Origin of the sequence: Synechocystis sp. PCC 7509 (assembly GCF_000332075.2) — a bacterium.
Classification (GTDB): Bacteria; Cyanobacteriota; Cyanobacteriia; order Cyanobacteriales; family Chroococcidiopsidaceae; genus Aliterella.
The window spans coordinates 1,663,151-1,778,493 of sequence record NZ_ALVU02000001.1; the positions used below are offsets into that span (position 1 = coordinate 1,663,151).

Annotated in this window: 113 protein-coding genes, 2 tRNA genes and 1 pseudogene (1 of these 116 cut by a window edge); 63 read left to right on the forward strand and 53 right to left on the reverse strand. The window is 41.4% G+C overall.

Translation table 11 applies throughout. The annotated features are described in order from the left end of the window. A protein-coding gene (gene murG, locus SYN7509_RS0208525; RefSeq protein WP_009632965.1) for an undecaprenyldiphospho-muramoylpentapeptide beta-N-acetylglucosaminyltransferase crosses the window boundary here: on the reverse strand, positions 1-225 show its beginning. It extends 843 nt beyond the left edge of the window; only the first 225 of its 1,068 coding nucleotides appear in the window; its start codon is at positions 223-225; its stop codon lies beyond the left edge, outside the window. A 53-nt stretch (positions 226-278) separates the two neighbouring features. On the opposite strand from murG, the gene SYN7509_RS0208530 reads away from it, so the two are divergent. From SYN7509_RS0208530 to SYN7509_RS0208545, 4 genes are all read left to right on the forward strand, one after another. After that, positions 279-1,118, forward strand: a complete 840-nt coding sequence (locus tag SYN7509_RS0208530) for a Cif family virulence factor (RefSeq protein WP_009632966.1) — start codon at positions 279-281, stop codon at positions 1,116-1,118. A gap of 51 nt (positions 1,119-1,169) precedes the next feature. Further along, entirely contained in the window at positions 1,170-1,919 is a 750-nt protein-coding gene (locus tag SYN7509_RS0208535) for an SDR family oxidoreductase (RefSeq protein WP_009632967.1), read from the forward strand. Positions 1,920-1,923: 4 nt separating this feature from the next. After that, positions 1,924-2,550 (forward strand): DUF1295 domain-containing protein, encoded by a 627-nt coding sequence (locus tag SYN7509_RS0208540; protein ID WP_009632968.1) that lies wholly within the window; start codon positions 1,924-1,926, stop codon positions 2,548-2,550. Positions 2,551-2,777: 227 nt separating this feature from the next. Next, the gene (locus SYN7509_RS0208545) at positions 2,778-6,245 is read left to right on the forward strand and encodes a type ISP restriction/modification enzyme (protein ID WP_009632969.1); all 3,468 of its coding nucleotides are present in this window, start codon (positions 2,778-2,780) and stop codon (positions 6,243-6,245) included. A 225-nt stretch (positions 6,246-6,470) separates the two neighbouring features. Here SYN7509_RS0208545 and SYN7509_RS0208550 read toward each other — a convergent pair whose 3' ends face one another. Beyond that, positions 6,471-6,755, reverse strand: coding sequence for a BrnA antitoxin family protein (locus SYN7509_RS0208550; protein ID WP_028954194.1), 285 nt, complete (start codon positions 6,753-6,755; stop codon positions 6,471-6,473). Beyond that, the gene (locus SYN7509_RS0208555; RefSeq protein ID WP_028954195.1) at positions 6,730-7,014 is read right to left on the reverse strand and encodes a BrnT family toxin; all 285 of its coding nucleotides are present in this window, start codon (positions 7,012-7,014) and stop codon (positions 6,730-6,732) included. Before SYN7509_RS0208555 ends, SYN7509_RS0208550 begins: the two co-directional genes overlap by 26 nt. Before the next feature lie 191 nt (positions 7,015-7,205). On the opposite strand from SYN7509_RS0208555, the gene SYN7509_RS0208560 reads away from it, so the two are divergent. Beyond that, positions 7,206-7,559 carry a hypothetical protein gene (locus SYN7509_RS0208560; RefSeq protein WP_051482560.1) on the forward strand — a complete coding sequence of 118 codons (354 nt, stop codon included), beginning with the start codon at positions 7,206-7,208 and terminating at the stop codon, positions 7,557-7,559. Between the two features lie 4 nt (positions 7,560-7,563). Next, positions 7,564-7,890, forward strand: coding sequence for a S1 RNA-binding domain-containing protein (locus tag SYN7509_RS0208565; protein ID WP_009629892.1), 327 nt, complete (start codon positions 7,564-7,566; stop codon positions 7,888-7,890). Positions 7,891-7,957: 67 nt separating this feature from the next. On the opposite strand, the gene SYN7509_RS0208570 is transcribed toward SYN7509_RS0208565, so the two are convergent. The 3 genes from SYN7509_RS0208570 to SYN7509_RS0208580 all read right to left on the reverse strand — a co-directional run bounded on the left by SYN7509_RS0208570 (position 7,958) and on the right by SYN7509_RS0208580 (position 9,054). Continuing rightward, positions 7,958-8,383, reverse strand: a complete 426-nt coding sequence (locus tag SYN7509_RS0208570; RefSeq protein WP_009629891.1) for an excisionase family DNA-binding protein — start codon at positions 8,381-8,383, stop codon at positions 7,958-7,960. 127 nt (positions 8,384-8,510) lie between these two features. After that, positions 8,511-8,795 (reverse strand): BrnA antitoxin family protein, encoded by a 285-nt coding sequence (locus SYN7509_RS0208575; RefSeq protein WP_009629890.1) that lies wholly within the window; start codon positions 8,793-8,795, stop codon positions 8,511-8,513. After that, entirely contained in the window at positions 8,770-9,054 is a 285-nt protein-coding gene (locus SYN7509_RS0208580; RefSeq protein ID WP_028954197.1) for a BrnT family toxin, read from the reverse strand. Before SYN7509_RS0208580 ends, SYN7509_RS0208575 begins: the two co-directional genes overlap by 26 nt. 139 nt (positions 9,055-9,193) lie before the next feature. On the opposite strand from SYN7509_RS0208580, the gene SYN7509_RS0208585 reads away from it, so the two are divergent. From SYN7509_RS0208585 to SYN7509_RS30090, 5 genes are all read left to right on the forward strand, one after another. After that, positions 9,194-9,466 carry a ribbon-helix-helix domain-containing protein gene (locus SYN7509_RS0208585; RefSeq protein WP_009630342.1) on the forward strand — a complete coding sequence of 91 codons (273 nt, stop codon included), beginning with the start codon at positions 9,194-9,196 and terminating at the stop codon, positions 9,464-9,466. Between the two features lie 212 nt (positions 9,467-9,678). Then, a complete protein-coding gene (locus tag SYN7509_RS0208590; RefSeq protein ID WP_009630341.1) occupies positions 9,679-10,287 on the forward strand; it encodes a DUF4129 domain-containing protein in 609 nt (202 codons plus the stop codon). After that, complete coding sequence (locus SYN7509_RS0208595; protein ID WP_009630340.1) at positions 10,284-11,360, forward strand: DUF4350 domain-containing protein; 1,077 nt, start codon at positions 10,284-10,286, stop codon at positions 11,358-11,360. Before SYN7509_RS0208590 ends, SYN7509_RS0208595 begins: the two co-directional genes overlap by 4 nt. A 12-nt stretch (positions 11,361-11,372) precedes the next feature. Then, positions 11,373-12,323, forward strand: coding sequence for an AAA family ATPase (locus SYN7509_RS0208600; RefSeq protein ID WP_009630339.1), 951 nt, complete (start codon positions 11,373-11,375; stop codon positions 12,321-12,323). A gap of 12 nt (positions 12,324-12,335) precedes the next feature. Beyond that, entirely contained in the window at positions 12,336-12,509 is a 174-nt protein-coding gene (locus SYN7509_RS30090; protein WP_158506140.1) for a hypothetical protein, read from the forward strand. On the opposite strand, the gene SYN7509_RS0208605 is transcribed toward SYN7509_RS30090, so the two are convergent. Further along, positions 12,480-13,274: an HIRAN domain-containing protein gene (locus SYN7509_RS0208605; protein WP_009630338.1), complete on the reverse strand. Its 795-nt coding sequence runs from the start codon at positions 13,272-13,274 to the stop codon at positions 12,480-12,482. The two genes, SYN7509_RS30090 and SYN7509_RS0208605, sit on opposite strands and share 30 nt — an antisense overlap. Positions 13,275-13,279: 5 nt before the next feature. Continuing rightward, positions 13,280-14,215, reverse strand: a complete 936-nt coding sequence (locus tag SYN7509_RS0208610) for a HipA domain-containing protein (protein WP_009630337.1) — start codon at positions 14,213-14,215, stop codon at positions 13,280-13,282. 144 nt (positions 14,216-14,359) lie between these two features. On the opposite strand from SYN7509_RS0208610, the gene SYN7509_RS0208615 reads away from it, so the two are divergent. Continuing rightward, on the forward strand, positions 14,360-15,667 hold the full coding sequence (locus SYN7509_RS0208615) for a DUF58 domain-containing protein (protein ID WP_009630336.1): 1,308 nt from the start codon (positions 14,360-14,362) through the stop codon (positions 15,665-15,667). Between the two features lie 3 nt (positions 15,668-15,670). Here SYN7509_RS0208615 and SYN7509_RS0208620 read toward each other — a convergent pair whose 3' ends face one another. From SYN7509_RS0208620 to SYN7509_RS0208630, 3 genes are all read right to left on the reverse strand, one after another. Then, positions 15,671-16,876, reverse strand: coding sequence for an HhoA/HhoB/HtrA family serine endopeptidase (locus SYN7509_RS0208620; protein ID WP_009630335.1), 1,206 nt, complete (start codon positions 16,874-16,876; stop codon positions 15,671-15,673). A gap of 116 nt (positions 16,877-16,992) precedes the next feature. After that, positions 16,993-18,399 carry an IctB family putative bicarbonate transporter gene (locus SYN7509_RS0208625; RefSeq protein WP_009630334.1) on the reverse strand — a complete coding sequence of 469 codons (1,407 nt, stop codon included), beginning with the start codon at positions 18,397-18,399 and terminating at the stop codon, positions 16,993-16,995. 127 nt (positions 18,400-18,526) lie between these two features. Next, entirely contained in the window at positions 18,527-20,134 is a 1,608-nt protein-coding gene (locus SYN7509_RS0208630; RefSeq protein WP_009630333.1) for a GAF domain-containing sensor histidine kinase, read from the reverse strand. 341 nt (positions 20,135-20,475) lie between these two features. On the opposite strand from SYN7509_RS0208630, the gene SYN7509_RS0208635 reads away from it, so the two are divergent. Next, positions 20,476-21,783, forward strand: a complete 1,308-nt coding sequence (locus SYN7509_RS0208635; protein ID WP_009630131.1) for an RNA-guided endonuclease InsQ/TnpB family protein — start codon at positions 20,476-20,478, stop codon at positions 21,781-21,783. Positions 21,784-21,867: 84 nt separating this feature from the next. On the opposite strand, the gene SYN7509_RS0208640 is transcribed toward SYN7509_RS0208635, so the two are convergent. Then, positions 21,868-22,599 (reverse strand): GUN4 domain-containing protein, encoded by a 732-nt coding sequence (locus tag SYN7509_RS0208640; RefSeq protein ID WP_009630132.1) that lies wholly within the window; start codon positions 22,597-22,599, stop codon positions 21,868-21,870. 258 nt (positions 22,600-22,857) lie between these two features. Between SYN7509_RS0208640 and SYN7509_RS0208645 the strand changes: the two genes are divergently transcribed. Beyond that, the gene (locus SYN7509_RS0208645; protein ID WP_009630133.1) at positions 22,858-24,282 is read left to right on the forward strand and encodes an NADP-dependent isocitrate dehydrogenase; all 1,425 of its coding nucleotides are present in this window, start codon (positions 22,858-22,860) and stop codon (positions 24,280-24,282) included. A 16-nt stretch (positions 24,283-24,298) separates the two neighbouring features. Here SYN7509_RS0208645 and SYN7509_RS0208650 read toward each other — a convergent pair whose 3' ends face one another. The 4 genes from SYN7509_RS0208650 to SYN7509_RS0208670 form a co-directional block, all read right to left on the reverse strand. After that, positions 24,299-25,462, reverse strand: coding sequence for an LptF/LptG family permease (locus tag SYN7509_RS0208650; protein WP_028954198.1), 1,164 nt, complete (start codon positions 25,460-25,462; stop codon positions 24,299-24,301). A gap of 12 nt (positions 25,463-25,474) precedes the next feature. Beyond that, positions 25,475-26,203 carry an LPS export ABC transporter ATP-binding protein gene (gene lptB, locus SYN7509_RS0208655; protein ID WP_009630135.1) on the reverse strand — a complete coding sequence of 243 codons (729 nt, stop codon included), beginning with the start codon at positions 26,201-26,203 and terminating at the stop codon, positions 25,475-25,477. Continuing rightward, the gene (locus tag SYN7509_RS0208660; RefSeq protein WP_009630136.1) at positions 26,203-26,697 is read right to left on the reverse strand and encodes an LptA/OstA family protein; all 495 of its coding nucleotides are present in this window, start codon (positions 26,695-26,697) and stop codon (positions 26,203-26,205) included. Before SYN7509_RS0208660 ends, lptB begins: the two co-directional genes overlap by 1 nt. A 137-nt stretch (positions 26,698-26,834) precedes the next feature. Further along, a complete protein-coding gene (locus SYN7509_RS0208670) occupies positions 26,835-27,215 on the reverse strand; it encodes a DUF309 domain-containing protein (RefSeq protein ID WP_009630137.1) in 381 nt (126 codons plus the stop codon). Between the two features lie 111 nt (positions 27,216-27,326). On the opposite strand from SYN7509_RS0208670, the gene SYN7509_RS0208675 reads away from it, so the two are divergent. Continuing rightward, positions 27,327-27,707 (forward strand): DUF4346 domain-containing protein, encoded by a 381-nt coding sequence (locus SYN7509_RS0208675; protein WP_009630138.1) that lies wholly within the window; start codon positions 27,327-27,329, stop codon positions 27,705-27,707. A gap of 1 nt (position 27,708) precedes the next feature. Here SYN7509_RS0208675 and psb32 read toward each other — a convergent pair whose 3' ends face one another. Both psb32 and SYN7509_RS25470 read right to left on the reverse strand, forming a co-directional pair. Then, the gene (gene psb32 / locus SYN7509_RS0208680) at positions 27,709-28,410 is read right to left on the reverse strand and encodes a photosystem II repair protein Psb32 (protein ID WP_009630139.1); all 702 of its coding nucleotides are present in this window, start codon (positions 28,408-28,410) and stop codon (positions 27,709-27,711) included. Positions 28,411-28,530: 120 nt separating this feature from the next. Further along, a pseudogene (locus SYN7509_RS25470) lies at positions 28,531-29,452 on the reverse strand (IS982 family transposase). Between the two features lie 214 nt (positions 29,453-29,666). On the opposite strand from SYN7509_RS25470, the gene SYN7509_RS0208690 reads away from it, so the two are divergent. The 4 genes from SYN7509_RS0208690 to SYN7509_RS31270 all read left to right on the forward strand — a co-directional run bounded on the left by SYN7509_RS0208690 (position 29,667) and on the right by SYN7509_RS31270 (position 34,132). Next, positions 29,667-31,712, forward strand: a complete 2,046-nt coding sequence (locus SYN7509_RS0208690; protein ID WP_009630870.1) for a restriction endonuclease subunit M — start codon at positions 29,667-29,669, stop codon at positions 31,710-31,712. 137 nt (positions 31,713-31,849) lie between these two features. After that, positions 31,850-33,094, forward strand: coding sequence for a restriction endonuclease subunit S (locus SYN7509_RS0208695; RefSeq protein ID WP_009630869.1), 1,245 nt, complete (start codon positions 31,850-31,852; stop codon positions 33,092-33,094). Next, positions 33,091-33,993, forward strand: coding sequence for a hypothetical protein (locus SYN7509_RS27545; protein WP_009630868.1), 903 nt, complete (start codon positions 33,091-33,093; stop codon positions 33,991-33,993). Before SYN7509_RS0208695 ends, SYN7509_RS27545 begins: the two co-directional genes overlap by 4 nt. 7 nt (positions 33,994-34,000) lie before the next feature. Beyond that, on the forward strand, positions 34,001-34,132 hold the full coding sequence (locus SYN7509_RS31270; protein WP_255327292.1) for a hypothetical protein: 132 nt from the start codon (positions 34,001-34,003) through the stop codon (positions 34,130-34,132). Between the two features lie 80 nt (positions 34,133-34,212). On the opposite strand, the gene SYN7509_RS0208705 is transcribed toward SYN7509_RS31270, so the two are convergent. The 7 genes from SYN7509_RS0208705 to cysE form a co-directional block, all read right to left on the reverse strand. Further along, positions 34,213-34,758 (reverse strand): Uma2 family endonuclease, encoded by a 546-nt coding sequence (locus SYN7509_RS0208705; protein ID WP_009630867.1) that lies wholly within the window; start codon positions 34,756-34,758, stop codon positions 34,213-34,215. 74 nt (positions 34,759-34,832) lie between these two features. After that, a complete protein-coding gene (locus SYN7509_RS0208710; protein WP_009630866.1) occupies positions 34,833-36,011 on the reverse strand; it encodes an acyl-CoA dehydrogenase family protein in 1,179 nt (392 codons plus the stop codon). Beyond that, a complete protein-coding gene (locus tag SYN7509_RS0208715) occupies positions 35,992-36,777 on the reverse strand; it encodes an ABC transporter ATP-binding protein (protein ID WP_009630865.1) in 786 nt (261 codons plus the stop codon). The genes SYN7509_RS0208710 and SYN7509_RS0208715 overlap by 20 nt, the downstream gene beginning before the upstream one ends. Then, positions 36,764-37,576, reverse strand: coding sequence for an ABC transporter permease (locus SYN7509_RS0208720; protein ID WP_009630864.1), 813 nt, complete (start codon positions 37,574-37,576; stop codon positions 36,764-36,766). The genes SYN7509_RS0208715 and SYN7509_RS0208720 overlap by 14 nt, the downstream gene beginning before the upstream one ends. Position 37,577: 1 nt before the next feature. Beyond that, a complete protein-coding gene (locus tag SYN7509_RS0208725; RefSeq protein WP_227501484.1) occupies positions 37,578-38,534 on the reverse strand; it encodes an aliphatic sulfonate ABC transporter substrate-binding protein in 957 nt (318 codons plus the stop codon). A gap of 34 nt (positions 38,535-38,568) precedes the next feature. Further along, a complete protein-coding gene (locus SYN7509_RS0208730) occupies positions 38,569-39,162 on the reverse strand; it encodes a Crp/Fnr family transcriptional regulator (RefSeq protein ID WP_009630862.1) in 594 nt (197 codons plus the stop codon). A 30-nt stretch (positions 39,163-39,192) separates the two neighbouring features. After that, the gene (cysE, locus tag SYN7509_RS0208735) at positions 39,193-39,906 is read right to left on the reverse strand and encodes a serine O-acetyltransferase (protein WP_009630861.1); all 714 of its coding nucleotides are present in this window, start codon (positions 39,904-39,906) and stop codon (positions 39,193-39,195) included. Between the two features lie 332 nt (positions 39,907-40,238). Between cysE and SYN7509_RS0208740 the strand changes: the two genes are divergently transcribed. Beyond that, on the forward strand, positions 40,239-41,294 hold the full coding sequence (locus tag SYN7509_RS0208740; RefSeq protein WP_028954202.1) for a sulfate/molybdate ABC transporter ATP-binding protein: 1,056 nt from the start codon (positions 40,239-40,241) through the stop codon (positions 41,292-41,294). 114 nt (positions 41,295-41,408) lie between these two features. Here the strand turns inward: SYN7509_RS0208740 and SYN7509_RS0208750 are convergent, their stop codons facing one another. Then, positions 41,409-41,807 (reverse strand): YidH family protein, encoded by a 399-nt coding sequence (locus tag SYN7509_RS0208750; RefSeq protein ID WP_028954203.1) that lies wholly within the window; start codon positions 41,805-41,807, stop codon positions 41,409-41,411. Between the two features lie 97 nt (positions 41,808-41,904). On the opposite strand from SYN7509_RS0208750, the gene SYN7509_RS0208755 reads away from it, so the two are divergent. Continuing rightward, on the forward strand, positions 41,905-42,702 hold the full coding sequence (locus SYN7509_RS0208755) for a phosphate/phosphite/phosphonate ABC transporter substrate-binding protein (RefSeq protein WP_009630857.1): 798 nt from the start codon (positions 41,905-41,907) through the stop codon (positions 42,700-42,702). On the opposite strand, the gene SYN7509_RS0208760 is transcribed toward SYN7509_RS0208755, so the two are convergent. Then, the gene (locus SYN7509_RS0208760; RefSeq protein WP_009630856.1) at positions 42,685-43,995 is read right to left on the reverse strand and encodes a tetratricopeptide repeat protein; all 1,311 of its coding nucleotides are present in this window, start codon (positions 43,993-43,995) and stop codon (positions 42,685-42,687) included. The genes SYN7509_RS0208755 and SYN7509_RS0208760 overlap by 18 nt on opposite strands. Before the next feature lie 185 nt (positions 43,996-44,180). Here SYN7509_RS0208760 and SYN7509_RS0208765 point away from each other — a divergent pair, with 185 nt between their 5' ends. The 4 genes from SYN7509_RS0208765 to SYN7509_RS0208780 are packed head-to-tail and all read left to right on the forward strand — an operon-like array spanning position 44,181 to position 47,107. Then, the gene (locus SYN7509_RS0208765) at positions 44,181-44,684 is read left to right on the forward strand and encodes a hypothetical protein (RefSeq protein ID WP_009630855.1); all 504 of its coding nucleotides are present in this window, start codon (positions 44,181-44,183) and stop codon (positions 44,682-44,684) included. Positions 44,685-44,706: 22 nt separating this feature from the next. Further along, positions 44,707-45,621 carry a branched-chain amino acid ABC transporter permease gene (locus tag SYN7509_RS0208770; RefSeq protein ID WP_009630854.1) on the forward strand — a complete coding sequence of 305 codons (915 nt, stop codon included), beginning with the start codon at positions 44,707-44,709 and terminating at the stop codon, positions 45,619-45,621. Then, complete coding sequence (locus SYN7509_RS0208775; protein WP_009630853.1) at positions 45,621-46,397, forward strand: ABC transporter ATP-binding protein; 777 nt, start codon at positions 45,621-45,623, stop codon at positions 46,395-46,397. The genes SYN7509_RS0208770 and SYN7509_RS0208775 overlap by 1 nt, the downstream gene beginning before the upstream one ends. Beyond that, complete coding sequence (locus SYN7509_RS0208780) at positions 46,394-47,107, forward strand: ABC transporter ATP-binding protein (RefSeq protein ID WP_009630852.1); 714 nt, start codon at positions 46,394-46,396, stop codon at positions 47,105-47,107. The genes SYN7509_RS0208775 and SYN7509_RS0208780 overlap by 4 nt, the downstream gene beginning before the upstream one ends. 22 nt (positions 47,108-47,129) lie before the next feature. On the opposite strand, the gene SYN7509_RS0208785 is transcribed toward SYN7509_RS0208780, so the two are convergent. From SYN7509_RS0208785 to SYN7509_RS30095, 5 genes are all read right to left on the reverse strand, one after another. Beyond that, the gene (locus SYN7509_RS0208785) at positions 47,130-47,783 is read right to left on the reverse strand and encodes a DUF924 family protein (protein WP_009630851.1); all 654 of its coding nucleotides are present in this window, start codon (positions 47,781-47,783) and stop codon (positions 47,130-47,132) included. A gap of 36 nt (positions 47,784-47,819) precedes the next feature. After that, positions 47,820-48,302, reverse strand: coding sequence for a hypothetical protein (locus SYN7509_RS0208790; RefSeq protein WP_009630850.1), 483 nt, complete (start codon positions 48,300-48,302; stop codon positions 47,820-47,822). A 41-nt stretch (positions 48,303-48,343) separates the two neighbouring features. Further along, entirely contained in the window at positions 48,344-48,856 is a 513-nt protein-coding gene (locus SYN7509_RS0208795; protein ID WP_009630849.1) for a hypothetical protein, read from the reverse strand. A gap of 69 nt (positions 48,857-48,925) precedes the next feature. Then, on the reverse strand, positions 48,926-49,372 hold the full coding sequence (locus tag SYN7509_RS0208800) for a DUF3574 domain-containing protein (protein WP_009630848.1): 447 nt from the start codon (positions 49,370-49,372) through the stop codon (positions 48,926-48,928). 26 nt (positions 49,373-49,398) lie between these two features. Then, a complete protein-coding gene (locus SYN7509_RS30095; RefSeq protein WP_009630847.1) occupies positions 49,399-49,563 on the reverse strand; it encodes a hypothetical protein in 165 nt (54 codons plus the stop codon). Positions 49,564-49,925: 362 nt separating this feature from the next. Here SYN7509_RS30095 and SYN7509_RS0208810 point away from each other — a divergent pair, with 362 nt between their 5' ends. Together SYN7509_RS0208810 and SYN7509_RS0208815 are read left to right on the forward strand one after the other, a co-directional pair. Continuing rightward, positions 49,926-51,239: an AAA-like domain-containing protein gene (locus SYN7509_RS0208810; protein ID WP_009633845.1), complete on the forward strand. Its 1,314-nt coding sequence runs from the start codon at positions 49,926-49,928 to the stop codon at positions 51,237-51,239. 4 nt (positions 51,240-51,243) lie between these two features. Then, positions 51,244-52,701, forward strand: coding sequence for an AAA-like domain-containing protein (locus SYN7509_RS0208815; protein ID WP_009633846.1), 1,458 nt, complete (start codon positions 51,244-51,246; stop codon positions 52,699-52,701). 57 nt (positions 52,702-52,758) lie between these two features. Here the strand turns inward: SYN7509_RS0208815 and SYN7509_RS0208820 are convergent, their stop codons facing one another. Beyond that, positions 52,759-53,514 carry a Uma2 family endonuclease gene (locus tag SYN7509_RS0208820; RefSeq protein WP_009633847.1) on the reverse strand — a complete coding sequence of 252 codons (756 nt, stop codon included), beginning with the start codon at positions 53,512-53,514 and terminating at the stop codon, positions 52,759-52,761. A 131-nt stretch (positions 53,515-53,645) separates the two neighbouring features. On the opposite strand from SYN7509_RS0208820, the gene SYN7509_RS0208825 reads away from it, so the two are divergent. From SYN7509_RS0208825 to SYN7509_RS0208840, 4 genes are all read left to right on the forward strand, one after another. Further along, on the forward strand, positions 53,646-55,067 hold the full coding sequence (locus SYN7509_RS0208825) for an ABC transporter substrate-binding protein (RefSeq protein ID WP_009633848.1): 1,422 nt from the start codon (positions 53,646-53,648) through the stop codon (positions 55,065-55,067). Positions 55,068-55,070: 3 nt separating this feature from the next. After that, positions 55,071-57,449 carry a hybrid sensor histidine kinase/response regulator gene (locus SYN7509_RS0208830; RefSeq protein ID WP_009633849.1) on the forward strand — a complete coding sequence of 793 codons (2,379 nt, stop codon included), beginning with the start codon at positions 55,071-55,073 and terminating at the stop codon, positions 57,447-57,449. Next, entirely contained in the window at positions 57,446-58,264 is an 819-nt protein-coding gene (locus SYN7509_RS25480) for a response regulator (RefSeq protein WP_009633850.1), read from the forward strand. The genes SYN7509_RS0208830 and SYN7509_RS25480 overlap by 4 nt, the downstream gene beginning before the upstream one ends. A 65-nt stretch (positions 58,265-58,329) precedes the next feature. Further along, positions 58,330-59,382 (forward strand): AI-2E family transporter, encoded by a 1,053-nt coding sequence (locus tag SYN7509_RS0208840; protein WP_009633851.1) that lies wholly within the window; start codon positions 58,330-58,332, stop codon positions 59,380-59,382. Between the two features lie 5 nt (positions 59,383-59,387). On the opposite strand, the gene SYN7509_RS25485 is transcribed toward SYN7509_RS0208840, so the two are convergent. From SYN7509_RS25485 to SYN7509_RS0208880, 8 genes are all read right to left on the reverse strand, one after another. Further along, entirely contained in the window at positions 59,388-61,769 is a 2,382-nt protein-coding gene (locus SYN7509_RS25485; protein ID WP_009633852.1) for a CHAT domain-containing protein, read from the reverse strand. Positions 61,770-61,839: 70 nt separating this feature from the next. Then, complete coding sequence (locus tag SYN7509_RS0208850; RefSeq protein ID WP_028954205.1) at positions 61,840-63,180, reverse strand: TldD/PmbA family protein; 1,341 nt, start codon at positions 63,178-63,180, stop codon at positions 61,840-61,842. A gap of 193 nt (positions 63,181-63,373) precedes the next feature. Beyond that, positions 63,374-64,855 (reverse strand): TldD/PmbA family protein, encoded by a 1,482-nt coding sequence (locus SYN7509_RS0208855; RefSeq protein WP_009633854.1) that lies wholly within the window; start codon positions 64,853-64,855, stop codon positions 63,374-63,376. A gap of 91 nt (positions 64,856-64,946) precedes the next feature. Then, positions 64,947-65,627 (reverse strand): alpha/beta fold hydrolase, encoded by a 681-nt coding sequence (locus SYN7509_RS0208860; RefSeq protein WP_009633855.1) that lies wholly within the window; start codon positions 65,625-65,627, stop codon positions 64,947-64,949. Between the two features lie 49 nt (positions 65,628-65,676). Further along, positions 65,677-66,123 carry a DUF6887 family protein gene (locus SYN7509_RS25490; RefSeq protein WP_009633856.1) on the reverse strand — a complete coding sequence of 149 codons (447 nt, stop codon included), beginning with the start codon at positions 66,121-66,123 and terminating at the stop codon, positions 65,677-65,679. Next, positions 66,120-66,305, reverse strand: coding sequence for a DUF6888 family protein (locus SYN7509_RS0208870; protein WP_009633857.1), 186 nt, complete (start codon positions 66,303-66,305; stop codon positions 66,120-66,122). Before SYN7509_RS0208870 ends, SYN7509_RS25490 begins: the two co-directional genes overlap by 4 nt. A gap of 81 nt (positions 66,306-66,386) precedes the next feature. Beyond that, a complete protein-coding gene (locus SYN7509_RS0208875; protein WP_028954207.1) occupies positions 66,387-67,598 on the reverse strand; it encodes a DUF790 family protein in 1,212 nt (403 codons plus the stop codon). Then, positions 67,528-69,012, reverse strand: coding sequence for a DEAD/DEAH box helicase (locus SYN7509_RS0208880; RefSeq protein WP_009633859.1), 1,485 nt, complete (start codon positions 69,010-69,012; stop codon positions 67,528-67,530). Before SYN7509_RS0208880 ends, SYN7509_RS0208875 begins: the two co-directional genes overlap by 71 nt. Before the next feature lie 337 nt (positions 69,013-69,349). Here SYN7509_RS0208880 and SYN7509_RS0208885 point away from each other — a divergent pair, with 337 nt between their 5' ends. Together SYN7509_RS0208885 and SYN7509_RS0208890 are read left to right on the forward strand one after the other, a co-directional pair. Then, positions 69,350-70,183: a DUF4351 domain-containing protein gene (locus SYN7509_RS0208885; RefSeq protein ID WP_009633860.1), complete on the forward strand. Its 834-nt coding sequence runs from the start codon at positions 69,350-69,352 to the stop codon at positions 70,181-70,183. An 82-nt stretch (positions 70,184-70,265) separates the two neighbouring features. Beyond that, complete coding sequence (locus tag SYN7509_RS0208890) at positions 70,266-70,748, forward strand: PD-(D/E)XK nuclease superfamily protein (RefSeq protein ID WP_009633861.1); 483 nt, start codon at positions 70,266-70,268, stop codon at positions 70,746-70,748. On the opposite strand, the gene SYN7509_RS0208895 is transcribed toward SYN7509_RS0208890, so the two are convergent. Continuing rightward, a complete protein-coding gene (locus SYN7509_RS0208895) occupies positions 70,745-71,572 on the reverse strand; it encodes a DNA adenine methylase (protein WP_009633862.1) in 828 nt (275 codons plus the stop codon). The genes SYN7509_RS0208890 and SYN7509_RS0208895 overlap by 4 nt on opposite strands. 255 nt (positions 71,573-71,827) lie before the next feature. On the opposite strand from SYN7509_RS0208895, the gene SYN7509_RS0208900 reads away from it, so the two are divergent. The 4 genes from SYN7509_RS0208900 to SYN7509_RS0208915 all read left to right on the forward strand — a co-directional run bounded on the left by SYN7509_RS0208900 (position 71,828) and on the right by SYN7509_RS0208915 (position 74,689). Next, entirely contained in the window at positions 71,828-72,034 is a 207-nt protein-coding gene (locus SYN7509_RS0208900) for a DUF751 family protein (RefSeq protein ID WP_009633863.1), read from the forward strand. Positions 72,035-72,073: 39 nt separating this feature from the next. Continuing rightward, positions 72,074-72,493, forward strand: coding sequence for a 30S ribosome-binding factor RbfA (gene rbfA / locus SYN7509_RS0208905; RefSeq protein ID WP_009633864.1), 420 nt, complete (start codon positions 72,074-72,076; stop codon positions 72,491-72,493). A 48-nt stretch (positions 72,494-72,541) separates the two neighbouring features. Next, on the forward strand, positions 72,542-74,113 hold the full coding sequence (locus SYN7509_RS0208910; RefSeq protein ID WP_009633865.1) for a glycoside hydrolase family 3 protein: 1,572 nt from the start codon (positions 72,542-72,544) through the stop codon (positions 74,111-74,113). Positions 74,114-74,455: 342 nt separating this feature from the next. Next, on the forward strand, positions 74,456-74,689 hold the full coding sequence (locus SYN7509_RS0208915; protein ID WP_009633866.1) for a DUF4327 family protein: 234 nt from the start codon (positions 74,456-74,458) through the stop codon (positions 74,687-74,689). 173 nt (positions 74,690-74,862) lie between these two features. Here SYN7509_RS0208915 and SYN7509_RS0208920 read toward each other — a convergent pair whose 3' ends face one another. The 3 genes from SYN7509_RS0208920 to SYN7509_RS25495 form a co-directional block, all read right to left on the reverse strand. After that, the gene (locus SYN7509_RS0208920) at positions 74,863-75,210 is read right to left on the reverse strand and encodes a hypothetical protein (protein ID WP_009633867.1); all 348 of its coding nucleotides are present in this window, start codon (positions 75,208-75,210) and stop codon (positions 74,863-74,865) included. A gap of 60 nt (positions 75,211-75,270) precedes the next feature. After that, the gene (locus tag SYN7509_RS0208925) at positions 75,271-76,422 is read right to left on the reverse strand and encodes an alanine--glyoxylate aminotransferase family protein (protein ID WP_009633868.1); all 1,152 of its coding nucleotides are present in this window, start codon (positions 76,420-76,422) and stop codon (positions 75,271-75,273) included. A gap of 141 nt (positions 76,423-76,563) precedes the next feature. Further along, positions 76,564-77,787, reverse strand: coding sequence for a CheR family methyltransferase (locus tag SYN7509_RS25495; RefSeq protein ID WP_009633869.1), 1,224 nt, complete (start codon positions 77,785-77,787; stop codon positions 76,564-76,566). A 590-nt stretch (positions 77,788-78,377) separates the two neighbouring features. On the opposite strand from SYN7509_RS25495, the gene SYN7509_RS25500 reads away from it, so the two are divergent. From SYN7509_RS25500 to SYN7509_RS0208960, 7 genes are all read left to right on the forward strand, one after another. Then, a complete protein-coding gene (locus SYN7509_RS25500; RefSeq protein ID WP_202807220.1) occupies positions 78,378-78,551 on the forward strand; it encodes a hypothetical protein in 174 nt (57 codons plus the stop codon). Positions 78,552-78,656: 105 nt separating this feature from the next. Then, positions 78,657-79,451 carry a ChaB family protein gene (locus SYN7509_RS0208940; protein WP_009633871.1) on the forward strand — a complete coding sequence of 265 codons (795 nt, stop codon included), beginning with the start codon at positions 78,657-78,659 and terminating at the stop codon, positions 79,449-79,451. A gap of 2 nt (positions 79,452-79,453) precedes the next feature. Then, on the forward strand, positions 79,454-79,576 hold the full coding sequence (locus SYN7509_RS31275; RefSeq protein WP_255327294.1) for a hypothetical protein: 123 nt from the start codon (positions 79,454-79,456) through the stop codon (positions 79,574-79,576). Further along, positions 79,554-79,627 (forward strand) — tRNA-Val (locus tag SYN7509_RS0208945). Before SYN7509_RS31275 ends, SYN7509_RS0208945 begins: the two co-directional genes overlap by 23 nt. A gap of 279 nt (positions 79,628-79,906) precedes the next feature. After that, complete coding sequence (locus SYN7509_RS0208950) at positions 79,907-81,307, forward strand: reverse transcriptase family protein (protein ID WP_009633872.1); 1,401 nt, start codon at positions 79,907-79,909, stop codon at positions 81,305-81,307. A gap of 4 nt (positions 81,308-81,311) precedes the next feature. After that, entirely contained in the window at positions 81,312-83,132 is a 1,821-nt protein-coding gene (locus tag SYN7509_RS0208955) for a vWA domain-containing protein (RefSeq protein ID WP_009633873.1), read from the forward strand. A 36-nt stretch (positions 83,133-83,168) separates the two neighbouring features. Further along, positions 83,169-83,867: a Uma2 family endonuclease gene (locus tag SYN7509_RS0208960; protein WP_009633874.1), complete on the forward strand. Its 699-nt coding sequence runs from the start codon at positions 83,169-83,171 to the stop codon at positions 83,865-83,867. Here the strand turns inward: SYN7509_RS0208960 and SYN7509_RS0208965 are convergent. Next, positions 83,859-85,283, reverse strand: a complete 1,425-nt coding sequence (locus tag SYN7509_RS0208965; RefSeq protein WP_009633875.1) for a WGR domain-containing protein — start codon at positions 85,281-85,283, stop codon at positions 83,859-83,861. The genes SYN7509_RS0208960 and SYN7509_RS0208965 overlap by 9 nt on opposite strands. Before the next feature lie 70 nt (positions 85,284-85,353). Beyond that, positions 85,354-85,767: an alternative ribosome rescue aminoacyl-tRNA hydrolase ArfB gene (gene arfB / locus SYN7509_RS0208970; RefSeq protein ID WP_009633876.1), complete on the reverse strand. Its 414-nt coding sequence runs from the start codon at positions 85,765-85,767 to the stop codon at positions 85,354-85,356. A gap of 231 nt (positions 85,768-85,998) precedes the next feature. On the opposite strand from arfB, the gene SYN7509_RS0208975 reads away from it, so the two are divergent. Both SYN7509_RS0208975 and mnmH read left to right on the forward strand, forming a co-directional pair. Continuing rightward, positions 85,999-87,132, forward strand: coding sequence for an SAM-dependent methyltransferase (locus SYN7509_RS0208975; RefSeq protein WP_009633877.1), 1,134 nt, complete (start codon positions 85,999-86,001; stop codon positions 87,130-87,132). 45 nt (positions 87,133-87,177) lie between these two features. Next, positions 87,178-88,236 (forward strand): tRNA 2-selenouridine(34) synthase MnmH, encoded by a 1,059-nt coding sequence (mnmH, locus tag SYN7509_RS0208980; protein ID WP_009633878.1) that lies wholly within the window; start codon positions 87,178-87,180, stop codon positions 88,234-88,236. Here mnmH and SYN7509_RS0208985 read toward each other — a convergent pair. After that, the gene (locus tag SYN7509_RS0208985) at positions 88,229-89,050 is read right to left on the reverse strand and encodes a prohibitin family protein (protein ID WP_009633879.1); all 822 of its coding nucleotides are present in this window, start codon (positions 89,048-89,050) and stop codon (positions 88,229-88,231) included. The two genes, mnmH and SYN7509_RS0208985, sit on opposite strands and share 8 nt — an antisense overlap. A 242-nt stretch (positions 89,051-89,292) precedes the next feature. On the opposite strand from SYN7509_RS0208985, the gene SYN7509_RS0208990 reads away from it, so the two are divergent. The 3 genes from SYN7509_RS0208990 to SYN7509_RS0209000 all read left to right on the forward strand — a co-directional run bounded on the left by SYN7509_RS0208990 (position 89,293) and on the right by SYN7509_RS0209000 (position 91,400). Next, positions 89,293-89,364, forward strand: a tRNA-Gln gene (locus SYN7509_RS0208990). Positions 89,365-89,419: 55 nt separating this feature from the next. After that, a complete protein-coding gene (locus tag SYN7509_RS0208995) occupies positions 89,420-90,196 on the forward strand; it encodes an HAD family hydrolase (protein WP_009633880.1) in 777 nt (258 codons plus the stop codon). 28 nt (positions 90,197-90,224) lie between these two features. Next, on the forward strand, positions 90,225-91,400 hold the full coding sequence (locus tag SYN7509_RS0209000) for a DNA double-strand break repair nuclease NurA (protein WP_009633881.1): 1,176 nt from the start codon (positions 90,225-90,227) through the stop codon (positions 91,398-91,400). 1 nt (position 91,401) lies between these two features. Here SYN7509_RS0209000 and murQ read toward each other — a convergent pair whose 3' ends face one another. Together murQ and SYN7509_RS0209010 are read right to left on the reverse strand one after the other, a co-directional pair. After that, on the reverse strand, positions 91,402-92,316 hold the full coding sequence (gene murQ / locus SYN7509_RS0209005; RefSeq protein WP_009633882.1) for an N-acetylmuramic acid 6-phosphate etherase: 915 nt from the start codon (positions 92,314-92,316) through the stop codon (positions 91,402-91,404). Between the two features lie 2 nt (positions 92,317-92,318). Continuing rightward, positions 92,319-92,708: a DUF3110 domain-containing protein gene (locus SYN7509_RS0209010; protein WP_009633883.1), complete on the reverse strand. Its 390-nt coding sequence runs from the start codon at positions 92,706-92,708 to the stop codon at positions 92,319-92,321. 215 nt (positions 92,709-92,923) lie between these two features. Here SYN7509_RS0209010 and SYN7509_RS0209015 point away from each other — a divergent pair, with 215 nt between their 5' ends. Further along, positions 92,924-98,551 (forward strand): translocation/assembly module TamB domain-containing protein, encoded by a 5,628-nt coding sequence (locus SYN7509_RS0209015; RefSeq protein WP_009633884.1) that lies wholly within the window; start codon positions 92,924-92,926, stop codon positions 98,549-98,551. A gap of 653 nt (positions 98,552-99,204) precedes the next feature. Further along, positions 99,205-100,314: a PEP-CTERM sorting domain-containing protein gene (locus SYN7509_RS27550; protein WP_009633885.1), complete on the forward strand. Its 1,110-nt coding sequence runs from the start codon at positions 99,205-99,207 to the stop codon at positions 100,312-100,314. Between the two features lie 35 nt (positions 100,315-100,349). Here the strand turns inward: SYN7509_RS27550 and SYN7509_RS0209025 are convergent, their stop codons facing one another. After that, positions 100,350-103,904, reverse strand: a complete 3,555-nt coding sequence (locus SYN7509_RS0209025) for a WD40 domain-containing protein (RefSeq protein WP_009633886.1) — start codon at positions 103,902-103,904, stop codon at positions 100,350-100,352. A gap of 180 nt (positions 103,905-104,084) precedes the next feature. On the opposite strand from SYN7509_RS0209025, the gene SYN7509_RS0209030 reads away from it, so the two are divergent. From SYN7509_RS0209030 to SYN7509_RS0209055, 6 genes are all read left to right on the forward strand, one after another. Next, a complete protein-coding gene (locus tag SYN7509_RS0209030; RefSeq protein ID WP_009633888.1) occupies positions 104,085-104,300 on the forward strand; it encodes a DUF2281 domain-containing protein in 216 nt (71 codons plus the stop codon). A 326-nt stretch (positions 104,301-104,626) separates the two neighbouring features. Beyond that, the gene (locus tag SYN7509_RS0209035; protein ID WP_009633889.1) at positions 104,627-105,661 is read left to right on the forward strand and encodes an N-acetylmuramoyl-L-alanine amidase; all 1,035 of its coding nucleotides are present in this window, start codon (positions 104,627-104,629) and stop codon (positions 105,659-105,661) included. A gap of 61 nt (positions 105,662-105,722) precedes the next feature. Next, positions 105,723-106,472, forward strand: a complete 750-nt coding sequence (locus SYN7509_RS0209040; protein WP_009633890.1) for an N-acetylmuramoyl-L-alanine amidase — start codon at positions 105,723-105,725, stop codon at positions 106,470-106,472. Between the two features lie 78 nt (positions 106,473-106,550). After that, on the forward strand, positions 106,551-108,140 hold the full coding sequence (locus tag SYN7509_RS0209045) for a glucosaminidase domain-containing protein (RefSeq protein WP_009633891.1): 1,590 nt from the start codon (positions 106,551-106,553) through the stop codon (positions 108,138-108,140). Positions 108,141-108,307: 167 nt separating this feature from the next. After that, the gene (locus tag SYN7509_RS0209050) at positions 108,308-109,303 is read left to right on the forward strand and encodes a hypothetical protein (RefSeq protein WP_009633893.1); all 996 of its coding nucleotides are present in this window, start codon (positions 108,308-108,310) and stop codon (positions 109,301-109,303) included. A gap of 108 nt (positions 109,304-109,411) precedes the next feature. After that, a complete protein-coding gene (locus tag SYN7509_RS0209055; RefSeq protein ID WP_009633894.1) occupies positions 109,412-109,792 on the forward strand; it encodes a DUF1304 domain-containing protein in 381 nt (126 codons plus the stop codon). An 8-nt stretch (positions 109,793-109,800) separates the two neighbouring features. On the opposite strand, the gene SYN7509_RS0209060 is transcribed toward SYN7509_RS0209055, so the two are convergent. Next, positions 109,801-110,055 carry a ribbon-helix-helix domain-containing protein gene (locus tag SYN7509_RS0209060; RefSeq protein WP_009633895.1) on the reverse strand — a complete coding sequence of 85 codons (255 nt, stop codon included), beginning with the start codon at positions 110,053-110,055 and terminating at the stop codon, positions 109,801-109,803. An 84-nt stretch (positions 110,056-110,139) separates the two neighbouring features. Between SYN7509_RS0209060 and SYN7509_RS0209065 the strand changes: the two genes are divergently transcribed. Further along, positions 110,140-111,423, forward strand: a complete 1,284-nt coding sequence (locus SYN7509_RS0209065) for an alpha/beta fold hydrolase (protein ID WP_009633896.1) — start codon at positions 110,140-110,142, stop codon at positions 111,421-111,423. A 96-nt stretch (positions 111,424-111,519) separates the two neighbouring features. Here the strand turns inward: SYN7509_RS0209065 and SYN7509_RS0209070 are convergent, their stop codons facing one another. Further along, positions 111,520-112,422: a carbohydrate ABC transporter permease gene (locus SYN7509_RS0209070; protein WP_009633897.1), complete on the reverse strand. Its 903-nt coding sequence runs from the start codon at positions 112,420-112,422 to the stop codon at positions 111,520-111,522. A 104-nt stretch (positions 112,423-112,526) separates the two neighbouring features. Between SYN7509_RS0209070 and SYN7509_RS0209075 the strand changes: the two genes are divergently transcribed. The 5 genes from SYN7509_RS0209075 to SYN7509_RS0209095 all read left to right on the forward strand — a co-directional run bounded on the left by SYN7509_RS0209075 (position 112,527) and on the right by SYN7509_RS0209095 (position 115,343). Beyond that, positions 112,527-113,327 carry a tetratricopeptide repeat protein gene (locus SYN7509_RS0209075; RefSeq protein ID WP_009633898.1) on the forward strand — a complete coding sequence of 267 codons (801 nt, stop codon included), beginning with the start codon at positions 112,527-112,529 and terminating at the stop codon, positions 113,325-113,327. Between the two features lie 30 nt (positions 113,328-113,357). Next, a complete protein-coding gene (locus tag SYN7509_RS0209080) occupies positions 113,358-113,654 on the forward strand; it encodes a hypothetical protein (RefSeq protein ID WP_009633899.1) in 297 nt (98 codons plus the stop codon). An 84-nt stretch (positions 113,655-113,738) separates the two neighbouring features. Continuing rightward, positions 113,739-114,107 (forward strand): SH3 domain-containing protein, encoded by a 369-nt coding sequence (locus SYN7509_RS0209085; RefSeq protein WP_009633900.1) that lies wholly within the window; start codon positions 113,739-113,741, stop codon positions 114,105-114,107. 145 nt (positions 114,108-114,252) lie between these two features. Beyond that, positions 114,253-114,705: a rhodanese-like domain-containing protein gene (locus SYN7509_RS0209090; protein ID WP_009633901.1), complete on the forward strand. Its 453-nt coding sequence runs from the start codon at positions 114,253-114,255 to the stop codon at positions 114,703-114,705. A 269-nt stretch (positions 114,706-114,974) separates the two neighbouring features. Further along, positions 114,975-115,343 carry a rhodanese-like domain-containing protein gene (locus tag SYN7509_RS0209095; RefSeq protein WP_028954209.1) on the forward strand — a complete coding sequence of 123 codons (369 nt, stop codon included), beginning with the start codon at positions 114,975-114,977 and terminating at the stop codon, positions 115,341-115,343.

Here is a 115,343-nt window from a genome sequence, read left to right on the forward strand (position 1 = left end):
GCGAGTTAAAATTTTAAAAGTACCAAACCCTAATTTTTGCTGAAAACCCTCAATAGTAACCGTATTTAATGGATACTGAGACGGTACTAATTGAGTTTCTAGCCGATTGGGAACACCCAACCACTCAATTTGATAATCGCTTAATTGTTCCGCTACTGCGATCGCCGGAAATAAATGTCCACCCGTACCGCTTGCAGCAATTAGTAATCGTATCGGTGTTACCATCTAGTTTTTACCTTAATTGCTTTAAAATCGAACAACTAACCAAGCTATCATTTATGCGAACCGTTCTAAATTTTTCTCACAAAAACCGCTTAGTTTCTATTAGCTTAGGATTGCTGACTCTAGCTTTAGTTACAATAAGCGATCGCACTATTGCCGCACCGCCAGCTACCGCACCGCCACAGTTGCAAAATATGCTAGTTCAAATTGACGCGGCGGCTAACCAAAAAGATATTCAAGCCGTAATGCAGTTTTACAGTCCAACTTTTGCTCATACTGATGGTTTAACTTACCAAGATTTAGAAAAAGCTTTAACGGCGTTGTGGAAGCAATATCCCCAACTAAAATATGAAACCAAGTTACAGTCTTGGCAAGCTGAAGGCGATGGTATTGTCGCTGAAACCGTGACAAATATTACTGGTACGCAAACCCAAGACAGCCGCAATTTAGCTCTCAAAGCCACAATTAGAAGCCGTCAGCGCTACGAGAATCAAAAAATTGTCAGACAAGAAGTTTTAGCAGAGCGCAGCCAATTAAGCACCGGAACAAAGCCGCCAACCCTCGATATTAAACTACCACAAAGCGTTAAACCTGGTCAGCAGTATAACTTTGATGCTGTTGTCCTTGAGCCATTAAAAGATGATTATTTACTAGGAGCAGCCATTGAGGAGGCTGTAGCACCTGGTCAATATTTTAGTCCTACTCAAGTAAAACTAGACTTGCTCCCGGCGGGTGGATTGTTTAAAATTGGTCGCGTTCCAATGGGAGGAAGCGATCGCTGGTTATCGGCGGTAGTAGTGCGGGGAGACGGTTTAACTCAAGTAACTCAACGCCTCAATGTCCTAGGAGGCACGACTAATCCTCGTCCTAGTGGTAGGAGGTTGAATATTAGATAAAGAATGGGGAGATTTAATATACTTTTCTCCCTTGTATTTTTTAAATAAACTATGATCTCACTTCAAAATCAAACTGTTTTAATTACTGGCGCTAGTAGTGGAATTGGTGAAGCTTGCGCTAGAGTGTTTGCTGAAGCTGGCGCAAAGTTGATACTCGTAGCCAGACGGAAAGAGCGTCTAGAAGAGTTAGCCAAAGAACTTAGTCATACTTTAGTTCATTGTTTAGCGCTGGATGTATGCGATCGCACTGCTGTTGAATCTGTTTCTACAGTGTCAGCCGTTGATATTTTGATTAATAATGCTGGTTTAAGTCGCGGCTTAAACAAACTCCAAGAAGGGGAGTTTCAAGACTGGGAAGAAATGATCGACACAAATATTAAAGGCGTACTTTACCTAACGCGCTGTATTGTACCGGGAATGATTAGCCGGGGTAGAGGTCATATAGTGTTTCTTGGCTCAACGGCAGGACACCAAACTTATCCTAATGGTAATGTTTATTGTGCAACCAAAGCGGCAGTTAGAGTAATTTCTGAGGGGTTGAAACAAGACCTTTTGGGAACTCCGGTAAGAGTCAGCAGCGTAGATCCGGGATTGGTGGAAACGGAGTTTAGTCAAGTGCGCTTTCGTGGGGATAGCGATCGCGCTAAAACTGTCTATCAAGGACTTACACCTTTAACACCGATGGATGTTGCCGAAGTCATACTTTTTTGCGCCACCCGTCCACCTCACGTCAATATTAGCGAAGTATTACTAATGCCTACCGATCAAGCAGGTTCAATGCTATTTAATCGCCAAACTTAACTTTATGCAAACTCAACTAACGGCAATTAATACCGCCAAAATCCTAACGAGTGTCTGTTTAATCGGTTTTGCTGTGGTTTTCGGAGTGCAGGATTTACGACAGGTAATTTATCTATGTCTGCATATTAGCTATTGCGCTTGGTGGCTGTTGGAACAGTGGTTTTATCCGGCGCGAAAGCAGATGTTTAACGAGCCTGTAGGGGTTTTAGGATTTATTTTTAGTTTAGTATTTGTGGGGCTTTTGTACGCCTTGCCAGGTTATTTAGCTTTTACAAATCCTGTACCGCTATCATTTACCGCTACTGCGATCGCTTTACCACTATATATTTTTGGCAGCTTAATCAACACTAGCGCTGACGTACAAAAAATGACCGCAAAGCAAGAAGGCGCAAAGCTTGTTAGCGATGGAATTTGGCGCTTTTCCCGCAACATTAACTATTTTGGCGATCTGATGCGTTATCTAAGTTTTAGCGTGGTGGCAGGTTCAATTTGGGCTTATATAGTGCCAAGTGCGATCGCTTTACTATATCTGCAACGCATTTCCCAGAAAGAACAGACAATGGTAGAAAAGTATGCAGAATATACAACCTATCAGCAATCTAGCCGTCGCTTAATTCCGTTTATTTGGTAATAGTGCGAGCGCTCTTAGGCTTAAAATTGCGAGTTTTGATCTCAAAGTTCCCACCGAGGTTAAGTAATAGAGTTCAATAGGCAATTGTTTAAGTCTAAAAGCCAAAGTTTTGTGTGTGAAAACTTACATTTCAAGCTTTTAATGTGAAGGATAGAGTTTTAAGTGGGAATACTAAAATTTAGATTCTGCTTTGTCTGGTCTTAACACTTGTCACTGAGAAAATTACTATGAGTGCTTTTGAAACCTACATTCGACATTTACAGGAAATTCGGGCAACGGGGGCAGCCGTTAAGGAAACTTCCTATTATGGGGCTTTAGAGCAATTGTTGAATGAGTTGGGTAACACCCTGAAGCCGAAAGTGCGCTGCGTGATGCAGTTGAAAAATATTGGCGGGGCGGGAATGCCTGACGGGGGTTTGTTTGTTGCTAGTCAGTTTCAAAGAAAAACGGGGGATACTCCAATCAATCCCACGAATCCAGAGCGGGGTGTAGTTGAAATTAAGGGAACGGGGGATGATGCCTGGGTAGTTGCAGAAACGAAGCAGGTTTCTAAATATTGGGACAAGTATCGTCAGGTGTTGGTGACAAATTATCGAGATTTTGTGCTGATTGGGCAGGATGGGAACGGACAACCTGCAATGCTAGAAACCTATCGTTTAGCCAAAGATGAGGCTGAGTTTTGGCAGAAGGCAAACAATCCTAAACAGTTTGCTCAAGAGCAAGAAGAACAGTTAACTGAATATTTGAAGCGGGTGATGCTTCAGTCTGCCAGTATTGCCACTCCGAAGGATCTTGCTTGGTTTTTGGCTTCCTATGCTAAGGATGCAAAGGCACGAATTGAGAAAACTGATTTACCTGCTTTAGAGTCGCTGCGAAAGGCGTTAGAGGAAGCATTAGGAATTACGTTTACGGGAGATAAGAAAGATCCGAAGAAGGGAGAGCGGTTTTTTAAATCTACGCTGGTTCAAACGCTGTTTTATGGTATTTTTTCGGCGTGGGTATTGTGGCAAAAGCAAAACGTCAAGGGAGATTTCAACTGGAAAGAATCAGCTTGGTATTTGCACGTTCCGATGATTCGGGCGTTGTTTGAAAAGGTAGCAACGCCAACTCATCTTGGCAAGCTGGATTTAGTAGAGGTGTTGAACTGGACGGGGGAGGCTTTGAATCGGGTAGACCGGGAAGCATTCTTTTCTAAGTTTGAGGAAGGGCAAGCTGTTCAGTATTTCTATGAGCCGTTTTTGGAAGCGTTCGATCCAGAGTTACGCAAAGAGTTAGGGGTTTGGTATACGCCACCGGAGATTGTGCAATATATGGTGGCGCGGGTTGATACGGTGTTGCGCGAAGAATTGCAGATTGAAGATGGATTAGCTGACCCTAATGTATATATTCTTGACCCTTGTTGTGGAACGGGGGCGTTTTTGGTGGAAGTATTGCGACGAATTGAAGCCAATTTGCAGGATAAGGGACTAGGAGCGCTAGTTGGTTCGCAATTGAAAGAAGCAGCCATGAAGCGGGTGTTTGGCTTTGAGATATTGACGGCTCCGTTTGTAGTGGCACATTTGCAGTTGGGATTAGTGTTGCAAAATTTAGGTGTGCCGTTGAGTGATGAGCAGGAACGAGTAGGAGTGTATTTGACGAATGCGTTAACCGGATGGAAACCACCTGATGAGGAGGGAAAACAAAAACTTCAGCAGCTTGCTTTTACGTTTCCAGAACTTAAACTTGAACATGATGCAGCAGATCAAGTTAAGCAAGAAAAACCAATTTTAGTTATTCTTGGAAATCCTCCTTACAACGCTTATGCAGGAGTAAGCCCTGATGAAGAACAGGGTTTAGTAGAACCTTACAAGGCAGGATTAATTTCTGAATGGGGGATCAAAAAATTTAATCTTGATGAACTTTACATTCGTTTCTTCCGGCTAGCCGAACAAAGGATTACTGAGAGAACACAAAAGGGAATTGTTTGTTATATTTCTAGCTTTTCGTATCTGAGCGATCCATCATACGTTGTCATGCGAAAGCGTTTTTTAAATGAGTTCGATAAACTCTGGTTTGATTGCATGAATGGGGATAGTAGAGAGACAGGCAAGATAACCCCAGAAGGTAATCCCGATCCTTCGGTCTTTTCGACAGAATACAACCGTGAAGGAATTCGGGTAGGAACAGCAATTGCTTTAATGGTTCGTAAGGAAATCCGGGATGAGAATTCAACTACCAAATTTCGCCATTTTTGGGGAGTTAATAAGAGAAAAGAATTACTAGAGCATTTAACCAAACCAAATATCGATCTAGATTACCAAACGACGGCTCCATCTATAAGTAATCGATTCTCCTTCCACCCTTCTGATGTTGCTTCACACTATCTAGGATGGGCTAAATTAACTGAGTTATGTAGCGAAGCTCCGATTAATGGATTATTTGAGAAGCGTGGCGGAGCATTAATCGACATCGATAAAAATGCTCTCTCACAAAGAATGGAGGTATATTACAACTCTGATGTCAGTTGGGAAACACTTCGATTGTTAAAAACTGGGTTAACTAAAGAAGCTGCTGGATTTGAGCCTAAGAAAGTTAGAAATAAGGTACAAAATGCAGAGATTTATAGCCTAGAGCGAATTCATAAATATGCAGTTCGTCCTTTTGATATACGTTGGTGTTATTACAGTAGTGTTAGTCCTTTGTGGAATCGGTCAAGACCAACTTTTTACGCACAGCTTTGGAATGGTAACTCTTTTTTAATGAGTCGCCCTGCTGGTGCAGCCAGTATAGAAGGAGTTCCTTTATTTTTTTCAAAAGTTATTGGAGATAACGATTTTCTCAGAGGTCATGCGTATTACTTTCCATTACGACTACGTTCTGCCAGCCTTGCAAAAACGGATCGTTCAATTCATCAAATGAAAATTGAAGGGCTTGTAAGTGAAGAAAACCTGAAAAATACTGCAAATCTCTCTACTACTACTCGTAATTATCTAGTTTCTTTGGGTATGTTAGATCCAGACAGCGACCCTGAGATGGCTGCATTAATTTGGATGCACGCTCTAGCAATTGGTTATTCACCTGCTTATCTAACAGATAATGCTGATGGAATTCGCCAAGACTTTCCGCGCATCCCACTACCCGATCGCCGCGAAACCCTAATTGCCTCTGCAAATCTCGGTCGTCAAATCGCCGCACTTCTCGATCCAGAAACCCCTGTTGCGGGTGTCACTTCTGGTAAACTTCGCCCGGAAATAAAAACCATTGCCGTTGTATCCCGTGTTGTTAAAGGCAACCTCGATCCCAATATTGACTTTGCATTAACCGCAGGTTGGGGTCACGCTGGGCAAAATGGGGTAACAATGCCTGGAAAAGGAAAGATAGTCGATCGCGCCTACACCCTTGAAGAACAAAACGCGATCGCAGAACTCATAGAGCAACTTGGCTCTACCCATGATATTTACCTCAATGACATTGCCTACTGGAAAAACATTCCCGATCGCGTATGGAATTATACGATTGGCGGATATCAGGTAATTAAGAAATGGTTGAGCTATCGGGAACAGGCATTGTTGGGGCGATTTCTTAAACAAGAAGAAGTCATTGAAGTTACGCAAATGGCAAGACGCATTACAGCAATTTTGTTGCTAGAACCTGAATTAGATGCCAATTATCAAGCGGTGAAACAATCAACCTATCCTTGGATAGTCCAGAAGTAATTAACTATCAAGGAAAGTGCAATGTCTGCAATTACATTAAATACAAGCTAACTTGAAGAAACACTTAAAACCATTGCTAGTTTGATAAATTTAACTCATGCCATAAAACTAAAAGCAGAGGAAGATTACTGTTGCATGGTTAATCAAATATTCCTAAAGCATACAGATGAAGTGCGATCGCACTTTTGTTTTAAGGTAAGGCGATCGCACTTAAAAAATATGTCCTTAATGGTGAGTTACATAAGTTCTCAATACATCGTTAATTAGAGTCTGATAGCCTTTTTCTGTGGCGTGACTTCTAAACCATTCCAAAACTTCTGTGTCAATCCTGATGCTAATTTGTTCCGTTTTTGGTTTACGCTGCACCAGTTTGGCTTTTTTGAAAAATTCTTCATCTAAGGGCGGAATATCAGAATAATCAATATTTTCATCAGACATTGATTTAAGTTCTTCTGCCCTTTCCTTGCTCATTAGAGTTATTTCATCAATCTGTTTGCGTACAATACTCATAGTAAAGTTTTTCTTCTTGTTTATTGGCTCTACGGGCTGAAATCATCCTAATTCTTGCTTCTCGTTCAGTATAAACAACGGTCAAAATTATCATCTGACTATTTCTACCAATTCCAATTAACCTAACTTCCCCATACTCAAATCGAGTATCAACGATTTCATATATTGGATAGTAAAAAACTTCGGCAGCTTCTTCAAAACTAATCTGATACTTTCTTTGGTTAGCTTTGTTTTTGTCTTCGTCCCATTCAAACTCCATAATGTGTATATACAAAACAGTATAGACATTATATAAAGCGATCGCACTTTTTCACTATTGCAACAATCAAGGCGATCGCACTATAATTTTTGAAACCATGCGATCGCGCTTTTATTATTCCACCATAACTACTAGCCTAGTTAGCTAAGGTGCGATCACCTTTTAATTCTGTACAATGACAAAATTAACTATTGTCTACTCTTCGGGATACGGTGCAAGTAGTTACAATTTACAAAGCTACTCAGAAAGGTAAAGGACAGCAACTTTTAAAGGAGGGATTTCTGCCTGACAATTTTCCGTACAGTCCACCTAACGCTGATGGAAAATGCTATTTCGCTGCTCCAAATAGCAGAAGTCTTGCAGAGGAATACAACAAATATTACAAAGACGGAATTATAGAAGTTACAATTGATCGAGAAGCCTATGATGATTACTTTAGGTCGCTTGAAAGACCTTATCAAGGTGGAGGGCAAATCGAGTTACCAATTCCTCACAGTCTATTTTCTATATTAAATAAATTTCCAAGAGTGTTAAAACTACAGTAATTTTATGAGTAATAGTTTTTGGAACGAAGTAAAGGCTAAATATCGCCTTGGGGAACTAATACACGGTAAGGTTGAGCGTCACTTTCCTTTTGGCATTTTTGTTGATATTGGTGACGAGAATGTTAGAGGAATTGTCCAAATTCCAGACTTTGTAGATACCGGAGACATGACCCCAGAAATGTATCCTGAGATTGGCTCACCGATAGGCGCAGTCGTCATTGGCTATACCGAAGACGATCGCAATCAAATTTGGCTGAGTGTGAAACCTAGCGTATTGCAAAGAGCGCTTGTAAAGCTAAAAATTCCAGCTAGTAGCGAGAGAAGTCTGTAGTTTTAACTGCAATAATAAAGGCGATCGCACTAGCTCAATAGATGATTCTTAACTTTGCTGGTAAATATTAATTGTAAAAGCCTTCACCTTGACTCAACTGAGTTAGTTCTTGCAAACTTTGCCGACGTTCTAAACCTCTTTGCTGTTTATATGCCATCAAATCTTTAAACTGAATGCGTTGATGAGAACCAGCTTTTATATAAGGAATTTCCTCTTGTTCTAGAAGTCCAAGCAGAAAGGAGGATGAGACATTTAAGATATCTGCGGCTTGTTGTAATGTTAGTTCGCAATCGAGCGGTACTAAAGATACTGCTTGACCAGATGCCATAATATGAATTGCTTGACGCATTACAGAGTAAACAGCATCGGGAATAAAAATTTCTTTACCGTCTGTTCCTACTAATTTTGCTGGAGAAATTGCAGAGCTTAAAATTGAATCTAAGTGCTGGATACTTTCTACTTCCTTTTCTGTCGCAAATATTAGCTCTGTCATAAAATTTTATTATTAGGCTTAATTTACGGATAACTTTATTATAAAATACAAGCCCCTATACTTCTACTGTAAGGTGCGATCGCACTCTTGTTTTAAGGTAAGGCGATCGCACTTAAAAAATATATCCTTAATGGTGAGTTACATAAGTTCTCAATACATCGTTAATTAGAGTCTGATAGCCTTTTTCTGTGGCGTGACTTCTAAACCATTCCAGCACTTCTGTATCAATTCTGATGCTAATCTGTTCAGTTTTTGGCTTACGCTGCACCAGTTTAGCTTTTTTGAAAAATTCTTCATCTAAAGGCGGAATATCAGAATAATCAATATTTTCATCAGATATTGATTTAAGTTCTTCTGCCCTTTCCTTGCTCATTGGGGGTATTTCATTAATCTGTTTGCGTACAATATTCATAGTAAAGTTTTTCTTCTTGTTTATTGGCTCTACGGGCTGAAATTATCCTAACTCTTGCTTCTCGTTCAGTATAAACAACGGTCAAAATTATCATCTGACTATTTCTACCAATTCCAATTAACCTAACTTCCCCATACTCAAATCGAGTATCAACGGTTTCATATATTGGATAGTAAAAGACTTCGGCAGCTTCTTCAAAACTAATCTGATGCTTTCTTTTGTTAGCTTTGTTTTTGTCTTCGTCCCATTCAAACTCCATACAATGTATATACAAAACAGTATAGACATGATACAAGGCGATCGCACTCTCCACAAATACAACATAAAAGGGATTACTCTATCTAAAGCGATCGCACTAGAGTTGATATCATAGTAGTCATCAAATCAGTCATCAGTGTATGTCAACAAAGAAAATAGTCCGAACTACTCTAGCCTTGCCGGATGACCTACTAGCAGCCACCGATAGGGCGGTTCAAGAAGGTAAAGCCCGTAGCCGCAATGAGTTTGTAGCTATAGCATTGCGACATGAGCTTGCGGCTCTTAAACGCACTGAAATTGATGCTGCTTTTGCTCTTATGAGCGATGATGAGCAATATAAATCTGTTGCCGTTGCGATCGCCAATGACTTCTCTAGCGCCGACTGGGAAGCCTTAAAGCTTAGTGAAGCATGATACGGGGCGAAGTATTAGAGCAACTAAACCAAGCATTACTGATTGCTTTAGACTTGTTTGGTGAAGGGTAAACATTTTAAAAGTTGAAAAATAGATAAGCTTGCTAATTAGTTAAAGTGCGCTCGCATTGCGGTTGAAATTGCAATTAAACTTTATGCAGATATAATATTGACAATCAAGCTGCGGTTTTTCTACGGGCTTAAACTCCACCAATGCCTACAACTGAAGAATTTGCTAAAACTAGCTGGGATTGGCAATTGTCGCTATTCCAACAACAATTAGGCGAATGGATAGAATTGCAACTTTCGCGCTTTAACTCGACTTTACCAGAGGTTTTACCGCCCGATTGGTCGCTAGATGCCCCTTGGCTAGTAGATTTAATTAAGGGCCTAATTTGGCTAATAGCGATCGCAATTACAATTTGGCTACTATGGCAACTTTGGAAAATACTAGAACCATTAACCTACTCTTGGCGCGGACGCAAATCGAATAAACTAGCAGATAGCGCAAATATGCCTCAATTAGCCGTAAATCAATGGCTAGAAAAAAGTCAGGGTTATTTTGCTCAAGGTAATTATGCGGAAGCTTGTAGATGTTTATATCAAGCCACCTTACAACACTTGCACGATCGCAAGATTATTACTCATCAATTTAGCCGTACTGATGGCGAATACTTACAACTATTAGCAGAAATCCCCCCATCTCCGGCTTATCAAACAATGCTTGCAACTCACGAGCAATTGTGTTTTGGGAATAAAGAAATTGTGCCAGAAACCTTCGAGGAGTGCAAACAAGCTTACGGGGAGATTTCCAAGCTATGAAACGATCAAATCGTTTGTGGTGGTTGGGGGGAATTGCGATCGCAGTTGTTGTATTACTAACCTTAATTGCTGCTCCCAATACTAGCTATATCAACAATGGCTCAACTTATAACCGCGCTCCCGATGGCTACGGCGCTTGGTATGCTTATATGCAGGCACAAGGTGTAAAAATAGAGCGTTGGCAAAAACCTTTTGAGGATTTAAAGCCAAAAAGTGCTGTAACTCTGCTACGAGTTAACAACCAGCTAACAGATTTTGATCTTGATACCGACGAAAAGAAGTGGATAGAAAAAGGTAATACTTTAGTTATTTTGGGAGTAAAAGGAACAGTTACCAAGGCAGATTTTAGCACCTTGCAAAGTTCGCCTGTGGGTGATGTCAAAATTGAAACCAGTAGACGAACTAAGAAAAAAGAGACAATCTTACAATTAGGCGATCGCTTTGGCGCAATTATCTGGAGTCAAAAAGTTGGTAAGGGAGTTGCTATTTTTTCAACTACACCATATTTAGCGGCTAATGCTTATCAAGATTACCCCAGCAATTTTAAATATTTGGCGCAGTTAGTCGGTAAAAATCCACAAATATTTGTAGACGAATATAGTCATGGCTATAGAGATAAATCTATTACCGAAACCGAAAGCGATCGCAACTTGTGGGCATATTTGGCAAACACACCCCTATTACCCCTATTACTGCAAGCTGGAGTTTTATTATTAATCTTAATTTGGGCGCAAAATCGCCGCTTTGGTGCGCTAGAAAGCCTAGAAACGCCAGCAATTGACAACAACATTGCTTACATTCAGGCAATGGCTGGAGTATTAGAAAAAGCCGAATGTAGCGAGTTTATTTTAAGCGTTGTGGGTAAAGAAGAACAATTACAACTGCAAAAAGCCCTAGGATTAGGGAAAATTCCCCTAGAACAGCAAACTTTAGTAGATAATTGGGTGCAGCAAACTAAAAATTCTCCTAGCCAACTGCAACAATTGCTCCATCAGCGATCGCGCTTGAGTAATAAGCAATTGCTAGAGTGGCTGGATAAATGGCAGAAAATGCGCGATCGCCCTTCATCTTAAATCTTTCCCCCTATGAGCGAAAACCACGCTACTTTAAATCGCCTTGGTGAATCTCTTAACCAAGTAGTTGTCGGACAATCTGCCGTAGTACAGCAACTCTTAATAGCGCTTCTAGCAGGGGGTCACGTCATTTTGGAGGGCGTACCCGGAACGGGAAAAACATTGCTTGTCAAGGTTCTAGCAACCCTCGTCCAGGCAGATTTTAAGCGCGTCCAACTCACCCCCGATATATTACCCGCCGATATTACCGGGACAAATATTTTAGACTTTAATAACCGCACCTTTATCTTAAAAAAAGGGCCAGTATTTACTCAAATACTTCTAGCTGATGAAATTAACCGCACTCCACCCAAAACTCAAGCAGCGCTACTAGAGGCGATGGAAGAACAGCAGGTAACATTAGATGGTGAAACTCTACCTTTACCAGAATTATTTTGGGTAATTGCAACGCAAAACTCCTTGGAATTTGAAGGTACATACCCGCTACCAGAGGCACAATTAGATAGATTTTTATTCAAGCTAATAGTAGATTACCCAGACTCTAATAGCGAAAAGCAAATGTTGCTCAATCGTCAAGCGGGGTTTCAGACAAGACGGTTAGATATTGCACAACTAAAAAGCATCGCCACTGTAGAGCAAATTATTCAAGCGCGGGAAGCGGTTAAAGCAATTAAAGTATCGGAAAAAATTATAGATTATTTATTGGAATTAGTAAGAAATACGCGCCAACATCCCGATTTAGCTTTAGGTGCTTCTCCGCGATCGGCGGTAGCATGGTTGCAGTCAAGTAAAGCTAGTGCTTGGCTATCAGGTAGAGACTATGTAACCCCCGACGATATCAAAGTAGTTGCACCGCCATTGTTACGTCATCGGCTAATTTTGAAGCCGGAAGCATTATTAGATGGGTTGATGATAGAAGCGGTAATTGGTTCAATTCTAGACCGAGTAGCTGTACCAAGATAAAGTGTCTAAAAAATGATTCCCTCAAAAAGAACTTATTTATTACTGCTACTGGGAATTGCGATCGCACTATCTATTTATCTAAAAGCTGTTTTCTCTGCTGCCTGTCTTTTGGGTGGATATGATGTCTCAACTGTCTTGAAACAGACAGAAGTTTTGTTATTGCTTTCTATGAAGACTTCTACCTAATGTTGCTAGTGCGTCCCCAACAGGAAAGTCGTAAGGCTGATACTCAAGACTTGAAAAAGGGCGAAATTTTTTATCCCATTGGGCAGTTAAGTTACACAATAGGCGAAACTGTAATGGTGCTGGAGATTGGTTAACACGCTCTACACGCACCTCTACAGCGTTAGGATTTTGGTGAAGAAGCTCAAATACTTCACAGTTTAGGAAACGCGGACAATACCCTACTATGTAATGATCATCAGTGTTTAAAACTAAGGCTTGAGAGTCGTATGGATTTTGAAACTCGTGCGCTAACCACAACTTTTCCTCTGGTTTAAAGCTGTTAATTCGCTCAATAGAACATTTTGGCAAGTGTCGCAGCCCGTGTAAGAAAAAGTGAATATGATATTTGCCATCTTCATCTGGTTCTGGAGAGGGAAATACAGTTAAAGTATCTGTTTTTCGTTGCCCACCACTACGGGCTAGAATAGCAATAGGATCGTCGTCATGCTGAGAAATATTCAACCACTGTACAAAGTCTGCATAATCTGGGCGAGAACGAGGCATCAAACGATTGGCAAGCACAGGAAATAAATAAGTTGACGTATACACTCCCTTTAAATAAGGAAATGATAATAAAGGAGCAAATCCAAACTTTTCCGCTTCTATAACTCCTCGTGTATATACAAATTCATATTTTCCTTCGTCAAAAGTTATACGACCAATAGGAAACCAACAACGGCTTTGTGAATCTTGCCAAGCTAAAAATAGTGTTTTTGGTGCCTTCAAAATAGTTATTCCTTTAAGTTAAGTAGCCGACGTTGGTTATATTCAAGAATTTTTTGAGCGAAATCAATGGCAATGGGGGAGATTCTCTTACTTGGAATGTGGGTAAAAATCTCTAATATATTTGCGCTGGTAATACTGCTAAGGCGCTCCAGCCAAATATTGGTAGCTTTGGGATAAATCCGAGCAACATAGGTAAAAACATCAAAAGTTTTGAGTGACTTCCTATCCTCAAAACTCCGATAAAAGGCAGAAGAACACTTATTCGCGTATGCCTCTACCGAGCTTTGCTGTAATAATTTTTTCTGTCTGTTTGCATCGGATAATTCGCGTCCAAGACTAGAAGCATGGTCATAAGTTGGTGCTAAGTAGATTGTTTCTGTTGCATCAGGCATCATTTCTTTGCTAATGACTCCCCAGTTTTCATGATGGCGATCGCCATTTCCTATCCATGCGTCCAATAACAGATAGCCTACAAATACATCCACTGCTGTTTTAATATTACTAGGTGCAGTCCAAGCAGGAGGCAATTTTATTGACTCGTCTCCTAAAACTTTTAGCACTATATCAATTGTATGTTGCGATGCTCCGTAGGTGGCAGAGGTGTCATAGTTTGGCACAATAGCAAAGAGAAGGTCATTACCATTGACGACGAACTCTCCTTCTTTTTCTTGCAAAAATTTTAGTGAAGCTACGCCGCGCTTTCCCTCCCAAGTCTCTGCTAACTCATACTCAGCGTGTGGTAGTCCTAAAATTTTGCACAATTCGGCTGCAACTTTCTCTGCCCAATCTTCGCCTATATTTGGTCGGGCTTGTTTATATAAATAATCCAGATTCTCATGCTCAAACCAAAACTTAGGCTTAGTTCCTAAGTCTTCATTCTCGCGCAGTTCATAATTTTCTTGGGTAACAACAATAACTTGGTATTCCGACGTGCTTATCATTAGAGAGGAGTGCGTTGCGATCGCTAATTAATACCCTGACCAATATTTCAAGTTAGGCAAATTTATATAGAGTCGTGCTGGAGCGCTATAAAACGTCCTGACTATGGACAAGTTTAAATGTTAAACCTTAAATAAATTCCTTAAATGATTCCCTCCAAAAGAACCTATTTATTGCTGCTATTTGGAATTGCGATCGCACTTTCCACTTCTATGATCTGGAATGTCAAAACCAGCATAGTAATTACATTGATATTTGATGCGATTGTTTTAACCTTGATGGTGGTAGATAGTTTACGCGCCAAACTTTACCGCGTCCAAATTACCCGTACCTTACCGCCGAGATTATCTATTGGGCGAGATAATCCTGTAGTGTTAACCATTACATCAAAAAATCGCCCCGTCGAAATTCAGATATGCGATCGCCCACCCACAGAATTTAAACTTACTCAACCCATCCTAACTACTTCCTTAGCCAGTAATACCACTAGCGAATTAACTTATACAGTTTCTCCAACTAAACGCGGCGAATTTGACTATGGCGATATTCAAGTACGACAATTAGGCAGTTGGAGACTCTCTTGGGACGATTTTAAAATCTATTGCAGCCAAAAAGTTAAAGTTTATCCAGACTTATTAGGATTAAAAAACTTATCAATTCGCCTGACATTACAATCTAGCGGCGCTTTGCGAAAAATGCGTATTCTAGGTATCGGCACAGAATTTAGGGAACTGCGCGATTATGGCAAAGGTGACGATTTGCGCTTAATTGACTGGAAAGCTACCGCTAGGCGCGATCGCCCTTTAATTAGAGTTCTAGAACCAGAACAAGAGCAAACCCTAATTATATTGCTCGATCGCGGACGTTTAATGACGGCTCAAGTGCAGGGATTGAAGCGCTTTGACTGGGGATTGAATGCTACTTTAGCTTTAGCTCTAGCAGGCTTAAATCGAGGCGATCTTGTGGGGGTTGGTGTATTCGATCGTCAAATGCACCTATGGATTCCACCGGATAGAGGACAACACCAATTAAGCCACCTCATCGACCGCCTTACACCTATTCACCCCGTATTGCTAGAATCGGACTATATGGGAGCAGTGACAAACGTAGTTCAGCAGCAAACTAGACGCGCTTTAGTGGTACTTATTACAGACATAGTAGACGGCACCGCATCGGCGGAATTATTAGCCGCAATGGGACGATTAGCGCCGCGTTACTTGCCTTTTTGTGTCACGTTGGGCGATCGCCAAGTAGAAGAAATTGCCCACACTCCCACCCAAAATGTAACCGCGACTTATACTCGCGCCGTCGCCTTAGATTTACTATCCCAGCGTCAACTAGCTTTTGCCAAGCTAAAACAAAAAGGAGTATTAGTATTAGATGCAACCTGCGATCGCATTAGTGAACAAATAGTTGATCGATATCTGCAACTCAAAGCCCGCAATCAACTGTAACGCCTATCTTCTACCTTCAGGAAACGCCCCCGGTTTTACTTGAATAACCTGCGTTTTGCCGTCGCGGTTAATTTCCATTGCTAAAGTAGTTCCGAGTGTTGTAGCTTCAACGTACTGCTGCACCTCCGAAGCCTTTTTAACCGAGGTATTATTGATTTTTTGAATTATATCTCCCTCCCTTAAACCTGACTGCTCTGAAGGAGATTTTCTGATAACTTCGACAATTAATACTCCAGAATTTTGTTTAACATTCAACTTCGTTTCTTGATTAATTTGTTCTTTAGTTGCGCTAGTCAAATCCACCATCTTGATGCCTAAAAATGGATGATCTACGCTACCTTTACTAAACAACTGATTAGCTACACGAGCGGCGGTTTGAATGGGAATTGCAAAACCCAATCCCTGAGCATCGGAACGAATTGCGGTATTTACTCCAATTACCTCCCCTTGAGCGTTTAATAATGGCCCGCCAGAATTTCCAGGATTAATTGCGGCATCAGTTTGAATAAAAGTGACGCGCTTATCGGGAACGCCAACTTGAGCGCTGGATCTATCGGTAGCGCTAATAATTCCAATCGTTACAGTGTTATCTAACCCCAAAGGATTGCCAATGGCGATCGCCCATTCTCCAGGAATCAAGTTATTAGAATTACCAATTCTAACTTGAGGCAAATTACGAGCATTAATTTTCACCGCCGCCACATCGGTAACGGTATCAACGCCTACAACTTTCCCTTCAAAACTGCGCCCATCTTTTAAAGTAACTTGTACTGTATCTGTATCGGCGACTACGTGAGCGTTAGTTAGTAAATGACCATCGGCCGTTAAAATAAAACCCGAACCTGTACCGCGCTCTACTCGCTCATCAGGAATTGGTTGTTCGTCGCCAAAAAAGCGGCGAAATAAAGGATTATCCAAAGCTTCAGGGATTTGATTTGTGACTTTGCGCGTGGCGTTAATTCGTACTACCGCCGGACCCACTTCTTCAACGGCGGTGGCGATAAAATTGCGATCGCGCTCTTGAATAATTCCCGCCGTAACGCTTCTGTCTACTGGGGAATTAGTTGGGGGTTGGATTACTGGTACAGTCCTGAGTTGCTGAAATGGTTGTTTTGGTATAAGCAAATAGCGACTACCGACAACTCCTGCACCACCGCCAATAACCAGTAAAGTCAGAGAAAAAGCCAACTGTTTTAAAGAGATACCCATATTATTTGCTGCTTTCTAAGCGTAATGCAGATAGTGACATCTCCCAACGCTAAGTATTAAGAGTAATATAGCGCGGGCTTCTCAACTTACGCAGGAGACGACGACGTTATCACCTATTAGCTCAGTTTCTGGTTTAAAGCTATAGATGCTAAAGGCGATCGCACGGGAGTATTTGGGTAATAGCTGGCAATTAAAGCCACCATTAACCACCAAAGGGTATTAATCTCAGGACGATACCAAACAGTGTCTACGGCTCCATGAGCCAGCATACCGATAATAATTGCCGTTGCCCCAATTAACCAAAAACCTTCACGACTTCTTGTTTCCCGCATCCGCATCAATTGCACCCAAGCTTGATTTAAGGTGACGACCAGTAACCACAGGAAACACGCCAACCCGACAAAACCCGTCTCTACAGCAATTTCTAGCACCACTGAGTAAGCACTTAAAGCTGTAAAACGAGGGCGTTGGTAGAGAGGATAAATTTTATTAAAAGCATTGTTACCAGGGCCGATACCCAGAACTGGGCGATCGCGAATCATCTCAAACACCGCCGCCCAAACATTTTGGCGGAAATTGTTACTACTATCGCCTCTACCCGCAAAAATAGTTAAAACGCGATCGCGCAACGATTCGCTCGCAACTATGGCTGCTAATAATAAAATCCCAAACCCGCCAATCACAATGGCGATCGCCCATTTTCGCCAAAAATGCGGCAAATATTGCGCCCACCACTGACGCAGCAATAATACTAACGCTACCATCGCTACTATTGTGGCAATCCAACCCCCACGACTACCCGTAAAAGCCAAACACGCACCATTAACTAAAAACATGGTTAAAGCTAAAGCTTTTGCCGTCCACCTTTGCCAAGCAAACATGGCTACCAAACTTAAAATTAAGGCAGGTAACAAGTAGCCCGCAAGTAAATTGGGATTACCTAAATAACTATAAACTCGCGTTGCCGTTGCTTGCGTCGAAGTTGGATCGTTCCAAGTTGCTAGGGGTTCTACTTTATCAAACCATTGCTGCACTCCGTACACACTGACAATGAGAGCAACATGAAGATAAACACCAATGACAATTGAGCGCAGCCGAGGCCGTCGCATTACCCGCGCTGACAAGGCAAATAGCACTAAATAAGAAGTTAGCTTCATCAAGCCTGCAAAAGCATCAGCCTTGACAGGAGATAAAGCCGTTGCCACTGTAGCAATTGCCCAATACAGCAATACTAACCAATGAATCGGAGTAGCTTTAGTTTTGGCATCATCTGCCACCGTTAGCAGCAACCAAAAACTAGCACAAGCAAGCAGCAACACTTTGACTAAATCGTTAGAGACAAAAGGCGCAAGTCCGATTACCAAGCTAACTAATAATGCTCCCAAGGGTTCCGACCATTGCATCAACCAACTGCTTTGTCGCCAGTTGCGTAGTAGTCCAATCGGACGGTGGAGGTAGCTGGCATTTTGCCACTGTTGCAGTTGCAAGTTGCCTAGAGTAAATTGTTGCCAAATTGAATTCATAGGAAAAAAAAGCTGGAACTAGATTAAAGCAATAGCATCTTAAATTTACGCCAAACCCAATCTAGCCTCAAAACTATTAAGGGCAGTATTGAAGCTTATTATCCACAAAATTACCAAACTTTGACAGCTAGGAATTATTTTGTGGTAGCTCTAAGTTAGGCAAACTTAATAAATAACGATATCCAGCGTCTGGGGTCAATTCGACCGCTATTTCTCCACCATGCAATTGTGCCAAATGACAACTTAGTGAAAGGCGCAGATCGCTAAGGAAGTGCAATTTTTTTGTAATATGGCTATCAATTTGCTCTATTACTTCCGCATTTAAACTTTCCAAATTCTCTAAAGAGCAACTAACATCGGTTGGTAAAGCAAAATCTTCATATTTGGTTGGCTGATGGACGATCGCCGACTTATCACCAATTGCACTTAATTGAGGATTGTTGAGTGCTGGCAAGCGCTCAAACATTGGTTCAACATCTGTCAAACCATCTCCTAGCCAGGGATGATAGACTGATACAGCAATTTTTTTGTTTTCCATCGAACTAAACACATGGATGCGAATAATGGTGCTAGTGCTAGTCGATTGAATAATGCTAAAGAGCAAATGGTACAGCATTTGTCTCACTTTTTCTTTGTCTATCACCCAAGCACGAGTGCGATCGCGTTCTACAGATAAACGAATTTGTTGTTCTTTACGTTTTGCACTGTCTTCCAAGTTATGGGTGACTTGCTGACAGAGCATTTCAATATCTACTGTAGAAAGATCCAGGTCTTCAATTTTGGTAGTTATAGTTCCTAGTTCCGAAATTTCATTGACTAGCGATAGTAAGTATCGACCGCTTTTTTGCACAATTTCTAGATATTCTTTTTGTTTTGTCATCAAAGGTCCATAAATTTCGCGACTCAATACCGTCGCCATTCCCAAAATTGAGGTTAGAGGGGTGCGCAGTTCTTGAATTAGCTGCTCTAGTAGTTCGAGCTTGACATTTAATGTTTGGGTAATAAATTCTGCGGAAAAAACTATTTTTGCTCGATTAGATTGAGAATTAAGCGATCCCTCGGCGTTCGCTTCTACTTTCTCAGTAATTGATTTTGTTAATAAATCTGCTTTGATAGCTATGGGTTGAGATAATGTTGCCTGATAAGAATTCAACGATTCTGGGTTTAATTTGCGATCGAGCAACCACAGACGTTCAAACTCGCTCATACTCCAACGGGCAATAATTTCTAAACTTTGGATGTCTTTGGCGGTAAAGGTACGCGGTAACTGCTCCATAATGGCGATCGCCCCTAAACAGTTTCCTTGGGTATCAATTAACGGCACTCCCAAATAAGCACGAATGCCATATTGCTGCACCAACATCTTTTGGGTGAACTCTGGCGATAGCAGAGTGTCGTTGATTACCAAAACTTGATGACGTTCTACTACATAGTTGCAAAATGATTCTTCTTTTGGCAACTGCCGCTCTTGAGCAATTTTATTCATCAATCCTAGCCGCGATAAACCTACGGCGGATTTGAACCAATGGCGGTGACGATCAACAATTCCCAATATACAAATTGGGGCATCCAATAATTCCGCCGCCGTTTGAGTTGCTTCCTCAAAAACTGGAATAGTTGTTGTTTGCAGCAACCCTAACTCTGTCAATGCTCTGAGTCTTTTGTTTTCTTGCTCCACTAGCGTACTTTCCGAATTGACTAATCGACCAACTAGCCTATTTCCTGGTTCTACCATCACTTATTCCTACCTTGACACGCGCCAAACAATGTGTATTCAATCTAGACTCATCTTTTCAGCCAATCTATTGCTCTTAAGATTCCCTAAATTAAGTCAAGATGAACATCCTGCGGATAAATTTTGTAAAAAATGTTGCTTTTAATGAGGATTTTTACCGGCAAATTAAGTGATTGAAGGCTGAAAAACGCTATCTGCCTCGATCTTAGAAATTGAAAGAATTTAGTAAAGTTATTTGTAAAAATTTTTACCGGAAAAACGGGTTTAAAGCCCCGTTGCTTCAGCACGGCTTGATATTTTATTGGAGTTATATTCTCCAGTAAATATGTTAAAATAGAGCTATGCTCACACTCACTTATCGCTATCGCATCTATCCCCAAGCCGCCCAACAACAGGAGTTGATTGAGTGGATGGACATTTGCCGCAACGCCTACAACTACGGGCTGCGGCAAATCAAGGATTGGTGCAATAGTCGGAAGTGTCTGATTGATAGATGTTCCATCCGTCAAGAGTACGTCATGGCGGCGGATTTGCCTTTTCCTAACGAGGCAGTCCAACATAGTGCGTTGCCAGGAGCTAAAAAAGAGTTCTCGCGTCTGGCGTTTGTACCCAGTCAAGTGTTGCAACAGACAATTAAGCAGTTGCATAGAAGTTGGGAGGGGTTTCAAAAACTGAGTCATGGCTTCCCGCGCTTTAAAAAGTTTGGGCAATTCAAGTCCTTGCTGTTTCCCCAGTTCAAACAGTCTCCGGTAGTAGGCAACAATTTGTTGCTGCCAAAGCTTGGACTTGTCAAAGTCAACCTGCACCGACCTATCTCTGATGGGTTTGTGGTCAAGCAAGTTCGCATCCTTAAAAAAGCCGATAGATGGTACGCCTCTATCTCTTTGCAGTGCGATGTTAGCGTTCCCGATCCCATGCCACACGGTCACGCGATCGGTGTAGATATCGGACTTGAGAAGTTTCTGGCAACCAGCGATGGAGTTTTGGTAAAACCGCCCAAGTTTTTTAAAAGTCTGCAAAGCAAGCTGAAATTGCTGCAACGTAGACTCAGCAGAAAACAGAAGCGCTCTAAAAACTACGAGAAAGCCAGAATCAAAGTTGCTCTTGTTCACCACCAAATTGATAACACTCGCAAAGACTTTCACTTTAAGCAAGCCCACGCTCTTTGCGGGGCTGGCGATATGGTCTTCATGGAAGACCTGGACTATACCGTCATGGCTAAAGGGATGTTTGGTAAACGTATGTTGGACGGGGGTTTTGGAGCATTCCGAACTATCGTCAAATATGTGTGTTGGAAGACTGGCAAGTTCTTTGGAGTGGTCAACAGCCGGGGGACTTCTCAAGAGTGTCCTGAGTGTGGGGCGACAGTTAAAAAAGACTTGAGCGTTAGAGTGCATAATTGTCCTGAATGTGGTTTCACAACCGATAGGGACGTGGCTAGTGGACTCGTAATCAGAAATCGAGGAATTGAATTAATTGCGGAAAATCTGTGGGGCGGGTTTCCCGCCACAGAGTTTTTCAAGAGAAGTACCGATGGACAGTCGGGAATCGAAAGTGTCTGTGCAGCCGTACTACCGGGGGCAGAGGAAACGAAGCCTAGGCAAGTGGCGAAACCCCGCAAGGGAAAAACCAGAAAATCTAAATTGTGAAGTTTAGAAGCCCCGTACCTTCAGGTCGGGGAGATGTCACCTAAATTTAGGCGCAAAAAGCTAAATAACTTTTCTGGGATAAGTCTAATTTTTAGCTGGACTATTCCAAGCGCTGTGAGATAGCAAAGACGAAATTGCTCTCACACCGCGCAGTTGATTGGATAAAGGTAAGTGACCAATGGGTGCGGTAAGGTTCCAAGTAAATTCATTAGGGTAGCGAGTCCAGTTGTTGCCATCTTTCCAACCAATTTGCACCCAGAGCTTTTCCCAGTTTTTACCACTAGAGAGCCAAAGTTGGCGCTGCACGGAAAAACCAAACTTACCTTCCGAAAAAATTAACCATAAAGTATTAATAGTATGCAAATCGGCAATCGGAAAATTATCAACTTCTGTAAAATACAGCCATTTTCTTTGGATAGCGCTGGCTCCAGCTAACTGACAAAGCAAACGCAATGTTAAAGTGTCGGCAGCTTGAAAGTCTTGACTAATCAGCAATTTTTGCAATGGAGTATAGTCAATATCGCTCTCGGATTTGAGCGCAACAAGTCCGTGAGGGAAATTAGTTTGGAGATATTTTTTTGCTTCTGGGGAGTTACTACGAGCTATAACTTGGTAAGCACTACCATCAACCCAGGTCGGATAATTAGTTTGGCGTTGTTGCAAAAACTCCATTAAAGCTTGTTCGCCGTCATTGCCAAAATCAGCTAGTTGAACAATTGCTTGCTGCTGTAGTTTTTCTGACCCAGTGGTTAGCTGCAAGCAAAGAGCAGACAATCGGTCGCTCTGCTGGTGGGAAGCGGTGGGAGAAATAGTCATACCCTTTAGGTGAGCGCGGTGATAAGCAATCTCTAATTTAACAGTTGCCGAACGTGCGATCGCACGTCTCTATCGATAAAGGTTATTCTCAGCCAGTAATTTTTGCCTAATTTAAAAAATAATTGTGTATCTCACCCTCCTAAAGCGTCAAAAAACACAATTAATTGATTAAAGTGCTGTATCGTTTTCATTGACCTACTCTCTACCTGGTAGGGAGTAGGTCAAAAGCTAATTTAATTATCAGGAGAAAGGCTAAGAATGTACGAAAAGATCGCTCCTCCAACTACAGGTTCAACAGTTACGTTTAATAATGGCGAACCAATAGTTCCAGATAATCCAATTATTCCTTTTATTCGCGGTGATGGTACGGGAGTTGATATTTGGCCAGCTAGTCAAAAGGTAATTGATGCGGCGGTAGCTATTGCCTACAAGGGTGCGCGAGAAATTAGCTGGTTTAGAGTCTACGCCGGAGATGAAGCTTGCGAACAATACGGCACTTACCAATATTTACCAGAAGATACGCTCAAAGCAATCAAAGAGTACGGAATTGCGATCAAAGGCCCTTTAACTACCCCCGTAGGCGGTGGGATTCGGTCGCTAAACGTAGCCCTAAGGCAAATTAACGATTTATACGCTTGCGTCCGTCCTTGCCGATATTATCCCGGTACGCCGTCGCCGCACAAATATCCTGAGAAAATGGATGTAATTATTTATCGGGAAAATACCGAAGATATTTATTTAGGCATTGAATGGAAACAAGGCAGCGAAATCGGCACGCGCTTAATTAAAATTCTTAACGAAGAACTTATCCCCGCTACTCCCGAACATGGCAAAAAGCAAATTCCCCTAGATTCAGGGATTGGGATTAAACCAATTAGCAAAACGGGATCTCAACGTTTAGTTAGGCGGGCGCTAAAACACGCTTTAAGGTTGCCCAAATCAAAGCAGATGGTAACTTTGGTACATAAGGGCAATATTATGAAATACACCGAAGGAGCTTTTCGTGATTGGGGTTACGAACTTGCAACTACAGAGTTTCGCAGCGATTGCGTCACCGAGCGCGAATCGTGGATTTTAGGTAACAAGGAAAGCAACGCAGAGCTTAGTTTAGAGGCTAATGCAAGACTAATTGAGCCAGGTTATAGCTCTTTGACCCCAGAAAAGCAAAACCAAATTTGCCAGGAAGTAGAGGCGGTTTTAAGCCAAATTTGGGCAACTCACGGCAATGGGCAATGGAAAGACAAAGTTATGGTCAACGATCGCATTGCTGATAGTATTTTCCAACAATTGCAGACTAGACCGGATGAGTATTCGATTTTGGCAACAATGAATCTCAACGGCGATTACTTATCCGATGCCGCCGCCGCCGTTGTCGGCGGGTTAGGTATGGGCCCTGGGGCAAATATTGGCGATGATTGCGCTATTTTTGAAGCAACCCACGGTACAGCCCCCAAACACGCCGGATTAGACCGCGTCAACCCAGGCTCTGTGATTCTTTCAGGCGTAATGATGCTGGAATATATGGGATGGCAAGAGGCGGCGGACTTGATTATTCAAGGGATTGGCGACGCTATAGCTAGTGGTCATGTTACCTACGATTTGGCGCGGTTGATGGAGCCACCAGTGCAGCCATTAAAGTGTTCGGAATTTGCCGACGCAATTATCAACGCTTTTAGTAAGTAAAGCCCTGTCTGTACCTTTACCTAGCAGCGCGGACTAACAATAGTCCCCCAGCCATCAAACCAAAAGCTGTAGGCAACCAAGCGGACACAATTGGGGAAACTACACCACTTACACCGAGGGCGCTGCTAATAAAGCTCAGTAAGTAGTAACTAAAAATTACTATTATACTGATGCCAAAACTTGTAGCTTTCGCTTTTCCGGCTCTTTGGGGGTTTGTGCCTAAAGCCGCCCCCACTAAGCCAAAAACAATACAAACAAAAGGTAAAGAAATTTTTTCTTGAATGCGAACTTTGAGTTTGCGAATTTTTTTTTCATCTCCACTCAAATTTAAAAGTTTTAACCGCTCTCTAGCTTGAGCAATATTCATTTCTCCAAAATCTCGCCCTTTTGAGGCTAAATCTAAAGCTGTACGCGGTAATTGCAACTGCTGATGTTCAAAGCGGACAATGTTGCGGTAAGAACTATCGGGAGCAACTAAATAAATAGTGCCATTGAAAAAGTCCCAAATATTTTGTAACCGATTCCAAGCCGCCGAATCAGACACCAAAATTTGATTTATTCCTTCCTCGGAGCGATCGACAATTACCAATCCCTGCATTTGTTGCCCGTCAAACTTATCGGCGTAAAATAAGCGAGACAAAATCTTAGTTTTCTCACCATCGGCTTGTTTAACTTCTTTGTATTCTGGGTAAAAAATATTTTGCTCTTGCAAGATGGGTTTATTTTGCTTCAAGGCGCTTTGCAAAGTTTGGGTTGCTTGGTAGTTAGCTATAGGAACTAATTGTTCGTTAAAAAAGAAAGTGATACCTGTAACTACAAAACTCAAAACCACCGCCGGGAGAACTAATCTATATATACTTACGCCACTACTACGCAAGGCAATTAGTTCGCTATCGCTCGAAAGGCGGCTATAAGTCATCAAAGCCGAAAGCAGCGTAGACATGGGGAAAGCTAGAACAATAAAAGCTGGTAAATTGAGCAAAAATACTTGAGAAGCGATGGCAATGGGCAACCCTGTCTCAACTATTTTTCTCACCAAGTCAAATAAAATCCCGACCGCTACTCCCACCGAAGAAAAAGCCCCCACCCCAAACAAAAACGGCGCTAATAGTTCGCTGGCAATGTAGCGATCCATAACCGCAGGTCTGGGAATCATAGAGGTGAACTTGTAACTGTTCATAGTTTGAAATTTTTAGGCTTGAAAGTTACTACCCAAGTAGTATTGACGGACAAGGGGGTTGCTATAAAGTTCTTCGGCATTACCGGAAGCTAAAATTTGTCCTTCCCGCATGATATATGCTCGGTCGGTAATTGCTAGAGTTTCGCGGACATTGTGATCGGTGATTAAAATGCCGATTTGGCGATCGCGTAATTTTTCGATCATTGCCTGAATCTCAGCCACAGCGATCGGATCTACCCCCGCAAAAGGCTCATCTAACAATAAAAACTTTGGACCTTCTTTTCCGGCGGCTAAGGCTCTAGCTAGTTCCGTGCGTCGCCTTTCTCCCCCCGAAACCTGGATTCCTTTGGTTTTGGCGACGCTTTCTAACCGAAATTCCCGCAACAAAGTATGCAAGCGTCCATCCCATTCTCGGCGCGGTACGTTTGTTTGCTCTAATACTAATAAAATATTTTCAGCGACGCTCAATTGCCTAAAAATGCTGGCTTCTTGGGCTAAATAACCAATTCCTAGCCGCGCTCGTTTGTGAATGGGTAAAGCCGTAATATCGCGATCGTCAAGCCATACTTTGCCTTGATTTGGTCTTTCTAAGCCTGTAGCAATATAAAAAGTTGTAGTTTTACCTGCGCCATTGGGGCCTAGTAAACCGACAACTTCTCCTTGAGCCACAGAAAGATTGACGCGATTGACAATTTGGCGTTTACCGTAGGACTTATGAATATTCTCTAGGAGAATTTTCATTATTTTTTCGCAGTGCTTTTGCGGTTAAAAGCTGGAGTTGCAGGGGCGGTTTGGGGTGTAGTAGCAGGATTTGGATCGTTAATAATATAAATTGATTCTACCTGCCCGTTAGTTTTGGGAGTGGCAATAAATCTACCTTCATCAATCAAATACGTAATATTTTCTCCTTGAATACTGTTTCCTTCTTGCAATACATAGACATTGCCACTTAAAACAATTCGGCGTTCGCGGCTAAAATATTGAGCTTGAGCCGCCGTTGCTTGGATTTTGCGGGCAGGATAAAACATTTCTACATTACCGCGAGCGGTAACTACTCCAGTTTTGGAATTGGCTTCTTGAATTTGCGCCTTTACCGTTAAAGCACGTCCATCGGTTGTCGGTTGACTTTTGAGTGGCGAAGGCATAGTAAAAGCGATCGCACTGACAATAGTTGGTAATACCAAAATCCGGTTGATGTAACGCCGCCAAGAGGGATTTGAGGATAAAGGCTTCATAAAAATAAGTTTAGAATAATCGCCACAATCGCGCGTAGTTGTTTGTAGTCAAAGCACCAAGAGCGCGATCGCTCGTTGTATGCCAATTCTAACTTAACTCCTAGACCCATTACCCGACGGGCAAGTTCCAGAAATATCTATGGTTCAGCATCCGCAATCAAATTAATTTTAGGCAATAAAAGCAAAGACTTGACGTTTTGTTGTAGTTGCGTCAATAAAGCTGTACTAGCATCTAACAATTCATCAACATCAATACCTGCATAACTTTCGGGGTAACGCGATAGTTTATTAGTCCCTTCGCCCAGCAAAATACAAGCACCACGCACGTTGGAATTTCCTAGATGATAAAGGGCTACAGCAATTTGTAAAATTCCTTGATAAAAGGTTTTTTGTGGCTCTGTAGCTTCCATCCATAAAGCTTCTAAGGTATCGTGACAAGCATAAAACTGTTCTTGATTAAACTGCTCTACACCGTGCCAAAATTCTGTAGGCACAATAGATTGCTCGTTTGAATTCATACAAAGTTGGTAATGGGTAATTGGGAAAAACTACTAGCTAACAATTTCCATGTATAGTTTGCAGCAAAGCACTAGACTGGAAATGGATACAGAGATTATTGTGGATTGATTATGGTGCGGATGGATGATGTAGAGGCAATAGATAAAAAGCTTTCTGGACGGTTTATTGCTCTCGATCCTGGTGGTTATTTTATTATTTATTTGGATGAGTTGGCGGGGCTAATTTGTGCCAAGCATTTTACAAACATAATTAGCGATCGCGGATTAGCCATCGATCCAGAGACGGGGAAGCCGATTCCAGTTCGGGGCAAGGTAGAAAGAACGCCAACTAAGGTATTTAGTGGCAGAACCGCAAAAGAGCTTTGTATTGAAATTTTTGAAAAAAATCAGCCCAGTTTAGTTACTCTTTTAGACCATGCGGCTTATTTAGGTCGAGAGTTTGTCCGGGCTGAAATAGCTCTAATTAACGGGATAGAGTACATTCAAGATTAAGTTACTTGACGTATAAGTAATAAGTTGCCATCGGAATAACAGTAGCAGCAATTAAAAAGCCAATTACCCACACGGTGGCATTACTGCTACCTGTTTCTTCCGCAGTTTTAAAGGTGCGTTCGGTGCTAACATTGGCGACAATTTGGGGCGGGCCGGGGTCGGTTTCGCCGGATAAAACGGCAATTAGACGACTACTTGCGTCTAAAAATGCTTGATTATATTTCTCATCTTGCTTTAAAGGTGCAAGGATGGTTTCATTAACTACACTGGTAGCGATGTCGTCGGTTAGTAAAGATTTTGTTCCAGTTTCAATCGCTGTCCCACTACTGAGAGTATCTATTACCAGTAAAGTTTGATTGGCTTGGGCTTCGGGAGTGGGAAACCATTTCTTAAACAGTCCTTTAGCAAAGCTTTCTGGAGTTTCACCGTAATCAAGGCGGCGAATGGTTACTATGCGGACTTCGTTTCCGGTTTGTTTGGCTAGTTTTTCTAAGTTGCTGCTAATTGTGCCTTCATTGATTCGACTTAGCACTTCTGACTGGTCGATTACCCAAGGACTAGCGCCGGGGGTGACTTTGGGAATTTGATAAATACCTGTAGCGCTGGCTGGAAATGCGATCGCGCTTAGGGCGATAATTACTAGCCCTAGAGCTAAAATAAACCGTTGCAGATACTTTTTGTCATTAATTAATTGCCGTTGCATAGAGGTATCCTTAAAAGTTACTTTTTCTCCAAAATACTGTAAAAATCTCTCCTTAAGCCACTTTGCGAGAATTTTACTTCATCCTTTCTATAAATTTCATTATGATAACGTCAGTTCGGGTTAAGCAGAATAAAGCAAATTATGAATGGTAGCAATACCTGGCTTTTTGGGCTGATGGCAATAAGCAATCAATCCACAAAGAATGAAAACACAAAGCAGTTGACTGGCGAACGATGCCGAGAATGTTCTATCTGGGAAATATTCTTCAATTGATCAATAATAGTTTCGATTACCGCACGTTTACGTAAAGCTCTCCGGGGGAATCTTCCCCCGGAAGACTTTACGTAATAGAAGTCGCTCAAATAGAGGCATTAAACGCTGCTTCATGTTGCGCTTGAGCTTAGTTATAAGTTGGATACCAGCACTTTCCCGCAATTTTTTGGCAAGTTGTAGAGAAATGTAGCCTTTATCAGCAAACACCTTACCGAAAAGTTGTTGTAGTAATTTTGGAACAGGTTTACGGTCGTCAATGTTGCCTGGAGTCACCTGAAAGTTAAGTAATTCACCTTTATCATTGACCACCAGATGTAGTTTAAAACCGAAAAACCAATCTACCGAGGTCTTGCCACGAGCAGCAAGATTCTGAAACACTTTATGCTGATGGATGCGCTTATTGTGACAGACTCTCAAGCTAGTGGAGTCCATGAAGCTGATACCACTGCAAGAACCAAAACGAGAACGCAGATAGGCGCACAAAGGGATTAAAGTGCTAGGTATCCATTCTACAAAACGGTTGTAACTCACAAGGAATGGAAAATAAGCCTGCCAATGTTTTTGTACCTTTTCGCTCGTAGTAGGTTTTACTCTTCCGGTAACAAGACTGGTGAAAGCTAATCATAATCGTCATAATTTCGCTCAAGCATAGGGTGCGCCTACGTTTGCGCCGTTGTAATTTGTGACCAAGCAATTGTTGCTCCCACCGTGGTTCAAAGATTTGGCAAAAATCATCGACGGAGCAGAATAGTTCCTCTAAACTGAGCATAAGGCAGCCAGGTGGATTGATTAGTTGGTACTTTCAGACTACCTGTTTTGCCCCTTTTTTGGCTCTTTCCTTATCCCGAACTGACGTTATGATAAATAGCTATGCGTCAAACCCAAAGCAATCTAATACAAAAATTAAGGTGATAATAGGCAAGATCGAACCAATTCAGGGCTAAACTATAACCGGATCAAGCTTAAATTAACGAACATTAATAATGTCGGTAGAAAATCTCAAGACTTATCTCGAACAGGCGATTGAGGACGGTCATGCTAGGCTTGCAGGGGAAGGCAAAAAGGAATGTATTTACTACATTGCGACCGATCACTCTGAGCGATGGTCTGATCCGGAAGAGAAAGTTCGGGCTGAGTTTTGGGCTGAATTGATCTACAAATACGAATACGATCCCAGCCGGATTCGGTTTGAGGTGAGAGTACCACGCCGGACTCCCAATGACTTCGCTGACTTGGTGATTTACAAAGATGAGGAGTGCAAAGAGCCTTATTTTGTTTTTGAGGCAAAGCGTTCAGATATTAGCGATGCTGAGTTTGCTCAATCTATCGAGCAAGCCTGCGGTAATCGAGCAAGTCTTGGTTCTCCGTTTTGTGGTGCGATCGCAGGTTTAACCCGTCGCCTTCTGCGCTTTGACAAATTTCCACCTGGTGAGCGAGAGCGCAACCACCTAACAGATATTCCAAAACGCTATGGGAATCCTCCCCAATGGCGGTTTTACAAAAACAAACCTGGACAGGATCTCTCTGCTGTTTCCCGTGATAAACTACGTTCTGCCATCCGCAAATGCCATCAGACTCTTTGGGAAGGTGGTCGCCGTAGTCCAATTGCTGCTTTTGGCGAGTTTTGTAAGATTGTCTTTGTTAAACATCGAGATGAGAAAAACGAAGATCGTCAAGATGGTGAACCTTATGCCTTTCAGCGTCGAGATGGTGAGAGCAGTGATGAGCTTGCTAAACGTATTTTTAAGCTTTATGCAACCGAACAGGAACAAGAACCAGGCGTTTTTACCGACCCAATTAATGTAGAGCCACCAGTCCTTGCACAGGTTGTCGAGCATTTAGAAGGAATTTCGCTCGATCGGACAGAACTTGATACAAAAGGTGTCGCTTTTGAGGAGTTCATGGGCGGTTTCTTCAAAGGTGATTTTGGTCAATACTTTACGCCTCGTGAACTTATCGCTTTTTCTATCGAAGTGCTGAACCCAGAGCGTAAGCAGCTAGTGCTTGATCCTGCTTGTGGATCGGGGGGCTTTTTGCTTTATGCGCTTGACCACATTCGCCGGGAAGCAAATCGCCGTTATCCTAATTATAAAACTGATTCGCCTCAAGGTATCAGTCATTACAAGCACTGGCATGACTTTGCAGAACATAATCTATTTGGAATTGAAATCAATGAAGAACTAGCCCGTGTCGCCAAGATGAATATGATTATTCATGATGATGGTCATACCAATATTGTGGGACATGATGCGCTGGATTTTTTGACTAAGTTAACTGCAATTAAGCCTGAGCTTGTTCCAGGTAAATTTGACTTAATCTTGACAAATCCGCCTTTCGGTTCGGTAGTCAAGGGAACTGAAAAAGGTGATGGGTATCTCGATCAGTTTGATTTACGTAGGTATTTGAACAAATCTACAACTGGTACAGAACCAGACGAATCCGAGCAAGGCGAGAGAGATGCAAAGCGGGGAGCAAAAGCGGTAAAAGCCCGTACTAGCATCAAAACGGAAATTTTGTTTATAGAACGGGTTTGGTCTTATCTTAAGCCGGGTGAAGGGCGTGCAGCCATCGTATTACCTGACGGGATTCTTACTAATTCTTCACTGCAAGGGGTACGTAATTGGATGCTGTCACATTTCCAAATTCTGGCAGTAGTTAGCTTACCTCAGTTTGCTTTTGCTTATTACGATGCTGGGGTGAAAGCGAGTATTATTTTTCTCCGTCGATTGCAGGATGGGGAAACAGTACCCAATGATGCGCCGATTTTTATGGCGCTGGCTGAAAATATTGGCTATGACGCAACAGGACGGAAAACTTTTAATGTAACGGTCGAGAGTGAAATTCTAGAGAAAGAGAAAGTAGAGCGACAAAGCTGCGATCTGTTCGATTACCGCGTTTATTTTGAGTGGAGTACGGTTAATCCTAAAGAACCAGGATGGAGTGAACGTCACCGCGAAATTATTCCTGATACTGGATTAGTTGCTCAGTGGCGAGAGTTTCAAAGAGATCCAACACCTTTTTTCGTCTAAGCCCCGATAGTGCAATTAGTTCTTGTTTTGCACTAAATCGGGGCAATCTAAAAGACAGATTGGATGCAAAATATTTTGCCTTGCGAGAAAACTTGTCATCCGTTAATTATCCATTGCAAAAGCTAGGAAGCTTGGTTATGCAAGAACCTGCTTATGGAGCGGCTTCCCGTGCTGTCCCTCGAATTAATCAAAATCAGCCCCGTTATATAAGAATTACAGATTTTGATGATGACGGTATTGAGACAGATCACGAGTTTTTGACGGCTGATCCAGTTGATTTAGATCATGAACTTATCAAAGATGATTTGCTTTTTGCACGTAGTGGTGCAACCGTTGGAAAAACCTACCTTCATGAAGATACAAGCGAACCTGCCATTTTTGCTGGCTATTGCATCCGCTTTAGACTAAATAAATACAATGTTTTGCCAAGATTTGTTTACTTCTTTACAAAAACAGATGTTTATGCACGTTGGGTTGCAGCAATTCAACGTCCGTCTGGACAGCCAAACATCAATAAGGAAGAGTTCAAGAACATACAAATACCAGTGCCGCCAATCGCAACACAAACTGAACTTGTTGCTGCTATGGATGAGGCGCGATCGCAGCGAAAACAAAAACTAGCACAAGCCGATGCTCTCCTTTCTAGTCTTGATAATTATCTACTAAATACTCTTGGACTCGATCGTCCCGATAAAGACGATCGTAAGGTGTTTTCCATCCAATGCTCTGGTATTAACGGACGCTTTGATCCTCATTTTCATGCTCCTAGCTTTAAACAAGTCAGCCGCTTACTTTCCACAACTATTACTGCATCTCTTGGATCGCTAGTGAGTTTTTCTAAAGAAACTTGGAAGCTTGAAGATGATGAAAATTCTACGTTTCGTTATATCGAAATTAGCAATGTAAAGCCAGAAACAGGAGAAGCAAGGTGGTCAGAAGTTCCTGTAAAGGAAGCTCCTAGTCGCGCTCGAATGGTTGTTCGCACAGATGATATTATTGTTAGCCTTACTCGTCCTCATCACGGATCTATTGCCTACCTTTCTACTGAATTTGACGGTTGTATTGCATCAACTGGTTTTGCTGTAATTCGTTATGTCAGTAAATTAGTTGATCGAGATTACCTCTGGTGCGTTCTGCGCTCTCAGATTTGTCTTCAGCAAATGCTTCAGCGTTCTAGTGGTGGTAACTACCCTGCAATCATTAAGTCAGAATTGGAAAATGTTATTGTCCCTGTACCAGGTATGGCTATACAGAAGACTGTCGTTGCTGAAGTGCAAAACCGTCGTAACGAAGCCCGACGTTTGCGATCGCAAGCAGATAGAGGTTGGCAAGAAGCTAAGAAATGGTTTGAAGAACAACTACTTGGAGCCAAACCTTTATGATATTTGAGTTTCTAATTTTTTATCAGGAAAAGATTGGAACAGATATCTGTACGACTTTATTTGAATTACTATCTCAAATAATAGATGACCTAGAAATATATTTTGATGACTTTAATAGTGACGAAGTAAAGCAAATGCTTATCTTTCGTCACAAGAGGTTGGGCGATGAGACAGTAGATCAAGATGGAAATACCTTATGTAATACGATTTTTGGTTTTGCACTTGAACTACCCGAAGATACGGACGAAGCACAGGCTTTAGTTGAAAAGTTTTCTCAAGCTCTAGCTGAAACGGATCTCATTTCCCATGTTGTTAAATTTGAAGATCTATTGCTCTGTAAGAACCTTATTCAATGGTCTAAAGGAATTTTTTTACTCGAAATGAAGTTACGGCGCGTTTTAACATTAATCTATCTTAATGCTTACCAAGGAGACTTTTACAACTTATTGCGTGAGGAAATCGTCAAATGTACGTCGCAGCCAACTGCTGAAGAAATGCAAAACACAAGAGAAAATCATTTTTTTCATCTTACTTTCAGTCAATATGTCCAACTAAACAATCGTCCTGATCCTCAACTACGCGATTTACTATCAAACATTCGTAATTCTGAAAGCTATGATTCTTTATATGCAGAATTAAATCGAAAGCCAGTTCAAAATCAGAATGATGCAGCTTTATTGCTAGATATTAAAGACAAGATGGGTGCAATCGAGAAGATGCGTAACTGTGTAGCTCATAATCGTCAACCATCTCGAAGAACAATAGATAGTTATGACCTTGCTTATCAAGAAGTTAATGATTTGCTTAATAAATATCTCGATCGATGGAATTGGCAAGAGGCTAACGAAAGTGAAGAAGAAGCTTCCAGCCTCAAGCAATCAGAGGAAGGAGAGAATTAACAAATCGATGAAACCGACTGCCGAAAGGTTATTTAGTGAGTATTTCAGGTTATCTAAGGCGGCTCCTCTCAATGGCTATCTTACTTTGCTTACTTTGCTGAGGTGGAGCTTGAAAGCGATCGCACTTCGCATTGATTAGGCTTGGGATCAGAGGAAAGATATCTAAATGCGATCGCAATGGCGAAGGCTGTTCCTTTGAGTTTCAGGCTTTCATTGATGTTAATTCATTAATCTTTTTACCTGGATTTGTACATCAGGAAAGAATTGAGGAGAAACAACCCCAGTTGTAAAGGTTTCTTCTGTGACATAGCACTCGTTTTCTAAGTCTCGAAAAACTGAGACTTTCCGACCAGTAAGATTTACTACCCAATATTCAGCGATACCTGCTTGGCTATAAACTGCTTTTTTCTCGTTTAGGTCTTTGCTAAGAGTAGTATTAGAGAACTCAATTAACCAAAAAATATCGTCAGGATAGGGATGATGTTCTAGATAGATTGCACCTAATGGTTTAACAATTGCCAAGTCTGGGACGGGTTCGGAGTCATTGGGCAAGGTAATGGGGTGCGCCTCGCGGATTTTGACACTATTTCCGAGAATAGTTCGCAAATAATCTCCAACTTCACTATTGTAGTAAGCGTGGGTTTCTCGCTCTGGGGGCATAACTACAATAGCTCCGCGCAATAACTCGACGGGCTGATCGTCAAATAGTCCCGCATCGATCGCCTGATGGTAACGTTCAATTGTCCATTTGTAAGTAGTAGTCATAGTAATCTAGCCTGAGAACGCATAGATGTTTTTATTATGCCTTGCTTGGCGATCGCCGCTTTTAAAATCAATAGTTACGAATAAAAATTAGGCTTTGGTAGTTGTTCGTTGAGTAGCCAATTGCCAATGTCAAGCACCTTATAATCTATAGGATCGTGCAAGGTAAAGGTGCGGAGGTTGCGCCAGTAGCGGTCAAAACCGTATTTCCCCGTTGTAGCACGTGCGCCCATAACTTCAAATATTTGACTCGTAATATCTAAACCTACTTTAGTCGCTGCAACTTTTGCCGTTGCGATCGCAATTGCACATTCTCCTCTTTGTTCTGCTGTTAAATTCCATTCCTGTTCCCAAGCATTTTGTAGCAATTCTCCAGCAATATCTGTCAAACAAGTTGCGCCTTGCAACTCTACCCACATATTGCCGTAGTGCTGGAGAATATAAGGGTCAACGGTTGCGCTTTCTACTCCCGAAGTTAGCCAAGGCTTTGTAGAGGTACGGGTATATTGTTTAGCGGCGGCTAATGCACCTTGAGCAATTCCTAGATAGATATTGGCAAGATTTAACTGTGTCAGACAGGCGCGGATTGTATTAAAAGGTGTTGGAGTGCGATCGCGCAGCGCTAAAATCTCATCTTCGTACACTACTACGTTATCAAATACAATGCTGCCGCTATCGGTCTGGCGCTGTCCCATGTTATCCCAATCATCTTGAATATTTATGCCTTGTCTTTGGGTGGGAATCGCTAATATAGTTATTTCATCATTATTAGTAGCAGTAATTGGTAAGATATCTGAGTCTTTAGAGCCAGAACAGAAACTTTTAACCCCATTGAGCCGAAAATTATTACCATCAGGAGTTAAAGTAGTTCGCCGATCTAAAGGGTTTAAAGCATTGCACCAAAACCAGTTATTTTCGATGGTTTTTGAGTAATATTGCTCTTTTTGGGCTTCTGAGCCGAAAATGTGCGGGATAATTACGCCTAAATGGTGATACGAAAAGACATGAGCAATAGAACTATCAGCTTTAGCTAATTCGCGGCTAATTTTGAGCGTAGTAATCCAAGTTTCACCTAAACCACCATACTCTTTGGGGATGATAAGTTTGAGTAAACCGCTTTGACGGAGGCGATCGCGTTCTTGTTTTGGCGTACCTCCTTTAGCATCTCGTTCTACGGCGGTAATCGCAAATTCTTCCGCTAAAGCCGTCGCCAACGTAAGGTAATCAAGGGATGTTTTAGATTTTAATAGCTGCATTTTCAACTAGCATAGTTTTTTCAAAAAGGTCTAGAGAATTAAGAATTTGTTCTTTCCAGCGCTGAAAAGTGACCGTTGTACGCTGGCGAGGACGGGGAAGATCGATTATGTATTCTTGCAAAACTTGTCCGGGATTGCCACCCATAACAATAATGCGATCGCTTAATACTAATGCTTCCTCAATATCGTGGGTAACTAACAGCATTGTCGGGCGATCGTAGTCCCAAATTTGTAGTAGATGCTTTTGTAATTTAAGGCGCGTAAAGGCATCTAGGGCGCTAAAAGGCTCGTCTAATAGCAAAACAGAAGGATTTGTAATTAAAGCGCGCGCGATCGCTACTCTTTGCGCCATTCCTCCCGATAACTGTCTTGGCAAAGCTTGAGCAAATTGAGCTAACCCAACTCGCTCTAAGATAGAAGTTGCTTTCTGGGCTTTTTCCCTTGGGGAAATACGTTCTAAACCAAATTCAATATTTTTTCGCACTGTCAACCATGGCATTAAACGCGGTTCTTGAAAAACAATGCCAACGGCGGGATGAGGAGAATTAATAGTTTTTTTGGCAATAATTACGCGCCCGGATGTTGGTTTATCTAACCCTGCAACCATTCGGAGTAAGGTACTTTTACCGCAACCACTCGTTCCTACTAAGCTGACAATTTCCCCGGTGTTTACCTGTAAGCTGACATTATCTAGGGCGACAAACTTATTTAAAAATTGCTTGGTAACACTTTCAACTTGCAGCATAATTTCCTTATAAAGAGCCATAGGCATCTTGCCAATGGAGAAGATGTTTACCTACAAATGCGATCGCGCTATCGGTCAACTTGCCTAAAATTGCAAATAGTAAGATACTCGCAATTACAATCTCTGGACGACCTGTAGTTTGCCCATCTACTAACAAAAAGCCTAATCCTTGACTTGCGCCCATAATTTCCGCCGCCACTACAAACATCCATCCCAAACCCAAACCGCTCCGCAAGCCCACTATATAAGCTGGCATTGTTGCAGGTAAAAAGACGCGCCGAATTAGTTGTAATGGATTTAAACGATAAACTTTCCCCACCTCCACCAACTTACGATCTACTCCCTGTATGCCGCTCATGAGATTTAAGTAAACGGGAAAGAACACCCCCACCGCAATTAAGGCAACTTTGGAAGTTTCATAAATACCCATCCACAGGATAAATAATGGCACCCAAGCTAGAGATGGAATACTCCGCAGCGATTGCAATAAAGGATCTAAAAGTTGGTTTATTAAAGGTGAATAGCCCGTTAGAGCGCCTAAAACTGTAGCAACTGCGCCGCCAATTACAAAACCTAAAGCAACGCGGTAAAGCGTAATAGTAATGTGATTGAATAGTTCGCCGCTAATAGTCAATTCCCAAATAGTGCCAATAACAGACGTAGGCGCAGGCAATAAATTAGGGGGAAAGAAACCAATTTGCGCCAGACTTTCCCAACCAATTAGCAGCACAACGGGAAGAATTAGACCTTTTGTCCAATTTAACTTTAGCGATCTCTTTTTGCGCTGCCCAGTGTAGTCTTTTATTGATGAAATACTCATACTACTTATTAGCAATTTTGGTAATAAACTGAGGATCGACTAATTCACCAACCACCTGCGCCACATTAATCGATTCCTTGATTACGCCACTTTTTTTCAACACATCCCCCGCCGCGCTAATTGCCTGCTTTTGTACCTCTCCAATCGTGGCACTAGATAAATCCGTTCGTTCTAGTTGTTTGGCAGCTATGGCATCGGTTAATTTTGCTTCTTTAACCAATACTTGCTTTAATTCTTCTGGATTTTGCAAAGACCATTTGCGCCCTTTTTCATAAATACTCAAAACTCGTTCAACATAGCTGGGGTAATCTTTTGCAAAGGCGGAGCGAACATTTAAAACGCCGTAGCTATTAAAATTTGGTTCGCGGAAAAATAAACGAGAACCTTTTTCTACCTCGGTTCTAGCCATGTGCGGATCTAATCCCGCCCAAGCATCTACATCGCCTTTTTCTAAAGCTGCTCTACCATCAGGATGTTGCAACTGAATCAACTCTACATCTTTTTGACTAAGACGGGCTTGATCTAACGCTCTCAATAAAAAGATATGGGGGTCAGTTCCTCTTGTGACTGCAACTCGCTTACCCTTCAAGTCTTCCACTTTTTGAATGTTCGACTTAGCACCTGTTACTAATGCAGTCCATTCTGGCTTGGAATAGACATAAACGGATTTAATCGGATTCCCATTTGCTTTCCCAATCAAAGCCGCCGCGCCTGCTGTAGAACCGAAATCAATACTCCGACTATTGAGCAATTCTAGGGCTTTATTACTCCCCAAACTCTGCACCCATTCAACTTTGATGTTGTCTTTGGCAAGGTCTTGTTCTAGCCAGCCTTTTTCTTTTAAAACTAAGCTTACGGGGTTGTAGTAAGCATAATCTAGACGGATTGTATTTAGAGTTGAAGTATTAGGATTGCAACTAGAAATTGCGATCGCACTTACAAATCCAAAAATCGCCATCCATAAATTAAATCTTTTTTTCTGTCTCATTGTTCTAAATCTCATAATGCCAAAATGGTGCTTGGTCTTGCATAACCACAAATTGCCGCTCTTGACGTTGAATAATTCCTTGTCTTTCAAAAACTTTCATTAGCCGCGTAACTGTAACGCGAGTTAAGCCCACTAAATCGGCAATATCTTGATGAGTCAAACGCAAATCAATTCGTTGCTGTCCTTGCAAGTCTTGATAGCCAAATCTTTTAACTAACCAACCAAATAATTGCAGCAAAGTAGTTTCAGCTTGTCTATAGTGCAGTATTTGAATAAATTCCTCTGAGCGCTGCATATGTAAAAGCATTGCATCTGTGACTTCGTGCCAGTTTTGTTTGTAAATTAGCGTTGCTTCTACAGGTGTAAGAGATTCAATTTGATAAGGATTAGCTTGCGATAAAGGTTTACCCACAATATCCTCGTTTCCCCACAATCCCAACGTAACGGCGGTTCCGTCTTCTAGTACCGTTAAAGTCCGAACTACTCCACTGTGTAGCAACCAGACAGAATCTTGTCTTAATGGCAACAAAGAGCGACGGGGAAAATTAGTAAGTTTTGGTTCAGTAAGGCGATCGCACTGCGGCATTAAAATAGTCATAATTTTTTAAATAAATGGGTTTATACCGCTCTAAATTCCCGCGCCATCTAGAAAATTCTCAATTAACAGGTTGTCTTTTTGCTTCAACCTATGAGTATTTACCGCCGGAACTACACCTCTAGAAGCTTTAAGACGATTAACCTCAGCTTCTAGAGCTTGAATTTTGTCAAATAAGGCGCGAATTACCTCCGCTTCTGGATCTGGCAAACTGTCATCATTAACAAGCTTTCCTTCGCGGCGAACAATGCGTCCCGGAACACCTACAACAGTGCAATCGCTAGGAATATTTCTCAAAACTACCGAACCTGCGCCAAGACGAACGCGATCGCCAATTGAGATATTGCCTAAGACTTTAGCTCCTGCACCTAATACTACGTTTTGTCCTACGGTGGGGTGGCGCTTTCCCTGTTCTTTTCCCGTACCGCCTAATGTCACACCCTGATAGATGGTGCTGTAATCTCCCACAACGGCAGTTTCGCCAATTACAACCCCCATCCCATGATCTATAAACACCCCTTTACCAATTTTTGCCCCTGGATGAATCTCAATCCCCGTTACAAAACGGACTAAATAGGAGATACCGCGAGGAATAAACGGTATTTGGTGGCAATAGAGCCAATGGGCTACTTGATGCCCAAAAAGTGCTTGGATTCCTGGATAGCAAACTAAAACTTCTAACCAGTGACGGGCGGCTGGATCTCGCTCAAAAATAATTTTAAAATCGGCACTTAAATTGTTTAGCAATGTGAGCTTAGACCAATAAATTTGTGCGGTTGACAGGGAAAATAAACAATCCCCACTAATCCGGTAGGAATACCGTAATTAATTATAATTAATGAGTATGTCACAGCCTGACTTTAAACACAAGTATTTAAAGTACATAAAGTCGAGCGACAAACAGTAGTATTGAAAATGTGAGTACCAACAGCCTAGGAAAATTTCTCTATTTTTGTAGCCAAGGTACAAGTATTATTTGACTGATGATAGTAAAATACGGTAAATCTATCGACAAACCGGAGTATGCACAAATCTCCTATAGAGTTGTCGATCGCAATCCACAATTACAGAGCAAATTTATGACTGGTATTTTGATTAAGAATATTTCCCGCTCGTTTGGCTCGTTTCAAGCCGTAGATGGTATCAACTTAGAAATCGCTTCTGGCTCTTTGGTAGCATTGCTTGGACCTTCGGGATCGGGAAAATCTACCTTACTACGGCTAATTGCGGGGTTAGAAACTCCAGATAGCGGCAAGATTGAGATTGATGGTAGAGATGTAACTTATAAAAGTGTGCGATCGCGCGGTATTGGCTTTGTGTTTCAGCACTACGCCTTGTTTAAGCACATGACTATTCGCCAAAATATTGCTTTTGGATTGGAGTTGCAAAAAGCTCCTAAAGCTAAAGTTAGAGCTAAAGTTGAAGAACTGTTAAACTTAGTACAACTCCAAGGATTGGGCGATCGCTATCCCTCGCAGTTGTCTGGTGGACAAAGGCAAAGGGTAGCTTTGGCTCGTACCTTAGCTGTAGAACCCCAAGTATTGCTATTAGACGAACCTTTTGGGGCGTTAGATGCCAAAGTGCGCAAAGAATTAAGAGCATCACTACGACAATTGCACGAAAAAGTTAACGCGCTATCTAATTCGGGAGGAGACCTCCCGAATCCGCGCGTCAATGTCACTACTATTTTTGTTACCCACGATCAAGAAGAAGCGATGGAACTTGCCGATCGCATTGTGGTAATTAATAAAGGCAAAGTAGAACAAGTAGGTACACCCGCAGAAATCTATGACAACCCAGCCACCGCCTTTGTAATGAGTTTTGTGGGACCGGTAAATGTTCTTGCTAGTAACTCAGGAATTTTTCAGCGCCAAAGTTTTACTTCCTCATCTCAAGTCTTTCTGCGTCCCCACGATGTTTTGATCCAAACGGAGCCAGAAGAAACATCAAGTCCAGCTAAAATTAATCGTATTGTCCATTTAGGTTGGGAAGTTGAAGTTGAACTAAGCCTGAAAGATGGTCAAGAAATCATCTCCTACATCACCAGAGAAGACCTCGATCGCTTGCAACTGACTTCGGCGCAAAAAGTTTATATCAAACCTCGAAAAGCAAAGGCTTTTGCAAGTGTTGCTTGAAATAGTATTAACCGCAATGTGATGTTTTTAGAAGGTTCTGTATTAGTGATTGCTGGAGCTTTTGGCGCTCAAGTAGGTACTCGTTTGCGGCGAAAACTATCCCCGCCTGCTTAGTTATTCAGGCACAAGTAGACTTGTAGAATTTAAAGGAACGGTGAAGACAAAGTAAATTACTCCTGTCCCTAATAAGATAACTGCAATACTAAATAACACTACCCAGCGATCGCCTGGTTTATAAATGTCTTCATCAATGGCATAGCGGATTGCGAAGTAGTGCCAAGTTGATAGAACAACTGTAACTAAGCCGACACTCGAAAAAGTTAAACCCAATTTCCAGCCATTACCCGGATAGGGTAACGATGGTACTTGAAAGTGACGCAAACGCACAATTACAACTCCAAAACCCATCAGGGCGATCGCTGTTCGCATCCACGCCAAATAGGTGCGCTCGTTTGCCAGATGATCCCGTACTCTTGATAAATGATCCCGTGCTTTTGTCTGTGTATTGCTCAATTTTCACCGTCTACTTTTTAGGGCAGTTGCCAAGGCTTTATTTAAAATACTATATTCCGATAGATAAACTGTAGTTTCAATATCCTAGGAGAATAGATTGAAAAAACTTAGCCTAGTTTCTTATCTAGCCCCCAATATGTTTTGGTTTTACGAAGGCGTTGGGGCATACTTAAGCCGGGTGTTAGAGGTAGAAGTAAATATTATCCAAAGCCCAGACGAGGCGCTAAAAGACCGATTATTACGAGAAGATCGTTTAGATATTGCCTTTATCTGCGGTTTGCCTTTTATTCGCCACTATCAAGTTGCACCCAACCAACTAGAGGCAATAGTTGCGCCAGTTATGCAAGCCAAACGCTATCAAAATCGTCCGGTTTACTTCTCAGATATTATTGTTGCAGCGGGTAGCAGCTTGCGAAACTTAGAAGATTTAACGCTTAAAACTTGGTGTTATAACGATTTAGGCTCAAATAGCGGCTACTACTTACTGCTACATCGGTTAATTGAAGCGGGAAAAACAAATAGTTTTTTGGGTAAAGCGATACAATCGGGTTCTCATCAAAACTCTATTCGATTGGTAGCTGAGGGTACAGTAGATTACGCGGCAATTGATAGCACTGTTTTAGAGCAAGAATTGCGTAACTTTCCTACCATACCTTTGCGGATCGTTGAATCTATTGGATCGAACCCAATACCTCCCATAGTTGCATCACAGCATTTAGGAGCGACATTAATTGAGTCTGTACAACAAGCATTATTAAATCCCGACTTGCAGTTGCAAAGTCTGATGGACAAAGCGCAGATTCAAAACTATGTTGCTGTTGAGTCTGAAGATTATAGAGCGATCGCAAATATCTACGATACAGTAACTAAATCTGGTTTAACTAGCTTGAAGTAAACCGATATTAGTCAACGGCATAGAGGCAACAAAGCGCCTTTTGGCAACGCGCTTTTCTAATAATTGTAGTGCTTGATGATTTTGTTCGTTCCGCAGCCACGCATCAAGATAAACTTGCTCGAATAAATCCCGTTGAGCGTGACTACCACCAATTTCATGCAACCGTGACAGAATTGGACTAAGCAAGGTGATCGCTTTTCCCCAATCTCCTGTGGCGTGAGCTTTCATTCCTAAAGAAGCGGGTAATGCTACCTCTATCCAGGTTTTTCGATGCGGTAATTTTCTAATATAAGCCTGCATACTAAAGAGCATTTCGTTTACTAACTCAACTTTTCCGGCTCTTGCCAAGGCGTACACATAATGTAAGTCTTGAAATGGTAAAGTGTGTTCGTGGATTCTTGCTGTTAGGTACGGTGTAAGTTGTTCCCAGCGATCGCCTACATCTACTCCTCTCAACTCCAAACGTAATAATAGCGAAATTGCCCCTACTTGATCTTTAGAAGATTCGTGCCAAGCTTTGCCCCAAATATGGCGATCGTATAACTCTAAAACTCTTTTAGTATCGCCTTTTTCTAAGTAATACAAAGCAATATGCCACCAATTATGGGTATATAACATTGAGTTGCAATTTTCCCAAGTATCGGTAAAGCTAGACATCCAAGCAATACCTTCATCGATTCGCCCAAGGCTTTCCATTACATGAGCTACAGCGTGTTGCGCCCAAGGATCGTAACGGTTTATTTCTAAAGCTTGTCGCCCTATTGCTTCCGCTTCCTCTAATTTGTGGCATTGCTCCAAACCAAAAGCAACCATCCCTTGCAGATAATGATTATTTGGGGATGCGGGTAAAACTTTTTGAGCAATATTCAATAGCCCTTCTTTATTTCCCTGGTAAAAATAGTGATATTGACCTCTTTGTACAGATATTAGATCGCGCGGAAACTTCTGGGCTATTTCTTCGTGATAGGAGATCGCACTTTTTATTGTACCTGTTGCCCAAGCATCTATAGCGCAGATATATAATTGCTCTCGCTCGGTGGCTGTTGCTGCATATTTTTTAGCTGCTTGAAGGTAGGGAGCAGCTTGTAAACGAGCTTCAGCGCTTTCTAAAGACAGATAATGGGCTGCGGCATGAGCATAGGCATAAGCACACTTTGGATCTAGTGCGATCGCCCTCAAAATCGTTTCTGCGTTGTTACCGTAGCTCAATGATTGCCTAGTAAAATCATCAATAAAGGCGATCGCCCTAGGCGAATTAGTTGTAACTTCACATCCTTGAGAGTCTTTTAGCATTTGGTCTTTTTACTCAAGCAAAACTTTAATCCCCACTAATCCGGTAGGAATACCGTAATTAATTATTTATGAGTATGCCACAGCCAAATTACAAGCACAAGAGTTGAAGTACACAAATTAGGTGTATGGAAGCAGCTAGGAAGAATTTATAGGGCAATTTTTCCCAAAATGTTAACCTTTGAAGTATGAAATATATACCTTCAATAATTATCGGCTTTTCTATTTTGTTGTTGACCCCCACCGCCTACGCCAGCAGTTGCCTTAAAAGCGATCGCTCTTTTGTACAGTTAGCTAAACAATCGCAATTAGCCGTTAGGGGAAAAGTTATTAAGTACCAATGGTCTAAAGACGACCAAGAACAAAAGGGAAGACCAAGAGCGATGATTGTGGAAGTTAAAGAGGTGTTTAAAGGAGTAACAAAATTAACGAAGGTTACAGTATGGGGAGATAATGGGATGCAGACTCGACCCTACGTTACTCAGTTTCCGATTGGGACAGAGTGGGTACTAGCGCTGTCAAAAGATTATTGGACTCAAAAAGGAGAGTTAGCAATCTCAGTATGTGGAGAATATTGGTTACAAGTAAAAGGTAATAATGTGGTAGGAAAAGTGACCGATGGGAGAATTAAAGCCAAACCGCAAGTTATTAGCCTTCCCAATCTCCGTAAGCTTCTAAAGGCTGCACCCTAACAGAAGACACTTACTAAAAAATATGAATGATTTTATTGCCACCTACGGAAACTTGATTGTCTCGATGGTGTTAGGGGCGTTACTGGGGTTATCTTTATATTTACCTTTGATGGCTGGGCAATTATCTTTAGCAAGTCCCGGCTTTTATGCCTGTGGTGGTTATATTGCAGCAATTTTGTCTACGGGAATATTTAAGGTGGATGCGCCTTTGTTTCCACTTCCCTTGTTGCTATTAGAAATGTTAATTGCTGGGATAGTATGCGGAATTTTAGGCGTACTTGTAGGTATACCAGCATTAAGGCTAAGGGGAATTTATTTAGCGATCGCAACTATAGCTTTTGTAGAAGTTTTACGGGTAATCTCGCTCAATTTAGACATTACGGGCGGCGCGGTGGGGATTTTTGGCATTCCTCAACCTTTCGACAGTGCGATCGCCTATTTGTGGGTAGCAATTCCTTTACTATTGCTGAGTATGCTTTTACTGTACCGTTTAGAAAAAATCAAAGTCGGACGAGCTTTTGCAGCGATTCGAGATGATGAATTAGCCGCCGATGCCATGGGTATTAATCCCACTTACTACAAAGTATTGGCTTTTACCTTGGGGGCAATATTAGCCGGGATGGTGGGAGCGATTAGCGCCCACTTTTTGAACACCTGGAACGCTCGGCAAGGTACGTTTGATGCCAGTATTATTTATTTAACCTTTGTATTAATTGGTGGCTCTAGAAGCTTTGTGGGTACGGTTTTAGGGGGTATGGTATTTACAGCATTACCAGAGGTATTACGAGCAATTGCGGATACTGAGGGTTTACCTAATGCGATCGCTCAATTTCTGCGCGATGGGCGGTTAATTATCTTTGGATTACTAATTGTTTTGGGGACGATATTTTTTCCCCAAGGGCTAGTAACTCCAGAATTATTCAAAAGGCGGCGGTAATGACGGATTTTGAGCCTATCTTGGCAGTATCAGGTTTAACTCGTAGTTTTGGCGGCTTGGTTGCGGTTAACGACGTTTCGTTTACAGTTAATCACAATGAAATTTTTGGGCTAATTGGCCCCAATGGTGCGGGAAAAACTACCTTATTTAATTTGATTAGCGGTTTAATCCCACCTTCGAGCGGACAATTATTGTATCAAGGGGAATCGATTACTAAACTTCGTCCTCATAAAATCGCCAAACTAGGAATTGCGAGAACTTTTCAAAATATCCGCTTATTTGGTACGCTTTCGGCGTTAGAAAATATTGTTGTTGCTAGACACATTCATACTAAAAGCAACGTTTTTAATGGGGTTTTGAACTTACCATCGGCAGCTAGGGAAGAGAACTTAGCCCTAGCAAAAGGTAAAGAATTGCTAAACTTAGTTGGACTTGGCGATCGCGCCACAGAAATTGCCTGTAACTTTTCCTATGGCGATCAACGTCGATTAGAAATTGCCCGCGCTTTAGCTCTTAACCCTAAAATACTACTTCTAGACGAACCTGCCGCCGGGATGAATACGAACGAAAAACAAAGTTTAAGTTTATTTATTCGCCAAATTAGCCAGCAATTTAATTTAACGGTAGTTTTAATCGAACATCATGTTCCCTTAGTTATGGGATTGTGCGATCGCATTGCCGTTTTAAATTTTGGTAAATTAATTGCTTTAGACAACCCGTGCGTAGTAAGAACCGATCCCGTTGTTATTGAAGCTTACCTAGGGGCGGAAGGATGAATTTACAACAAATCCTAGAAATTAAAAGTTTGTGCGTCAATTATGGCGGTATTCAAGCATTGCAAAATATTGATTTAGTAATCAATCAAGGGGAAGTAGTAACTTTAATTGGTGCAAATGGTGCAGGCAAAAGTACAACTTTAAAAGCTATTTCTCGATTGATTAATTGTCGAAGCGGGCATATTTATTACCACGGACGAGATATTAACCGCTATCCGGCTTACAAAATAGTACAATTAGGAATTGCTCATTCTCCCGAAGGACGAAAAATATTAAGCAGACAAACGGTACTCGATAACTTGGAATTAGGCGCTTATATTCGTTCCGATCGAGGAATTAAAGCAGATATTGAGCGGCAATTTAATATTTTCCCCCGGTTAGCAGAACGCCGCTATCAGTTAGCAGGAACTTTGAGCGGTGGAGAACAACAGATGTTGGCAATGTCTCGCGCGTTGATGAGTAAACCGCAGCTATTACTATTAGACGAGCCAAGTTTGGGGCTTGCACCTGCTATAGTTCGAGATATTTTTGCAATTATCCAAAATCTCCGGGAAACGGGGATAACTATACTTTTAGTCGAACAGAATGCTAACTTAGCTCTGCAAATTGCCGATCGCGGTTACGTATTAGAAGCAGGTTGTATTACCTTAAGCGGAAAAGCCGCAGATTTACTTAATGATGAGCGCGTCAAAAAAGCTTATCTCGGCTAGTGTTAATCTTCCCTAGCAATACCTAGCCGCAAGTGTTGAGTAGTTGTGCTAAGTGGGGTGGTATCGGGTGTTGATGCACAAGCTGACCGCTAGAGAGGTATTCAAGCTCCTCTAAGGTGGATGTGCGCCCTAGAATTTCATTGCGATGAGGATGACGACCAAATTTTTTGATTATTTGTTGATGTCTGCGTGCTTGGGCGGCGGAAAACTCTAGTAACGGGCGCTCCTCTAGTGACGAATCTTGAGCAAGTTGAGCAGCAAGATTGACTACCAAATCTAGGTTTTCCATTTCCTCGCTATGCCCCAAAGGTAGGATAAAAAAGGTTTTCTCCCAAGGAGTTTTGAGCGCCTCATAGTGACCAAGAGCGATGCCTTCGAGAGTTAGGGCGCAAGCCTTGGAGTCTTGGGCAAAGGCTTGATTTGTTCCCCGATAGAGTGATCGCCCAAACTGATCGAGAATAATAATTAGCGCTAGTCGTGACTGTGGCTGCAATGACCAATCATCAAGTTCACCCTGAACAGCCCGTTTTGATAAAGGTGCAAAATGCTCGACGATCTCTGCATCCGCACCAGAGCGAAACCACCATTGCCACTGACGTATCATCGCCGTGCGATCGCTCTTTGGTAAAATCGGAAACCAAAATCGCAGAATATCAAGATATAGTTGTGTTTTCATAAATTTAGTTTTTGCTCTTTAGTTCTAGAAGTTTTTCTACAGATTTCTTATCAACAAGAACTCTTGAAGACTTTGCGGCTGCATAAAATCGGTATATTGAGCCGCAAAATCTGGTGGTAGGAACTCAAGTAATTGTTGATTTTCAACCCAAACTTCAATAATTTTGAAAAAGCCTAAGCGATCGCACGTCACTACTTGCCAGCCTGCGCGAGTGGCAATTTCGTGAATTGTGGCTTCAGAAGTTGCAACCGAAATCGCCGCATGGAAAGCATTATAGTCAGCGTCGGAGTCATCAGAGTTTCGCACCAGTTGAGTACCAGAAACGAAGTCGTCGGAAGTTGGCGTTAGTTTAGTACCTTGAGGCATTACCTCAATCATTGTTCCGTGAGGGTCGAGAGCGAGAACAACATAGCTGCCTTCATGGTAGGGAAAGGGCGCTACTTGTCCTTGACAAATCTGAGCTAAAACTTGGGCGACTTGTTGCGGTTGGTTAGCTGCAATTGAAATGTGGTGAATCATAATAAAAATCCGTAATTGTAGTTAAGTTTGAGAAACAAAGATTAAAACCTATGAAAATCCATCAAGTTGTACAAATCTTCATGCCTTCTGGTGTGGGGAAACCAGGAAGGATTTTGCCAACCTGTTGATGGTCTAGAGTCTGGCGTAACCATTGATAAGTTTTCCGCATAGCCTTTTAGTGTCAAAACCTTGCAGTTAAATTGAATTCCTGCCTGGTTTGCAATTACTTTCCGGCTTTTAGTTGTGGCGATCGCCACCGTTTCAAAATCTTGTCTTTTCTGACCTACCAAGTTGATTGATGGCAGCACTAAAGCCAAATCTAAATCTGCTTCTGCATTAGTTTTTAAGGTTACGGAAATTAGTAAACCAAGATTGCTTTGTTGTTGCTTGACTTCATTACCTCGAAAAGTAAACTTCCCTTCAGCGCCTTGATAATCTAACTGCGGAACTTTTCGATTTTGCCGAAGTATTTGCGGCAAAAACACTATATGGACAGTCCCAGATTCAGCATCAGTCAATGTAAATCGGTCTGCTTGTTGATTTTGATTTTGCATTTTTCTTTACGGTTTTTTTAGCAAAGCCGGGGTTTTTAATAAGTATTTGTTTCCGGCTTTAAGGATTGTTTAAAAACGAACTTGTGCAGGTCTGCTAGTGACGCGCAGCACAGATTCTTGGTCAAATCGATCTTTGTATTCCTCAATGATCTCCTCGATTTCCTGTCTGTCTTCTTGGCTATTTGCGTGAATTAAAATCAGCAGCTTTGTCTTTTCTTTGATAATTCCACTGCTACTAAGAAACTGTCCTTTAGCATCTATCACTGTTAGTCCATCGGGAAAGCGAGGCGTGACTTCATTTTGCAAAAACAACTGAAAATCTTGCTCTGAAACTTCTCCTGCTGGTTTATTTCTGCCAAAGTACAACTCATCTTGAACAAGTATATTTGTGCGGATTTCACTAATTCCTGGCGCTTGGGGAATTTGAGCATTAACTTCTTTTAACCAGACAACAGAACCTGTAAATAGGAGGCTAGTTACAAATAGAGCGCTGAAACTTTTTCGTAAGGTTCTCATAGTTTTTGCAGATTTTTTTGCGTTAGTTATTGGCTGCTGTTTTGTTCTACCCACTGGCAATAAAGCTTTGAATTTTCATCTAATTGCCATACTGCAACTAGCTGATGTTGACTTGGTGAATTTTTATTTGGGATAATTAGTTGAGTTTGTGGCGCTTTAATAACTGGAGAAGTCGCAATATTTTTTTGCATAATTAACCTACCTATTGGCAATAGATTGTTAGTAGTTGTTTGGCTATAACCCCCAACAATTTCTAAAGTAATTGCAAACTTTGTAATTGTCGTTACAGAAAATCTCTGGACTTATCAACTACAGCGCTACTATGGGTTTTATAAACATTAACCGTAGGGGCGCAAAGTAGCCGTAGTAGGGGCGCAAAGTAGCCGTAGTAGGGGCGCAAAGTAGCCGTAGTAGGGGCGCAAAGTAGCCGTAGTAGGGGCGCAAAGCTTTGCGCCCCTACTGTTTAAAAATTGCTAAAGGAAATCCGTACTATTCCCTAACCTCTGGAAATCTCAGGTAAAATGCGATCGCTATCGATCGCACTTGGCAGAAAATGAACTTTGAGCAAGCGCTGGAAACCGTCAATGAATCGGTGTTTGCCCGTTTTGGCAGACATCTAACGGACGTGGAGACAGCGATTTTAATTGGAGCTTTGCAAAGTCAAACCTACGAGCAGATTGCTGTTAATTCTGGCTATTCCATCAGCTATATTACCCGCGATGTAGGTCCGAAAGTTTGGAAACTCCTCAGCCAAGCGTTAGGAGAAACGGTAAGCAAAACCAACTTTCAAACCGCCCTAGAACGACACGGGCGATCGCATAATAGAGCAAATAATAGTTTAGATGAAGACTTTTTAGAAGTTCCAAGCGGCATAGTACCGATTAATTCCCCTTTTTATATCAAACGTCCCCCCATTGAAGAACGCGCTTATACACAAGTTAGTAAACCAGGGAGTTTAATTCGCATTAAAGCACCTAGACAAATGGGCAAAACTTCTCTCATGCACAGAATTTTAGCTCATGGCAAAGATGCAGGTTTACGCACGGTGCTATTGAGTTTGCAACAAGCAGATAGCGGCATTTTCACCTCCTTAGATAAGTTTCTGCGGTGGTTATGCGCTAACGTCAGTCGTCAGCTTAATTTAGATCCAAAACTAGATAACTATTGGGATGCAGATATCGGCAGTAAAGTTAGCTGTACTTTATATTTTCAAGAGTATTTACTCACAGAAATTGATTCCCCGGTGGTTTTAGCCTTAGATGAAGTCAATCGAATTTTTGAATATCCCGAAATTTCTAGCGATTTTCTTCCCTTACTGCGCTCTTGGTATGAAGATGCGGCGGAAATAGAACAATGGCAAAAGCTCCGACTGGTAATAGTTCATGCTACCGAAGCTTATATTCCTTTAGCAATTAATCAATCTCCTTTTAATGTTGGTTTACCGATTAAATTACCCGAATTTAGTTTAGAGCAAGTGTTGGATTTAGCCGTGCGTCATCGCCTAGATTCGTTGACAGAGGCGCAATTAGCTACCCTTTTAGCAACTATTGGCGGACATCCTTATTTGGTGCGGGTGGCGCTTTATCATTTAGCCCGTAACGAAGTATCTTTAAGTCAACTATTACAAACTGCTCCCACCGCAGCCGGGATTTATAGCGACCATTTACGCCATCATTTAGCCAATCTCCAAGAGCATCCAGAACTAGCCGCAGCTTACAAACAGGTAGTAATGGCTATTAACCCATTGCCCTTAGATGCGATCGCAGCTTATAAATTAGAAAGCATGGGTTTAGTTAAATTACAGTCAAACCAGGCAACGCCAAGCTGTGATTTGTATCGGTTGTACTTCCGCGAACAATTGACCTAAAGCGATGAATAAGTACGAGTATCAAGTTGGCGGTAGTTTAAAAATGGATGCTCTAACTTATGTAGAGCGCCAAGCAGACTACGAGCTTTATAGTGCTTTGCTAAAGGGCGAATTTTGCTATGTATTTAGTTCTCGGCAAATGGGCAAATCTAGCTTGCGTCTGCGGACTCGGCATCGGTTAGAACAAGCTAGCGGTATGTGTGCGTCTATTGATATGACTCGTATCGGTAGCCAAAATATTACTCCGACTCAGTGGTATAAAGGCATTGTCGTAGACTTGTTACGGGGTTTTAATTTATTTAACAAAGTTGATTTAAAAGCTTGGTGGCAAGAAAAGGAAGATTTATCGCCGCTTCAACGATTGAGTTTGTTTATTGAAGATATTTTATTGGTTCAACTTTTTCAAGAGAACATTTTTATTTTTGTTGACGAAATTGATAGTATTTTGGGGCTTAATTTTCCCACTGAAGATTTTTTTGCGTTGATTCGCTCTTGCTACAACCAAAGGGCGGAAAATCCGGCTTACAACCGCCTTACTTGGGCGCTATTTGGGGTTGCAACTCCCACAGATTTAATTGGCGACTGCCAGCGTACTCCGTTTAATATTGGTAAATCTATCAATCTATCGGGTTTCAAACTGGCAGAAATTGCCCCTTTAGCCGCCGGATTAGAGGGAAAAGTTGATAATCCCTTGGCGGTACTAAAAGAGATTTTGGCTTGGACAAATGGGCAACCTTTTTTGACTCAAAAGCTTTGTCAAATAGTGATTCAACAACGATCTAGTGGGAACAAATCGAGCAACGGCGAAGAAGTGGAGGAGCGTTACAAGTTAGATACTCATTTACCAATTGTTAATTATCATCTAATTGGGTTCTATTATCAGTTTTCGCCCTTCCTGCTCGAAAAACTTGTGACTTCGCATATCATTGAAAACTGGGAAGTACAAGACGAACCAGAGCATTTACAAACAGTACGCGATCGCTTATTACGAAACGAACAAAGGGCGGGATCGCTACTAAAACTTTATCAGCAAATATTAGTTGGTGAAGTCGCATCCGATGGCTCTAGAGAGCAAATAGAATTATTACTTTCTGGTTTAGCGATCGAGCAAAACGGACAATTGCAAGTAAAAAATCGCATTTATCAAGAGGTTTTTTCTTTAGCTTGGGTAGAAAAACAATTAACGGCATTGCGCCCTTATTCCCAAGCATTACAGGCATGGTTGGCAAACCATGATTCGGCAAAACTCTTGCGCGGCGAGGCTTTGAATCAAGCTCAAAAGTGGGCAGAAGACAAAAGTTTGAGCGACTATGACTATCAATTTTTATTAAAAAGCCAACAATGCGATCGCGCAGCAGTAGAGATAAAGCTAAAAGCCGTTATTTGGCGGCAAAAGTTACTTATAGGCGCTATCAGTTTGATATTGCTTGTTTTAGGCTCAATAATTTTCTTTACTGATTAGAATTTTCAGGTAGAGACGTTGCAACACAACGTCTCTTGCATTGGTTTTGAAATCGCTTTAGGGTTCGTTGGGCAAACTCGCCGGATCGATACCTTGAGATTGCAAATAGGCAATTAGCCGTTCTTTTTGCTGACGTTCTTGGGCGGCAGTTTGACGCTCTTGCTCAATTTGTTCTACTGCCCACAGTAACAAGTTACCTGTTTCGTCCCACCACCGCAACCAGTAACCTGTTCGGGTTTCTTTCGTCCCTTGCCAAGTTCCTAAAAATAATCCCATCTCCGCAATCCAATGACGACCATTTTCATCCGGTTGCCTTAACTGGTAGCGTCCATTTTCTAGTTGATAAAATTCTAGTAAACCTCCATCCGGCTCAAAAATTATGTAAAAGGGAACTTGGAGAATTTGCTCGTAGAAAAACCATTTTCCCGGTGGATAAGTTGGCTTTACAGAATATTCTCTATCCTCATCGTCCGATAAAAATTCCATTACCACCGCCGGAACATCACCTTCTAGGTTAGGTGTGTAACTGCGGCGGTTAGCTAAGACCTCATTTACACGCGCAATATAAACCCAGTCGGGGGCTTTAGCTACAAATTTTCCATTGAGGGTAGCACAAAGACCAAAATTTGAGGCTATCAACATTTGGGGTTGAATGAAACCACTAATTTCTAAACTTTCGCTCAAAGCACCAGCCAAAATTGGCTGACCTGTATTATCCACTGGGTCATCCTCTAGGTGAAAATCATCGGGTAATGGTTCCCAAGAAATTACAAGTTCAGTGGAGGCTTTGGTTTCACTAACCTGGGTTGCCATAAATACTGCCTTTTAGGGATCTGGTTTTATTTTATCGTGCTGAGTTTAAATAAACTTTGGGCCTTATTATCCGTAAACCTGTAGCCCTAATCGGTAGATAAATAGTGTAGAAGTGTGGAGGCAGAAAAACTATGTTCAAAATCCCAAAAAGTCGCCCCCAATGGTCTAAAGTTCAGCACCGCTTGCGATATCTACTTTTAGCATTAATGTTTAGCCTCCTAATTATCGCTTGCGATCGCATTTCTACGAGTGATCGAGATTTAGTAAACGCGGCTTTTACCGACAATAAAGTTCTCAAAATCTGGTGGGACAAGGGTTTTACTCTTGAAGAAGATGAAGCGCTCCAGCAAATTGTCAGTAATTGGGAAAAACAAAGCGGTAATAAAGTCAAGCTTTCTTTTTATAGTACCGACGAGCTATCACAAAAGGCAGAAAGAGAGCTTCGCACGGGGGATTTGCCGGATTTGATCGCCATGTTCAAAAGCGAAAAATCTCTCACCGCTCGTTTAGCTTGGGAAGGTAAACTTGCTGATGTTTCTGATGTAATTGCGCCAGTCAAAAACCTATATTCAGAAAATGCCCTAAAAACTGTTAACTTCTACAATCAAACCGCTCAAAAGCGCAGTTACTACGCCTTACCAATTCATCAAGCCACAATTCACGTTTACTATTGGCGAGATTTGTTAGAAAAAGTTGGACACAGTAACAAAGATATTCCCACCGATTGGGATGGTTTCTGGAAGTATTGGACGCAAAGACAGGACGATTTACGGGCAAAAAATGTTGATATTTATGGCTTAGGTTTACCGCTATCGGTAGCTGCTGGAGATACTTATCAAACTTTTGAGCAGCTATTAGAAGCTTACGATGTCCAAATGTTAGACGCTAACGGACAACTCACCGTTGATAATCCCCAAGTGCGTCAAGGAATAGTAAAAATTTTAAATTGGTATAACCAAGCTTACAAACAAGGTTATTTACCACCCGATGCGTTGCATTGGTTGAATCCAGACAACAATCGCAACTTGCTTAACCGCAAAGTGTTGATGACCACCAATGATACACTTTCCATTGCTACAGCATTGCGTCAAGACCCCGAAACCTATAGCAAAAAGCTAGGAGTGTTGGAATTACCCAATAAACCTAGCGGTCAAAAAATGCGTTACTTAATTACAGTGCAGCAAGTGATTTTGTTTGCCAATTCTCAACATCAAAAAATTGCTAAAGACTTTTTAGCTTACTTAATTCAACCGGAAGTTATTGGTAATTATCTTAAAGTTGCTGGCGGTCGTCATTCTCCCGTACTTAAACCAAATTGGCAAGATCCTTTTTGGACAAATCCCCAAGATCCTCACGTTTCTACAGCGACGAAGACATTTACTCAGGGGGAAACGCGCTTATTTTATACTTTTTATAATCCTGCTTATAGCCTAGTTTTGCAGGAAAATGTCTGGGGTCAAGCCCTCAAAAAGGTTCTGGTGGATGGAGTTTCGGCAGAAATAGCCGCCGATGAAGCGATTTCTCGGATTAAAGAAATTTTTGCCCAATGGTAAATTATGCGCTCTAGCAATCAACACCTTACTACTAAAGTTGCTAGTTTATTCCTACTTTGGTCTTTAGTAGCAATTGGGGTTGTCGGTGGTGTGGCTTTTTTTAGAGCTAGAGAAGCATTGAAGCAAGCGGCTTTTAATCAACTCAGCGTTGCGGCTACTTTAAAAGAAGAAGAAATTACTCGCTGGTTTCAAGATCGAGAGCAAGACTTTTTGGCGATCGCTTTCTTCCCCGAAATTCGCCAAATCAAAGCTCAAAACTACGATTTGGCAACCAGTAGACGCATTTCAACCTATTTGGTAGAAATTGCCCAAACTAAGCCAGATTTTCAAGAAATTTTTATTCTTGATCGCACTAATAAAGTAATTTTATCCACCAATAAGCTCCATGTTGGTCAGTATGAGATTTTAGCCGACATTACCTATATTGAGAAAATTGAACCAGGAAACACTGCACCGATTTTTTACGTCTCCCCCGTTACAGGCAAGCCCACCGTAACCTTTGCTACGCCCCTTAGAGATGCTAAAGGAGTTCGTCAAGGCGTAATTTTGGCTCATTTGAACTTAGATCGCATCGATCGCATTGTGCGGGAGCGTACAGGCTTAGGTAAAAGCGGCGAAACTTATTTAGTTGGCTCTTTAGTAGTCAAAACTTTTATTTCTAAAGCCGATAAAACTGACCAAGAATCATTAATTAGCAGTCAAGGTATTGATACGGCTACCAGTGGAATTAGTGGATTTGGACTGTATGAAAACTATGCCAAAGTACCAGTAATCGGCGTGTATCGTTGGTTAAATGAACAAGACTTGGCTTTATTAGTGGAAATGGAGCAAGCAGAATCTTTTACCCCAGCGCGTCAATTGGCTGGAACGATTGTCTTAGTAGGACTTGTATCGGTCGGGTTGCTATCAACTGGAGTGTATTGGCTAACAAAACAGTTGCAAATTTCCCGCGAACAATTAGAAAATTACAGCCATAAATTAGAACAAAAAGCCCAAGAAGCTTTAGCTGCTAACCGTGCCAAAAGCGCCTTTTTGGCAAATATGAGCCACGAATTGCGGACACCACTGAGCGCGATTCTTGGCTTTACTCAATTGATGACACGCGATCGCACTCTTGATTCTGCTCAATTAGAAAACTTAGCAATTATTAGTCGTAGTGGCGAACACTTACTAACCTTAATCAATGATGTTTTATCGATGTCTAAAATCGAGGCAGGGAGCATCATATTAGACGAAAATAGCTTTAATCTTAACAGTCTGTTGGATTCTCTAGCCGAGATGTTTGCAATCAAAGCTGAAGCGAAGGGATTGGAATTAATTTTTGAGCGCAGCCAAGACTTACCTAACTACCTCCACGCCGATGAAAGTAAGTTGAGTCAAGTATTAATCAACCTTTTGGGTAACGCGATTAAGTTTACTGAAACCGGGAGAGTAATTTTACGCGCGTCAGTAATTAACAACGAACATTTAACCCTGCATTTTGAAGTGGAAGACACAGGTACAGGTATTGAGTCTCACGAATTGGAGAAATTATTTAAACCTTTTGTACAAACCCAAGCTGGGCAAAAATCCCACCAAGGAACGGGTTTAGGTTTATCTATTAGTCAACAATTTGCCTGTTTGATGAGCGGAGAAATTGCTCTCAAAAGCACTCCCAGTCAAGGTACAGTATTTTACTTCGATGTCCCCGTGAAAAAAGAGCAGAAACTTGAGGAAACTGAAACTAAACCGCAAACTAGAGTTATTTCTTTAGCGCCAAATCAACCAACCTACCGCATTTTAGTAGTAGAAGATCGAGACGAGAATCGTCAATTATTGGTTAAACTGCTAACTTCTATCGGCTTTGAAGTCCGCGCAGCCCAAAACGGACAAGTAGGCATAAATATCTGGCAAATCTGGAAACCTCACCTAATTTGGATGGATATGAGAATGCCTGTAATGGATGGCTACCAAGCTACTAGACACATTAAAAGTCAGTTAAATGGACAATCTACAATAATTATCGCCCTTACTGCCAGTGCTTTTGATGAAGAACGAGCTTTAGTATTATCTGCTGGGTGCGATGACTTTGTTTGCAAACCTTTTTTAGAAGCAGTTATCCTCGAAAAAATGGCTAAGTATTTGGGAGTACGTTACCTCTACGAAGATAGCCAACTACAGCCCCAAGAGACGGCTTGTTACGTCCTAAAAGCGGCAAGTTTAAGTGTTATGCCTCCAGAGTGGATAGAGCAGCTACGCCAGGCAGCATTGCGGACTGATGAACAACAAATTTTTAGTTTATTACAGCAAATTTCGGCGACAAATGCACCTTTAGCAAAGGCGCTAACGGAAGCGGTGAATAATTTTCGGATCGATAAAATTATTGATTTATTTCAACCATGAATAACCAACCAGAAAAAGCAAATATTCTCGTGGTGGACGATAAACCTGACAATCTACGGCTATTATCTGCCTTACTCGGTCAATTGGGATACGAAGTTCGCAAAGTAATTAACGGACAAACGGCTTTAAAAACCGTACAAGCTGCGCCACCAGATTTAATTTTACTAGATGTGATGATGCCCGATATGAACGGCTACGAAGTTTGTCAACACTTAAAAGCTTCGCCGCTTACCTGCGATATTCCAGTAATTTTTATTAGTGCTTTAGATGAGGTACTTGATAAAGTTAAAGCCTTTGCTGTGGGGGGAGTTGATTATATTACCAAACCTTTTAGCGAAGAAGAAGTTTTTGCGCGGGTAGAAAATAACTTGACAATTCGCCGATTGCAAAAACAATTAAAGCTTCGCAATACTCAACTACAAAAAGAAATATGCGATCGCCAAAAAGCCGAAACCCAACTAACCCAAAGCGAAGCAAAATTTCGCAATCTCTTTGAAAACGCCCCCATCGGTATCTTTAGCGCTCGTCTTGATGATGGATTAATTGTAGAAGCTAACCAGCATTTTATTGAGATGCTGGGTTACAGTCAAACCACTGACGTAATTAGGCAGAAAACTATTACAGATTTTTATGTTGCTGTCGCTTCATCGTCAATACTTATAGAACTTCAAACTAAAAGCAGAATAGATAATTTTTCGGCAAAGTTTCGCAAACGCGATCGCACGGCTATCGATGTACTGCTTTGGGTACGTAGAAACCTAGGGGAAGACTGCTTACAAGGGGCGATCGCAAATATTAGCAATTGTGGCGCTTAAATAAATCAGTGAGCTTGGAGTTAGCTAAACGAGATAGGGTGATATAGATGCGATTACGAATATAAATGACAGCTTCTCCTAAAGTCGATCGGTGGTTAAAACTGGGCTTGCCTTTGCCTATAGTTGTATTTAACGGTTGGCTGGCACTACAAGTTATTCAATATTTTCAACCCTTAGTGACTATTTTTGTCTTGGCGGCGGTGCTGGCGTTTGTACTAAATTATCCTGTGGAGTTTCTTCAACAACGGGAGATTAAACGCACCTATGCGGTTGTATTAGTTTTTTTGGTTAGTTTAGCTATTTTAATTACTCTTAGTATCACTTTAGTACCGCTTTTAGTGGAGCAATTCAACGAAAGCTTGTTACTATTGCCGAATTGGATTGAGTCGGGGACTCAAGAACTAAAAAGTCTCAACAACTGGGCAGCAGCGCGAAATTTACCAATCAATTTTAATCAATTGGCAACTCAATTAACCGATCGCTTGCCCGATGAACTGCAATCAGTGGCAGAACACTTTATAAGTTTGGCAATAGGGGCAGTTGACAGCGTCTCTGAAGTGGTGCTGACTATAGTTTTAAGTTTTTACTTGTTATTAGACGGAGAAAGGATTTGGAACTACTTATTTAAGGGGTTGCCACCACACATTGCGATCGCCATTAAAAAATCTCTCCAACAAAACTTTCAAAACTACTTTGTCGCCCAAATAGCTTTAGCGTGTTTAGTTGGGGTGGCAATGACTGCAACGTTTTTACTATTAAAAGTTCCCTTTGGGTTAGTTTTTGGATTAGCGATCGCCCTATTAACTTTAATCCCCTTTGGCGATGTGCTGGGATTTAGCTTAGTAAGTTTATTAGTTGCTTCTCATGACTTTTGGCTAGGGGTAAAAACTATATTGGTAGCGGTAGCTGTCGATCAAACTATCGATCAAGCGATCGCGCCTCGGCTACTGGGGAGTTTTACAGGTTTAAGTCCAGTAGGAATTGTCGCAGCTTTGGCGGTAGGAACAAAAGTTGCAGGATTACTAGGATTATTAATTGCTGTACCTATTGCTAGTTGTTTAAAAGACGTTTTAGATAACTGGCAATCTTTGGCGGATAATAGTCCTCAAATTGAATAAAGTAATTAGGGAACGCCAATAGAGACAAAACCCGCCCAATCGCGGGGTGAGGGAGTTTGTTTCATGGTCAGTAACATGGCTTGACGCAGTGCTTGGGGATTGTCGTTTTGTTTGTTTAAATTGTTGTAAAACTCTGTCATTAATGCCGCCGTTGGCAAGTCGGGAACAGACCATAAAGATACAATTACTGTAGAAGCGCCACTAGAAAGCAGACTTCTTGATAAGCCAATTACCCCATCCCCTGTAATTTTTCCGCGTCCAGTATTACAAGCGCTAAGTACAACTAAACTTCCTGGTAGTTTCAACTCTAAAATTTCCGCCGCCGTTAGCAAGCCATCGCCTGGCGCTGCAACCAAAGCAAGAGAACTTTCTAACCCTTGGCGATCGTCAAAAAAACCATGAGTAGCCAAGTGAATAACCTGGGCTTTGCTCATTCGAGAACTAACAGCACTTTCGGTAGCTTGACGACCAATGAGGGGGGAAGTATTGAATAGTTTGGCGATCGCCATTGCTTCAGTTTCCGCACCAGGTAAGGCGGGTAACTTTAAAGATATAGGCTGAGGATTGCCTACAATTAACACCTCTAATTTGTTTGTTTGGGGCTTTGGTTGAATTAATGACAAAGCTTGAATAGAGGGCGCAATAGAAATAGTATGTTGCTCGATTAAAAACTTTCCCGAACTATCTTGTAATGCAGCAAAAGGGACGAGAAATAAAGAGCCTTGGGGAATGAAAATTACTTGTGCTTGCGCCTCGGTAGGTAAAAGATCGGCAACGGGTTGAATCAGAACGTTGTAGGCGTTGCGGCTAGAAGCAACAACAGTTTTATTGGCAGTTTTTTTAGACAGTATTTGTTGGCGCAGTGTCTCAACTAGATTTGTAAGTAATTGCGGATTTTTCGCTACAATTCCCGCCTTTTTAAGATTTACTTGTCGAAAAGTCAGCTTTCCATCTGGCGCAACAACCCAGATGTATAAGTCAGATTCGTTGTTGACAATGGAGTAAGAAACGATTGTTGCTTGGTGCTGTTTGGCTGTAGCTTGAATTTGTTTTAATGTTAATGGCGTAACGCTTTCGTTAGCAGGAGACAAACGTTTAGCAAGTAATTCTACAAAAGCTCTTGCTCGTCCTCTTTCCGACGCGATTAAGGCTTCAGTATATTTATTTTGACTAACTAAAGCGGTTTGCAAAGTTTGGTAAGCATCAGAGTGGGTTTCAAAGATAGCTACTTTCTGTTCGTCTCGCAGTCCCGGACGCAGAGATTCAAAGACGCTGATAGCTAATTTTAGAAATTCAATAGCTTTTAGTGGTTCGCCAGATTTTAGCAGATTTGCACCCAAACCACTAAGGGCTTGAGCTTCGCCTGTGCGATCGCCATTTTTTTTCGCCCAACTTAAAGCCTGCTCGTAAAAGTCCCTTGCTTCGGGATATTTACCTAATTTTGTATGCAGCCAACCTAAGTTATTTAAGGTTTGAATCCGTCCGATATTGTCGCTACCCAAAGCTTGTTGTAAGTAACTTAAAGCCTCTTTATTTTTTCCTGTTTCCGCATAAATTAGTCCCAAACTATTGCGAGTGTTTACCTTAGTAAACTCATCTCCAAGGGAATTAGAAAGGTTAAGCGCTTGTTGATAAAACTCCAAAGCTTGAGACGGTTTGCCTAGTTTATTGTAGGTTCGCCCTAGATTATTTTGGGTACGCGCCACCCCATAGCGATCGCCTACAGAATACCGCAGAGTTAAGGCTTGTTGGTAGTAGTCTAAAGCCGAATCGTACTCCCCTAAGTCATAATACACATTACCTATAGCATTTAGGATTTGTCCCCGGTCAGTGCGATCGCCAGCAACCCGTACAGATTGCTGTAATATTTGCAGAGATTGGGCATACAAACCCAAATAACGATAAGTTTCTCCTAAGCCGATTTGGTTGCGATTTTCCTCATTAATGTCTTGAAGTTGCGTACCTTGGGCTAATTGAAAGCTTGTTAATGCCTGACGATATTCGCCCAGTTCTAGATAAACTAAACCTTGAGCGCTTGATAACTTCCCTTTTTGACTAGCATTACCGGGGATTGATTGCGATCGCTGCAAAAATTCTGTAGCCTGAACGTAGCGCCCCTGACGATAATAAACTCCCCCTAAACTTGTTAAAGCGTCTTTTTGCCTTTCAAAGTCTTTATCTTCTAAAGCAAGTCTTAAAGCCTGTTCTAGCTTAGTTTGAGCCGCTAATAATTGATTGCTCTCCACAAAAAAAGCAGCTTGTTTTAGTAGCTGCTCAGTTTGAGAACTTGTCAAGTTTTGAGATTGAACGGGAAGCTCAATAAAACTAGAGAGAGTAACAACCGATGAAAGGCAGAGAATTGTCAGAAAAACGCGCAGCCGTTGCATAAAATACACCTTTTTTGAACATCGTAGGGGCGCAATGCACTGCGCCCCGGCAAATGTATTACCCCCTAAACTATTCTCCAGTAATCGACAGGTTATCAACCCAAACTCTAGGACAAACACCCCCAGGAGTTAATTCTGCTTCCTTTTCAATATAAATAATCGATTGGAACAGTTCTAAAATGTCTCCTGCCACCGTTGCTGATTCAATACTCGTTAGCTTGCCATTATTTACCATCCAACCATCAAAAGGCAAAGAAAAAGAGCCTTGTAGGGCTTTTACTCCCGCATGGAGGGCTTGCAAGTTGTCGATAAATATGAGGTTATCGGCGTTATCTAAACTATATTCTTGCTCTTGCATTGCAGAGGAAAAAACATGGTAAAAGTGAGGACTAACCGATACTTTTGCCCCAAGATTAGCGTGTCCTGTGGGTTGAGCATTCAAGCGTTTAGCAGTACCCGCGCTGTGAATGAAGTTGCTTAATACGCCACCCGTAATTATTGGTAATCGACGGGTAGGCGTACCTTCTCCATCAAAGGTTTCTGTCGCTACATTGTCAGGATGCAAAGCGTCGTCAGCAAAAGAAAGTAAAGGCGAGGCGATTTGCTTTCCCAATGATTCGGGAGTTGAAAGACTTTGCTTGTCGAGAATATTTTGAGCGTTGAAAAGGTTGGAGAACGCGCTTATTAAGCTCAAAAAAGCATCCGGTGAGAAAACTACTCGATATTTGCCCGTTTTAACTTTTTCGTAGTCTAAATGGCTAATTGTCTTTTCTGTAGCTTCTTTTAAGCAAGCGGGAATGTCTAGTTTAGGGAGGCTGCGACTAATGCGAAAAGCGCCAGCACTGCGGGTTTTTTTGCCTTCTTGCTCGGTTTTGGTGTAGAGATAAATGGAGGTGTAAGAACGGGCTTCATTACGTCTAGCTCCTGCACTATTGAGATAAAATCGATTAACGTCTCTTTGGGCAAGAGCATTATAAGGTACGCTGGCGATCGCACTGTGAGCAGATAATAATTCTTTCTCAGCTTTTATCAGAGTTTCAATCAGTTCTGATACTGGTACTTGGGGAGCAGTTTCTTGAGTTTCCGCCGCCAAGGGGGATGTTGCTTCGGGGCTAAAATCAGGGATATTGTCTTTAACTCCAAAAAAACTAGCTTCGTAGGCGGTTTTTAAAGCTAATTCCAATCCTTTAGGGTCTACATCGGTAGTGCTAGTCACTCCCATTGTATTATCAGCATTCCAGACTCTAACCATTATATTAGAACGGTTTGAGGCTTTTACTTGTTTGGGTTCTCCGGTGTCTACTTGGACGCTGGTTTCATCCACTGATGAGCCATAAATATCAAACTTTTCAATGCCTAGCTTTTCGGCACTGGTTTGAGCGTAATTTGCAAGTTCGGCGATTTTTGTCACGTTGATAGACCTTTTAGAATTTTCTTGGTTTTTGTTGTCGGCTTGCTTTAGGAAAAACCAGGACTTGGGGGGTCTGCCCCCCAAACCCCCCATTAGGAAGTTGCCTCCCCCAAACCCCCTGCAAAAGGGTCTTGTCAATAAGTAGGTGAGTTTTTGGCAAGTTCTATTGTGTAAGTAGTGAGACGAGTTTGGCTTATCTGCCGCCTACGGTAATTGAATCTACTTTGATGTGTGGTTGACCAACGGTTACATAAATGCTGCCGCTTACTGAACCGCAAAAACCCGCCGCTAGTCCTAAGTCCTGGGAACACATAGAAATTTTGTTCATGATTTCTTGCGCGTCGCCAATTAAGGTTGCACCTTTGAGGGGTTTTGTTAATTTGCCGTTTTCAATTAAATAGGCTTCATCGACAGCAAAGTTAAATTGTCCGGTCGCGCCGACACTACCACCGCCCATTTTTTTGCAATAAATGCCTTTGTCGATAGAAGCAAATAAATCCTCTGTAGCGTAGTCTCCGGGGGCGATGTAGGTGTTACGCATCCTTGACGCGGCTGCAAAAGTGTAGTTTTGACGGCGACCGCTACCAGTGCGGGGTTGTCCTGTACGCATTGAACCCGTGCGATCGCTGATAAAGTTCTTCAATATGCCTTTTTCAATTAATAGAGTACGTTGGGCTGGCATTCCCTCATCGTCCATATCAATTGTGCCAAAAGCCTCTGTAGATAATCCTTCATCCCAAGCTGTCAGGCTTTCATGAGCAATTTTTTGTCCTTTTTTGTCAGCAAAAGGTGTTGTTTTGCGTTCAATTTGGGTGGTTTCTAATAGGTGTCCGCAGGCTTCATGAAATATCACGCCGCCAAACTGATTTGCCATCACAATCGGATAATTGCCCGATTCTACGTAATCGGCGTACAACATTTTTCCGGCAGATTCTGCTACTTCTTGGGCGGTAGTTCTATAATCCCAGGTTCTCAGGAAACTAGGGGAACTTGTATCGCCCACTCGCTGATTAATCGCCGCGCGATTAGCTCCTTCAGCGCATAGCAAGCTATAACCTACTGACTGACTGAGGCGAATATCTCTAGCAAAAGTACCGTCACTGGCGGCGATTAAAACTTCTTGCCAATCTCGAAAATAAACCGCTCGTCTCGATTGGACGTGACTAGCTTTAAGTTTTAGTTGGGCGTTTGCATCTAACAATACTTCGCCCATTTCCTGCATAGTGCTACACCCCGAAAGCCAAGTATCTTTACCTTTTTTAGTGGCGTAATCTCTTAGCAACTCCAGGTTAATTTCAGGTACATAAGCGTTCGGATTGGGTAATTGCAAGCCAAGAATAGATAAACCTTTTTCTAAAGCCGCTTTAAGTCCGTTGAATGATAAATCGTTGGTGCTAACGTAACAATCCGCCGCGCCGCGAAATACTCTAACTCCCGCGCCTGTAGATATTCGGGGGGAAATGCTGGTAATTGTGTCTTCTTCAGCTTGACAATTAATGTAATTTACTCGCTCTAAGAAAAACTCGATAAAATCAGCCCCCGCCGCCCTGCCTAAACCGAGTAGTGTTGATAGGGGAGCTTCCCAAGTTTCATCAAAGCGATCGCTTGTAGAGTTGTATTGTAAATTAAGCAGTTCTTTGGATAGTAAGGTACTGGGGTATGTCGATAGCATCATCGAATCTGCGCGTCCTTGCTGAAAGTTGATTGAGCCTAGCTAAACTCAGTCTAACAAACCGTTATAAGTCACGTTGGCTAAATGCTTTAAATCAGCTTAGACTTTTAGCAGCTTCTCTAATCACGTCTAAAACTTCTTGAGCATGAGAAACCATTGCTAGGTGGCTTGATTCTACAGCACTTGTTTTTGCACCCATGCGTTTAGATAACTCGCGCTGTAAATCTGGCGGTACAGATTGGTCGTTATTGGCAATAATATACCAACTTGGTTTAGTTTTCCACGCTGGCAAATCTACTTTTGCTTGCAGCAGCGATGTAGAAGGTGGAGTTTGCGTTGCGTGTATTAAGGCAGATTGCGCGGCGGAAAGGTCGCCCGCTAAAATCTTTTGTACGCCTTCAATAGAAATCCAAACAAAGCCTTCTTGTTCTTGAAAATGCGGCGATGGAGTTCCGTATTTACTCATCAAATCTATCATCGATTCGCCAGTATCAGGAGCAAGGGCGGCAATATAGACTAAGCCAGCTACTCGCTCATCGTTACCAGCTTCGGTAATAACTGTACCACCCCACGAATGACCAACTAAAATACATTTACCTTCAAGGCGATTTAAAGCGCGTTTTGTTGCCGCCACATCGTCCGCTAAAGAAGTAAGTAGATTTTGAACGGCAATAACTTCGTAGCCTTCTGTCAATAGTGTAGAAATAACTTTACTGTAACTAGAAGCATCTGTCCAAAAACCGTGAACTAACACAATATTTTTAATTTTACTCACGATCGCTGTTCCCTTTTGCCAATATCGTGTTATTAGATTTGTCTTGAGTCTAACTTGCCGCACTAACCAATTTATCTATTTCGCTTTTACACTTTCTCACAGCATCAGCTAAATCTTCTCCATAGGATTCAACTTTTCCTGCATCCCACTGAAGCGGATAGAGATTTTCATTTTCTAGGCTTAGAGGTTTAGCTATATAATGCCAACGATCGCTTAAAACTTCAATTTTTTGTACGGCGATCGCATAACCTTTGTATAAGTCGTATTTTAAGTTGGTATTTCCTACTTTTGTTGGCGGTTTGCCTTCTTGAATTTGTTTTTGAATTGCTATGTCTATTTTTGTCTCCCAATCTGGTTGATTAGGAGAAATTACTTGTCGATTAGGACGAGTGTAGCGTCTATCCATATAAGCATGGAAAGCATTATTATCAGTGCGATGCTCCATTATATAACGTTTTAATTCGCGATCGCTCATACTTGCATAATCGGTACTCATGTTACAAAATCTCCTTGGGGATCGATTTCTACTTCAATAGATTCTTCCACGCCAGCTAAAATATATAAGTTTCCCGTGCGATCGTCTATTCTAACTAAATGGATTGGCTGCAAAAATATATTAGTTATCCGATAACACTGGTCATATAAGCGTTGTAATTGAACTGAAGTTGGCTTTATCACATTCTTGATTCAACTATCATTAGCCTAGAAACTCCTTTCAAATTATTTGTTGAAAATTTGGCTTTGTCATTTTGATTTATTTTAATCTAATACTTCTAACACAGCTTTGGGCAACAACTTATCTTTAAACCAAATGATTTTTGCCGGAACATCGGTTAAATTTACTCCAGCTTTTTCTAAGTTTAAACGTTCAGAAATTGCCAAAATTAAATCGTTTCGTTCGGCGCGTCGCACTTGAGAAAACTTTTTTTGTAAATATTCTGGTCGCCAATAACCAACTATTTCTAATAATAAGCTGCGCCCGTCGGGATGCACTAAGCGAAAATCGGGAATCATGACGCTACCCGGAATCGGAATTAAATCTACTTCCCTCTCTAATACCCACTCCGATTTTAAAGTTTCCCAGCGACTAGCAAAGGCTTCTTCTAACATACTGTCGTAAGGTTTACCTGGCGGATAGTGAGACACCAAACCACAATTGGAATCAAGGCTAAATCGTCCAGTTTTCCAAGTATTAGTGTAAAAATCGCGGGTTTGTAGTTTGGCGCTAAGACTCCATTTTGTGACGTGCAATAGTGCGGGAATCATTTTAGCGATCGCAAGCCCATATCTTGTACTAGGCTTAAATAAGCTAGTCGCCCCATCAATGGTAATTGTAAACCCATGTTCGGCATCGCCTTCGATATAAGCCATCAACTGAAACAGTTTCAAATAGCGAAACAGTAGCTTATACTCTCCCGGAACATTGCGATGAGCATTTAATACTAATTGACTAGCTCGATAAAAAACTCCTTGTACTTGGGAGAGATTGTATTTATGCAGCAATTGCTCTGGTGTTGGTTCTTCAAACTCCATCAAAACCTTATTTTCTGCCAAGTCTGCGTATAGTCCCTCGCGAATGTGCGCGGGTAAGATTTCTCGTTCTAACTCCTGACTAAGTTGCAATGCTAAAGTATCCAAAGTTTGACAGCTTTGAGCGGAACTTGGAACATTTAAAGCCGATAAACTAAATACTTTCTCTCTTAATAATGGTGGCTCTAAAGGACTAACAACTTCAAACTCACAGGCACTTTTGAGTAAATGAGCTAAACCGCGTTTAAAACGATAATCTGGGCTATCTCCTTCCAATTCTTGCAACTGAGTGTCTAATTCTCCTTGCGTACTTCCCCGCGCTGATACAAAGCAAGCAATTAATTCTCTGGCAACCGCTAAAGTTTCCTCGTCAATCCTCAGTCTTTTTGGGGTTATCGTTTCCCCACTTAACCGATGAGTCAGCAACTCGCTTGGTAACATTATTGTTTACTCCATACAATGGGACAATTTCTAACTGTCTAGGTTTTGTCTCTATACCTCGCCGCCGCGCTGATGTACCTTCTTCGCTGGTGTCTTCGGCTATTACTTCATACATTATCGCTAACTTATGCTCGTCTCCCTTACGCAGCACCCGCCCCAGCCTTTGCACGTACTCCCGCGCCGAACCCGTACCAGACAAAATAATCGCTATACTAGCGGCGGGAACATCTACCCCTTCATTTAAAACGTGAGAAGCTACCAATGTTTTGTATTCTCCCGCGCGAAACTTTGTCAATGTCTCGTGACGCTCTTTTACTGGGGTTTGGTGGGTAATGGCGGGAATCAAAAACTCTTGAGAAATCCGGTAAACTGTAGCGTTGTCGGCGGTAAAAATTAGCGTCCTTTCGGGGTAATGCTGGGCGAGAATGTTACTCAAAATCCGCATTTTACCGTCTGTCCCTAAAGCAATTTCTTTTGCTTCTCGGTGGGCTAACATTGCTCTGCGTCCGGCGGTAGAACGGGCGCTGGCTTGAACGAACATTTGCCAGCCTTTGAGACTGCCTAAAGAGATTTTTACATCTTTTAAAAAACTATTGCGTTGTTCAATTAATTGCTTGTATCTATCTCTTTCTAAAGCTGAGAGTTTGACCTTTATTTGGACTACTTCGTGCTTGGCTAAGGCGCTTCCCGCTAGTTCTTCCGCCGTTTTGCGATAGACTTCTTTACCGATTAAGCTATTTAAGTCTGCGTGTTTGCCGTCGGTGCGTTCGGGGGTTGCTGATAATCCTAACCTGTAAGGCGCGATCGCATATTCGGCAATAACTCGATTAAAATCTGTCGGTAAGTGGTGACACTCATCAAAAATTATCAACGCATAGCGGTTGCCGAGGGCTTCAGCATGGATGGCGGCGCTGTCGTAGGTGGAGACTAATATAGACGTGCGATCGCGCGATCCTCCCCCTAGTAGCCCAATCTCTGCGTCGGGAAAGGTTAACAGCAATTGAGCATACCACTGGTGCATTAAATCAATAGTTGGGACTACAATTAACGTGCTGCGCGGTGTAGCTTGCATGGCAAGCATTGCTAAATAAGTTTTTCCGGCGGCGGTGGGAAGCACCACTACACCATTGCGCCCCGATTGTTTCCAAGCAAGTAATGCTTCCCTTTGATGGGGATAGGGTTCTTTCTCCATACTAGAGATAAGCTCTAGAGTTTCAAAAGCTCTAGCATTATCGACAAAATCAATCTTTTCTGCTTGCAAGGCTTCAATAAATGGTCTGTAATCAATAGCAGGGATGCGAAACTTCTCCACGCGATCGTCCCAAGTAGCGTAGTCTACCCAGGTTTTCCCTTTGGGTGGTGGATGCACAACTAATGTGCCGCGATCAAACGATATTGTAGAAATCCGCGCCATTTAACAAGGTAATACTTTAGAACAGAAAAATTCTGGCTTCACTTTAAAACTTTTTAACGTTTAGTTTAACAAAATGTCGAGCAGTTATATTTACTCGCCATAGAGATACAGAAAAATCCGGTTAATTGAGGACTAATTTCTCACTGTCGGCGGGCAGTTTTAATCAGGCGAAGGAAGTATCTAACATTTTCCAGTCATTGTACGCCTTCAAATTTTACTAACTACACCTTTCAAAATATCTCTTAAATGCGATCGCCTAGAAATTAGCGGTATTGACACCAAATCTATCATTTTTGACAAAGGTACTATACCGTTAAAAAATATTTAAGCGACTGTTATGAGTGCTAAACAATTCGATAATCTCTGCAAATACCTCTCCGAAAAATATCCTAACAGCTTTGCTTCTTGGCTATTAGGCAAGCCTGTTACAGTGGGAGAAGTGATTAAAAGCGAACTAAGCATTGAACCAATCCGCGCAGATTCTGTAACTTTTCTGCGTACCCAAGAAAGAATTTTACATCTAGAGTTTCAAGTAGAAGTCGATACCAACCCCCCGCTACCGCTACGAATGTTGGATTATTGGGTAAGATTGCATCGTCGTTACCGACAACCAGTGACGCAAATCGTAATTTTGCTCAAAAAGCCTGCAAAAGCAACAGTTATTGCAACAGAGTTTCATTTAGAAAACACTAGACACAGCTATCAGGTTGTGAAAATGTGGGAGCAAGATCCAGCGATTTTCCTTGCAGATATAGCACTTCTGCCTTTAGCTACCTTAGCAGCTACCCAAGAGCCAGAGAAGTTATTAACCCAGATTTCGCAGCAAATTAGTAACATAGAATCATCAGAGCAACGACAAGATGTAGCTATCTGCACTCAGTTACTAGCAGGCTTGAAGTTTAAGAAAACATTAATTAGTCAATTCTTCAGAGAGGAAATTATGCAGGAATCAGTAATTTATCAAGATATTCTTCAAAAAGGATTACAGCAAGGGGAAATTGCGGTTGTTGTACGTCAACTTACGCGCCAAATTGGTACTATTCCCGATTCAGTTCGATCGCAAATTCTAGTTTTACCAGTTCCTCAGTTAGAAAATTTAGCAGAAGCTTTGTTAGATTTTACTAATCTCTCAGACTTAGAAACCTGGTTAGAAGCAAATCCTAACAGTTAAATGCGATCGCGCATGGTGTTTTCTATCTCTTTTTTGGGAATCCTAATGTATAGCAATTATTTGAATATATATTTAGGACAACATGACTCAAGGTGGAAGAGCAAATTCTTCGGGAAATGTGTTGGAGACAACTATTGAAGGAACATTGATAGGACATGGATATAGCGCAATAGGTTGTAATGTACCGAAAAAGCAGCGTTTGGGATTTCTTTTAAGCCCTAGTAATAACTTCCAAAAAAGATACGCTAGACAGGTATATATAGGGCAGGGTATTTATGACACAGATATTTATGTAGATTTTTACGTTATTGGTTCTTCAATCAGTTCTGGTTTAATCATTGAGTGTAAATGGCAGCAATCTGGTGGTTCAGTAGACGAAAAGCTACCCTACCTTAACTTAAATATTCAGTATTGCTATCCAGTACCAGCTATCGTTTTAATTGATGGGGGTGGAATGAAACCAAAAGCCGTAACTTGGTTATCTACGCAAACTGTTTTAAATCAAAATTTATTAGCAGTCCATAATCTAACTTCTTTCATTAAATGGTCTAATAATAACTTTTAATAGGAAGTAATCAATAGTTCTGTAATTTTACCTCTTTTTTCTGCCTTAGAATTAATAGCTCTTGCTGCCGAAATTTCATAAATATTGAAGTCAGCATAAAGCTCTCGAACCAAAGCACAATCAGAGTTAGACAACATAACTTTTACTCCTCGACTAGCAAGTTTAGCAAAAGTATCTCTGAGCTTAATTTGTTCAGTTTCCTTGAAAATATAGCGGCTGTAAGTTGTAAAATTGCTAGTAGAACTTAGAGGATAATAAGGCGGATCAAAATAGACAAAATCCTGCTCGTTTTTAGCTTTAATATCACTATACGGTTTTAACGAAACTTCGGCAGATTGAAGCGCTAAAGAGACAGAACGAAGTAAATCGGAATTGCAAATTGTGGGATTTTTATACTTACCCATTGGTACGTTAAATCGCCCTTGAGAATTTTCTCTATATAGCCCGTTAAAGCAAGTTTTGTTTAAATAGATAAATCGTGCGGCTCTTTCAATATCTGAACCTTGGAAATGCGATCGCATTCTATAATAATAATCTTTATCATGTTGCTCTTGATGCGTATTTAATAGCTCAATTAACGGCTCAACGTTATTTTTAATACAACAATAAGTATTAATTAATTCAGGATTAATATCGGAAATAACTTTATTAGCATCGGGTTTGACATTGCAGAAGTAAAAAAATACTGCTCCACCACCCAAAAAAGGCTCGTAGTAATTAGTAAAACTCTGGGGAAAATGAGGAATATATTGTTCAATTAATTTACTTTTACCTCCCGCCCATTTTAAAAAAGGACGATAATAGGGAGAACTTAATTGTAACATTTAAGCTGAATAAAAAGATGTTTTAAAAGTTTATCTGTTGGTATCAAATAATTCATACTTCCTTTAAAAACAGGTAATAATCCATATTTTCCCCCCTTTTTAAGGGGGGTTAGGGGGGATCTAACGGCGGGAAATGTACAGACCATACCTTAATCAACGACTAAAACTCTTTGTTCTTTATACTAGGTGCGGTTTGCTCGCAAAGTAAACAACTCTACTAATATAGTAAAATATTGAAAAAACCTATAAAAATATATGTTTGATGGATTTTGGGACAATGTGTCGCGTTACCCCCGCTACTTAGTAACAATTATATTGGGCATAGCGATAAATGCTTTTGCACCTCTAGCGCCTTTATTTAAAAACCCCTTCAGTGCGATCGCTCTTATTAGCTTACTGTTTGGCGTACTTGTTTTTACTGTCTTTACCCTCCGCGCCATGCTGGGTTTAAGTACGGTATAGACTAGATTTGATAACCACACATCGAGAGTTAAAACAACTATGGCTACAAACCGTCGCGTTTCTCGCGTTGCCGAATTAATTAAACGCGAGGTTAGCCAAATGCTTATCCACGATATCAAAGATGACCGTGTAGGCGCAGGACTCGTTAGTGTAACCGATGTCGTAGTATCGGGGGATCTGCAACACGCCAAAATTTTTGTTAGCGTCTATGGCAGTGAGGAAGCAAAAATCGAAACAATGGCAGGATTAAAATCTGCTACGGGTTATGTGCGAACCGAATTAGGGCAAAGAGTACGCTTGCGTAGGACTCCAGAAGTCATATTTCAAGAAGATCCTTCTATAGAAAGGGGAACTAAAGTGTTGTCGTTACTTAACCAACTAAACCACGATCGCCCCGCCGATGAAAATTTAGATGTAGATGATTATGAAGACGAATACTTAGACGACGAAGAAAAATAAGTTTTGCAGTAAAATACCTGAGTTTGAATATTTAGGTACGTTCCGATTATGACTGCATCCTTGCCGGATATAGACACGCTCACTCTAGCGCAGCAAGTCGCCCAAATGGTTGTAGTCCGTACCTGCGGCTATTTGTTCGATCATCAAATACCTTATCCAGACTGGGAAGCAAACACCGCCACCATGCAACACTTAGTAAAATTAGGAGTTGGTGGCGTAATCTTTCTTGGGGGAAGTGCGGCGGAATTAGCTTTAAGAACCCAACAAATGCAAAATTGGGCAAAAATTCCTTTATTAATTGCGGCGGATATAGAAGAAGGTGTTGGGCAAAGATTCCCCGGTGCTACTTGGTTTGCTCCACCAATGGCGATTAGTCAAATTGCCCGTACTAATCCCCAACTTGCAGCGCAATACGCCGAAAAAATGGGCGCTATTACCGCCGCCGAAGCCTTGGCAATTGGCATCAATTGGATACTTGCGCCAGTAGTTGATGTCAATAACAATCCCGATAACCCAGTTATTAATGTCCGCGCTTTTGGGGAAACTCCTTCTGTTGTTAGCCCTTTAGCCAATGCTTTTATTAAAGGCGCGAAGGCTTACCCGGTACTTACCACCGCGAAACATTTTCCCGGACATGGCGATACTACTACAGATTCTCATGTCGATTTGCCCGTTATTTCTCATGCACCCGATCGCCTAGCAGAAATTGAATTAGCGCCCTTTGTAAGCGCGATCGCATCGGGTGTAGCTGCCGTTATGAGCGCCCACCTACTTATAGAGTGTTGGGACGCAGAACACCCAGCAACCTTGTCTAAACGCATCTTAACCGGGCAACTGCGCGACAAAATGGGGTTTACAGGCTTAATTGTCACCGATGCTTTAATGATGGAGGCAATTTCTAAACGTTACGGAATTAACGAATCTCCCGTTTTAGCGGTAGAAGCTGGCGCAGATATTTTACTTATGCCCTCCGACCCTGAAGGCGCTATCAATGCGGTGTGTGAGGCAGTCAATAGCGGTCGTATTTCCGCCCAAAGGATAAAAGAGTCGGTAGCGCGAATTTGGCACGCCAAGGGTCAAGTAGAAGGGATAAAAATAGATGCAAGTAAAATTGCTTTTGAACTAGCTAAACCGGAAGCTTTAGAAACTGTTAATCAAATCTTGCAACAATCCCAAATAGTTAGCGGTAAAGTCCCTTTATCCCCAACTCCCAACGGACGTAACTTGATTGTGGTAGACAATTTACTTGGTAGCGGTAAATTTTTAACTGAACAAAGCCCCGCCATTGTTTTACCTAAATCTCTCGGCTATACTACGATGTTGTGCGATCGCCATACGCCTTTTGACCCAACTTCAGAAACCGACAATTTACCCACTGTTCTACAACTATTTATTCGGGGCAATCCTTTTCGCGGTAGCTCCGATTTAACACAAATTGGCATGGAGTGGTTTAAGAAACTGTTAAGTTCTGGCAATTTGCAAGCTTTAGTAATCTACGGTAGTCCTTATATTCTCGAAAAGCTTACGCCAGCTACTAATTCTGGGATACCTTGCCTCTTTTCCTACGGACAAATGCCTCAAGCACAAACTATCGCTCTGCAAGCCCTATTCAAGGTATAGCTTGTACTCTATCTAAAGACGTATTTTGTTTATTAGTTAGTGGGTTAATAATTAAGTAGCAAACCTGATCAAACCTCTTAATCCCTTTGAAAATCTGCAATACAGCCCAAAAAGAGATTTAATTACAGCTATGTCTACAAGTAATTTTTAGTTGAGTTTGTCAACATTTGCTGATTTTCGTAATGTATCTTAATATAAACACCAGGACTATAGCGCCACAATGAAAACAATTCAGTATAACGAACTACAAAAATGCGGCTAATGAGGCTGATTTTAAGATTATTTGTTAGCCTGGGGAGCATTCAGCGTGACAAAACAAAATGAGTAATTTAGGTTAAAACCATGAGTGTGAATACTTTGCCATCAATTCGATATTCTTTAAACGTGATTAAAGACGAAGCGCGTCAATTGGTAGAAAAAGGCGTAATCAGTCGGCAGCAACCCATATACACGTTATGCGAGTACATTCCACCGAGAGAATGGGTTTGTGTAGAATGCGAGTTAGAACAATGCGACTTTTTATTGCGCGATCGCATTGGTGACTTGATCGGTCGGGAAGAATGGGACAACGACTAATTTTTAATTTTTAAACAGAACAAGCATTGTTAACTGACCATAAGTTAACGAAGAAAGAGAGAGGAGATCCCCAAGCATTGCAAAGATTAATCCAAAAATCGGTTAACCGTAACAGTTAGAGTTTGGTAGACGTTTAAAAACAAACCGCTCCAAGCTCTTAACTGACAAAATTTTTATCCTACCTGTTCCAAATACTGGTTAAGGTCTTCAATTACGCGAGTAAGTTCAGCTTCAGTCGTTAAACGAATATGCTCATCGCGCAGAGTAATTAGGACTTTAGCCGCAAAAGGGGTAGCCCAAATATTAGGATTGCAGAAAATTTCTAGAAATACATTTCCTGTATAGCGGTACTCTAGCGGCGGTTGAGGAATGGATTTAGTACCGGGAGTTTTTACCCCCGCCGCTTTGATATTAGTCATTAATTGCGCGATCGCACTTTGCATTTCTCTAGCTGATTCGGCAGAGAAACTAAAAGATACCGAACCTTCAATTAAATTGAGGGTCAAATTATTTGCAGACATAAAGGCAGGTAACTAAGTTAGGTTTTCAACTCATGTTACCTGGCAAACGTCACAATTATCTTAAGGCAAAACCTGTTTTAAAGCGGCGACTAATGTATCGACATTTTCTTTGCGGCTGTTGTAACCCATCAATCCAACTCGCCAAACTTTTTGCGCCAATTCTCCCAAACCGCCGCCAATCTCAATATTGTAATCATTAAGTAACTGGCGAGAGATTTCTTTTCCGTCTACACCTTCAGGAATGCAGACAGTAGTTAGTGTTGATAGCCGAAACTCTGGCTCTACGTGCAATTTTAAGCCAATATTTTCCAATTCTTGCCATAAATACTCTACTGTTTGCTGGTGACGCTGCCAGGAATTTTCTATTCCTTCATCAGCAAGCAATCGCAAAGCTTCCCGCAAGCCGTAATACAGGTTAATGGGGGCGGTATGGTGATAGACGCGCTCCTTTCCCCAATACTTGCTTAATAACTGCATATCCAAATACCAGTTGCTAACTTTTGTTTGGCGCTGTTGCAACTTTTCCCAAGCGCGGGGACTCATAGTCAAAGGTGAAGCACCAGGGGAACAACCCAAACCTTTTTGACTGCAACTATAAGCTAAATCTACGCCCCACTCGTCCAAAAACAAAGGTACGCCCCCCAAACTTGTCACCGAATCGACCAGCAACAAACAGTCAAATTCTCGGCACAATTCCCCCACCCCTAAAAGCGGCTGACGCGCTCCTGTAGAGGTTTCGGCATGAACTAAAGCCAAAATTGCCGGACGGTGGGCTTCTAGGGCGCTGCGGAGTTCTTGGAGATTGAAAACTTGCCCCCAAGGTTTAGTTATCGTGCGGACTTCTGCGCTATATCGCCCCGCCATATCTACCAAGCGATTGCCAAAGTACCCGGCTACACCAATTAAGATTGTATCGCCCGGTGTAATAGAGTTTGCGATCGCACCTTCCATAGCCGCGCTTCCCGTACCGCTAATCGCAATAGTTAGAGGGTTTTCAGTTTGCCACACGTAGCGTAGCAACGATTGAATTTCATCCATTAGCGCCAAAAATGCCGGATCTAAATGTCCCACTGGGGGCGTATTCATAGCCTGGAGAACATCAGGATGAGCATTAGACGGGCCTGGTCCTAGTAGCAGACGTGGAGGCATCTCTAGAGGCGCAAGTTGCCGCCGTTGGCTGTCATTGATGGCTGGGGTGTGGGTAAGTTGCATAGCGATTGATGGGAAGGATAACTTAAATTTTATCGGTTGGTGTAAGCAAAATTATTTAGCCTTTGGCTTCTTTACAATAAAAAAATTTGAAAAATAAGTCTTTTTAGTGTAGTAACAAGTGCGATCGCACCTGCTATTTTTTTAATTTGTAACACTTTTAAATATTATAGTTGCCCCCAAAAGCCTGCAATTAGAATCCGAAATTGGCACTATATCTATATCTAACTTATATACACGCGTAGCGGTTGACCATTGGGCATTTTTGATGCTAACTGAAGACCGATTTTGTAAAGTCTGCTCAACTTGGGTGTTTAATTCCCCAAACTGAGTAACTAGCGGCAATGTTGGCAACGGATTACCTAAATCGTTAGCAGACATATTTAATAAATTTCTCGCACTTTTATTTACCCCAATAAGTTTGTTATTTGGGGCTACAATCAGTTGAGCAATTGGATTTGTTTCAAAAGCCGATTGCCAAAGGTCTTTAGACTCTATTAGAATGTCAGTGTTTTTTTGAGAAGGTTTATTACTTAACATCAGTACATCATTAGATTCTAACTTGGCTCCTTTGCTAAAAATCCGGTGCTTAATACTAACAGGAGTAAAAAGAAACGAGCGACTAACTAAAGTTTCTGCCTTGCCTAAAAAGATAAAGCCAAGATTTTTCAAAGCAAAATGAAAGCGAATTAGAATTTTTACTTGTGCTTCCGGGTTAAAATACATCAGTGTATTGCGACATACCAATAAGTCGAGCTTAGAAATAGGCGCATCCTCAAGCAAGTTGTGACGAGCAAAGATTACTCGGCGGCGTAAGGTTGGATTGAAAACATACCCTTGGGAAGTGGATTCAAAATACTTATCTAAAAATGCTGGCGGCACACCTGCTACCTCTGAAATGGTGTAACAATGCTGTCTTGCTTGCCGTAAAGCCGCTTCATCTACATCAGTAGCATAAATTTGGACTTGCTGTAAATATTGCTCTATCCCCAAAGCTTCTGCAAACAAAAGGGCTAAAGTATACGCTTCTTCTCCTGATGCACAACTAGCGCTCCAAATGCGGATTGGTTCATGAGGTTTTTTTCGGCTAATAATTTTTGGGATAACTTGATTTGCTAGATACTCCCAAGCGTCGAAATCGCGAAAAAACCCTGTAAAATTGATAAAAATGGTATCAAGTAGGATGCTAAGTTCCTCAGAGTGATGTTTGAAATAGTCTATATAGCTATGGTAAGTATTCACTCCAATCTGACGCATCCTTACTCCTAACCGACGCTGTAAGGTTGAGTGTTTGTAAACAGTCAAGTCACAGCCTTGGTTTTGCTTAAGGTATTCTAAAAAAATCTCTAATTCTTCGCGATCGCCCATCTTATAATAGTTTGTTGTATGCACCCCTGGTGGCAATATCGCTAAAAGTTTTAGCTTATTTCTTGGCTTTTTTAGCTTAATTACTTATTTTAAGTTAACGTAAATAGTTGTTTTTCGATCGCTAAAACCATAAGGATTTTAACTGTTAAGATAAATAAAAATCTATAGTTACTAGCAACTTGCAAATATTGCTCTTTAGATGGTAATATGTTTATTTAATAACTCTCAAACTTATTTTATATTTTTTTATCCATCTGGCAGTCAATTTTTTTAACAGGTAACATCTTTTACTCAGTTTTTTATTAAACTTGCAAATTGCCTTGCTTTCAAAAACTCAAAAGCTAAATCTTTCATCAAATTAATTTTCTTCGCTCCTCAATTAGCCATCAAATTTTGAATTTAATACAAAGAAAGTTTGGCAGTTTTTGCTGTACATGATTTTGCCACTTAATTACCGATTGATAAGACAATTTTTTTGCTATATATTGGCACAATATATAGCAATCTTATTTGATGGCAATTAAAGTGTGGGCAGAAACCAATGTTTTTTGACATATTTTTGTTTATATCCTTACTTATTTACTACTACCGTGAAAATTCTGCAAATAATCTTTATTATTCTTGGCGTTACTGTAGTTATTTGGGTGCTAAGAGGCTTTGGTGTACTGAGCTTTATTCCTGGGGGGATTTTGTGGTTACTATTATTAAGTGCGGCTGCTACAGGAATTTATGGCATTGTTAAAGACAGATGGCGTAGGTCTTGAGGTTAGAAAACTTAATAATCAACCCTATGGGTGAAGGCGGATAACTTGTGGCTTGATATTCTCCAAGAAGAAAGAATAACTAAAAAAATGTTCAAGGAGAACTAAATGACTGCTACCGATACTACCGCCACACAACCCAATGTTTCTACAGCAGAGCGTACTGTATCCGCAATATTTAAAGAACACGAACAAATCGATGACGTAGTTCGCCGCTTACTAGATAGAGGAATTTCCCGCGATGATATTTCTGTAGTGGGCAAAAACTTTCACTCTGAAACCAAAATTGCTGGTTTTCTGACCAAAAAAGATGTAATTTTGGGCGGACTAAAGCAAGGCGCGATTTTTGGCTCTTTGTTTGGTTCTGCTTTAGCCTTGCTAACAGGTGTAGGAGTGCTATTTGTGCCTTTTGTGGGGACATTAGTAGCCGCCGGCCCTTTAGGAGCAGCTTTACTAGGAGCGGCTAGTGGTGCTTTAGCTGGAAGTGCTGGCGCAGGCTTAGTATCTGCTTTAGTAACTTTAGGAATGCCTGAAGAAAAAGCCGCTATCTATCAAACTCGGATTGAGGCGGGAGATTTTCTTGTAGCGGTAGAAGTTCCCGCTAATAAGTCTGGTGAAATTCAACTATTACTAGAAAGCGCTGGCGGTGAAGAAGCTCATACTAATGAAACAGCCTTACCTCGCGGACGTGCTGGGCAAATTGAAGACCCTAGCCATTTGTCCCCAGAAATTCGTTCTCATCTTTCCGAAGACGCGCAACGGGCATTTGTGGCTAATTACAACACGGAACTAGCTTCTTCTGGCGATGAAGCTAAAGCCGAACACCACGCTTGGGATGTAGTGCGCGAACAATTTGCTCAAGACGAACACGGCGTTTGGTCAAAGTCTACTATGAGTGTCTAAAAATGTTTGAGCCGTTAGAACTTGATTTTGGCGGCTCAAAAAATAACTTAAGTAATGCGATCGCGCTTTACTATCTTATCTATGCTAGGATTATAAATCCTTGGACGTATAGCTCAGTTGGTTAGAGCGCTACGTTGACATCGTAGAGGTCCCCCGTTCGAGTCGGGGTACGTCCATTTATAGAAGCGTTCAGGGACTAATTAGTGGTCATCAGGACAAATTAATGCTTTTGAGTGCTAGAGATAGATTAATTTCTGACCAAAAAGATGATTTCTTTTTGGTGTGATCGCCTATCGTTAATTCGCGCCATAGCAACCTAAACCACTGCGGACTTTATTGCGTAACTTTAATAAACGCTGACATTTGATAACTTCCTAGCTAAGGTATGATGGCGATCGCACTTTATTAGTACAATTGTATTATTAAAGGCGATCGTTACCTTTACCCGTATCTATATGTCTGAGCAACCCCGTACCCGTCAGGAACTATACGATCGCCTTCGCCAATCATCCAAGCAAGAATTTATCCTGGAAGAAATGATCCGGTTGGGATTTTGGGCAACCGCAGAACAAATAGCCATTGACCCAACCGATGAAATGAGACGGTTAGGGGAAATTACACGAGAATTACAACAGTTACGCCAAGAAAATGCCCGTCTTGGCAATGAAAAGAAGTTGCGCCAGGAGTTACTAAAACAACGCCTAGCCGAATCGAAGCGCAAGCAGCAAGAAACTAAAGAAAGGCGAGAAAGAGAGCGGATTGAAAAAGCTCAGAAATGGCAGGAACAAAAGCAGACGGGAATTAGTTATTTAGGTGCAGAGGTATCGGGGGGACTAAATAATACTGAAAGCAACGCCGAAAGATTGAGCAATTACGGTTTACCTAGGCTAGAAAATGCGGGACAGATAGCCGCCGCAATGGGCATTAGTGTAGGACAGTTGCGTTTTTTAGCTTTTTCGCGCAAAACTTCGACAATTTGTCACTATATCCGCTTTACAATTCCTAAAAAAACTGGTGGAAGTCGCTCGATCTCTGCACCAATGCCAAAGTTGAAGGAATCACAGAAATGGATACTTGTCAATATATTAAATAAATTAGAGTTGCATGAGGCGGCGCACGGGTTTAGACGCGATCGCTCAATTGTGAGTAACGCACTACCTCATGTTAAACAAGATGTAATTATTAACTTCGATCTTAAAGACTTTTTTCCATCAATTTCTTACCGTCGAGTTAAAGGATTATTTCAATCATTGGGTTATTCGGAAGCGGCGGCGACTATTTTTGGCTTGCTGTGTACCGAACTTGAAGTAGAGGCAGTAGAACTAGATGGGAAGACTTATTATGTAGCAAATAGCGATCGCCATTTACCGCAAGGATCGCCCGCAAGTCCTGCTATTACTAACTTACTTTGCCGTCGTCTTGATCGCAGACTTACATTAATGGCGGAAAACTTGGGTTTTACATACACTCGTTACGCTGATGATTTAACTTTTTCGGCAACAGGTAGCAATCTGCGTCATATCTGCAATGTATTAAAACGGACAGAAGATATTGTAAATCATGAAGACTTGACGATTAACCAACAAAAAACTCGCATTATTCGTAAAAGCCGCCAACAAGAAGTTACAGGGGTTGTAGTCAACAGTCACCCGAATATTGCTAGAGAAACATTAAAACGTTTCCGCGCTACTTTGTATCAAATTGAAAAAGATGGTTTAGAAGGCAAACATTGGGGGAATACTACTGATGTGATGGCAGCAATTCAAGGTTATGCCAACTTTGTAAAAATGGTGAATCCCGCCAAAGGTGCAGAGTTTATCGCTCAAGTTGAACGAATCAAACATAAATACCCATAAATATATGCAAGTAACTTACTCCCTCGTTAATTCGCTAATTCCCGCAAACAGTAAGTCTTTAGTAGAAGTTTTACTTAGTTTTAAAGGTGAAACAACCGTTGCGGCTACCCGTCGTCCGCTTAATCTTAGCTTAGTTATTGATCGCTCTGGGTCAATGGCGGGAGAACCTCTGCGTCAGGCAATTTCGGCGGCGCAAAAGTTAGTCGAACAACTAACCGACCAAGACTATTTATCTGTGGTTATTTATGATGATACAGTCGCAACCATTGTACAACCGCAACAAGTACGCGATCGCCATGCTATTCAAACAGCGATCGGTAAAATTAAAGCGGGGGGATGCACAAACTTAAGCGGTGGTTGGCTTTTGGGGTGCGATCTCGTAAAATCTCGTCAATCGGTGGAAGGTCTTAACCGCGTTTTATTATTAACCGATGGACAAGCAAATGTGGGGATTGTCGATCCGCAAATTCTGATTAATACTGCAAGAGAACAAGCAGAACAAGGCATAATTACAACTACTTTAGGATTTGGTAATTATTTTAAGGAAGATTTGCTGATTGGCATGGCAAATGCTGGAAATGGCAACTTTTACTTTATCCAATCCCCAGATGATGCGGCAGATGTATTTAGAATTGAACTAGAAAGCTTGCTGGCAATTGCGGCGCAAAACTTGACTGTCACTATACAACCAGATAATGGCGTAGAAATTGCTCAAATTCTCAACAACTATCGCGCTTCCGGTGCTAGTAATAGCTTAGAACTATTTTTAGGTGATGTTTACGAAACCGAACCAAAATTATTAGCCGTTGAATTGAATGTGACGGCAACAGAACTAGGCTTAACAAATATCGCTAATATTGCCTACAAATATCAAGTAGTCAAAGATGGCAGCATTCAACAAGTTAGCCAGCAGTTGCCAATTAGTCTTACCGTTGCATCCCAAGACGAAGTTAACAATAGTCCGCCAGACTCAGGCATAATAGAACAAATTGGTAAGCTAAAAATAGCTAAAGCCAAAGACGAAGCGATCGCCTTAGCAGATAAAGGAGACTTTCAAAACGCATCCCAAAAGCTGCGCCAGACTATTAGCGATCTCAAACTCAAAGCTTTACAAGAAACCTTTGAACTAGCTGAAGAAATCGACCAATTAGATCATTACGCGCAAAGACTAGAAAGCAGAAGATTTGATAATGCTAGTCGTAAAGAGATGCGAGATCAAGCATACCAAGCAACATCGCGCGATCGCACGGATCTTAAATTGCGCGGTATTAGTTCCGATGCTCATACCCTAGCCGCCGTTTCAAGCACAGATTCGGGAGTTGTATTAGAGTGTCAGCGCGAAGGCGGTAAATTGCGAGTGCGGGTAGTTTCGGATGGCTATAACCCCGACTTTAACGTTCAATTTCCCCGCAATATCCGCCAAGAGGGAGTTACTTATATAGTTGACGAAATCAAACTATCTACCGATGGGAGCTTTTATCGAACTTTTGGAGATATTCGCCGCTTAGTTGCATCAGGACAAGAACAAGCCGCCTCAACTCCAACTACTTCTACTCCCAAGCACCAAAAATTGACCGCACCAGCATCGGCGGCAAACTTAGAAACCGTTGATAGCGTAGGCGATGGTGTTTTAGTCCAATGTGTCAAAGAAGGCAGCAAGTTAAGAGCGAGAGTTGTTTCTGATGGCTATAATCCCGACTACAATATGCGTTTTCCCCGCGACATCCGCGAAGAAGGAATACTTTATGTAGTTGATGAAGTGGAAGAAGCAAAAAGCGGCGGTTCGTATATTGCCTACGGTAAAATTCGCAAACTATTACAGTAGAAGTGTGCTGTTTGTTTAAATCCTCCCAGCAAAAATATGACAACTTTTTCCCAATCTAACCCCGACCTCGACCTACTTTATCCCAGCAGTGACGGTAAGCCAATGGCAGAAAATACAGAACAATACCGTTGGATTGTCATCATTAAGGAAAATCTAGAAATTCTCTTTGCTGATGTACCCGATGTATTTATTGCTGGGGATTTGTTATGGTATCCAGTCCCGTCTAAAATTATTTCTCCTGTAGCGCCGGATGTAATGGTAGCAATTGGTAGACCTAAAGGCAGACGGAGTTCTTACCGTCAATGGCAAGAAGAAAACATTGCGCCTCAAGTCGTCTTTGAAATTCTTTCTCCTGGCAATACTCCAAGTGAAATGGAACGCAAGTTAGAGTTTTACGATACTTATGGGGTAGAAGAATATTATCTATACGACCCAGAGAACTTTCAATTAGATGGATGGTGGCGACAAGAAGAACATTTAACTAGATTGTGGCAACTAAACGGTTGGGTAAGTCCTAGATTGGGAATTAGGTTTGAAACAAGTCAAGGAGAATTAGTAATTTACTATCCCGATGGACGGCAATTTCTTACCTCCATAGAAATGCAGCAACGCTTAGTGCAAGCTGAACAAAGGTTAGAACAAGAACGTCAACGCGCCGAAGTTGAACGTCAACGAGCAGATAAAATGTCAGAATACTTGCGATCGCGCGGTATTGATCCCGATAATCTAGATTAACAACTTTTTAATATCGCCATAAGCTCTATAGAAGCTACCGCGACCAGATTCAATTACCTTATCTACTACATATTGCGCTCCTTGTTCTCTAATATCTTTAGGAAATTGGACGTTGAAGTTGGGATTATAGCCAGGAGAAACAACGCGAATTCTTAAGTTACTTCCTTGTTGGAAACATTCAACTATTACTTTTTCGGTAGTCTCGGAAGTAGTTTCTAAAGTATTTGCAGCAACGGCGGCGGGAACTTGAGTCGGTGCTTTGATATTGACAACTTGGGGAACTGTCCCTGTCATAGCCGCATTAATTGCCGATTCCCCAGCATCAATACAGGCAAAAGATCCATCAGTCGTCACAATATAAAGGCGATCGCCAAATAATTGCATAGAAAAAGCCGAACCGCAACCAGTAGCTAATTTCCACAGGCGATCGCCTGTTTCATTAAAGCAATAAATAGACGAAAAGTTATCCCCAGCAAATACATACTTCCCATCTTCGGCGGTAGCACAAGAATAAATCGGTGCATCGCACTGGTAAATAGTTTTAACTTCACCTTTTTTGCTAAAACAATAAACTTGATTAGTGCTAGTACCAGCATAAACTGTTGCTTCTTCTTGCCAGCCAAACAGCACGCTACCATGGGTTGATTGATGCCAAATTACCTTACCGTCTTCCCAGTCATACATCGTTACGCCGTTGCTATGACCGTGATAAACTCCTATTTCATCGCAGCGTACCATCCAGCCATAACTACCACTACTGCGGCGATTCCACTGGGATTCATCTTCATGGTTAATTGTTGTGATTCCGCCTTCTGCATCGGAAACACCCAAAATCCCATCTTTAATATCTAACCAAAAGATATCTACATTCTCGGCAATTTCGTAAGCAACGCGGGGGATTTTACCTGTTAAGTCATAAACTTTGCCATTATCACATCCCGCGTACAGCCAACCATCATCTGCCACAATACACTTTACGCCATCGGGTAAACGAAACTGATTAAGCACTTTTCCATCATGGCTAAGAGCAAATATTTGTCCGGCTTCATTACCTACTAAGCAACGATCTTTTTCTACAAAAATGCCAAAAGCTGGAGATCCTGAAGCAAATTGCCAAATTGTCGGCGCTTGTTGGGAGGAAGACTTGTTGCTAACTATTTGACGGCGAGTTACAGCACGTTTAGCACGTACACCCATAACCGCTAATTCGTAACCTTTGCGGAGTTTTTCGTTAATTTTTTTAGTGGCTTCCGCTTGAGCTTTTTCTGGTGTTGGGTAGCTTTTGACCTGAACTTGTCCGCGATCGCCTATCCTACCATAGCGAACCGATAGTTCTGTGCCATTAACGATCGCCTCATAAAATTTATGACTACCTTCTGCTTGCGATAGTTCTAAATATGTCTTCTCCTCTGCCATTATTGAACCTTAGTTACTGTTGGTTCTTTTATAACAGTGAACTTAGGAAATGCGATCGCGCTACCTAAAATTACTCAATCACGTTGCCTCTATTTGCCTTAATTTGCGATCGCTTAGTTTTGCTATCTAGGCGTTTTGCTTGGGAACTTCGAGACGGTTTGCTAGGTTTGCGGAGTTTGGGTACTATTATGGCGCTTTTAACTAAGTCCTTTAGCCTTTTTAGTGCTTCCTCGCGGTTCTGTTCTTGGCTGCGGTGTTCTTGAGCTTTAATTACAAGTACACCTTCCTTTGTAATCCGGCGATCGCTTAATTGCAATAGTTTATCTTTGTAATAGTTAGGCAAGGAAGACGTAACAATGTCAAAACGCAGATGAATCGCTGTTGCTACTTTGTTGACATTTTGACCACCAGCACCTTGAGAACGAATCGCGCTAAATTCAATTTCGCTATCGGGAATAGTTACCGTTTTAGAAATTTGCACCATATTTTTATTTTAGCTAAATCTGGAGGTGCGATCGCGCTTGCAACCCTCAGATTAACAAAAACCAACTACAGCAATCCTATGCAGATTTGCAAATATTGATAGTAGGGACGCAACGCATTACACCTTTACTAATTTTTATATGAACTTTTAATAAATAAGAAATCTATAAGTTTGGGATCGATTACTGTTGATAACTATAACAAGCTTTTTAATATTAACTGGAGTAGGAACATGACTTACGATAGTACGGTGCAAGATATCCAAAGGCATATTCCGCTAGTCGGTGATGTTAGCATTAAAAGCCCATTAGCCTATCAATTAACACGCGGAACAGTTGAAATCGCTAACACTCTACAAATGGCAGTAGCAGAAGCTTATATCAATGGATTAGAAGCACCTGATTATGTTATACAGAGCCTTTTCAATACCTGTATGCCAGTTCTGTTTCAGTATTTCCCCTCACTTCTCGCACCTTATGAATGGGTATTAAAGGAGACAGAACATCTTGCAGAAGGTTCAAAGGATCTAATGAAGATTCAGTACGACTTACCGCAAGCAATGTTAAATAAGATGTTGGGGGATTATGAAGTTATTTATCCTAAATACAGTATGGGATTGTGGGAAAAAGGAGCATTAAACCTTGAGCAATCCCAAAAAATGATGATTGATGATGTCATTGAAAAACTGGATATTCAAGATGGAGACAATATTTTAGATTTTGGCTGCGGGTGGGGATGTGTGCCTAATTACATTCTTTCTAAGTTTCCTAATGTTAAGTTTACAGGATTGAATTTAAGTCACGAACAATGTGAATATATCCGTAACAAAATGCAAGATCCTACAAGTTATCTTAGTTCAGGGAGATTTACTTTGCAGGAAGGAGATTTGAACGATGCAATGTTTGCAGAAAAGTTTGATAAAATTCTTTCAATCGGTGTATTTTGTCATGTAGGCAATTTAACAAATGCTTTTAAAAAATTAGCTTCATTTTTAAAAGACAATGGCAAAGTTTTCATTCATATCATCACTGTCCGCACACCCAACCATATATCTAGCGTTTATACCCATCAATACATTTTTCCTCACGGTCGATTTTGGAATTACGACGCAGTACCCAGCCATAATCAGCACCTCAAAACTATTGACAAATGGTATCTTAATGGCTCTAATTACTCTAAAACCTTTGCTACTTGGTTAAGTAACTTTGACAATAATCAAGAAAGTGTCAAACAATTAAATTATGGAATGGATTACGCTAAATTTCGCCGAATTTGGCGCTTTTATTTGATGTGGTTTGTTTGCAATTTTGCTAGTTGCGATGGTGAATATAATGGGAATGGACAATTTTTAATGGTTCATACTTAATAATTGATTTTAAGTACAATCAAGAAACATAGATTTTGATTGTAAATGCCACCTTCTCCTACTTTTACTCACCAGCCTTGGAAAGATACTTACAGCGAAATTATCGATGTTCGCTCTCCCGCCGAATTTGCCGAAGACTGCATTCCTGGCGCGATAAATCTGCCTGTACTAAGTAACTTAGAACGTGCGGAAGTGGGAACGATTTATAAACAATCTCCCTTTGCGGCACGGAAAAAAGGGGCAGCTCTGGTCACCAATAACCTATCTCAACACTTAATTGACCATTTTGAGTCAAAAGATAAAAACTATCACCCCTTGGTTTACTGTTGGCGCGGTGGACAGCGATCTAATAGCATGGCGCTAGTGCTATCACAAGTTGGTTGGCAAGTTACAGTGCTTGAAGGCGGTTATAAAACCTACCGCGCTCATGTGCGCGAACAGTTGGAACAATTACCCTCACAGTTTACTTACAAAATACTCTGCGGACTTACGGGTACAGGTAAAACCCATATTTTGCAGCAACTAAGTCAACGCTCAAACCAACAAGTTCTTGATTTAGAAGCTTTAGCCAATCATCGCGGTTCGCTTTTGGGGGAAGAATGGACAAATAAACCCCTTTCTCAACCTACACAAAAACAATTTGAATCGCTATTACTGCAACAATTTAAAAATTTTAATTCAAGTCTACCTGTATGGGTAGAATCGGAAAGTAATAAGATTGGACAAGTTCATTTACCGCCGTCTTTGTGGCGCAAAATGAAACAAGCAAGTTGCATCGAGATGCAATTACCATTAAACGCTAGAGTCCAGTTTTTATTAGCATCTTATCCACATTTAGTTGATAATCCTGAGATTTTAAAAAATAAGTTGCAGTTACTTAAACCTCGTTATGGGAAAGAAAAAATAAATCAATGGGAACAATTAATTGATAGTAGCTTATGGAGCAATTTTGTTGAAGATTTGTTGCAATTTCATTACGATCCTAGTTATCGGCAATCAATAAAGCGAGATTTTGCTAAAGTGGGAAGAATTTTGAGTATAGAAGAATTTAGCGATCGCACTATCGAAAAATTACTAGATTTATTAACCCAACAAATTACTTAGATGGCGACGCAGACAAAGTAGCAGGATCGAGATTAATTAAGGGTAATGCACCATTACCAGCAATCACTGTAGGAAAGCGACCATCCCATTTTTCAATAGCTTGTTTTTGCAACAATTCCTTAGTTAAAGTTAGCCGTTGTAGTCTTTGCGCTTCTGCTTGTCCTTTGGCGCGGTTTACTTCCGCAACTGCTTCTTTAGAAGCTTTGAGAGCAATAAATTCTGCTTGTTTAGCTTCTTGTTCGGCTATTTGTTTAGATTCAATAGCTTTGCTAAATTCTGGCGAAAAAGTAAAATCTACTAAAGAAACATCATCGATTAGTATGTTGTAATTAGCTAAACGATTTTTAAGATTATCATCTATTTCTCGTTTTAAATCGTTGCGCTTAGTAATAATTTCTTCGGCGGTTTTATTAGCGGTGGCGGCTTTTAATACCTCTGAAACTGCGGGGGTGATAATTCTACTAATTATGTCTTCTTGATCGCCAATACGTTGAAAAACCTTATTAACTTGTGCTGCGTCAATATGCCAATTTACCGCAAGTTGTGTAGAAACTTTCTGTAAATCTTTAGAAGCTGCATCCGCCGTGAAGCTATTTTGTTGAACGCGGACGCTAAGACGTTTTACTTGGGTGACAATGGGGATAATTGGATGAATTCCTTCATCTAAAACCTTATCTTGAACTTTCCCAAAGTTTAAAATTACGCCTCTTTCGCCAGCATTTACAATAGTAAAGGGCTTAAAAATAATGGCGACAATTAATAAAACAAAGCTTCCGGTAAGTAAAGAACCAAATTTCAGCTTGTCAATCGTCATAATTTTGATGTTTAGTAATAGAATATGCTTATTAACTAAACACTGCAATAGGCATTGTTTACGGAAACCGTAAGGTTTTGTACGTTTTTGCCAAAATTTTAGGCGATGCGGAAGCTAGAAAAACGGCTGAATATATGCAATAGGACTGGAAAACCTGACAGTTTTGACCCAAAGAAAATAAATTAGCAAAATCCTTGACAGTTTCCCACCTATGACTGCTACAATGGCTAAGGTGAAATCAATGGGGTGTCGCCAAGTGGTAAGGCACCGGGTTTTGGTCCCGGCATTCCTAGGTTCGAATCCTAGCACCCCAGTTAAATCGATAAGCATTGTATGTAAGGATAGACAAAAAACTATCAAGCCAAAACAATGAAGGCAGATATTTCTAGCATCTTAGCCCTTGACTTTGACGGTGTACTTTGCGATGGGCTAAGAGAATATTTTGAAACTGCTTGGCGTACTTATTGCCAAATATGGTGTCCTAATAATCCTACGCCAAGCGAAGAAGTAGCTGCTAGTTTCTATCGGTTGCGTCCTGTAATTGAAACAGGTTGGGAAATGCCAATATTGGTTAAGGCTTTAATAGATGGAGTTTCCGAACTGGAAATATTGTCTAATTGGGGAGAAATTGCTCAAGCTATCTTGTTGGAAGATAAATTAGTTTCAGCAAATATTGCCTTTAAGCTAGACCAAATACGAGATGAATGGATTAGTACCGATTTATCAAGCTGGCTGAGTCTGCATCAATTTTACCCCGGCGTAGTTGAGAAAATGCAAAGTCTTCAAGGTAGTAAATTGCCGCCAATGATTATTACTACCAAAGAAGGGCGCTTTGTTAGCCAACTCTTGCAGCAGCAGGGTGTAGAAATGCCTGCTAAGTTGATTATTGGCAAAGAATCCCAGCGTCCAAAACATCAAATTTTGAAAGAATTAATAGCAGCAACCCAAGCTAAAATATGGTTTGTAGAAGATCGGCTCAAAACCTTGCAATTAGTCCAACAACAGCCCAATCTTGCGTCCGTCAAGCTTTATTTAGCTGACTGGGGATACAATACAGCATCCGAACGAGAACACGCTCGTCACACCCCCGGTATTGAACTAATATCGCTAACGGCATTTACTCAAAACAACTTTCCTACCTGCTAACGTTAAGTAGATAGGCTAGGAGCTACTAATGCTTGATCTGACAAAACTAGCAAATTCTATGCAAGGCATTAGCCAGCACCTGACAACAGAAGCTGCGGCTAGTCGTCAAAGGATGAATTTGGCACAGCAATTACTTTTAGCGGCTTACGCCGAGCAAGCGGCTTTGGTAGAGAAACAAAAACAGTGGCGCGATCGCATATTATTTAATGCAGCTACTCCCGTAGAACCTCTAAACACCTGCATCGATTTACCCGTAGCGCCGCAAGTACATACAGTAATTGCTACCGATGGTTCGCAAATTGCCCCCAGTCATCACGAAATTGCCTATTGTTATTTGCTAAATATTGGTAGGGTAATGCTGCACTATGGACAAAATCGCCATCCATTATTAGATAGTTTGCCTGAAGTATTTTACCGCGCCGAAGACTTGTATGTGTCTAGGCAATGGGGAATTAGGACAGAGGAATGGATGGGTTATAAGCGTACAGCTTCAGAAACCGTAATTTTGGCAGAATTAGCCGGAAGTGCGCCGATGTCTGTACCAACTTTGGCAATGGTGGATGGATCGCTGATTTACTGGTTTTTAGAACAGTTACCCCACGAAGCGCGCGATCGCATTTTGCCACCAATTATTGAAGCTTGGGACAAGTTACAAGAATTTGGCATTCCGATTATGGGTTATCTTAGCGCCTCCAGAAGCGGCGAAGCTCTCAATTTTTTGCGCTTGCAAGCCTGCATTCATGAACACCCCGATTGTATTACCTATTGTCCGAATCAATTAGAAAAACTGCCATGTCAGGTACTAGAGCCGCTCAAAGACGCGGCTTTGTGGACAATTGCTTTAAAACCTGGGCAACGTAGCGCTTTTTGGCGAAGTTCGGCGCGAATTACCCAGTCTTACAATACTCACGTTATCTATTTTTGCTACGTCCATGTAGGTACAGAAATCGCCCGTATTGAATTACCTGCTTGGGTAGCAGAAGACTCGGTACTATTAAACCAATCTTTGGGTTTGATGTTGGCACAGGTACAAAAAGGCTACGGCTACCCCGTAGCACTAGCTGAGGCGCACAATCAGGCAGTGGTACGAGGGGGCGATCGCGCAAGTTTTTTTGCACTTCTAGAGCAGCAAATGATTAAAGCTGGGTTGCAAAATGTGGGCATTTCTTACAAAGAAGCCCGAAAACGCGGCAGTATTGCCTAAATCACGAGCCATTATGACTATCAACGGCGGCTCTTAAATTACCCTGATGCTGAGATAATAAGCGATCGCTTTCCGCCTTATCTAAGCCCGTCCAGTGCATAGCTAGAGCAAGTTTGACCGATTTACCACTTTGTTCTAACAATAACCCCGCCGCCTCTCGATTTAAGTCTGTTAAATCTTGTAACATACGGATGGCGCGATCGCGTAACTTTTTGTTAGTTACCGCTACATCAATCATGCGGTTGCCATAAACTTTGCCAAGCTGTACCATTACCCCAGTAGATAAGATATTTAAAGCAAGTTTAGTAGCTGTACCAGCTTTAAGCCGTGTAGAACCTGCGAGGATTTCCGCGCCAGTCAAGAGCCGAATGTCAATATCTGCATCCGTACTTACCTGTTCAACAGGGACACAAGCTATAAAAATAGTTGTTGCGCCTCTTTCCCTCGCGGCTTGTAAAGCGCCATGAACAAAGGGTGTAGTGCCTCCGGCGGTAATGCCGGCTACAACATCAAGCTTGGTAATTTGACTACCCGCGATCGCACTTGCGCCATCTTCGGCGCGATCTTCCAAATCCTCCGAACTCCTTAGCAAAGCCCCCGCACCCCCGGCGATAATTCCTTGCACCAATTCCGGCGGACTGCAAAAAGTTGGCGGACACTCGGCGGCATCTAATACCCCCAATCTGCCACTTGTACCCGCACCGATATAAAATAACCTCCCCCCGTGCCTTAAAGCCTCTGCCGTGCGTTCAATAGCGGTGGCTAAGGGGACTTTTGCCTTGGCGACGGCGGCGATCGCATTTTCATCTTCACGGTTAAATAACTCTACCAATTCCAGACAACTGAGTTTGTCTAAATTTTGACTATTGGTATTAACTTGTTCTGTTAGTAAGTGTCCCCGATCCAAATTAGTCATTTTTATAGCAATCCCTCAAACTGGCGACGAATTCGCTCTAATTCCGTATCTGGTATTTCACTATCGCTCTCTGGTGGGGGATTTTTGCCTTCTTCTTTCCAGTCAGTATCTTCAACATTACTTTCTGGTGGTACGGCTAAAGCGCCATCGGGGACAAGTTCCCAATCATAACCCGCACCAGAGCAAAATTCCTCCACTTCCTCACTATCCATCCTTTCTACGGTAGCTGGGGGGAAGTCTTGAGCTTCTAGCATTAGGGCAAAACGAGTAGCATCATCTTCTGACTCAAACATCAAAAGTTTATTGCGATCGCCTACTTGAATTGTGTGGATACCCTCGTTTTCGGTACGAGCATTAAATAATAAAACGAATACACGCATAGGTGCGACCATTTTTAGTTTCGATCCTCAATTACTGATTTTAAGGTTTCACCATTGTCTAACAGAAACAACTAACCCTAACTTAAAATAAATCAATTTAGCGTTCTAAGTTTCCTACGATCGCGCGATCGCACTTAATTAATCTTTCTTTGTACCCCTTGCCGTCTTAACATAGCAGTTGTAACATCTATGGACAGTTCATCGTTCTTGCTAGCGTGGGAGGTGTAATGACAAAATTGTCGAAACCTGATAGCCAAACTACATCTAAATCCCGTCAGCGTTTCTGGTTTATTTTACTGGGACGCACAGGTATATATTTAGGCATTCCGCTCTTAATTGGAACTGTGGGGGGTGCTTGGTGGTTGTGGGTTTTTGTACAAGAGCGATTAGCGCCCATAGTGCAAACAAATTTAATTCAAACTTTAAATCGAGATGTTCAGCTAGGACAAGTTGAAAGAGTGTCCCTGACTAGCTTGCGCTTTGGCAAGTCTGCCATCCCTGCAACAAAAAGCGATCGCGATCGCGCTGCGGTGGATGCGGTGGAAGTTAAGTTTGATTTATGGCAACTAGCTTTTACTCGCACTTTGAAACTCGATATTACTTTAATTAATCCTGATGTCTATATCGATCAAGATTCAACCGGACATTGGATTGCTACTACTGTCGCATCTCAAGAGAGTGAAGGAGCTTTTAAAACTCAATTAGATAATATCCGGGTGCAAAACGCTAATGTTGTATTAGCACCAAACATCCAAACTAAGGGCAAAAATCAAGTACAAATCAATATAAGTAATGGCTCTGCTCAACTATTAGAAAATAATCAGTTAGTCAAATACAATTTAAACGGTCAATTTGCAACCAAGGGTAGCATCTCAATTCAAGGAGAAACTCGCCCCAAAACTGAAGCTACAAACATCCAATTGCGCGCCCAAGATGTTTTAGCATCGGAAGTAACTCGATTAATCAAGTTACCTCTAGAACTTCAAGCTGGTAGAGTTAGCGGCAACTTAAAAGTTCAAAGCCAGCCACAGCAACCAACGTTATTATTTGGCACAGTTAATTTAAACTCTGTTACTGCCCAAGTTAGGCAACTACCCCAAGCTTTTAACAAAGCTAACGGCACTTTGCGCTTTAAAGATACGCTGATTGGGCTAGATAAAATTACCACTAGCTACGGTTTAATTGCCGCCACAGCAAACGGAAGTTTAGATACTCAAAGAGGTTATAACATCAGTGCTGTAGCGCCATCGGTAACGATCGCACTTGCCCAAAAAACTTTAAAGCTGGAATTGCCCGTACCTGTAAGCGGTACAGTCCGCGCCAACGTGCAATTGGTGGGCGCTTTGGAAACCCCAATTTTATCGGGTACAGTAGTTAACACCAAAACCACCCGCATTGACAAAGTAAATTTTAGTAAAATTCGTAGTGAATTCGCTTTTGCACCAGCAAAATCAGTAATTGCTTTGAGAAATATCCAAGCAATTCCCGCCGCCGGAGGACAAATTACCGGAAACGGGATTATTAAACTGGGAAAAACGCCGCAACTAGGATTTGATACCGTCGCCCGCAATATTCCCGGCGATGCGATCGCCCGTCTCTATAATGTCTCGCCACAATTTAAGCTGGGTAGAGTTTCGGCTAAAACTTTAGTTGGTGGGAAAGTCGGTAACTTACAAACTATTGTCAATTGGCAAGCGCCCCAAGCTAGTTACCCCGGTAGCGGACAAATTGTGATTAATAACGCCGATACCTTCACTTTCCGCAATACTAGATTGTCAGTAGCTGGTGGTGCAGTTCAAGCGGCGGGCAGTTTAGAAGACGGAGTTTTAAAAGCCTCAGTTATTGCAGATAAAGTTAGATTAGGACAAATAACTAGCGTTCCACCAGCCTTGCAAGCGCCTTTAAGCGGTCGATTTAACGTTTCTGGTGCGATTAATTCTCTTACAGCCGAAACGCTTACAGCCGAGGGCGTGGGACAATTAGCAATTGGTGGGGGGACAGTTACCGCCACCAATATTCAGTTAAATAAAGGCAATTGGCAAGCAGTAGTTAGACCCCAAAACGTGCAGTTGGGTAGTTTAGTTGAAGTACCGCCACAGTTGCGCAATGGCAGATTAACGGGCGCTTTTAATGCTGCGGGGACTACCGCATCTTTTCAACCAAAGGCGATCGCACTGGCGGGGATTGGACGCTTAAATATTGGTGGTGGTACAGTTGTAGCCACAAATATCAGACTCAATCAAGGCAATTGGCAAGCAGTAGTTAGACCTCAAAACGTGCGGTTGGGTAGCCTAGTAGAAGTACCGCCACAGTTTCGTAATGGTAGATTAACAGCAATATTTAAGGCTGCGGGGACAACAGCATCTTTTCAACCAAAGGCGATCGCAGCCACCGGAATAGGACGCTTAAAGATAGCTGAGGGAACGGTTACAGCTACCAATATCCAGCTAAATAAAGGCAACTGGCAAGCACTTGTTCAAGCTCAAGCAGTGCAATTACAACAGATAGTCCCGACTGAAGTACCGCCGCAGTTTAGAGGTAGAGTAAGCGGGGTATTTCAGGCGGCGGGAACTACTGAATCTTTTGAACTAAATGCGATTTCTGCCACTGGGAGAGGGCAATTAAATGCCGCTAGTGGTACGATTGTGGCGACAAACATTGCTTTAAATAAAGGCAACTTTCAAGCGCTTGCTAGTCCTAGTCAACTGCAACTAAGTCAATTTTCCCCCGATTTACGCGGGAGATTAAACGGTCAATTGCAAGTAACGGGAAATGTCGCAGCTTTTAGTTTGGCAGGAGTCAAAGCCCAAGGACAAGTAAGGTTGTCTCAAGGCGTGTCTTTAGTCACGCAACCGCTAACGGCGGCTATTGAGTGGGATGGGAGAAAAATTACTGTTTTACGAGCCACCTCTGCGGATACTCTGGCTAGTGGAGTTGTGTTTGTCAATCCGCAAATTCCCGCCATTGAATCGCTAAACTTGCAAGTCCAAGCAAAAAACTACGCTCTGCAAGACTTACCGTTTGAATTGCCTAACAATGTAAATTTAGCTGGAAGGGGAGATTTTGCCGGGAGAATTAGCGGCACTTTACCCACTCCAAATGTAGTCGGTGCGGTACGTCTGCGCAATTTGGTAGTAAATAACTTGGCTTTTGAACCAGTTTTGACCGGAAACTTGCAAGTTGCGACAAGTAGCGGCGTAAATTTAGAAGTTAAAGGCAATAGCGATCGCATTGCTCTAAATTTAGATACTAACTATTTCCCCAATTCTTTTACCCTACAACGCGATCGCGCTGTAGCCACTGGTCGCACTAGCGGCGAAAATCTCTTAGTAAATATCGAAAACTTCCCCTTAGCAATATTAAAATTGCGCTTGCCAAATACGGTTTTAGGCTCTGAACCTGTAGCAGGGTTGCTAACTGGAGATTTTACTATAAATAAACAAACCTTTGCCGTTGCTGGAAATGTAGCTATTTCTCAACCTGTTTTAGGACGACTTAAAGGTGAAGAATTTACCGGAGGATTTGCTTATAACAACGGCGCTGTAAGTTTAACGGATGCGCGATTTAAAATTGGGGAAAGCCTGTATGCAGCCACCGGAAGCTACGCTCCCAATGCTTCGGGCGCTCCTGAAGTTAAAGGTCAACTCAAAGTTACGAAAGGAAAAGTAACAGATGCGATCGCCGCTTTCCAATTAATTAGTTTACAAAATTCTCAAGGGGAAGTATCGCCAACTCCAGGAGGCGCAAATAGTCTCAATACTGAACCTGTAGGTTTGCCGGGAGCAACTTTGCTTGCTCAATTGCGCCGCTACTCCGAGATTAATATGCTACTTCAGCTACAGCAGCAACAGCGTCGTACTAATTCCCCAGCCATCCCCAAACTTGAAGACTTAGAGGGCATTTTTAACGCAGACATTGCTATTAATGGCTCTGTACCCAACGGTCTATCAGTAAAGTTTGACATCGACGGCACAGACTGGAAATTAGGTAACTACTACACTGCCAATCAAGTAATTGCTCAAGGTAGCTTTATGGGTGGAGTTTTAACTTTTGCACCTTTGCGCCTGCAATCAGACCAATCTTTAGTCGCCTTTAGCGGTCAAATTGGCGGCACAAGGCAAGCGGGACAATTGCAAGTTAATAATTTTCCCCTAGAGGCGCTCAATAGTTTTGTGAAATTGCCTATAGATGTAACCGGCAACTTAAATGCTCAAGCAACTTTAACAGGTCAACTTACCAACCCCCAAGTAGCAGGCAACCTGAGTTTAATAAATGGTACTCTCAACCGAAAAGTAATTAATAGCGCTGCTGCTAATTTTGGTTACAACAATGCTCGATTGAGCTTCGATAGCACGATCGAAGTAGATAGTCCTGAACCCGTAACAATTAGCGGTAACGTCCCTGTACCATTACCTTTTGTAACCGTCAAAAGTAAAAGCGATCGCATTACCCTCGATATCAACGTTCAAGACTCTGGTTTAGCCTTGCTCAATCTATTTACTGACCAAATAGCTTGGCAAAGTGGACAAGGCAAAGTTCAACTCCAAGTCCGAGGGACTCTCAACCAACCTGTTGCTACAGGTGTTGCTACGGTAAGTAATGCTACTTTTACCGCTCAAGCTTTGCCCGAACCTTTAACCAATGTCAATGGTAGTATAGACTTTGATTTTGACCGTCTTCAAGTTGAAAACCTCCAAGGCAATTTTTCTCAAGGTCAAGTAGTCGCTGCGGGTGTTCTGCCTATTTTTAGAAGTTTGGTTGCCAATGACCCCGATTTGAGCAATCCTTTGACTTTTAACTTAGATAAGTTGGCTCTCAATCTCAAAGGACTTTACCGAGGTGGTGCTAGTGGCAATGTAGTTGTCAAAGGAGCCGTCCTTAGTCCAGTAATTGGCGGTGAAGTGCTGTTAGCTGATGGTCAGGTATTGTTAGGCGAAACCCAAGGAACTACACCTTCCTCTAGTCAACAAGTTGCCAATTCTTTACGCCCAGCTACTGCAAATCAAGCTTCGGCTTCGCCAGAGTTTAATAATTTGCAGCTAACTCTCGGCGATAATATTGCCATTACCCGTCAACCCATCTTACAATTTCAGGCAGGCGGTACTCTTACTCTCAATGGCTCGTTAGACGATATTCGCCCCCAAGGTAACATTCGCTTACGTAGTGGCGGCATAAATTTGTTTACTACCCAATTTGTCCTCGCGCGCGGCTACGAAAATCAAGCAACTTTTATCCCCGATCGCGGACTAGACCCTACTCTTGATGTCCGCTTGGTGGCTAGAGTTCCCGAAGTTACTCAATCAAGAGTTCCTTCTTCGCCGATTTCGTCGGAAATTAGCGAAACTTTAGCTACCGATTTTGGATCTCTGCGTACCGTGCGCGTTCAAGCTAGAGTTCAAGGTCCCGCTAGTCAAATCTTTGACAACTTAGAATTAACTAGCGACCCCAACCGCAGTCAAAACGAAATTATCGCCCTAATTGGTGGTGGATTTGTAGATACTCTAGGACGTGGTGACAGTACCTTAGGGTTAGCCAATTTAGCAGGCTCGGCAATCTTAGGCAATTTTCAAGGTACGTTTAGCCGAATTGGTAATGCTATTGGCTTAGATGAATTGCGTTTATTTCCCACCGTTACGACTTCGGAGGAATCGCGCAACTCTACATTGGGATTAGCGGCGGAAGGTAATGTGGATCTTTCTAACAATCTTTCGGTGTCGGTGTTAAGAATCCTTACCACTAACGAACCTACTCAATTTGGTTTAAGTTATCGGTTAAGCGATCGCGTCCGCATTCGTGCTTCCACAAACCTAAATGCTGAAAGTTTGGCAATATTTGAATACCAAAACAATTTTTGAGTTTGTATTTATACAAAGCCTATTTATGTAAGTATTAACTTATACTTCTTGTTACTTAAAATAAAAGTAATTTTTGTTTTTCTATAAATTTTACTTGAGGGAGGCAACCCCAATCCTTAACTTCCAGACGGTTTTATAGAGCCTCCCTACGGAAACATAAATCACTTTTGTCTCCTAAAGTTTTTTAGATACTTATAACGTGGTTAAAAAATATACATCTACCCTGAGAACAGTTTACAAAAAATTATCAGCTTTAATTAAGCTGGGTCAAAAGTTTTATTAAGGCTATGTTTTTTAAATATAAAGTAACAGTAAAGTTGTTGATTTGAGGAAGATTTATTTCATCAATATGTAATAATTTTTTTAAGAATTACTATAAAGAAAAGTTCATTTTCTGGATACTAATATCTCTAGTTTTCCTTGTATTCTCTGCATTTGGGAAGTTCAAGCAATACTTAATTTAATTCTAATGAGGGGTTGACAACTAAAATAAAATCTGTAAAAAACAGTGTCTAGATCGCAATTAGTTATTTAAAAATTAAATAGTAATTAATGCAATTAAATGATTAAACAACTAACTAGAAATAGACAGAAAATTAGCAAATAGCAGGCTGACTAGGTTATTGTATCCACTTGTAACAGGAGTAAAGATTGTGATTTCAGTAAAGCAGTTATCAATTGCCACCGTCGGGATTGCCCTTGGGCTAGGAAGTATTGCACCTGTTAGCGCAGCTTCTTTATATCAAATTAGCGGGTTAGATTTTACGCCATCAGATATTAACGATAGCGCTCAGGTAGTAGGAGAAAATTATTTTTGGCAAAATGGCAATGTTACGGATCTAAATACCCTTGCGGGTGCTAACAACAGCAATGTTTTCGCTAGAGCTATCAATAATAATGGTGCGATCGTTGGCGGTGGATTAACCGTAAATGAGCCTACTACTACCCAAACGACTATACCCTTTCAAGCATTCATCTCAGATGGCAATACAATTTCTGACTTACCCCGTAATTACTTCTGCGAATTCTCTTGTCCTACTATCACTGCTGAAGATATCAACGATTCCGGTACAATAGCACTAATTTATGATTTTCGCGTCGGCTTAGTCCAAGAAAGCGATGGGACAACAACTGAGGTACTAGGTGCTAGACAAGTTTCCAATACTGCTATCAACAATCAAGATCAAGTAGTTGGTACTGGTATATTTAGTGGTAGTGGTAATCAGGGTATATTTGCTGAAGACGGCAACCAAACTACTCTCATAGCCAACACTTCTTCGGGCGTTGCGGGTGTACCTCAATCTGCTGCAAACGATATTAACGATTCAAGTAACATCGTTGGCAGGTCTAGTACAATTAGTTCTACTAATACAGTATTTGAGACGGCGACTTTGTGGACAGATCCTACTCAACCTGGAGTGAGTTTAGGGACATTGGGCGGTGAAAATAGCGATGCAACTGGTATCAATAACTTGATGCAAGTGGTTGGTTCTTCCTTTTTGGAAGACAACTCTACACAACACGCTTTTTTATGGGAAGAGGGCAACTTAATTGACCTCAATAGCTTGATAGATCCTGGACTAGGTTGGGAATTAACTTCAGCTCTTGAGATTAATAGTAGTGGAGATATTATTGGAACTGGTCTTTATAACGGCGTACAGCGCGGCTTTGTGGCTAAAGCAATACCTGAACCAAGTTCAGTTTTGGGAGTATTAGGTTTAGGATTATTTGGTCTGAGGGGATGGTTAAAGCGTAAAAAATAATTTTAGTGTGAAGACGTTTCACCGAAACGTCTTTACTAATTTTCTACCGCGCCTAATGCTTTTAAAGTTGATTTTTGGGCTTGAGTCAAGCCTTTGACATTGGTAATTTGCATTCCTTCGTAGGGACGAGGCGATCGCATTGACAAAAAACAATTATTCGTTTCCAAATTCCAAACTTTAATAGTTTCGTCAAAGCTGCTACTAAAAACAACTTCTTTGGGTATCGACGCAGACATGGCTAGAGAATAAACAATTCCTGTATGTCCGCTCAACGTCTGGGTGCATTCTCCATTAAATAAATTCCACTGACGAATAGTTTGATCAAAGCTACCGCTTACTAATCGCCAATTATCGGCGGTAGGGAAAGCCATTTCTATTGGTTGATAAGAAATTGAAGTCACAGGGGCGGTATGTCCTGTTAATATATGCGTACATACTCCAGTAGCGATATTCCAGACACGGATACTACAATCAAAACTGCCACTAGCTAATTGCTGACCATCGGGACTAAAAGAAACTGCCCAAACGCTGTTAGTATGTCCTTGGAAGGTAAAAATACATTTTCCTGTGCAGACTTCCCACACTTTAACCGTTTGGTCGAAACTACTACTAGCCAAGTATTTACCATCAGGACTAAAAGCCACCGCCGTTACTGAAGCTTTATGATCTGCCAAAGTTTGCAAGCATTTTCCGGTTTTTACTTCCCAAAGCTTGATCGTTTGATCGTAACTAGCACTGGCTAAGTAGTTGCCATCAGGACTAAAAACCACCGACCAAACCCAACTAGAATGACCCAATATAGTCCGCAGACATTCCCCAGATTTATAATTCCATAATTTAATCGTGCGATCGGCGCTACCTGTAGCTAAAAGCTCCTCCGTAGGCGCAAAAGCCACACTCCAAACTCGGTTAGTATGTCCGGGAATGGTTTGGTAGCATTGATTAAGGGCTAAATTCCATAACCGAATATTTTGGTCTTCGTGTCCGCTTGCTAAGAAATTACCGTCATTACTTAAAGCGATCGCCAATACTGAATTAGTATGTCCGATAATTGTGCGATCGCATTCCCCAGTTTTAATATTCCACAACGCCGTTGCATGGTCATCGGCGCCACTAACTAACGTCCGACTATCGGGACTAAAGGCCACACTCCAAACGCGGTTAGTATGTCCGATAAAAGTCTTGTAGCAATTCCCCGTTTGGACATCCCAAAGTTTAAGAGTTTGGTCGTAACTGCTACTAGCTAACCATCGCCCATTATTACTAAAAGTCACCGCCGTTATTACACTTGTGTGAGCGGGAATAATGTTTAAGCATTGCCTAGATTTAACATCCCACAACCTCAAAGTTTGGTCGTAGCTACCACTAGCAATCGTTTGACTATCGGGACTAAAAGCCACACTTCTCACCCAGTTTGTATGTCCTTGGAGATATTGACAATTACCCGTTGCTAAATCCCATAGTGCGATCGCCTTATCTTCCGACGCACTAGCTAGAAGTCGCCCATCGGGACTAAAAGCCACCGACCACACGCGCTCAGAATGTCCTTGTAAGATGCGGGGAGGATTTTTAATATTTGTTAAATCCCAAAGCCTAATCTCTCGATCTTGACCGCTAGTTGCCAAAATTCGCCCATCAGGACTAAAAGCCACCGTATTTACTGAATAAGTATGTCCTTTTAAAGTCGTTAAACATTTGCCCGTTTTTACATCCCAAAGCTTGACTAAATAATCATCCGCCACACTTGCCAAAAATTGACCATTAGGACTAAAACAAACCGCCCAAGCCCAGTGTCCATGACCTTTACAAATATTTAACTGTCTGCCATCACAAGCAAGCCGAATATGAATATTACCACCAGTATCGCTAGTGGCGACTAATTGACCATCAGGACTAAAAGCAACACAAGTAATTCCCCCAAAGGTTTCTGCAAATACACAGCGATCCATTTCGGTTTGGGTAAAGTTAAATTGATGCAGAGTTACGTTAGGTAAATAAGCTTGACGGACAGCTAAATGCGAATAATCTGTAACATTGCCTAAATCGATTTGCAGATGCCAATACAAGTTAAGCAGATTTCCGGCAACATAACCATTTTGGTAGAAAGAGTTAGCCCGTAAAGTTGGCAAAAGTTGGTCGAGATGGGCTTTCAGTAGCTGCTTATTTTCAAAAGCATTTTTCAGCGCTTCGGTTACAGGTTGCAGAATCAATCTAATTTGCGCTTCGCGGATATAGTCTTTAGCGGAAGCTTTAATTAAGGCGTAGCTATTAAGTAGTGATAATTGGTGGTGATAAATTTCGCTATAAAACTGTTTGACCAAGCATTCTGTTATGTATTCCATAACTACTGGTTGTTGGGTGCAGCCAAGAGTATTAATTTCAATTAGCGATCGCTTTTGCAGAGATTCCAGCACCTCCATTAGTTCGCGCTGGGGGATTTTGGGAAGGATGTCTGCGTGTAATTCTTGTAAAGTTACTCGTTCGCGCGCAATTGCCAACCAGCGCATTATTTGCTGTTCTAAGTCTGACAAGCGATCGCATTGTTGTGCAAGTAAATCCCAAATATCGCCAAAAATAATCGTACCTTGGCTAATAAAGGCGCTAATACTTCCCCCAAACAAAGATTTAATAGTAGCGGCGGCAATTTTGAGGGCTAAAGGATTACCAGCATAGCGATCGCTTAGTTCTTTTGCATCCTCTGCAAACTGCGTTAAACCAACAGAAGTAAGGATTATTTGCCCAGTTTCTTGAGCAACTCCAGCAAGAGACAGCGACTTTACCGGGAGAATATCACCTTCTCTAGCCGATAATCCGGTAGGTTTTTCTCTACTTGTTAAGACTAAACAACTTTGATGGCGCTCGTCAGCAATGCGTCTAATTAGTTGTCCGTAACCTTCGTAGCCAGGGCGATAGTTTCCTCCTTGTTCGCAACTAGCCAAGATTGTTTCGGTATTGTCAAAGACTAACAGACAGCGTGAGGAATTGAGATATTTAATTAATAGAGAAATTTGCTCGTCAATAGTGCCAAGTTTTTCCCCTGCTTGCTGGTGAGAAACAAATAAAATCAAGTCAGATAGCAGCTTTTCAATAGCTGGTGCATTACGCAGACTTCGCCAAATCACAAATTCAAAATCTGTTTTTACTTGTTCGGCAATCTTCACCGCTAGAGCAGTTTTACCAATTCCGCCCATACCCAAAATTGTAACTAATCGACAGCGATCGCCTACTATCCATTTTTGCAGAGTAGTTAATTCTTGCGATCGCCCATAAAACACTGAAACATCTATTGCTTCTCCCCAATCTTGAATCCCCGAAACTACGGGAGCAGGATTTATATTTTTTTGAGCAAAACGTTTAATAACTACCTGACAATTTTGCTTATTTACTTTTTCTCCCAAAGTCTCCGAAAGCAAAACCCACAACTTATAACCAGTGTCTTTAATATAGCCGCAGTCGTAGCCAGAGCTTTTCGACATCTCTTGATAGGAATGACCTTGAATTGAGGAAGCCAGGACAAGGAGTTGCAGCTTATTCAATTGCTTTGGTTCTACAACTTGCTCAATAAATGCGATCGCTTCTTCAATAGTCATTGTCAGAAGGGGGGTAGATTATTTGTTTACTACAAAGAATATTGTCTTGATTTCGGAAGACTTCGCCCTAAATCTAGGTTGTTTTAACCTTTTGCCCTCAAATCTCAACAATTACTGACAAAAAGCATTAAATACTGAATTTTTCAACTTAAAATGTATATAGGTTTCTAAGATTGGCTAATGGACGCTTTAACCACGAATCGAGAGCAAATTATTGAGTCAATTAAGACATTGCCAGAAGAATCTCTCGCGGAACTCATCAATTTTGTTGATTACCTTCGCTACAAATCAACCGAAAAACAGCCTCCAAAACCTAGCAGCAACTTTTTACTTTCCATTGCAGGCTTAGGAACTTCAGTAGAGAAGGACGTTTCAGGGCGAGATGACTATAGTTGATACTAGCTTTCTGTTTGCACTGACCAACCTAGGCGATCGCAATCTGTGCTTTGTGCATCCAAGACATTGTGATTACTTTGAGTTGCTGCCTTAATGGATGCGATCGCGCTTAATCTGAGCAATTACGGAGAAAGTGCGATCGTTTTAGTTTAACTACTGACTTTTATCTGACTTTTTACCGACCTTTTACCGACTGACAAAGCTTATATTTAACGGTTAACTTGGATTTATTCGCACTACAGCAGTCCAACTTTTTTTTGAATAGTGCGATCGTATTTACTTGTATACCGCTTGAGTAAAAAACATTTCTAATCAAAAGGATATTTATGGCTAATTGGATCTTATTTGCCCGCGATTCGAGCGGTATGCCCCTGGTATCTGCCATGAATGGCGGATCTCCAGAAAACAGCCTTAGCACCAATCTCAAAGCTAATCTGATTGGATTTCTACAACTTTTTTCGGGGGTAGGTACATTTTTAGTAGCAAAACCTAGTGGTACTGACAATGAAGTAGAATCTGTCGATCTTCTTCCGCGTACTGATTTAGATACACCCACTAATTCTAGTGCGCTATCTAGTGCTACGTGGTTTCAATTTTTTTGTGATGATGATGGTCAACCTGTTGTAGTGGCTATGGATGGTACTAACCCTGCTGAGTTCTACAAAGGGAATCTTAAGTTAGCCTTAATTGATTTCTTGAGCAGATACTCTAACGCTAATACTTTTCAAATTGCTCCGGCGGGTACATCAATTTCTGGGAGTGTTGCTGAATGGAAACCCTCACCACCATTGCCACCAAGTAAACATCGAGTAATGCTAGAAATTGGACATGGGCCTGGAGTTCCCTTCGATCCAGGTGCGATCGCTCATGACAGTGTAACTACAGAACATTCTCTCAATATTATTGCTGCTAATTCTGCCCGAAATGTAATTGCTAAAGCGGGTATCAACTGTACTGTTATCGATACTGTAGGAAGCTTACACGGTATTGGTTTGCAGTCATCTGGTTTTGACGTTTTTTGCAGCGTTCACCACAACTCATTTAATGGAACAGTTCAGAGAGCAGAAGCGTTTTCCCATGCGACTAAAGGTGATGGATTAGATAGCGACCTTGCTGGAATGATAGCCACAGAGCTTTCTAAGACTCTCAGTATTCCCAATGCAGGCGCAAAGAAAGCCAAGCTAGGGGTTTTGTCGGGTGCAGAAGATACTAATGTTCGAGTTGCTGTTCTAGCGGAAGTTTATTTTATTGACTTCAAAGGTAATGGAACATTGCCAAAACCTCACCTCAAAGATTTTTCAACTCGTGGAGGTGAAGCAATTGGTCGAGGAATTGTTGAGTGGTTAAAAAAGCACCCCTAATTAAAACATAGTTCAACTAGATAATTTTTGACTATTTCAACAAACAAAAGGAGATTAAAATATGAAATTTGGAATTGATATCGGACACAATTGTCCTCCAGACACAGGCGCGAAAGGAATAGCAAAAACAGAAGATGTATTAACCAAAGATGTAGGTACTAGGCTGATGAAAAAGTTATCAGCCGCAGGTCACAGTGTAATTAATTGTACTCCTAACACTGCTGCAACAGTAGGGGAATCTCTAAGAAAAAGAGTTGATAAAGCGAATGCTAATTTGGTTGATCTTTTTGTTTCAATTCATTTTAATGCTTTTAATGGAACAGCCAATGGATCGGAAATATTTGCCATTAGTAATACATCTAAAGCGATCGCACAATCGGTTTTGAAGGAGATTGTCAAGTTAGGATTTAAAACTAGAGGTGTAAAAAATACCGCATTTTTTGTTATTAAAAACACCTCAATGCCAGCGATTTTAGTTGAGTGTTGTTTCTGTGATTCAAAAGCAGACATGAACCTTTTTGATGCTGAAAAAATGGCAGAAGCAATTAAAGTAGGCTTAATTGGCGATTCCGTTGATACTTCCACACCTCAACCAGGCACTTTAAAAATTACTACAAAAACTGTTCTTAAACCCTCTACTGAGCAATCGTCAGAGTTGTCTCCAGAAACTTTATTTGAGATTCATCCTGGCGATTATCCAGTGATGGATTTTCGCTATGAAGAAAGACACTACTGGATTAAATTTCCTAATAAAGACATAGGCGATCGAGATGAGCATTTTGTCTTTGATGAACACGCAAAAGTTATCTAAATATAGCTTTTTTAGAGCAAATACAAGCAAATAATCAGTATTCATACCACAGTTATTCAAGTCAAAGAGGACAAACCTATGACATTACTAGATGAATTAGTGAAGAAGTATGCTACGACAGATTTAAACACAGTTTTTAGCAAGGTTAGTACTGATGGTATCGAAATCGATTCTACCAAAATTAATGAAATTAATTACCAACATTTGCAAGAAGTTACTCTAGCTCAATGGCTATTAGAATCAGGTAGAGCAAGTAGTAAGCTCTCTATTGAAGCTAACAACTTTGCAGGTTTAAAATGGCGACCTGAGATGAACGGCTTCGCTACTAAAATTAACATTTTAGTTCCTTCTGAACCTACATCAGTTGATTTTTGTAAGTTTGATAGTGTTGATGCTTTTATTATTGGTTACTGGAGGTTTTTGGCTCGTTCTACCTATGATGGTTTAGAAGCACATACTAATTCCCCAGATACTTTCATTGGGTTTTTACAACGTAAGGGATATGCCGCCGATCTTGACTATGTTAACAAAGTAATTCGCCTGCTTCCAGAAGCCCACGCGCTATTCGTCAAAGCAAACGGTATTGTTATTCCTGCTGTACCAGCAAGACTCCAAGTTACCCACTTTCCTCAAGAAGTTGAACTAAGACAAAGTTTCAGAGTTAAAGGAGTAGCATCAACCACCGATAAAGGTAAAGTTGTCTTGATTAAAATAGATGACCGCTTCGATGCTCAAGGAACTCTTATTAATGAGGATGGCAAATGGCAAGCTGATTTAGTATTTACTTCTTTGTTTACTCCTAATGGTGTACGCAGAGTCACGTTTTCTATAGGTAGTGAAAGCGTAAATATTCAAATTAAAGCAACTACTCCTATCGATGCTGATGACGAGCCAGACACAGCACAACCTTCAGGCTCAATTAAAATTGATCTAAGTGGAAGTGTAGGCTCTGGTGGAGTCAACAAAGAAAAAGATGTTATAGCTGTTAAAAAACGTCTACACGATCTTGGTTACACTTGGGTGGGCGATCCTAATAATAAAACCATAACAACTGGCACAGTTCAAGCAATTAAATTATTTCAATCTATTGTTGCTGGTCGTAGCACCCTTGCAGGTGATGGGCGAATTGATATTGGCGGCCCTACACATCGGTGGTTGCAAGCAGCTAATGCTCCAGTTTGGCAAACAATGCCAGCAAGCGATTCATCAGTTGGTTTTGTCAACCATGAAAAAGATCAAACTGGTGACGATCATGACTTTGGCACAAATTGGTTAGCTGATACCATCAAAGCTATTGCTAAGGATTTTCAAACTAGCCATCGAACTTCTAATCCCGGTGCTGCGCCTTTTGCCCTCAATGATATCAGTCGCCCACATGGAGGTGATACGCCCGATCATGCTGGACACGAAACTGGTTTAATGTGTGATGTCTTTTTACCAAGAAAAGATGGAAAATTCGGCGGTATTGATTTTACGAGTCGAGATTACGATCAAAATGCTACGCGCGCTTTGATTAAATCTATACGTAAGCAAAAACTAGTAAGGGCTGTTTTCTTCAACGATCCAACGCTAAGAGGTGAGACGTTCATGGGTATTAAACTATGTACTTTTTCGCCTGGTCATCATCACCACATTCACTTTGAAATTAACCCACCAGTAAGAACTTAAGTATACAAGATTTAGAAAAGGGCGATCGCATCACATTTCCTAATAATAAATCAAAGCGATCGCCTTTATATCCAATAATACTTGCACTGTATTAGGGCATAGCTGGGGAGATACAGTTTAACCAACCTATAACCTTTTATACATTATGATTTTGAGGAGATTTTATTATGCGTTACCGAATGATACCTCTGTTCGCTCTTGTACTATGTTTTGTGTTTACTACGAAGGTTAATGCATCTAGCGTCAACACACCATATTGCCAACGTACTAAAGACTCCTCGATAACTGCAAAAATTGAGAGCATCAGTATGGATCGATCTGCAATGCAAATCCGATGTCGTCAAGACAAAAGTTTCATAAACCCTACCATCACAATCGCAGATCCCGCACTTCAAGCTGCTGTGCAACACTTTGGGGAAGGTGACCAAGTTGTCTTAGAGTATAAGACAGAAAATGAAAAAAACATTCTTCAAAACTTGTCTGTGAAGACACAAGAGTTGGGGTTGTGGCTTCGTATAGGGACACTCATAGGCTTCTGTCTCCTGCTTTTGTTGGTCTTCCGGTTTTTCCTGCAAAATGGATTGTGGAATCTTATTGTCGGCATAGACAATCGCTACAGTAATTCCAAAACTCAAATCGTGCTTTGGTTTTTCATCTTAATAACTACTTATATTGCCTCCATTGTGTTGCGTGGTTTGTATGGTGGCATAGATTTCGTCGGAGGAGTGTCAATTCCTCAAAACCTTCTACTTTTGTCAGGACTGAGCGCCTTGACTTTCGCCACAGCTAAAGGCATTACCCAAGACAAGTTCCCTCCGGGAAAAGAAAAACCGAAAGCTGATAAACCAAAATTTCCAGATGACCTTTTCCTAGACGATCAGCGTCGCGTAGATTTAGGTGACTTCCAAATGATTATTATCACGTTGCTTGCTGTTTTTGTTTACCTTGCAGAAGTTCTCGGCTTTCTTGGCACGATTGAATTCCATAAGGTAGTAACTCTGCCAGATGTAGACACAACTATACTAGCGACCTTTGGTCTTGGTCAGGGAATATACCTTGCGAAAAAATTTGTGGGTGATGCAGGCGGAGGCAACCCAGTAACTTCGCCTACCCCTGCTCTCAACACTACTCCCGATCCAAATGCTGTATCGCCGCCTCCTTAACTAATAAAGTGAAACCGCCAATGGGTAGAGCATTGAGATCATGAGGTTCAAGAGTTTTGTCACAGAACAAAACAAAATTACCATTAAAAAAAAAGGAGTAAAAGGGATATGGAAATGATTACTAAGGTACTAATCGGAATTGTTGCATTTATCCATGTACTTTTTTTGATGATGCAGATGTTTTTCTGGGATACACCTTTGATTCAAGATAAATTACTCAAAGATTTCACTCCAGAACAAGTAGCTACAATTCTTGCTCATAATCAAGGGTTATATAACGGATTTCTTGCTGCTGGTTTAATTTGGGGATTATCCACAGCGCAAATGTCTCGCAATATTGAGCCTACTTCGATTTGGATCTTCTTTCTGATTTGTGTTGTCATTGCTGGTATTTACGGCAGTATTACCCTAAAACGCCCAACGGCATTTTTACTGCAATCCTTACCCGCAGCATTGGCTTTATTGCTCTTATGGTTGCCTAAAAAGTAAGATGAAACTCATTTTATTTGACTAAGCAGTTGGCGAAATCCTTCGCGCTTACTATCCCACCATTGTTCGCTAATCTCGATTGGTTCGCCACTATCTAAACCACCAAGCAACATAGTTTCTAAACGTTTCTGTTCTTCCCGTTCTTGCTCTTGACGAATTAAGTAATGAATATACTCAATCGCTGTATTGTAGCCTTTTTGCTTGGCTTGCTCATCTACAAAGGTCTGCATTGAATCAGAAAGGGAAATGTTGAAAATCGTCATAAAAATAGGAGTCTCAAAATTGTATTCCCACTACTGGTACATTTTACCGTTTATAGCCAAACTACAAGTGGATAATAAAAAACTATGCAAAAAACTGTTAAAGCCAACAATATTGACATTTATGTTGAAACCTTTGGCAAGTCTACCCATCCCGCCGTACTCTTAATTATGGGATTGGGTTGTCAGTCTCTCAACTGGTTTCCTTACTTCTTCGAGCCAATAGTAGAGCAAGGTTACTATGTTATTCGCTTCGATAATCGTGATATAGGATTATCAACATGGAGCGATGCTAAAGACTGGGAAAACAATCCCTATTCCCTAGACGATATGGCAACCGATAGCGTAGAGTTGCTTACAGCATTGAGGATTGACAAAGCACACGTTATTGGTGCATCAATGGGAGGCGCGATCGCACAACGAATAGCTATTACCTATCCCGAACGAGTTTTATCTCTTACTTCTATTGTCTCGTTTGCAGATTCATCAGCTTTGACAAGTAGCAGTGTATTGTCCTTATCTTTGTTTGCTAATGTCCCATCTTTAGAGGAATATTTGGGTTTTTGGTCGGCGTTAGTAGGTACAACTTATCCCCTTGATATTCCCCTTTACACCCAATTGTATAAAGACAGCGTAGAAAATAGTAAACGTTACAACCCTCATTGTATAACTCATCAACTTAGCGCGATCGCTCGTTCGCCTACCCCAGACTTAGCAAAGCTCAACGTTCCTACTCTCATTCTCTACGGTACAGCCGATCCCTTAATTCCTGCCAATCATGCGGAAGATTACGCCAAACTAATCCCTGGTTCTCAACTGTTCAAAATGGACGGTGTTGGACACGATATCCCCGCCGGAATTTGCGATCGCATTCATCCAGAAATTTTCAAATTACTTCAAAGGAGCAAATCTAATATGTCTAACCAAATCGAAGCTGTAAAAACACAATTTATCAACTATTCTGAGGTATTTAACAAGCTTAAACCTGAATTAATGCCTCCTTTCTTTCATGAAGGTTCTGTACTGATAACTACACCTTTAGTAGCGACAATGAAGAATGCAACGGAGATCCAGGGTGTTTTTACTCAATTCATGAATGCTTTACGCTTACAAAATTTTACTCGTAGCGTACTAGATGAAAATAACCTCCATGCAAAAATGTTGAGTGAAAATATCGCAATTGTCAGTGGTACGGCAATTCGTTATAAAAAAGATGCCGATGTAGAAGATGAACTAGAGCGAATTGCCATTATTTATACTTTCTGTAAAGATATCCCTGAAGCTACCGCTACAACTCCACAAACTCCCGATGGTGTTTGGAGAATTGTTTCAGGCATTATTCATCAGCCAGAAAATGCGATCGCTCCATAGCGTTTTCTAAATCAATTGTGAACTTTGTAGGGGCGCAATGCATTGCGCCCCTACAATTAATGTTTGTAAATCTATCATGCGATCGCTTTATAATCTCTAACTAATGCTGTTTCTCCCCGCCGATAGCTTCAAGTTCAAGATAGATAAGCCCAAAATTGCCAAAAACAACACTAATCCAATCGTGCAAGCATAACTAATTTCGAGGTTTTGAAAGGCTTGCTCGTACAGGTAATAAACTATTGTTTTGGAGCTATTGCGCGGACCTCCTTGGGTCATAATATAGATTTCCTCAAAAACCTTGGTGGCGGAAATTGCCGAGATTACAGCCACCAAAACTATGTAAGGTTTCATCAACGGAACTGTGATATCCCAATGCTTAGAGATACCATCAGAACCATCTATCGCGGCGGCTTCGTACAAGTCTGCGGGGATGGCTTGCAGCCCTGCTAAGTAAATAACCATGTAATACCCCAATCCCTTCCATATCGTTACTGCCATGACGCTAAATAGGGCAAATTGAGGGCTTGTTAGCCAGCCGATCCCCTCTTTAACGGAAAAGACGCTTTTAATAATTTGATTGAGTAAACCATTTTCGGCGTACAGCCAGCGCCAAGCAATTCCCGCCACTACCATAGAAATTACTACAGGCGTGTAAAAAGCGGCTCTAAACCAATTCATTCCCCGGAGTTTTTTGTTAACTAAAATTGCGATCGCCAAGGGAGCAGTTACCAAAATCGGCACGACACCAATAAGATAAAGTATGGTGTTTTGCAATGTTTTCCAAAACACGCGATCGCCCATCAAACGTTTAAAATTCCCTAGCCCTATCCACTGCGGCGGTTGCGTCAAATCGTACTCATAGCGGGTAAAGCTCAGATAAAAAGCTTGCATTGCTGGCAAAAATACTGTCAATCCCAAAATTAACAGCGCCGGAAGCAAAAATAAGTAAGGAGTCAAGCGTTGAATCAACACCCGGTTTGCAGAGATGGTTTTTTGCATTAGTTTAGTTCGTTAAAGTTAGTTGCAAGTTTTACCACTTGTCTTTTGACTGCAAACAGTTTTCAACTCAAAATAGTAGTAGTAACTGGGCAAAATGGGAACCTATGCAGAAAATCTTATCAGTCATAATACTTGTTATCGTGACTTTTGCCTTTACTTCCTCGGCTCTTGCTGAAAATGAGCGCCAAGCAGAAATTTATAGCCAATCTTGTAATGCGCGGATAGAGTTAGCTGATTATCAAGGGGCAATTTCTGACTGTACCACTGCAATTAATCTAGCAAATAACCCCACTGAACCCCTTATTAGTCGCTCTATAGCCTACTACCGCCAAGGAAACTATCAAGCGGCTATTATCGATAGCGATCGCATAATTTCTCTACACAAGTGCGATTTTCGTGCTTACTACAATCGCGCCTTAGCCCATGCTGGCGAGAAAAACTACCTTAAAGCCATCGACGATCTAAATATAGCTTTGGTACAACTTCCAAGTATGTCTCCTTCTTTACTAGCAGATATTTACACCGATAGAGGGTTGGCAAAGTTTGAACTCGCCGACTATCAAGCTGCTATGCAAGACTTTTCTCTAGCTATTCGCCTCAATCCCCAAAATGCTAGAGCTTACTATAACCGAGGTTGTACTTGCTTTCTGCATGGAGATTATCATCATGCGGTTTCTAACTTTACTACTGCTTTGCAACTTAACCCCAATAATTCTCAAGCTTATGTAAATAGAGGTATTGCTAGACATCAGCTAGGCTACCAACAAGCAGCTATTCAAGACTTACAACAAGCATCTCAAAGCTTTCTCACCCAAAAAAACCAACCAGCCTATCAAAAAACTATCCATTGCATCAAGCAAATTCAACAAATATTGGTATCAAACTTTGAAATAGTTGATGCTTAGATATCATAGAGTAGTTGCGATCGCACTTTTATGAGAGCCAAAATTGAAGACATGGTTCTTTATATCCATAAAGAAGATGTGCCAGAGTTTAAAAAAGGTGGCTCTGTAGTTAGAAATAGTTATTTTTGGGCGTTACGCTCGATTGCAGGACAAGCTTACCGCAATCGTGATTGGGAATACGAAGCAGAGGTATGGGTAGCCTTAACTCGAATGCTGTTATCGTTTAGCGAATCAAGGTATTTGGGCTTAAGTGAGACTATTTTAGAGTTTCCCTCTAGCCAAGCACAAATTCCTGATGTACTGCGGAGTATTTCTACTTGGGAGTAAGAGTTTTAAGTAATTTCACTGTAAAAAAATTTTGGCATCGCCTCCATAATAGTTACATATCCTTTGTAGTTATTGTTACCGTTTATGAGCTTAAAAAAAATTACTACCGCGATCGCCATTAGTTCTATACTGCTCTTAGCTGGTGGTGCTAAGGCGCAACCTCCGTCCAACTCTAACTATGGCAAAGATATTCAAAAAAATACTATCTGTTCTTTTATTACGGGTAATAACGTCAATATCCGTAGTGGTGCAGGAAATAAGTATAAAATTATTACTAAACTTAATCGCGGTGATGGCGTAAGAGCTACTTATAAAAAAGGCAACTGGGTACAAATTGCCGCTACCACCTCTGGATTTGTCCCCAATGAAACTTTTAAACCGCTAAAAGGTTGGGTATACAATGCTTATATCAATGGTTGCTCTGAAGATCAATTTGATAGATGGCGCTCTTAGTTTAACGGCTTTAGTGATTCAATCTCTAAAACAGTTTGGCATAAAACTTCATACCTAATCATTTTGGGATTCATTCTAAAGAAAGATCGTTTATGGGTGTACTTCTTGGTACATTGCGAATAATCCAATTAGATAGGAAAAATCTATGAACAATCCCATAAGTGGCGTTATTCCGCCCCAGCCTCCTATTGATTCCCAATCTAATGCTCACGAACTCAAATCGCGTCTAGAGTGGGGCGAACCTGCTTTTACAATTCTCGATGTGCGCGATCGCATGGTTTACAATGACGGTCATATCATGGGCGCAATGTCAATGCCTATGGATAAATTAGTAGAAATCGCCAAAAATACTATTGCTCCTAGCCGCGATATCTATATTCATGGTGACACTGACGAAGAAACAGCCCAAGCTGCTCAACAACTCCGCAGTGCTGGCTTTGAACATATATCTGAACTAAAAGGTGGTTTACCCGCATGGAAAGCCATCGGCGGACCCACCGAAGGAATTATTGAGTCCCAAACTCCTGCGGGCGCTGATGACTACAATGTAGTTGCTAGAATGCAAAATCACGCCGAAACTACCAAAAAAGACGTATAAATAACGTTTTTTGTCGACAAATTAATAGTCCCCAACGCTTATTTAATTAAAACAACAGGACTAAAAAATACCCATCTCTAAACTGATTTTGGAGGTGGGGTATTTATTTGTTCAAGTGTAAAGCCGGACACATTATTACAATAAACAAATATATATAAATAGATTACTCCTCATAAATTGAGCAAAATTCTGAGAGATGTTACAAAAAATTTGTAAATATTAAAGTTGTTTGTTACATTATGAGAAATAAAATTAATAATTATATGGTTATGTCTCAGTTTTTTGGCATTATTCCCACACCGCCACCATTTAAAGCTAAATCGCTAGTTTTTGAACTAAAAGCACGGCTAGATTGGGGTGAACCAGCATTAACAATTATTGATGCGCGCGATCGCACAGAATTTAATCTTCGGCATATACTAGGGGCTATTCCCATGCCCATGTCAGAACTTGTAGACCGTGCTGAGGCATCCTTAGAAAACAGCCGCGACATTTATATTTACGGCGACACCGATGAAGAAACCTACCAAGCGGCAGAAAAGTTACGGAATGCAGGCTTTCAAAATGTATCCGAACTAAGAGGCGGAGTTGCAGCTTGGCGGGCGTTAGATTACCCAGTAGAGTCAATTTCCAAGTAG

Coding starts and splice junctions, on each gene's coding strand:
- SYN7509_RS0208675 (WP_009630138.1), top strand. CDS start 27,327: ATGGTGCGGATGGATGATGTAGAGGCAATAGATAAAAAGCTTTCTGGA.
- SYN7509_RS25485 (WP_009633852.1), bottom strand. CDS start 61,769: ATGCAACGGCTGCGCGTTTTTCTGACAATTCTCTGCCTTTCATCGGTT.
- SYN7509_RS0208625 (WP_009630334.1), bottom strand. CDS start 18,399: ATGAATTCAATTTGGCAACAATTTACTCTAGGCAACTTGCAACTGCAA.
- SYN7509_RS25490 (WP_009633856.1), bottom strand. CDS start 66,123: ATGAGTACCGATTATGCAAGTATGAGCGATCGCGAATTAAAACGTTAT.
- SYN7509_RS0208760 (WP_009630856.1), bottom strand. CDS start 43,995: ATGCTAAAAGACTCTCAAGGATGTGAAGTTACAACTAATTCGCCTAGG.
- SYN7509_RS0208770 (WP_009630854.1), top strand. CDS start 44,707: ATGAATGATTTTATTGCCACCTACGGAAACTTGATTGTCTCGATGGTG.
- SYN7509_RS27545 (WP_009630868.1), top strand. CDS start 33,091: ATGATATTTGAGTTTCTAATTTTTTATCAGGAAAAGATTGGAACAGAT.
- SYN7509_RS0208965 (WP_009633875.1), bottom strand. CDS start 85,283: ATGGCAGAGGAGAAGACATATTTAGAACTATCGCAAGCAGAAGGTAGT.
- SYN7509_RS0208855 (WP_009633854.1), bottom strand. CDS start 64,855: ATGATGCTATCGACATACCCCAGTACCTTACTATCCAAAGAACTGCTT.
- SYN7509_RS0209065 (WP_009633896.1), top strand. CDS start 110,140: ATGCAAAAAACTGTTAAAGCCAACAATATTGACATTTATGTTGAAACC.
- SYN7509_RS0208710 (WP_009630866.1), bottom strand. CDS start 36,011: ATGCAGCTATTAAAATCTAAAACATCCCTTGATTACCTTACGTTGGCG.
- SYN7509_RS0208610 (WP_009630337.1), bottom strand. CDS start 14,215: ATGATAAGCACGTCGGAATACCAAGTTATTGTTGTTACCCAAGAAAAT.
- SYN7509_RS0208540 (WP_009632968.1), top strand. CDS start 1,924: ATGCAAACTCAACTAACGGCAATTAATACCGCCAAAATCCTAACGAGT.
- SYN7509_RS0209025 (WP_009633886.1), bottom strand. CDS start 103,904: ATGACTATTGAAGAAGCGATCGCATTTATTGAGCAAGTTGTAGAACCA.
- SYN7509_RS0208960 (WP_009633874.1), top strand. CDS start 83,169: ATGACAACTTTTTCCCAATCTAACCCCGACCTCGACCTACTTTATCCC.
- rbfA (WP_009633864.1), top strand. CDS start 72,074: ATGGCTACAAACCGTCGCGTTTCTCGCGTTGCCGAATTAATTAAACGC.
- SYN7509_RS0208690 (WP_009630870.1), top strand. CDS start 29,667: ATGTCGGTAGAAAATCTCAAGACTTATCTCGAACAGGCGATTGAGGAC.
- SYN7509_RS31275 (WP_255327294.1), top strand. CDS start 79,454: ATGTTTGAGCCGTTAGAACTTGATTTTGGCGGCTCAAAAAATAACTTA.
- SYN7509_RS0208595 (WP_009630340.1), top strand. CDS start 10,284: ATGAAACGATCAAATCGTTTGTGGTGGTTGGGGGGAATTGCGATCGCA.
- SYN7509_RS0208545 (WP_009632969.1), top strand. CDS start 2,778: ATGAGTGCTTTTGAAACCTACATTCGACATTTACAGGAAATTCGGGCA.
- SYN7509_RS0208720 (WP_009630864.1), bottom strand. CDS start 37,576: ATGAGTATTTCATCAATAAAAGACTACACTGGGCAGCGCAAAAAGAGA.
- SYN7509_RS0208995 (WP_009633880.1), top strand. CDS start 89,420: ATGAAGGCAGATATTTCTAGCATCTTAGCCCTTGACTTTGACGGTGTA.
- SYN7509_RS30095 (WP_009630847.1), bottom strand. CDS start 49,563: ATGCAAAAAAATATTGCGACTTCTCCAGTTATTAAAGCGCCACAAACT.
- SYN7509_RS0208530 (WP_009632966.1), top strand. CDS start 279: ATGCGAACCGTTCTAAATTTTTCTCACAAAAACCGCTTAGTTTCTATT.
- SYN7509_RS0209085 (WP_009633900.1), top strand. CDS start 113,739: ATGAGCTTAAAAAAAATTACTACCGCGATCGCCATTAGTTCTATACTG.
- SYN7509_RS0208705 (WP_009630867.1), bottom strand. CDS start 34,758: ATGACTACTACTTACAAATGGACAATTGAACGTTACCATCAGGCGATC.
- SYN7509_RS0208895 (WP_009633862.1), bottom strand. CDS start 71,572: ATGTTACAATTAAGTTCTCCCTATTATCGTCCTTTTTTAAAATGGGCG.
- SYN7509_RS0209050 (WP_009633893.1), top strand. CDS start 108,308: ATGCGTTACCGAATGATACCTCTGTTCGCTCTTGTACTATGTTTTGTG.
- SYN7509_RS0209070 (WP_009633897.1), bottom strand. CDS start 112,422: ATGCAAAAAACCATCTCTGCAAACCGGGTGTTGATTCAACGCTTGACT.
- SYN7509_RS0209030 (WP_009633888.1), top strand. CDS start 104,085: ATGGACGCTTTAACCACGAATCGAGAGCAAATTATTGAGTCAATTAAG.
- SYN7509_RS0208550 (WP_028954194.1), bottom strand. CDS start 6,755: ATGAGTATTGTACGCAAACAGATTGATGAAATAACTCTAATGAGCAAG.
- SYN7509_RS0208785 (WP_009630851.1), bottom strand. CDS start 47,783: ATGAAAACACAACTATATCTTGATATTCTGCGATTTTGGTTTCCGATT.
- psb32 (WP_009630139.1), bottom strand. CDS start 28,410: ATGCAACGGCAATTAATTAATGACAAAAAGTATCTGCAACGGTTTATT.
- SYN7509_RS0209035 (WP_009633889.1), top strand. CDS start 104,627: ATGGCTAATTGGATCTTATTTGCCCGCGATTCGAGCGGTATGCCCCTG.
- SYN7509_RS0208795 (WP_009630849.1), bottom strand. CDS start 48,856: ATGCAAAATCAAAATCAACAAGCAGACCGATTTACATTGACTGATGCT.
- SYN7509_RS0208590 (WP_009630341.1), top strand. CDS start 9,679: ATGCCTACAACTGAAGAATTTGCTAAAACTAGCTGGGATTGGCAATTG.
- SYN7509_RS0208950 (WP_009633872.1), top strand. CDS start 79,907: ATGTCTGAGCAACCCCGTACCCGTCAGGAACTATACGATCGCCTTCGC.
- SYN7509_RS0208555 (WP_028954195.1), bottom strand. CDS start 7,014: ATGGAGTTTGAATGGGACGAAGACAAAAACAAAGCTAACCAAAGAAAG.
- lptB (WP_009630135.1), bottom strand. CDS start 26,203: ATGAAAATTCTCCTAGAGAATATTCATAAGTCCTACGGTAAACGCCAA.
- SYN7509_RS0208585 (WP_009630342.1), top strand. CDS start 9,194: ATGTCAACAAAGAAAATAGTCCGAACTACTCTAGCCTTGCCGGATGAC.
- SYN7509_RS0209080 (WP_009633899.1), top strand. CDS start 113,358: ATGAGAGCCAAAATTGAAGACATGGTTCTTTATATCCATAAAGAAGAT.
- SYN7509_RS30090 (WP_158506140.1), top strand. CDS start 12,336: ATGATTCCCTCAAAAAGAACTTATTTATTACTGCTACTGGGAATTGCG.
- SYN7509_RS0208985 (WP_009633879.1), bottom strand. CDS start 89,050: ATGACGATTGACAAGCTGAAATTTGGTTCTTTACTTACCGGAAGCTTT.
- SYN7509_RS0208645 (WP_009630133.1), top strand. CDS start 22,858: ATGTACGAAAAGATCGCTCCTCCAACTACAGGTTCAACAGTTACGTTT.
- SYN7509_RS0209090 (WP_009633901.1), top strand. CDS start 114,253: ATGAACAATCCCATAAGTGGCGTTATTCCGCCCCAGCCTCCTATTGAT.
- SYN7509_RS0208670 (WP_009630137.1), bottom strand. CDS start 27,215: ATGAATTCAAACGAGCAATCTATTGTGCCTACAGAATTTTGGCACGGT.
- SYN7509_RS0208730 (WP_009630862.1), bottom strand. CDS start 39,162: ATGACTATTTTAATGCCGCAGTGCGATCGCCTTACTGAACCAAAACTT.
- murQ (WP_009633882.1), bottom strand. CDS start 92,316: ATGACTAATTTGGATCGGGGACACTTACTAACAGAACAAGTTAATACC.
- SYN7509_RS0208880 (WP_009633859.1), bottom strand. CDS start 69,012: ATGGCGCGGATTTCTACAATATCGTTTGATCGCGGCACATTAGTTGTG.
- SYN7509_RS0208580 (WP_028954197.1), bottom strand. CDS start 9,054: ATGGAGTTTGAATGGGACGAAGACAAAAACAAAGCTAACAAAAGAAAG.
- SYN7509_RS0208910 (WP_009633865.1), top strand. CDS start 72,542: ATGACTGCATCCTTGCCGGATATAGACACGCTCACTCTAGCGCAGCAA.
- SYN7509_RS0209000 (WP_009633881.1), top strand. CDS start 90,225: ATGCTTGATCTGACAAAACTAGCAAATTCTATGCAAGGCATTAGCCAG.
- SYN7509_RS0208840 (WP_009633851.1), top strand. CDS start 58,330: ATGACAGCTTCTCCTAAAGTCGATCGGTGGTTAAAACTGGGCTTGCCT.
- SYN7509_RS0208810 (WP_009633845.1), top strand. CDS start 49,926: ATGAACTTTGAGCAAGCGCTGGAAACCGTCAATGAATCGGTGTTTGCC.
- SYN7509_RS0209095 (WP_028954209.1), top strand. CDS start 114,975: ATGTCTCAGTTTTTTGGCATTATTCCCACACCGCCACCATTTAAAGCT.
- SYN7509_RS0208575 (WP_009629890.1), bottom strand. CDS start 8,795: ATGAATATTGTACGCAAACAGATTAATGAAATACCCCCAATGAGCAAG.
- SYN7509_RS0208695 (WP_009630869.1), top strand. CDS start 31,850: ATGCAAGAACCTGCTTATGGAGCGGCTTCCCGTGCTGTCCCTCGAATT.
- SYN7509_RS0208820 (WP_009633847.1), bottom strand. CDS start 53,514: ATGGCAACCCAGGTTAGTGAAACCAAAGCCTCCACTGAACTTGTAATT.
- SYN7509_RS0208635 (WP_009630131.1), top strand. CDS start 20,476: ATGCTCACACTCACTTATCGCTATCGCATCTATCCCCAAGCCGCCCAA.
- SYN7509_RS0208765 (WP_009630855.1), top strand. CDS start 44,181: ATGAAATATATACCTTCAATAATTATCGGCTTTTCTATTTTGTTGTTG.
- SYN7509_RS0208920 (WP_009633867.1), bottom strand. CDS start 75,210: ATGTCTGCAAATAATTTGACCCTCAATTTAATTGAAGGTTCGGTATCT.
- arfB (WP_009633876.1), bottom strand. CDS start 85,767: ATGGTGCAAATTTCTAAAACGGTAACTATTCCCGATAGCGAAATTGAA.
- SYN7509_RS0208725 (WP_227501484.1), bottom strand. CDS start 38,534: ATGGCGATTTTTGGATTTGTAAGTGCGATCGCAATTTCTAGTTGCAAT.
- SYN7509_RS0208900 (WP_009633863.1), top strand. CDS start 71,828: ATGTTTGATGGATTTTGGGACAATGTGTCGCGTTACCCCCGCTACTTA.
- SYN7509_RS0209045 (WP_009633891.1), top strand. CDS start 106,551: ATGACATTACTAGATGAATTAGTGAAGAAGTATGCTACGACAGATTTA.
- SYN7509_RS0208800 (WP_009630848.1), bottom strand. CDS start 49,372: ATGAGAACCTTACGAAAAAGTTTCAGCGCTCTATTTGTAACTAGCCTC.
- SYN7509_RS0208790 (WP_009630850.1), bottom strand. CDS start 48,302: ATGATTCACCACATTTCAATTGCAGCTAACCAACCGCAACAAGTCGCC.
- SYN7509_RS0209015 (WP_009633884.1), top strand. CDS start 92,924: ATGACAAAATTGTCGAAACCTGATAGCCAAACTACATCTAAATCCCGT.
- SYN7509_RS0208630 (WP_009630333.1), bottom strand. CDS start 20,134: ATGGTAGAACCAGGAAATAGGCTAGTTGGTCGATTAGTCAATTCGGAA.
- SYN7509_RS25480 (WP_009633850.1), top strand. CDS start 57,446: ATGAATAACCAACCAGAAAAAGCAAATATTCTCGTGGTGGACGATAAA.
- SYN7509_RS0208975 (WP_009633877.1), top strand. CDS start 85,999: ATGACTTACGATAGTACGGTGCAAGATATCCAAAGGCATATTCCGCTA.
- SYN7509_RS0208875 (WP_028954207.1), bottom strand. CDS start 67,598: ATGTTACCAAGCGAGTTGCTGACTCATCGGTTAAGTGGGGAAACGATA.
- SYN7509_RS0208825 (WP_009633848.1), top strand. CDS start 53,646: ATGTTCAAAATCCCAAAAAGTCGCCCCCAATGGTCTAAAGTTCAGCAC.
- SYN7509_RS0209075 (WP_009633898.1), top strand. CDS start 112,527: ATGCAGAAAATCTTATCAGTCATAATACTTGTTATCGTGACTTTTGCC.
- SYN7509_RS0208715 (WP_009630865.1), bottom strand. CDS start 36,777: ATGGCTCTTTATAAGGAAATTATGCTGCAAGTTGAAAGTGTTACCAAG.
- SYN7509_RS0208615 (WP_009630336.1), top strand. CDS start 14,360: ATGATTCCCTCCAAAAGAACCTATTTATTGCTGCTATTTGGAATTGCG.
- SYN7509_RS0208740 (WP_028954202.1), top strand. CDS start 40,239: ATGACTGGTATTTTGATTAAGAATATTTCCCGCTCGTTTGGCTCGTTT.
- SYN7509_RS0208890 (WP_009633861.1), top strand. CDS start 70,266: ATGACTCAAGGTGGAAGAGCAAATTCTTCGGGAAATGTGTTGGAGACA.
- SYN7509_RS0208660 (WP_009630136.1), bottom strand. CDS start 26,697: ATGAAGCCTTTATCCTCAAATCCCTCTTGGCGGCGTTACATCAACCGG.
- SYN7509_RS0209010 (WP_009633883.1), bottom strand. CDS start 92,708: ATGGTCGCACCTATGCGTGTATTCGTTTTATTATTTAATGCTCGTACC.
- SYN7509_RS0208650 (WP_028954198.1), bottom strand. CDS start 25,462: ATGAACAGTTACAAGTTCACCTCTATGATTCCCAGACCTGCGGTTATG.
- SYN7509_RS0208915 (WP_009633866.1), top strand. CDS start 74,456: ATGAGTGTGAATACTTTGCCATCAATTCGATATTCTTTAAACGTGATT.
- SYN7509_RS0208925 (WP_009633868.1), bottom strand. CDS start 76,422: ATGCAACTTACCCACACCCCAGCCATCAATGACAGCCAACGGCGGCAA.
- SYN7509_RS0208565 (WP_009629892.1), top strand. CDS start 7,564: ATGAGTAATAGTTTTTGGAACGAAGTAAAGGCTAAATATCGCCTTGGG.
- SYN7509_RS0208780 (WP_009630852.1), top strand. CDS start 46,394: ATGAATTTACAACAAATCCTAGAAATTAAAAGTTTGTGCGTCAATTAT.
- SYN7509_RS0208955 (WP_009633873.1), top strand. CDS start 81,312: ATGCAAGTAACTTACTCCCTCGTTAATTCGCTAATTCCCGCAAACAGT.
- SYN7509_RS0208775 (WP_009630853.1), top strand. CDS start 45,621: ATGACGGATTTTGAGCCTATCTTGGCAGTATCAGGTTTAACTCGTAGT.
- SYN7509_RS0208815 (WP_009633846.1), top strand. CDS start 51,244: ATGAATAAGTACGAGTATCAAGTTGGCGGTAGTTTAAAAATGGATGCT.
- SYN7509_RS0208830 (WP_009633849.1), top strand. CDS start 55,071: ATGCGCTCTAGCAATCAACACCTTACTACTAAAGTTGCTAGTTTATTC.
- SYN7509_RS0208620 (WP_009630335.1), bottom strand. CDS start 16,876: ATGGGTATCTCTTTAAAACAGTTGGCTTTTTCTCTGACTTTACTGGTT.
- SYN7509_RS0208940 (WP_009633871.1), top strand. CDS start 78,657: ATGACTGCTACCGATACTACCGCCACACAACCCAATGTTTCTACAGCA.
- SYN7509_RS0208570 (WP_009629891.1), bottom strand. CDS start 8,383: ATGACAGAGCTAATATTTGCGACAGAAAAGGAAGTAGAAAGTATCCAG.
- SYN7509_RS25495 (WP_009633869.1), bottom strand. CDS start 77,787: ATGGGCGATCGCGAAGAATTAGAGATTTTTTTAGAATACCTTAAGCAA.
- SYN7509_RS0208600 (WP_009630339.1), top strand. CDS start 11,373: ATGAGCGAAAACCACGCTACTTTAAATCGCCTTGGTGAATCTCTTAAC.
- SYN7509_RS0209040 (WP_009633890.1), top strand. CDS start 105,723: ATGAAATTTGGAATTGATATCGGACACAATTGTCCTCCAGACACAGGC.
- SYN7509_RS31270 (WP_255327292.1), top strand. CDS start 34,001: ATGAAACCGACTGCCGAAAGGTTATTTAGTGAGTATTTCAGGTTATCT.
- SYN7509_RS0209060 (WP_009633895.1), bottom strand. CDS start 110,055: ATGACGATTTTCAACATTTCCCTTTCTGATTCAATGCAGACCTTTGTA.
- SYN7509_RS0208535 (WP_009632967.1), top strand. CDS start 1,170: ATGATCTCACTTCAAAATCAAACTGTTTTAATTACTGGCGCTAGTAGT.
- SYN7509_RS0208640 (WP_009630132.1), bottom strand. CDS start 22,599: ATGACTATTTCTCCCACCGCTTCCCACCAGCAGAGCGACCGATTGTCT.
- SYN7509_RS0208885 (WP_009633860.1), top strand. CDS start 69,350: ATGAGTGCTAAACAATTCGATAATCTCTGCAAATACCTCTCCGAAAAA.
- SYN7509_RS0209055 (WP_009633894.1), top strand. CDS start 109,412: ATGGAAATGATTACTAAGGTACTAATCGGAATTGTTGCATTTATCCAT.
- mnmH (WP_009633878.1), top strand. CDS start 87,178: ATGCCACCTTCTCCTACTTTTACTCACCAGCCTTGGAAAGATACTTAC.